General features: G+C 71.3%; 100 protein-coding genes and 1 pseudogene. 49 read left to right on the top strand and 52 right to left on the bottom strand.

The window, feature by feature from the left end; all coding sequences use genetic code 11:
- The 4 genes from ACFVYS_RS29285 to ACFVYS_RS29300 form a co-directional block, all read left to right on the top strand.
- The coding region (locus ACFVYS_RS29285) for a hypothetical protein (protein ID WP_389506819.1) at positions 1-898 on the top strand (898 nt) is incomplete at its 5' end.
- Between the two features lie 311 nt (positions 899-1,209).
- Positions 1,210-1,926, top strand: coding sequence for a peptide-methionine (S)-S-oxide reductase MsrA (gene msrA, locus ACFVYS_RS29290; RefSeq protein WP_389506821.1), 717 nt, complete (start codon positions 1,210-1,212; stop codon positions 1,924-1,926).
- Between the two features lie 90 nt (positions 1,927-2,016).
- Complete coding sequence (locus ACFVYS_RS29295; protein WP_389506823.1) at positions 2,017-2,616, top strand: DUF4291 domain-containing protein; 600 nt, start codon at positions 2,017-2,019, stop codon at positions 2,614-2,616.
- 304 nt (positions 2,617-2,920) lie between these two features.
- Positions 2,921-4,021 carry an AI-2E family transporter gene (locus ACFVYS_RS29300; protein WP_389506977.1) on the top strand — a complete coding sequence of 367 codons (1,101 nt, stop codon included), beginning with the start codon at positions 2,921-2,923 and terminating at the stop codon, positions 4,019-4,021.
- Positions 4,022-4,168: 147 nt separating this feature from the next.
- On the opposite strand, the gene ACFVYS_RS29305 is transcribed toward ACFVYS_RS29300, so the two are convergent.
- Positions 4,169-4,795, bottom strand: a complete 627-nt coding sequence (locus ACFVYS_RS29305) for a DUF4291 domain-containing protein (protein ID WP_389506825.1) — start codon at positions 4,793-4,795, stop codon at positions 4,169-4,171.
- 12 nt (positions 4,796-4,807) lie between these two features.
- Between ACFVYS_RS29305 and ACFVYS_RS29310 the strand changes: the two genes are divergently transcribed.
- On the top strand, positions 4,808-5,554 hold the full coding sequence (locus tag ACFVYS_RS29310; RefSeq protein ID WP_389506827.1) for a hypothetical protein: 747 nt from the start codon (positions 4,808-4,810) through the stop codon (positions 5,552-5,554).
- Positions 5,555-5,580: 26 nt separating this feature from the next.
- Here the strand turns inward: ACFVYS_RS29310 and ACFVYS_RS29315 are convergent, their stop codons facing one another.
- Both ACFVYS_RS29315 and ACFVYS_RS29320 read right to left on the bottom strand, forming a co-directional pair.
- Positions 5,581-6,177, bottom strand: coding sequence for a S1 RNA-binding domain-containing protein (locus tag ACFVYS_RS29315; RefSeq protein ID WP_389506829.1), 597 nt, complete (start codon positions 6,175-6,177; stop codon positions 5,581-5,583).
- Between the two features lie 167 nt (positions 6,178-6,344).
- On the bottom strand, positions 6,345-6,800 hold the full coding sequence (locus ACFVYS_RS29320) for a DUF5707 domain-containing protein (protein WP_389506831.1): 456 nt from the start codon (positions 6,798-6,800) through the stop codon (positions 6,345-6,347).
- A 479-nt stretch (positions 6,801-7,279) separates the two neighbouring features.
- Here ACFVYS_RS29320 and ACFVYS_RS29325 point away from each other — a divergent pair, with 479 nt between their 5' ends.
- From ACFVYS_RS29325 to ACFVYS_RS29335, 3 genes are all read left to right on the top strand, one after another.
- Positions 7,280-7,975: a DUF4389 domain-containing protein gene (locus ACFVYS_RS29325; RefSeq protein WP_389506833.1), complete on the top strand. Its 696-nt coding sequence runs from the start codon at positions 7,280-7,282 to the stop codon at positions 7,973-7,975.
- 60 nt (positions 7,976-8,035) lie between these two features.
- Positions 8,036-9,157, top strand: coding sequence for a serine hydrolase domain-containing protein (locus tag ACFVYS_RS29330; protein WP_389506835.1), 1,122 nt, complete (start codon positions 8,036-8,038; stop codon positions 9,155-9,157).
- 92 nt (positions 9,158-9,249) lie between these two features.
- Complete coding sequence (locus ACFVYS_RS29335) at positions 9,250-10,065, top strand: hypothetical protein (protein WP_389506837.1); 816 nt, start codon at positions 9,250-9,252, stop codon at positions 10,063-10,065.
- Positions 10,066-10,253: 188 nt separating this feature from the next.
- Here the strand turns inward: ACFVYS_RS29335 and ACFVYS_RS29340 are convergent, their stop codons facing one another.
- Complete coding sequence (locus ACFVYS_RS29340; RefSeq protein WP_389506839.1) at positions 10,254-11,294, bottom strand: NAD(P)-dependent alcohol dehydrogenase; 1,041 nt, start codon at positions 11,292-11,294, stop codon at positions 10,254-10,256.
- Positions 11,295-11,468: 174 nt separating this feature from the next.
- Here ACFVYS_RS29340 and ACFVYS_RS29345 point away from each other — a divergent pair, with 174 nt between their 5' ends.
- Positions 11,469-12,368: a helix-turn-helix domain-containing protein gene (locus tag ACFVYS_RS29345; RefSeq protein ID WP_389506841.1), complete on the top strand. Its 900-nt coding sequence runs from the start codon at positions 11,469-11,471 to the stop codon at positions 12,366-12,368.
- A gap of 197 nt (positions 12,369-12,565) precedes the next feature.
- On the opposite strand, the gene ACFVYS_RS29350 is transcribed toward ACFVYS_RS29345, so the two are convergent.
- From ACFVYS_RS29350 to ACFVYS_RS29370, 5 genes are all read right to left on the bottom strand, one after another.
- Positions 12,566-13,357 carry a group II truncated hemoglobin gene (locus ACFVYS_RS29350; protein WP_389506843.1) on the bottom strand — a complete coding sequence of 264 codons (792 nt, stop codon included), beginning with the start codon at positions 13,355-13,357 and terminating at the stop codon, positions 12,566-12,568.
- Between the two features lie 88 nt (positions 13,358-13,445).
- Positions 13,446-14,132 (bottom strand): ABC transporter ATP-binding protein, encoded by a 687-nt coding sequence (locus ACFVYS_RS29355; protein WP_389506845.1) that lies wholly within the window; start codon positions 14,130-14,132, stop codon positions 13,446-13,448.
- 46 nt (positions 14,133-14,178) lie between these two features.
- Positions 14,179-15,666, bottom strand: a complete 1,488-nt coding sequence (locus ACFVYS_RS29360; protein WP_389506847.1) for an ABC transporter permease — start codon at positions 15,664-15,666, stop codon at positions 14,179-14,181.
- A gap of 155 nt (positions 15,667-15,821) precedes the next feature.
- Positions 15,822-17,084 carry an Ig-like domain-containing protein gene (locus ACFVYS_RS29365; RefSeq protein WP_362268554.1) on the bottom strand — a complete coding sequence of 421 codons (1,263 nt, stop codon included), beginning with the start codon at positions 17,082-17,084 and terminating at the stop codon, positions 15,822-15,824.
- A 200-nt stretch (positions 17,085-17,284) separates the two neighbouring features.
- On the bottom strand, positions 17,285-17,584 hold the full coding sequence (locus ACFVYS_RS29370) for a hypothetical protein (RefSeq protein WP_389506849.1): 300 nt from the start codon (positions 17,582-17,584) through the stop codon (positions 17,285-17,287).
- A gap of 166 nt (positions 17,585-17,750) precedes the next feature.
- Here ACFVYS_RS29370 and ACFVYS_RS29375 point away from each other — a divergent pair, with 166 nt between their 5' ends.
- Together ACFVYS_RS29375 and ACFVYS_RS29380 are read left to right on the top strand one after the other, a co-directional pair.
- Complete coding sequence (locus ACFVYS_RS29375; RefSeq protein ID WP_389506851.1) at positions 17,751-18,146, top strand: LPXTG cell wall anchor domain-containing protein; 396 nt, start codon at positions 17,751-17,753, stop codon at positions 18,144-18,146.
- A gap of 42 nt (positions 18,147-18,188) precedes the next feature.
- Positions 18,189-18,977, top strand: coding sequence for a hypothetical protein (locus ACFVYS_RS29380; RefSeq protein WP_389506853.1), 789 nt, complete (start codon positions 18,189-18,191; stop codon positions 18,975-18,977).
- A gap of 74 nt (positions 18,978-19,051) precedes the next feature.
- On the opposite strand, the gene hutH is transcribed toward ACFVYS_RS29380, so the two are convergent.
- The 3 genes from hutH to ACFVYS_RS29395 all read right to left on the bottom strand — a co-directional run bounded on the left by hutH (position 19,052) and on the right by ACFVYS_RS29395 (position 22,716).
- Entirely contained in the window at positions 19,052-20,590 is a 1,539-nt protein-coding gene (hutH, locus tag ACFVYS_RS29385) for a histidine ammonia-lyase (RefSeq protein WP_389506978.1), read from the bottom strand.
- Positions 20,591-20,674: 84 nt separating this feature from the next.
- A complete protein-coding gene (locus tag ACFVYS_RS29390; protein ID WP_389506855.1) occupies positions 20,675-21,817 on the bottom strand; it encodes a diguanylate cyclase domain-containing protein in 1,143 nt (380 codons plus the stop codon).
- Positions 21,818-21,912: 95 nt separating this feature from the next.
- Entirely contained in the window at positions 21,913-22,716 is an 804-nt protein-coding gene (locus tag ACFVYS_RS29395; RefSeq protein WP_389506857.1) for an enoyl-CoA hydratase/isomerase family protein, read from the bottom strand.
- Between the two features lie 245 nt (positions 22,717-22,961).
- On the opposite strand from ACFVYS_RS29395, the gene ACFVYS_RS29400 reads away from it, so the two are divergent.
- Entirely contained in the window at positions 22,962-23,648 is a 687-nt protein-coding gene (locus ACFVYS_RS29400) for a hypothetical protein (RefSeq protein WP_389506859.1), read from the top strand.
- On the opposite strand, the gene ACFVYS_RS29405 is transcribed toward ACFVYS_RS29400, so the two are convergent.
- Both ACFVYS_RS29405 and ACFVYS_RS29410 read right to left on the bottom strand, forming a co-directional pair.
- Positions 23,645-24,793, bottom strand: coding sequence for an adenylate/guanylate cyclase domain-containing protein (locus ACFVYS_RS29405; RefSeq protein WP_389506861.1), 1,149 nt, complete (start codon positions 24,791-24,793; stop codon positions 23,645-23,647). The genes ACFVYS_RS29400 and ACFVYS_RS29405 overlap by 4 nt on opposite strands.
- Before the next feature lie 114 nt (positions 24,794-24,907).
- On the bottom strand, positions 24,908-25,774 hold the full coding sequence (locus ACFVYS_RS29410) for a biotin--[acetyl-CoA-carboxylase] ligase (protein ID WP_389506863.1): 867 nt from the start codon (positions 25,772-25,774) through the stop codon (positions 24,908-24,910).
- A gap of 110 nt (positions 25,775-25,884) precedes the next feature.
- On the opposite strand from ACFVYS_RS29410, the gene ACFVYS_RS29415 reads away from it, so the two are divergent.
- The 4 genes from ACFVYS_RS29415 to ACFVYS_RS29430 all read left to right on the top strand — a co-directional run bounded on the left by ACFVYS_RS29415 (position 25,885) and on the right by ACFVYS_RS29430 (position 28,671).
- Entirely contained in the window at positions 25,885-27,498 is a 1,614-nt protein-coding gene (locus ACFVYS_RS29415; RefSeq protein ID WP_389506865.1) for an acyl-CoA carboxylase subunit beta, read from the top strand.
- A gap of 9 nt (positions 27,499-27,507) precedes the next feature.
- A complete protein-coding gene (locus ACFVYS_RS29420) occupies positions 27,508-27,717 on the top strand; it encodes an acyl-CoA carboxylase epsilon subunit (RefSeq protein ID WP_389506867.1) in 210 nt (69 codons plus the stop codon).
- A 192-nt stretch (positions 27,718-27,909) separates the two neighbouring features.
- Positions 27,910-28,038: a morphogenic membrane protein MmpB gene (gene mmpB / locus ACFVYS_RS29425; RefSeq protein ID WP_389506869.1), complete on the top strand. Its 129-nt coding sequence runs from the start codon at positions 27,910-27,912 to the stop codon at positions 28,036-28,038.
- 27 nt (positions 28,039-28,065) lie between these two features.
- A complete protein-coding gene (locus ACFVYS_RS29430; protein WP_389506871.1) occupies positions 28,066-28,671 on the top strand; it encodes a Maf family protein in 606 nt (201 codons plus the stop codon).
- Here the strand turns inward: ACFVYS_RS29430 and ACFVYS_RS29435 are convergent.
- Positions 28,640-29,134: a hypothetical protein gene (locus tag ACFVYS_RS29435; protein ID WP_389506873.1), complete on the bottom strand. Its 495-nt coding sequence runs from the start codon at positions 29,132-29,134 to the stop codon at positions 28,640-28,642. The genes ACFVYS_RS29430 and ACFVYS_RS29435 overlap by 32 nt on opposite strands.
- 373 nt (positions 29,135-29,507) lie before the next feature.
- On the opposite strand from ACFVYS_RS29435, the gene ACFVYS_RS29440 reads away from it, so the two are divergent.
- Positions 29,508-31,280, top strand: coding sequence for an acetyl/propionyl/methylcrotonyl-CoA carboxylase subunit alpha (locus tag ACFVYS_RS29440; protein ID WP_389506874.1), 1,773 nt, complete (start codon positions 29,508-29,510; stop codon positions 31,278-31,280).
- 271 nt (positions 31,281-31,551) lie between these two features.
- On the opposite strand, the gene ACFVYS_RS29445 is transcribed toward ACFVYS_RS29440, so the two are convergent.
- Together ACFVYS_RS29445 and ACFVYS_RS29450 are read right to left on the bottom strand one after the other, a co-directional pair.
- On the bottom strand, positions 31,552-32,517 hold the full coding sequence (locus tag ACFVYS_RS29445) for a DeoR/GlpR family DNA-binding transcription regulator (RefSeq protein ID WP_389506876.1): 966 nt from the start codon (positions 32,515-32,517) through the stop codon (positions 31,552-31,554).
- A gap of 188 nt (positions 32,518-32,705) precedes the next feature.
- Complete coding sequence (locus tag ACFVYS_RS29450; RefSeq protein ID WP_389506878.1) at positions 32,706-34,154, bottom strand: NAD(P)H-quinone dehydrogenase; 1,449 nt, start codon at positions 34,152-34,154, stop codon at positions 32,706-32,708.
- A 96-nt stretch (positions 34,155-34,250) separates the two neighbouring features.
- On the opposite strand from ACFVYS_RS29450, the gene ACFVYS_RS29455 reads away from it, so the two are divergent.
- The 4 genes from ACFVYS_RS29455 (at position 34,251) to ACFVYS_RS29470 (ending at position 37,723) form a co-directional block, all read left to right on the top strand.
- The gene (locus ACFVYS_RS29455) at positions 34,251-34,697 is read left to right on the top strand and encodes a gamma-glutamylcyclotransferase (RefSeq protein ID WP_389506880.1); all 447 of its coding nucleotides are present in this window, start codon (positions 34,251-34,253) and stop codon (positions 34,695-34,697) included.
- A gap of 54 nt (positions 34,698-34,751) precedes the next feature.
- On the top strand, positions 34,752-35,033 hold the full coding sequence (locus ACFVYS_RS29460; RefSeq protein WP_389506882.1) for a type II toxin-antitoxin system RelE/ParE family toxin: 282 nt from the start codon (positions 34,752-34,754) through the stop codon (positions 35,031-35,033).
- A gap of 98 nt (positions 35,034-35,131) precedes the next feature.
- Positions 35,132-35,956, top strand: coding sequence for a purine-nucleoside phosphorylase (locus ACFVYS_RS29465; RefSeq protein ID WP_389506884.1), 825 nt, complete (start codon positions 35,132-35,134; stop codon positions 35,954-35,956).
- A 135-nt stretch (positions 35,957-36,091) separates the two neighbouring features.
- The gene (locus ACFVYS_RS29470) at positions 36,092-37,723 is read left to right on the top strand and encodes a phospho-sugar mutase (protein ID WP_389506886.1); all 1,632 of its coding nucleotides are present in this window, start codon (positions 36,092-36,094) and stop codon (positions 37,721-37,723) included.
- Between the two features lie 352 nt (positions 37,724-38,075).
- On the opposite strand, the gene ACFVYS_RS29475 is transcribed toward ACFVYS_RS29470, so the two are convergent.
- The gene (locus tag ACFVYS_RS29475) at positions 38,076-39,791 is read right to left on the bottom strand and encodes a hypothetical protein (RefSeq protein WP_389506888.1); all 1,716 of its coding nucleotides are present in this window, start codon (positions 39,789-39,791) and stop codon (positions 38,076-38,078) included.
- Between the two features lie 262 nt (positions 39,792-40,053).
- On the bottom strand, positions 40,054-40,770 hold the full coding sequence (locus ACFVYS_RS29480) for a PH domain-containing protein (protein WP_389506890.1): 717 nt from the start codon (positions 40,768-40,770) through the stop codon (positions 40,054-40,056).
- A 123-nt stretch (positions 40,771-40,893) separates the two neighbouring features.
- Here ACFVYS_RS29480 and deoC point away from each other — a divergent pair, with 123 nt between their 5' ends.
- From deoC to ACFVYS_RS29495, 3 genes are read left to right on the top strand one after another with little or no spacing between them, the layout of a single operon-like run.
- Positions 40,894-41,856, top strand: a complete 963-nt coding sequence (gene deoC / locus ACFVYS_RS29485; RefSeq protein ID WP_389506980.1) for a deoxyribose-phosphate aldolase — start codon at positions 40,894-40,896, stop codon at positions 41,854-41,856.
- Between the two features lie 5 nt (positions 41,857-41,861).
- A complete protein-coding gene (locus ACFVYS_RS29490) occupies positions 41,862-43,313 on the top strand; it encodes an aldehyde dehydrogenase family protein (RefSeq protein ID WP_171399097.1) in 1,452 nt (483 codons plus the stop codon).
- Entirely contained in the window at positions 43,303-44,214 is a 912-nt protein-coding gene (locus tag ACFVYS_RS29495; protein WP_389506892.1) for an aldehyde dehydrogenase family protein, read from the top strand. The genes ACFVYS_RS29490 and ACFVYS_RS29495 overlap by 11 nt, the downstream gene beginning before the upstream one ends.
- Before the next feature lie 85 nt (positions 44,215-44,299).
- On the opposite strand, the gene ACFVYS_RS29500 is transcribed toward ACFVYS_RS29495, so the two are convergent.
- Entirely contained in the window at positions 44,300-44,707 is a 408-nt protein-coding gene (locus ACFVYS_RS29500) for a hypothetical protein (RefSeq protein WP_389506894.1), read from the bottom strand.
- Positions 44,708-44,763: 56 nt separating this feature from the next.
- On the opposite strand from ACFVYS_RS29500, the gene ACFVYS_RS29505 reads away from it, so the two are divergent.
- Positions 44,764-45,471: a uridine kinase gene (locus ACFVYS_RS29505; RefSeq protein ID WP_389506896.1), complete on the top strand. Its 708-nt coding sequence runs from the start codon at positions 44,764-44,766 to the stop codon at positions 45,469-45,471.
- Between the two features lie 239 nt (positions 45,472-45,710).
- Here the strand turns inward: ACFVYS_RS29505 and ACFVYS_RS29510 are convergent, their stop codons facing one another.
- Entirely contained in the window at positions 45,711-46,454 is a 744-nt protein-coding gene (locus ACFVYS_RS29510; protein WP_389506898.1) for a SigE family RNA polymerase sigma factor, read from the bottom strand.
- A 440-nt stretch (positions 46,455-46,894) separates the two neighbouring features.
- Here ACFVYS_RS29510 and ACFVYS_RS29515 point away from each other — a divergent pair, with 440 nt between their 5' ends.
- The 6 genes from ACFVYS_RS29515 to ACFVYS_RS29540 all read left to right on the top strand — a co-directional run bounded on the left by ACFVYS_RS29515 (position 46,895) and on the right by ACFVYS_RS29540 (position 52,025).
- Positions 46,895-48,037 carry a methyltransferase gene (locus tag ACFVYS_RS29515; RefSeq protein WP_389506899.1) on the top strand — a complete coding sequence of 381 codons (1,143 nt, stop codon included), beginning with the start codon at positions 46,895-46,897 and terminating at the stop codon, positions 48,035-48,037.
- 4 nt (positions 48,038-48,041) lie between these two features.
- Positions 48,042-48,719 carry a two-component system response regulator AfsQ1 gene (gene afsQ1, locus ACFVYS_RS29520; protein ID WP_028807033.1) on the top strand — a complete coding sequence of 226 codons (678 nt, stop codon included), beginning with the start codon at positions 48,042-48,044 and terminating at the stop codon, positions 48,717-48,719.
- Entirely contained in the window at positions 48,716-50,341 is a 1,626-nt protein-coding gene (locus ACFVYS_RS29525; protein ID WP_389506901.1) for an ATP-binding protein, read from the top strand. Before afsQ1 ends, ACFVYS_RS29525 begins: the two co-directional genes overlap by 4 nt.
- Before the next feature lie 5 nt (positions 50,342-50,346).
- A complete protein-coding gene (locus ACFVYS_RS29530) occupies positions 50,347-50,964 on the top strand; it encodes a hypothetical protein (protein WP_389506982.1) in 618 nt (205 codons plus the stop codon).
- A gap of 175 nt (positions 50,965-51,139) precedes the next feature.
- Entirely contained in the window at positions 51,140-51,691 is a 552-nt protein-coding gene (locus ACFVYS_RS29535; RefSeq protein WP_389506902.1) for a VanZ family protein, read from the top strand.
- Between the two features lie 130 nt (positions 51,692-51,821).
- A complete protein-coding gene (locus tag ACFVYS_RS29540; protein ID WP_020131001.1) occupies positions 51,822-52,025 on the top strand; it encodes a PspC domain-containing protein in 204 nt (67 codons plus the stop codon).
- An 86-nt stretch (positions 52,026-52,111) separates the two neighbouring features.
- Here ACFVYS_RS29540 and ACFVYS_RS29545 read toward each other — a convergent pair whose 3' ends face one another.
- Positions 52,112-52,465 carry an ATP-binding protein gene (locus tag ACFVYS_RS29545; protein ID WP_389506904.1) on the bottom strand — a complete coding sequence of 118 codons (354 nt, stop codon included), beginning with the start codon at positions 52,463-52,465 and terminating at the stop codon, positions 52,112-52,114.
- 138 nt (positions 52,466-52,603) lie between these two features.
- The gene (locus ACFVYS_RS29550; RefSeq protein WP_389506906.1) at positions 52,604-53,800 is read right to left on the bottom strand and encodes an adenosine deaminase; all 1,197 of its coding nucleotides are present in this window, start codon (positions 53,798-53,800) and stop codon (positions 52,604-52,606) included.
- A 113-nt stretch (positions 53,801-53,913) separates the two neighbouring features.
- Here ACFVYS_RS29550 and ACFVYS_RS29555 point away from each other — a divergent pair, with 113 nt between their 5' ends.
- Positions 53,914-54,687: a prolyl oligopeptidase family serine peptidase gene (locus ACFVYS_RS29555; protein WP_389506908.1), complete on the top strand. Its 774-nt coding sequence runs from the start codon at positions 53,914-53,916 to the stop codon at positions 54,685-54,687.
- A 10-nt stretch (positions 54,688-54,697) separates the two neighbouring features.
- On the opposite strand, the gene ACFVYS_RS29560 is transcribed toward ACFVYS_RS29555, so the two are convergent.
- Positions 54,698-55,669 carry a LysR family transcriptional regulator gene (locus tag ACFVYS_RS29560; RefSeq protein ID WP_389506910.1) on the bottom strand — a complete coding sequence of 324 codons (972 nt, stop codon included), beginning with the start codon at positions 55,667-55,669 and terminating at the stop codon, positions 54,698-54,700.
- Positions 55,670-55,732: 63 nt separating this feature from the next.
- On the opposite strand from ACFVYS_RS29560, the gene ACFVYS_RS29565 reads away from it, so the two are divergent.
- The 3 genes from ACFVYS_RS29565 (at position 55,733) to ACFVYS_RS29575 (ending at position 59,415) form a co-directional block, all read left to right on the top strand.
- Positions 55,733-57,019, top strand: coding sequence for an MFS transporter (locus tag ACFVYS_RS29565; RefSeq protein WP_389506912.1), 1,287 nt, complete (start codon positions 55,733-55,735; stop codon positions 57,017-57,019).
- 102 nt (positions 57,020-57,121) lie between these two features.
- The gene (gene dnaN, locus ACFVYS_RS29570; protein WP_389506914.1) at positions 57,122-58,237 is read left to right on the top strand and encodes a DNA polymerase III subunit beta; all 1,116 of its coding nucleotides are present in this window, start codon (positions 57,122-57,124) and stop codon (positions 58,235-58,237) included.
- A gap of 161 nt (positions 58,238-58,398) precedes the next feature.
- Entirely contained in the window at positions 58,399-59,415 is a 1,017-nt protein-coding gene (locus ACFVYS_RS29575) for a sigma-70 family RNA polymerase sigma factor (protein ID WP_389506916.1), read from the top strand.
- Here the strand turns inward: ACFVYS_RS29575 and ACFVYS_RS29580 are convergent.
- The 9 genes from ACFVYS_RS29580 to ACFVYS_RS29620 form a co-directional block, all read right to left on the bottom strand.
- Positions 59,299-59,685 carry an STAS domain-containing protein gene (locus ACFVYS_RS29580; protein ID WP_389506918.1) on the bottom strand — a complete coding sequence of 129 codons (387 nt, stop codon included), beginning with the start codon at positions 59,683-59,685 and terminating at the stop codon, positions 59,299-59,301. The genes ACFVYS_RS29575 and ACFVYS_RS29580 overlap by 117 nt on opposite strands.
- A gap of 47 nt (positions 59,686-59,732) precedes the next feature.
- On the bottom strand, positions 59,733-61,016 hold the full coding sequence (locus tag ACFVYS_RS29585; protein WP_389506984.1) for a thymidine phosphorylase: 1,284 nt from the start codon (positions 61,014-61,016) through the stop codon (positions 59,733-59,735).
- Positions 61,017-61,130: 114 nt separating this feature from the next.
- A complete protein-coding gene (locus tag ACFVYS_RS29590; protein WP_389506920.1) occupies positions 61,131-61,535 on the bottom strand; it encodes a cytidine deaminase in 405 nt (134 codons plus the stop codon).
- Positions 61,532-62,794 carry an ABC transporter permease gene (locus ACFVYS_RS29595; RefSeq protein ID WP_389506922.1) on the bottom strand — a complete coding sequence of 421 codons (1,263 nt, stop codon included), beginning with the start codon at positions 62,792-62,794 and terminating at the stop codon, positions 61,532-61,534. Before ACFVYS_RS29595 ends, ACFVYS_RS29590 begins: the two co-directional genes overlap by 4 nt.
- The gene (locus ACFVYS_RS29600) at positions 62,794-63,912 is read right to left on the bottom strand and encodes an ABC transporter permease (RefSeq protein ID WP_389506924.1); all 1,119 of its coding nucleotides are present in this window, start codon (positions 63,910-63,912) and stop codon (positions 62,794-62,796) included. Before ACFVYS_RS29600 ends, ACFVYS_RS29595 begins: the two co-directional genes overlap by 1 nt.
- On the bottom strand, positions 63,909-65,612 hold the full coding sequence (locus ACFVYS_RS29605) for an ABC transporter ATP-binding protein (protein WP_389506986.1): 1,704 nt from the start codon (positions 65,610-65,612) through the stop codon (positions 63,909-63,911). The genes ACFVYS_RS29600 and ACFVYS_RS29605 overlap by 4 nt, the downstream gene beginning before the upstream one ends.
- 235 nt (positions 65,613-65,847) lie before the next feature.
- Positions 65,848-66,900 carry a BMP family protein gene (locus ACFVYS_RS29610; RefSeq protein WP_054242500.1) on the bottom strand — a complete coding sequence of 351 codons (1,053 nt, stop codon included), beginning with the start codon at positions 66,898-66,900 and terminating at the stop codon, positions 65,848-65,850.
- 232 nt (positions 66,901-67,132) lie between these two features.
- A complete protein-coding gene (locus ACFVYS_RS29615) occupies positions 67,133-68,209 on the bottom strand; it encodes a BMP family protein (RefSeq protein ID WP_389506926.1) in 1,077 nt (358 codons plus the stop codon).
- A 312-nt stretch (positions 68,210-68,521) separates the two neighbouring features.
- A complete protein-coding gene (locus tag ACFVYS_RS29620; protein ID WP_389506988.1) occupies positions 68,522-69,814 on the bottom strand; it encodes an amidohydrolase in 1,293 nt (430 codons plus the stop codon).
- Between the two features lie 302 nt (positions 69,815-70,116).
- Here ACFVYS_RS29620 and ACFVYS_RS29625 point away from each other — a divergent pair, with 302 nt between their 5' ends.
- Positions 70,117-70,368, top strand: a complete 252-nt coding sequence (locus ACFVYS_RS29625) for a hypothetical protein (RefSeq protein WP_389506928.1) — start codon at positions 70,117-70,119, stop codon at positions 70,366-70,368.
- Between the two features lie 21 nt (positions 70,369-70,389).
- Here the strand turns inward: ACFVYS_RS29625 and ACFVYS_RS29630 are convergent, their stop codons facing one another.
- From ACFVYS_RS29630 to ACFVYS_RS29645, 4 genes are read right to left on the bottom strand one after another with little or no spacing between them, the layout of a single operon-like run.
- Entirely contained in the window at positions 70,390-71,481 is a 1,092-nt protein-coding gene (locus tag ACFVYS_RS29630) for a hypothetical protein (protein ID WP_389506930.1), read from the bottom strand.
- Positions 71,482-71,525: 44 nt separating this feature from the next.
- On the bottom strand, positions 71,526-72,464 hold the full coding sequence (locus tag ACFVYS_RS29635) for an N-acetylneuraminate synthase family protein (RefSeq protein ID WP_389506932.1): 939 nt from the start codon (positions 72,462-72,464) through the stop codon (positions 71,526-71,528).
- Positions 72,465-72,477: 13 nt separating this feature from the next.
- The gene (locus ACFVYS_RS29640) at positions 72,478-73,725 is read right to left on the bottom strand and encodes a cytidylyltransferase domain-containing protein (protein ID WP_389506934.1); all 1,248 of its coding nucleotides are present in this window, start codon (positions 73,723-73,725) and stop codon (positions 72,478-72,480) included.
- 20 nt (positions 73,726-73,745) lie between these two features.
- The gene (locus ACFVYS_RS29645; RefSeq protein WP_389506936.1) at positions 73,746-75,086 is read right to left on the bottom strand and encodes a DUF6716 putative glycosyltransferase; all 1,341 of its coding nucleotides are present in this window, start codon (positions 75,084-75,086) and stop codon (positions 73,746-73,748) included.
- 198 nt (positions 75,087-75,284) lie between these two features.
- Here ACFVYS_RS29645 and ACFVYS_RS29650 point away from each other — a divergent pair, with 198 nt between their 5' ends.
- The 3 genes from ACFVYS_RS29650 (at position 75,285) to ACFVYS_RS29660 (ending at position 79,046) form a co-directional block, all read left to right on the top strand.
- Positions 75,285-76,265 carry a glycosyltransferase family 2 protein gene (locus ACFVYS_RS29650; RefSeq protein ID WP_389506938.1) on the top strand — a complete coding sequence of 327 codons (981 nt, stop codon included), beginning with the start codon at positions 75,285-75,287 and terminating at the stop codon, positions 76,263-76,265.
- Complete coding sequence (locus ACFVYS_RS29655) at positions 76,265-77,617, top strand: polysialyltransferase family glycosyltransferase (RefSeq protein ID WP_389506939.1); 1,353 nt, start codon at positions 76,265-76,267, stop codon at positions 77,615-77,617. Before ACFVYS_RS29650 ends, ACFVYS_RS29655 begins: the two co-directional genes overlap by 1 nt.
- 271 nt (positions 77,618-77,888) lie before the next feature.
- The gene (locus tag ACFVYS_RS29660; protein ID WP_389506941.1) at positions 77,889-79,046 is read left to right on the top strand and encodes an acyltransferase family protein; all 1,158 of its coding nucleotides are present in this window, start codon (positions 77,889-77,891) and stop codon (positions 79,044-79,046) included.
- Positions 79,047-79,176: 130 nt separating this feature from the next.
- On the opposite strand, the gene ACFVYS_RS29665 is transcribed toward ACFVYS_RS29660, so the two are convergent.
- Positions 79,177-80,532 (bottom strand): polysialyltransferase family glycosyltransferase, encoded by a 1,356-nt coding sequence (locus ACFVYS_RS29665; protein WP_389506943.1) that lies wholly within the window; start codon positions 80,530-80,532, stop codon positions 79,177-79,179.
- Complete coding sequence (locus tag ACFVYS_RS29670) at positions 80,529-81,512, bottom strand: glycosyltransferase family 2 protein (RefSeq protein WP_389506945.1); 984 nt, start codon at positions 81,510-81,512, stop codon at positions 80,529-80,531. The genes ACFVYS_RS29665 and ACFVYS_RS29670 overlap by 4 nt, the downstream gene beginning before the upstream one ends.
- A gap of 205 nt (positions 81,513-81,717) precedes the next feature.
- On the opposite strand from ACFVYS_RS29670, the gene ACFVYS_RS29675 reads away from it, so the two are divergent.
- A complete protein-coding gene (locus ACFVYS_RS29675) occupies positions 81,718-83,454 on the top strand; it encodes a hypothetical protein (RefSeq protein WP_389506947.1) in 1,737 nt (578 codons plus the stop codon).
- A 74-nt stretch (positions 83,455-83,528) separates the two neighbouring features.
- On the opposite strand, the gene ACFVYS_RS29680 is transcribed toward ACFVYS_RS29675, so the two are convergent.
- The 4 genes from ACFVYS_RS29680 to ACFVYS_RS29695 form a co-directional block, all read right to left on the bottom strand.
- Complete coding sequence (locus ACFVYS_RS29680) at positions 83,529-84,797, bottom strand: NAD(P)/FAD-dependent oxidoreductase (protein ID WP_389506949.1); 1,269 nt, start codon at positions 84,795-84,797, stop codon at positions 83,529-83,531.
- Complete coding sequence (locus ACFVYS_RS29685) at positions 84,794-85,288, bottom strand: GtrA family protein (RefSeq protein WP_389506951.1); 495 nt, start codon at positions 85,286-85,288, stop codon at positions 84,794-84,796. The genes ACFVYS_RS29680 and ACFVYS_RS29685 overlap by 4 nt, the downstream gene beginning before the upstream one ends.
- Positions 85,278-86,303 carry a glycosyltransferase family 2 protein gene (locus ACFVYS_RS29690; protein ID WP_389506953.1) on the bottom strand — a complete coding sequence of 342 codons (1,026 nt, stop codon included), beginning with the start codon at positions 86,301-86,303 and terminating at the stop codon, positions 85,278-85,280. Before ACFVYS_RS29690 ends, ACFVYS_RS29685 begins: the two co-directional genes overlap by 11 nt.
- Positions 86,304-86,416: 113 nt before the next feature.
- Complete coding sequence (locus ACFVYS_RS29695; RefSeq protein ID WP_389506955.1) at positions 86,417-87,067, bottom strand: TetR/AcrR family transcriptional regulator C-terminal domain-containing protein; 651 nt, start codon at positions 87,065-87,067, stop codon at positions 86,417-86,419.
- A gap of 76 nt (positions 87,068-87,143) precedes the next feature.
- Here ACFVYS_RS29695 and ACFVYS_RS29700 point away from each other — a divergent pair, with 76 nt between their 5' ends.
- On the top strand, positions 87,144-88,481 hold the full coding sequence (locus tag ACFVYS_RS29700; protein WP_389506990.1) for an FAD-dependent monooxygenase: 1,338 nt from the start codon (positions 87,144-87,146) through the stop codon (positions 88,479-88,481).
- Here ACFVYS_RS29700 and ACFVYS_RS29705 read toward each other — a convergent pair.
- Positions 88,478-89,053, bottom strand: a complete 576-nt coding sequence (locus ACFVYS_RS29705; protein ID WP_389506956.1) for a Uma2 family endonuclease — start codon at positions 89,051-89,053, stop codon at positions 88,478-88,480. The two genes, ACFVYS_RS29700 and ACFVYS_RS29705, sit on opposite strands and share 4 nt — an antisense overlap.
- 96 nt (positions 89,054-89,149) lie before the next feature.
- On the bottom strand, positions 89,150-90,730 hold the full coding sequence (locus ACFVYS_RS29710; protein WP_389506958.1) for a methylmalonyl-CoA mutase: 1,581 nt from the start codon (positions 90,728-90,730) through the stop codon (positions 89,150-89,152).
- Between the two features lie 263 nt (positions 90,731-90,993).
- Here ACFVYS_RS29710 and ACFVYS_RS29715 point away from each other — a divergent pair, with 263 nt between their 5' ends.
- On the top strand, positions 90,994-91,824 hold the full coding sequence (locus ACFVYS_RS29715; protein WP_389506992.1) for a L,D-transpeptidase family protein: 831 nt from the start codon (positions 90,994-90,996) through the stop codon (positions 91,822-91,824).
- A gap of 215 nt (positions 91,825-92,039) precedes the next feature.
- Here the strand turns inward: ACFVYS_RS29715 and ACFVYS_RS29720 are convergent, their stop codons facing one another.
- The 4 genes from ACFVYS_RS29720 to ACFVYS_RS29735 form a co-directional block, all read right to left on the bottom strand.
- Positions 92,040-93,233, bottom strand: coding sequence for a hypothetical protein (locus ACFVYS_RS29720; RefSeq protein ID WP_389506960.1), 1,194 nt, complete (start codon positions 93,231-93,233; stop codon positions 92,040-92,042).
- Complete coding sequence (locus ACFVYS_RS29725; RefSeq protein ID WP_389506962.1) at positions 93,233-93,892, bottom strand: RNA polymerase sigma factor; 660 nt, start codon at positions 93,890-93,892, stop codon at positions 93,233-93,235. Before ACFVYS_RS29725 ends, ACFVYS_RS29720 begins: the two co-directional genes overlap by 1 nt.
- A 292-nt stretch (positions 93,893-94,184) precedes the next feature.
- Entirely contained in the window at positions 94,185-95,120 is a 936-nt protein-coding gene (locus ACFVYS_RS29730; RefSeq protein ID WP_389506964.1) for a hypothetical protein, read from the bottom strand.
- A gap of 94 nt (positions 95,121-95,214) precedes the next feature.
- Entirely contained in the window at positions 95,215-95,847 is a 633-nt protein-coding gene (locus tag ACFVYS_RS29735) for an RNA polymerase sigma factor (RefSeq protein ID WP_389506966.1), read from the bottom strand.
- A 199-nt stretch (positions 95,848-96,046) separates the two neighbouring features.
- Between ACFVYS_RS29735 and ACFVYS_RS29740 the strand changes: the two are divergent.
- Both ACFVYS_RS29740 and ACFVYS_RS29745 read left to right on the top strand, forming a co-directional pair.
- A pseudogene (locus ACFVYS_RS29740) lies at positions 96,047-96,226 on the top strand (Scr1 family TA system antitoxin-like transcriptional regulator); the annotation flags it as partial.
- Positions 96,227-96,230: 4 nt separating this feature from the next.
- A complete protein-coding gene (locus ACFVYS_RS29745) occupies positions 96,231-96,404 on the top strand; it encodes a DUF397 domain-containing protein (RefSeq protein ID WP_389506968.1) in 174 nt (57 codons plus the stop codon).
- 15 nt (positions 96,405-96,419) lie between these two features.
- Here the strand turns inward: ACFVYS_RS29745 and ACFVYS_RS29750 are convergent, their stop codons facing one another.
- The 3 genes from ACFVYS_RS29750 to ACFVYS_RS29760 form a co-directional block, all read right to left on the bottom strand.
- Positions 96,420-96,881 (bottom strand): hypothetical protein, encoded by a 462-nt coding sequence (locus ACFVYS_RS29750; RefSeq protein ID WP_389506994.1) that lies wholly within the window; start codon positions 96,879-96,881, stop codon positions 96,420-96,422.
- Between the two features lie 94 nt (positions 96,882-96,975).
- Complete coding sequence (locus ACFVYS_RS29755; RefSeq protein ID WP_389506970.1) at positions 96,976-97,530, bottom strand: hypothetical protein; 555 nt, start codon at positions 97,528-97,530, stop codon at positions 96,976-96,978.
- Between the two features lie 197 nt (positions 97,531-97,727).
- Positions 97,728-99,335 carry a glycoside hydrolase family 20 protein gene (locus ACFVYS_RS29760; RefSeq protein WP_389506996.1) on the bottom strand — a complete coding sequence of 536 codons (1,608 nt, stop codon included), beginning with the start codon at positions 99,333-99,335 and terminating at the stop codon, positions 97,728-97,730.
- A 249-nt stretch (positions 99,336-99,584) separates the two neighbouring features.
- Here ACFVYS_RS29760 and ACFVYS_RS29765 point away from each other — a divergent pair, with 249 nt between their 5' ends.
- The 5 genes from ACFVYS_RS29765 to ACFVYS_RS29785 all read left to right on the top strand — a co-directional run bounded on the left by ACFVYS_RS29765 (position 99,585) and on the right by ACFVYS_RS29785 (position 103,808).
- On the top strand, positions 99,585-100,124 hold the full coding sequence (locus ACFVYS_RS29765) for a 2-oxo-4-hydroxy-4-carboxy-5-ureidoimidazoline decarboxylase (protein ID WP_389506972.1): 540 nt from the start codon (positions 99,585-99,587) through the stop codon (positions 100,122-100,124).
- Positions 100,125-100,390: 266 nt separating this feature from the next.
- Entirely contained in the window at positions 100,391-100,771 is a 381-nt protein-coding gene (gene sdhC, locus ACFVYS_RS29770; protein WP_078615861.1) for a succinate dehydrogenase, cytochrome b556 subunit, read from the top strand.
- A gap of 5 nt (positions 100,772-100,776) precedes the next feature.
- On the top strand, positions 100,777-101,259 hold the full coding sequence (locus tag ACFVYS_RS29775) for a succinate dehydrogenase hydrophobic membrane anchor subunit (protein ID WP_362268608.1): 483 nt from the start codon (positions 100,777-100,779) through the stop codon (positions 101,257-101,259).
- Positions 101,260-101,292: 33 nt separating this feature from the next.
- Complete coding sequence (gene sdhA, locus ACFVYS_RS29780; RefSeq protein WP_389506975.1) at positions 101,293-103,047, top strand: succinate dehydrogenase flavoprotein subunit; 1,755 nt, start codon at positions 101,293-101,295, stop codon at positions 103,045-103,047.
- Positions 103,047-103,808, top strand: a complete 762-nt coding sequence (locus ACFVYS_RS29785; protein WP_362517532.1) for a succinate dehydrogenase iron-sulfur subunit — start codon at positions 103,047-103,049, stop codon at positions 103,806-103,808. The genes sdhA and ACFVYS_RS29785 overlap by 1 nt, the downstream gene beginning before the upstream one ends.
- Positions 103,809-103,864: the final 56 nt, after the last annotated feature.

Raw genomic sequence — 103,864 nt, forward strand, 5'->3', positions numbered from 1 at the left:
GGACTACCGGGCCGCGCAGCAGCTGCTGGCCGGCACGGAGAAGGAGGGCGAGCTGCGCTGGCAGCGCGTGCAGGCCTTCGCGGGCGCGGCCGCGCGGGAGCTCCAGCAGCGGCCGGGCGGCGTCAGCGAGACGCCCGGCGGGCAGTGGCTGCGAGTGTGGCGCACGGAGGCGCCGAAGGACGCGGGCGGCGCGGCGGTGCACGCCGAGTTCCTGGTGCAGCAGGCGTGGCGGACGTCGACGCGGGGCACGGACGACTTCCGGATCATCATGGAGGAGGCGAAGGACGCCTGCGGCCAGGCGGCGCTGCTCTCCCCCGGTGACCCGATCCCGTACATCGTCGAGTTGTCGGTGGCCCGCGGTCTTCAGTACGAGCAGAAAGAGTTCGAGCAGCTCTGGCTGAAGATCCTGGACCGCGCCCCGGCGCACATGGGAGCGCATCTGGCGGCCCTGCACTACTGGTGCGAGAAGTGGCACGGCTCGCGCGAACTGGCGAACGCGTTCACGGAGGCGGCCGCCGCGCGAGCCCCCCAGGGCTCCCTCCTCGCGGCCATGCCGCTGTTCGCGGTCTTCGAGCACCTCCCCGAGGTGAACCTGGTCAGCAGCTTCTACCAGAGCGAGGTCGTGACGAAGGCGATGCACGGCGCGCTGTTCGCGGTGCACGCGGCCCGTCCCGACGACCCGATGCTGGCGCACGTCCGTCACCTGCTGATCTTCTTCCTGGTGCGCGCCGAGCGCTGGTCCGAGGCGATGAACCAGCTCATACACGTGGACGGCCATGTCGGCGCCCTCCCGTGGACCCTCTCCCACGACCCGGCAGGCGAATTCGCGGTCTACCGGGCACTGGCGGTGGCGGGCTACGAGGCGAACGGCGGCAGCCCGGCCACACTGCCGCACTGACCCCGGACCGTCCCGCAGAGGCCGGGCGGACTGCCCGGGAAACGGGCGGTCAGCAAGGCAGCCGGCTGAGGCACGGAGCGGAGACGGGCGGCTGAGGCGGGCAGGCTGAGGCGGGCGGGCTGAGGCGGGCGGGCTGAGGCGGGCAGGCTGAGGCTAAGGGAGCCAGGGCAGGCAGCTGAGGCAGAGGGCCGAGGCAGCAGGGCCGAGGCAGGAGGGCCGAGGCAGGCCGGAATCCGATGGGCCGTGTGCCTGTTGACCCCACGGCCCGCACGGTCCGCACGCACGGACATTCAGCGCCCCCTGGAGACCGCATGTTCCCGCACAGCCACACACCTCAGCTCCTGACGCCCGAGCAGGCTCTGCAAGGCCGTCCGGCTCCGGTGTACTCCGTCCTCGACCGCCACACCGTCCTCGGCAACCGGCTCCTCGGCCCCTACCCCGAGGGCCTCGAGGTCGCCGACTTCGGCCTGGGCTGCTTCTGGGGCGCGGAACGCACGTTCTGGCAGCTGCCGGCAGGTGTGTGGACGACCCTGGTCGGCTACCAGGGCGGCCACACCGAGTACCCCACCTACGAGGAGGTCTGCTCGGGCCTGACCGCCCACACGGAGGTCGTCCGCGTGGTCTTCGACCCGGCGGTGATCTCCTACGAGCGCCTCCTGATGACGTTCTGGGAGTCCCACGACCCGACCCAGGGCTTCCGCCAGGGCAACGACGTCGGCACCCAGTACCGCTCCGCGATCTACACCCACTCCCCGACCCAGGCGACGACCGCCGAGTCCTCCCGCACGTCGTACCAACGGGCCCTCACCACCTCGGGCCACGGCCCGATCACCACGGAGATCCTCCCGGCCGGGAACCGCCCGTTCTACCCGGCCGAGACCTACCACCAGCAGTACCTCGCCAAAAACCCCGGCGGGTACTGCGGGATCGGCGGGACGGGGGTCAAGCTGAGTGACCCGTTGGGGACGAACTGGGGGGCGTCCTGCCCGACGGGTATCGCTCCGGCGCCGGAGGTCACGGACAAGTAGGCGGCACGGTGCCGTCGGCGCTCCCAGTCGCGGCGAACGGCGGTCGAAAATCAGTGGCCGCCCGAACCGGCCGACCCCACGCTGTACGCCATGGAAGCACGGCAACCGCAACACAGGATCCGTGCGGCCCACTCGGAATCCACGATCACCGTCTACCAGGCCTACTCCCCGGAAATCGGCCTGCCCGCCGCCCGCGACGGCCGTTTCCCCGCCGCGTGGAAGCGGGACAGGATGACATGGATCAAGCCGTCTTTCCTGTGGATGATGTACCGCTGCGGCTGGGGCGCCAAGGAAGGGCAGGAGACCGTCCTCGCGGTCGAGATCGCCCGCGACGGTTTCGAGTGGGCGCTGCGCCACGCCTGTCTGTCCAGCTACGTCCGCGGGGTGCACCCCGACCGCGCCGCCTGGCAACGTCAGTTGAAGCGCGCGCCTGCTCGCGTGCAGTGGGACCCGGAGCGGGACCTGCACCTCCGGCCCCTGCCGTACCGGTCACTCCAACTCGGCCTCTCCGGTGAGGCCGCACGACGCTATGCGGACGAGTGGACGGTCGCCATCCGCGACGTGACCCCGCTCGCCCGCGAGATCCACACCCTCGTCAGCAGCGGTGACTTGGACTCCGCCACCCGGCTGCTGCCCCAGGAACGCCCTTATCCCGCTGGAGACGGACCTCTTGCCCACCTACTGGGATGACGGGCCGGTCCACCCGACGGTTGATCGCTGCCGACCGGTCACATGGCAGCACAGGCTCGTCGGAACCGGTGTGTCCTGCCCCGATCGGCGTGGCGAGAGCCGATGGGTGAGCGGGTGGCGAGAGCCGATGGGTGAGCGCCCGACGCCTGACTCGTCAGCCGAGGGGACGCGCTTCGAGGCCGGCCCGCCAAGAAAGGGGGACGCCTCGCCACTCGGCGTCTCTCGTGTGCCGGGGGTCCACACACGGTGAGCAGCGATTCCGGTATGACTTGCATACCCATAGGGTGCATCCGTGACTGCCACGTTGAGTTCCACGAAAGCCCGCGCCGCGCTCCGCACGACGGCGCGTGCCTCCGCCGAGCTGCTGCTCATATTCCTGATGCTCGCGGTGACTTTGTGGATCCTGGGCCGGATGTGGTCGGTCGTCTGGCCGCTTGTGGTCGGCCTGCTTCTGACCACGCTGACCTGGCCGCCGACCCGTTTCCTGCGTCGTCGCGGGTGGAAGCCCGCCCTCGCCGCATCGGTCGTGACGGTGCTGTTCCTCCTGATCGCCATCGGCGTCGTGGCGCTGATCGCGGTACCGGTGGCGTCCCAGTCCGGCGAGCTGACCGACGGCGTGGTCGACGGCGTTCAGAAGTTGCGCGAGTGGGCCGCCGGGCCGCCGTTGAACATCGGTGACGCGCAGATCAACAAGGCGTTCGACACTGCGGTCTCCCGCGCGCAGGACGGCCTCGGCAGCATGGTCGGCACTGTCGTCACGGGAGTGAGCACCGTGGTGAACGGCCTGGTCACTGCTGTTCTTGCTCTCTTCCTGATGTTCTTCTTCCTCAAGGACGGCCCGCGGTTCCTGCCGTGGCTCGCCCGTCAGCTGCCCGGCCGGCTCGCCACCGACGTCCCGACGGTGGCCTCGCGTGGCTGGGACACCCTGGGAGCGTTCGTGCGTTCCCAGGCGGCCGTCGGACTGCTCGACGCCGTCCTGATCGGCCTGGGCCTGTGGATCGTGGGGGTGCCGCTGGTGCTCCCGCTGGCGGTGCTGACCTTCGTCTCCGCGTTCGTGCCGATCATCGGCGCCCTGTTCGCCGGTCTCGTCGCGGTTCTCATCGCGCTGGTCTCCAACGGCCTGACGGACGCGCTGATCGTGCTGGCCATCATCGTCGTGGTGCAGCAGCTCGAGGGCAACGTGTTCCAGCCCATGATCCAAAGTCGTGGGCTCGGCCTCCACGCGGCCGTGATTCTGCTGGCGGTGACGTTGGGCGGCAGTCTGGCCGGCATCGTGGGCAGTCTGCTCGCGGTACCGATCGCCGCGCTGATCGCGGTGGTCTGGAACTACGGGCGCGAGCAACTCCGAGAGCCGTCCCCGTTGGACACCGACACGCCGGACACCGGCGCCGCCGTCCCGTCCTAGGGGTGCGTATCCACGCCGTGAGGGTCTCCTGCCCGACCGGGGTGAACTGCGGGTCGAAAATCAGTGGCTTGACCTCAGTCCCGGTGGGCCCGTGCTGCCATGTGACCCCTGGGCGCTGCCGGCCCGGCCCCCTGTTCGGATTGCTGGTCAGGGCCGCAGGTGGGCGAGCAGTTCGTCGCCGGCGGGGTATCGCTGTTCCTGGGGAAGCAGTCGTGTCGCGGAGTCCAGATCGCCGCGATTGACGAGTGTGCGGATTTCTCGGGCGAGTGGAGTCACGTCGCTGATGGACACGGTCCACTCGTCGGCGTAGCGCGACGATGCCTCGCCCGAGAGTCCGAGTTGCAGCGCGCGGTGCGGCAGGGGACGCAAGTTCAGGTCGCGTTCGGGGTCCCACTGGACACGGGCCGGTGCGCGCTTGAGTTCACGCTGCCAGGTGTCGCGATCGGGATGCAGGCCGCGAGCGTAGCTCGACAGGCAGGCGTGGCGCAGCGCCCAGTCGAAGCCGCCGCGAGCGATCTCGACGGCAAGAACGGTCTCCTGCCCGGCGCTCGTGCCCCAGTTGGAGCGGTACATCATCCACAGGAAGCTGGGTTTGATGCATGTCAAGCAGGGTTCGCAGTCCTTTCCCGACGGTACTGCGCCACTCACATCGCCCCTCAGCCCCAAAACCCGTACCGCCTCATGATCTGACGATCTACCCTGCTGCCTAATGCCTTGAGCTGGCGCGGAGGGCTCGGGCGAACCTTCTGAGCCGGCGGCAATCTGCACGCTCATACAGTCGAACGGGTGGGGAAGACAGTGGTTCGCCAATCACGGGTCGGCATTTCTATTGCCATGCTCATGACCTTCTTGTCGCTCGCCGCATGCGAGTCAGGGCAGGGCTCCCGAACAAACACAACATCAGAAGAGACCAAGACGGCCGGCGCAAAGGACAAGCCGTTGGGCAAGGCGGACCTGGAGCGGGTGGCGATCACGAACACGGATCTCGACGGCTACGACGTCGAACAGGTCCTGGCTGCTCCCTCGGCGTCTCACAGAACGGCGGATCCTGACGAATGCGCGCCCGTCGTTCAGGCAACGGGGGGAAGCAGCGGCTTCACAGCCACCGCGCGCATCGGCCGGATGATGTCCCCGAAGGAGCACGGCCCCGGAACATCCATGATCCTTTCGTCGCACGGCGCCGGAGATGCCGCGCGGGTGATCGACGCACTCCGCACGGCCGCCAAGCGGTGCAAGACCTTCTTGGACATCGGGGTCGGCTTCCGGTACGACGAGGTCGCACTCCAGGCCGACCCCGGCTACGGCGATGAATCCGTGTCCCTACGGCTCACACAGCTCGCGGCGTTCAGCGAGGACGACGAGCCCATCCGAGTTCCCTATGCGGTGGTGGCCGTACGGCAAGGGGCGACGGTCGCCATGTTCTACGCTTCCAACCGCCCCGGAGGGGCAGGGGGCACGGGGCCGGCTGTCGTACCGGACGAGATCATCAGGACACAGCTGGACAAGCTCGTCAAGCGGGCGGCTACCAAGTGATCGCGGTCGCGTACGCCTGGGCGGGGTCAGGGTCGACAGCCTGCCGGTCCCGGCGTCCCGACTCGCCGATCCCAGGAGACGCCTTCGGCTGATAGGAGAACACGGGACCCCTCGAGGTCGACAGCGATGATCCGCACCGGTATGTCCTGGTCCTCGCGGACAATCTTCGCAAGGTCCGCGACCGGCTCGGTGACAGGAACAAGCCCTTCCACACAGTCGGCGACGCGTACGAAGAATCCGATCGGCGCGATCTTTGTGACACGTCCGGTGACGACATCGCCGACCCGCTCGACGAACTGGGGGAGCAGGTCCTCGTGTTCAGCCCACTCGCGGAGCACGATGCCCACCTGGTGGTTGTGCTCGGCGTGCCAGACGACTTCCCCGGTGACACGCCGCCCCACGGTCGGCAGCTCCATACACCTGGGCATCCTGTCGACTCTGGCCAGGCCAACGGCTTCGGGGCGGCCGTCAAGGGAGAGGAAGACGCCGAAGGGCTGTCTCCCGATGACCTCACCGGCGACCGGGGTGCCGACGGGCAGGGAGCGAACCGTCTCGGTCCAGGCCGCGGCGGCATCGGCTGCCTGACACCTGCCGTCTCCAGAAGGCCAGGAGTACTCGCTCATACACCGATCATGGCACGCGACAGCTGCACCGGTCAGGACTGCGCTCGCCCGCGGACACGGCACGCGCCCCTTGCAGGGAGGCCTCCCATCGGCCGCCCGCTCTCACGCCCGCTCCCCCTCCCCTCCCCGCCTCCGGCCTCCCGCCTCTCGGTCATCCGCGCGCCCGCCTACCTGACGGTGAAGTCGGATGCCTCGGTGTTCAGGGTCGTGGTGCCGTTCTGTGCGGTGGCCAGGACCGCGATGTGCCACGGACCGCGCGGGGACGACTCGGCGTCGGAAGCGGTGACCTCGGTCGTGTAGGTGCAGCGCACGGTCTCCTTGCCGGAGGGCTCGCAGACGGCCGGCTCCGCCGCGGCCATGTCCTTGGTGGTCAGCTGGTTCTCGGCGAAGGACGAGTTCTCCGGCCACGCCAGCACCTTCACGCTCCTGACACCGGAGGACGTCGTGACATCGGTGACGAAGGTCAACGAGCCGTCGCGGTCACCGTCGGGAGCGGTGTAGCGGGCGGTGCTGTCCGCCAGCGCCGGAGGCTGCTCCCCGGCGTGGGCGAGAGCGAAGGCACCGGCACCGCCGAGGACGACGACACCGGCGGCGACGGACAGAGCGATACGACGACGGGACATGGGATTCTCCGTAACTGAGTCAGCTGGATCGGGCCGGCGCGCCGGACCCCCGCGCCGCTGCACCGATGCTCGCCGCTCGGGGACGCGCCGGGCATGGGCGCGCGTACTCAACTCGGCCTGAGTAAGCCCACCGGACGGTGAGGTAGGTGTTCGCTCCGGCCGGTTCCGATCGCGGATGCCGTGGACGGTGTCGGTCGGGTCCTCCGCCGCCCGGTGGGCGCGGCGGCCGAGGACCCGGCGGGCCCCGGTCAAACCCGGCCCGGAACCGGTCAGGCCTGGCCGGGCTACGCGCCTCTGAAACGGGTGTCTGCTCCCGTGGCTGCGCTTCGCGGGCCTCCTCGTGTACGCCACCGAGACCTCCCTCGGCACAGCGCCCAGCCCGTCTTCCAGCGGGTTCGGGTGCGTGAAACAGTCCCGGTCGCGGCCCTTCCCGCGTTGTGCGAGCCTGGGATCATGATCCGGGAACTGAGCTGGTCCCCATGATTCCGGTCGCCGTGTCTCCTGTGCGCATCGAGGCGTTTCTCGATCCTCGGTTGTCCAGATGGATGTGGCTGGTGAAGTGGTTCCTCGCCATCCCGCACTACATCGTGCTGTTCTTCCTCTGGATCGCGTTCTCCTTCGTGACCGTCGTCGCGTTCTTCGCGATCCTGTTCACGGCCCGATATCCCCGGGCGCTCTTCGACTTCAACGTCGGAGTGATGCGCTGGAACTGGCGTGTCGCCTACTACGCCCACGCCGCGCTCGGTACCGACCGGTACCCGCCGTTCACCCTCGCCGAGGTGCCCGACTACCCGGCGCATTTCGACGTCGTCTATCCCGCGCGTCTGTCGCGCGGTCTGGTGCTGGTGAAGTGGTGGCTGCTGGCCATCCCGCAGTACATCGTCGTGGGGATGTTCGTCGGCGACTGGGGCTGGGGCTGGGGAGGGACGGACGGTTGGCACGGGGGCGGGCTCGTCTTCTACCTCTCGTTCGTCGCCGTGATCATCCTGGCCTTCACCGGCCGTTACCCGGTGCACCTGTTCGACTTCCTGATCGGCCTGGCCCGCTGGGTCGCGCGGGTGGGCGCCTACGCTGCGCTGATGACCGACGCGTATCCGCCGTTCCGGCTGGACATGGGCGCACAGGCGTCCCCGCCCGCAGAGGCCGGGGCCCCGGTGGGCGGGCCCGGACGGTAGCGCCCGCCGGCGCCGGAATTCGGTTGCCTCCGGCCGTCCCGTGGGGGCTCAATGGCGGGCATGGCTGACATCCAGGGCTCGTACGACGATCTGTTCACCGCCGTACCCAGCGCGCTGGCCGCGCTGCTGGACGGCGGGGACGTCGGCGGCTCGGTGGCCGTCTTCGTGGACGGCGAGCCGGTGGTGGACGTCTGGGGCGGGTTCGCCGACGCGGCGCGCGATGTCCCCTGGCAGCAGGACACGATCGTCAACGTCTGGTCCGTCACGAAGACGATGACGGCGCTGTGCGCGCTGGTCCTGGCCGACCGGGGCGAGCTCGATCCGGACGCGCCGGTGGCCCGGTACTGGCCGGAGTTCGCGGCGGCGGGCAAGGAGACGGTGCTGGTACGGCACCTGCTCTCGCACACCGCCGGACTGCCCGACTGGGACGGCCCGGTGGCGGACATCTACGACTGGTCGGCCGCGACGGCACGACTGGCCGCGCAGGCTCCACAGTGGGAGCCGGGCACCGCGGCCGGGTACCACTCGCTCACCCAGGGGTTCCTCGTGGGCGAGGTCGTGCGCCGGATCACCGGCCGGAGCCCGGGTGAGTTCTTCGCCGACGAGATCGCCGGACCGCTGGGCGCGGACTTCCGGATGGGGCTGCCGGCCGAGCACGATCACCGGGTGGCACTCGCGGTCCCGCCGCCGTTCCAGGACGAGGACTACACGGCGGGCGCGGCCCGCAGCGACGTGGCCCGGACCGTGACGGCCACCCCGACCGCGATCCGGCTCCGCGACGGCAACAGCGTGGCCTGGCGGCGGGCGCAGATCCCGGCGGCGAGCGGTTTCGGCAACGCCCGCTCGGTCGCCCTCGTCCAGTCGGCGATGGCCTGCGGGGGCTCCGTGCGTGGGGTGCGGCTGCTGTCCCGGGCGGGCTGTGACCGGGCCTGGGAGGAGCAGTTCAGCGGCGAGGACCGCGTCCTGGGCATGCCGATCAGCTGGGGTCTGGGCTACGGGCGGTTCGGCGGCACCTACGGGTGGGGCGGTTGGGGCGGCTCGACGGTCATGATCGACCCGGAGGCCCGCGCGGTGGTGGCCTACGTGACCAACCAGATGCGCGAACCGGCGGAGGACACCCGGGGGCTGGACATCCTGATGGCCGCCTACGACGGTCTCCAGGGGCTCCGGGCCGGTGGCTGAGGCACGAACCGGCCGAACCCGGCCGCCCCTCGTGAGTTACTGGCCCGAGTCGTCCAAGAGCCATGATCCGTGACCCCTGGGGGGAAGTGCGCGTGAGCAGCGGTACGAAGAGCAGTGGTGGCCGGGTGTTCCTGATCGGCGGCGGGTGGGAGGAGACGGTCGCCGACGTCGTGCACAGGCCGTTCCTGCGCGCGGCCCGCGCCGCGTCGGAGGCGTCGGTGGCGTCGAAGGCGTGGGGATCCGGCGCCGGGTCGGCGCCCCGCGTCCTCTGTGTGATCGTCGACGAGGGCGACGGGGCCGAGCAGTTCGCCCGGTACGACGTCGCGTTGCGGAAGGCCGGGGATTGCACGCCCGTGCCTGTGCTGGTGCCGATCGGAGAGCGGTTCGAGATCGGCGCGGTGACCGAGGACATCGCCGGGGTGTTCGTCTGCGGCGGGCTGACGCCCGCGTATCAGGAGGCGTTCGCCGAGTCCTCCGGCCCGCTGTCCGCCCTGCTCCGCGAGCGCGGACTGCCGTACGCCGGGTTCTCCGCGGGAGCCGCGATGGCCGCGCGGGACGCGGTGGTCGGCGGGTGGCTGGTGGACGGGGTCGCCGTGTGTCCGCCGGACACCGCGGAGGATCTCGAGGAGCTCGATGTCCGGCCCGGGCTGGGGCTCGTGCCGTTCGGGGTGGACAACCATGCCGCGCAGTGGGGGACGCTGGGGCGGCTGGCGGCCGTCGTGGCGGCCGGACGGCTGGCGCACGGGGTGGCCATCGACGAGAACACACTGGTGGAGGTCGGGGGCGAGGGCAGCGACGCCCGCGCGCGGGTGGCCGGGCGCGGCCGGGCCCATTCCGTGCGTCCCGCTCCGGGCGGCGGAGTCCTCGTCCGGTCCTACGGCGACGGCGAGTCGTTCCCCGTGTCCTGAACCCGGGAAGGCCCCCGGCGCGACGCGCCGGGGGCCCACTCACGGTCGGAAGGCCGCGAGGCCTGTACGCCGTCGACGGGGACCGTCACGAGGTCGACGGGGACTGTCACGAGTCCGCGAGCGCCGTCACGAGTCCGCGGGGACCGCCACGAGGTCCGCGAGCGCCATCACGAGATCCGCGAAGGCCCTCAGATCGTCGACGTGTCGATCACGAACCGGTAGCGGACGTCGCTGGCGAGCACCCGCTCGTACGCCTCGTTGATCTGGTCGGCGCTGATCAGCTCGATCTCGGCGCCGAAGCCGTGCTCGGCGCAGAAGTCCAGCATCTCCTGGGTCTCCTGGATGCCGCCGATGCCGGAGCCGGCGAGGGTCTTGCGGCCGCCGATCACCGAGAACAGGTTGAGGGCGACGGGCTCCTCGGGCGCGCCGACGTTCACGAAGGCGCCGTCCGTCTTCAGCAGGGACAGGTAGGCGTCCAGGTTCAGCGGGGCGGAGACCGTGGAGAGGATGAGGTCGAAGGTGCCCCGCAGCTCCTCGAAGGTCTTCTCGTCGCTGGTGGCGTAGTAGTGGGCGGCGCCCAGCTTCAGGCCGTCCTCCTTCTTGCGCAGCGACTGGGACAGGACGGTCACCTCGGCGCCGAGGGCGTGCGCGATCTTGACGCCCATGTGGCCGAGGCCGCCCATGCCGAGGATCGCGACCTTCTTGCCGGGGCCGGCGTTCCAGTGCTTCAGCGGGGAGTACGTGGTGATGCCGGCGCAGAGCAGCGGCGCGGCGACGTCGAGCGAGAGGCCGTCGGGGATGCGGACGACGTAGTTCTCGTCCACGACGATCTTCTGCGCGTAGCCGCCGTAGGTGGGCTCGCCGTCCTTGCCGACGGCGTTGTACGTACCGACGCTGCCGCCGGTGCAGTACTGCTCCAGGCCGGCCTTGCAGTTGTCGCACTCACGGCAGGAGTCGACGAGGCAGCCGACACCCACGCGGTCGCCGACGGCGAACCGGGTGACACCGGGGCCCACCTCGGAGACGACGCCCGCGATCTCGTGACCGGGCACCATCGGGAAGATCGCCTCGCCCCAGCCCTCCCGGGCCTGATGGATGTCCGAGTGACAGATTCCGGCGAACTCGATGTCGATCAGGACGTCGAACTCGCGCACCGCGCGGCGTTCGATCGTCGTGCGCTCCAGCGGAGCCTTGGCGGAGGGTGCGGCGTACGCGGCAACGGTGGTCATGCCCGGGATCTCCTAGCGGGGGGGTTCGTGTTCCGGCCTGCCTTCCGGCCGGGTACGACGTTCAGCCTGCCCCATCGCGCAACATTCACCCAGGTCACGCCTCTGCGTACGTCTGCTGTGCCTACCACTGGCGGGGTCAGGCTCGTGTGCGTACGACCGGGAATACTGGACGGCATGGACGAACACCCCGAACCTCCCGGCGCCCCCCTGGACCGGCGTGCCGAGCTCAGCGAGTTCCTGCGCACCCGGCGCGCCAGGCTGAAGCCGGAGGACGTGGGCCTGCCGGACTTCGGGCGGCACCGCAGGGTGCCGGGGCTGCGGCGCGAGGAGCTGGCGCAGCTGGCCGGGGTCTCGGTGGCGTACTACACGCGCCTGGAGCAGGGCAACGGGCGGAACGTGTCGGCGGAGGTGCTGGACTCCATCGCCAGGGCGCTGCGGCTCTCCGACGCCGAGCACGCGCATCTCACCCACCTGGCGAAGCCGAAGCACAAGAAGAAGCAGGCCGCGCCGTCGCAGCAGGTGCGGGGCCCGCTGCGGCAGCTGCTGGACACGATGGACTCGGTGCCGGCGTACCTCATCGGTCGGCGCACCGAGATCCTGGGCTGGAACCGGATGGCGGCGGCCGTCTTCGGCGACTGGGCGGAGCTGCCGGCGGCGGAGCGCAACTGGGCCCGGCTGGTCTTCCTGCGCCCCGACTACCGGGACCTCTTCGTGGACTGGGAGCAGAAGGCGATCGACATCGTCTGCGCCCTGCGCATGGACGCGGGCTGCTATCCGGACGACCCGCGGCTCTCCGCGCTGGTGGGCCAGCTGTCGGTGAAGAGCGAGGACTTCCGGCGGCTGTGGGCCACCCACGACGTCAAGGAGAAGAGCCACGGCGTGAAGCTGCTGAGGCATCCGCTGGTCGGCGAACTCTCCCTGAACTTCGAAGGGTTCAGGCTGGCGGGCGACGGCGAGCAGACGATGGTGACGTATCACGCGGATCCGGGATCGGCCTCGGCGGAGGCGCTGCGGCTGCTGGCGAGCTGGGGCGTGGACGCGGCGAGGGCGGGGTCTCAGGCGCCGTCCGCCTGAGACCCCGCCCTCGCCGGTGGGGCCCCTCCCTTGGGCCGCCCCCTGGGGGCTGCCGCCCCCAGACCCCCGCTTCGGCCCTGAAGGGGCCTCCTCCTCAACCGCCGGACGGGCTGAGATGCCCCATGCTCGACGAGATGCCCCCGCCCAACAGCCGGACGGGCTGAGGTACCCCGTACTCAGCAAGGTGCCCCCGGTTCTCAGCCCTGGTACGGCGGAGCCGCGCCCCATCCCCACTGTGGTACCGGCTGCTCGGCCGGTGGTTTGGCGTCCGGGCCGGAGAAGTGGACGGCGAGCCGGGTGCCCCACTCCACGTAGGCGAGGAACGCCGAACGGAACTCGGCGTCGGTCGGCAGACCTGCCTCGTCGGCCGCGTCCTGGATGAGGTTCACCCAGCGGCGGCGCTGGGGCTCGGTGATGTCCCGCCCGAAGTGCTTGGCCACCATGTGGCTGTGGCCGCCCTGGGTCGCCGAGTAGCTCTGCGGGCCGCCGAAGACCTCCGCGAGCCAGAGGGCGACGTGCTCGGCGTGCTCGGGGGCGAGGCCCGCGAAGACGGGCGCGAGCAGGTCGTCCTGGAGCACCTTGGCGTAGAAGGCCTCGGTGAGCCGGGCGAAGGCCTCCGCGCCGCCCGCCCAGTCGTACAGCGTGGGCACGGCGGAGCCCGTCCCGCGCACCGAGGTGGCCTTGTAGTGCCGCATCTCGTCGATGTGCCCGATGTACGGGCGGATCTCCGCGAGGAAGGCGGGGAACAGGTCCGAGGTGCGGAAGCCCTCGAGGTGGTCCTCGGTCGACGTCCAGGTGATCCGCAGGACGTAGTGGCCGAAGTCCTCCTCGCAGCGGGCGAGTTCGTAGTCGACGCAGTGCGGGGAGGCCGCGAGCTCACGTGCGGCTCGGGTGTACGCGGCCAGGAACTCCGCGGACCGCTCCTCGGGGATCCGGTACCGGATGTACTCGACCGTGGTGCGGGGCGTGCTTGTCTCGGGTGCCGTCATGGGGCCACGCAAGCACGAACGGCCCGCCGGAGGCTCGTCTTCCGGCGGGCGTTCGCTCAGCGCTCAGCGAACCGGTGTCCCGCGCCCGTCAGGCCGACGGCGCGTTCTCCTTCACCGTGATCTTGCCCTTGCGGATCGTCGCCACGCGCGGGGCCTTCTTCGCGATCGAGGAGTCGTGGGTGACCATGATGAAGGTCAGCCCGTGTTCCTCCCACATGGTGTGCAGCACGTCCATGATCTCGTCGCGCATGCTCTCGTCGAGGTTGCCGGTGGGCTCGTCGGCGAGCAGCACCTTCGGCTGCTTGACCAGCGCGCGGGCGATCGCGACGCGCTGCTGCTGGCCGCCGGACATCTCGGACGGCAGGTGTCCGAGGCGCTCTCCCAGGCCGACGGACTTCAGCGCCTCGGCGGCCCGTTCGCGCCGCTCCCTGACCTTCACGCCGAGCGGGACGAGCGCCGTCTCGACGTTCTCCTGCGCGTTGAGCGTCGGGATGAGGTTGAAGGACTGGAAGACGAAGCCGATGTTCTCGCTGCGCACCTTGGTGAGCCTGGCTTCGGAGAGCTTGGCCAGGTCGACGCCGTCGAGGACGATCGCGCCCTCGGACGGCCGGTCGAGCGCGCCGATCATCTGGAGCAGCGTGGACTTGCCGCCGCCGGTGGGGCCCTGGATGACGAGCCGGTCGCCGTCCGGGATGGTCAGGTCGACGCCGGCGAGGGCGTGGACCGTCTCCTTGCCCCGGGTGTAGCGCTTGGTGACGCCTCTGAGTTCGTACATGGGGACAACAACTCCTGGTGTGCGTATGAGGGGTGGGGCGGTTCGGCTACTCGACGCGGCGCAGTGCGTCGGCCGGGCGCAGCCGGGAGGCGCGCCAGCCGCCGAACGCGCCGGCGATCAGACCGCCGGCCACGGCGAGACCCACCGCGACGGCCACCGTCGTGACGCTCACCGGCGCCGTCAGCGCCACGTCGAGGGTCTTGGCCGCCGCCTGGCGACCGCCACCGCCGAAGCCGCCGCCACCGCCGCCGGGACCGCCCTGGCCCCCGCCGCCACCGCCGCCGCCCAACTGGGCCTGGAGGGTGGGGCTGATCGCGGTCACGACGTACGCGCCGCCCAGGCCCAGGGCGATGCCCAGGGCGCCGCCCAGCAGGCCGTTGACCATGGCCTCGCCGACGACCTGCCGGGTGACCCGGCCGGACTTCCAGCCCAGCGCCTTCAGCGTGCCGAACTCACGGACGCGGCGGGAGACCGCCGAGGAGGTGAGCAGACCGGCGACCAGGAAGGCGGCGATCAGAACCGCGATGGACAGCCACTTGCCGACGTTGGTGGCGAGCGAGGAGGCCGTGGAGAGCGAGCCGGAGACGGTGTCCGCGAGGTCGGCGGAGGTCGTCACCGTGGTGCCCGAGACGTTCTTCTGGATCGTCGACTTGACGCTGTCGATCTTCTGGGAGTCGGTCGCCTTGACGTAGATCGTCGTGACCTTGTCCTTGGAGTCGCTGAGGGTCTGAGCCTGGGTCAGCGGAAGGTAGACGTTGGCGGCCGCGTCACCGCTGTCGGCCGTGGCGATACCGATCACCGAGAACTTGACCTTGCTGATGGTCAGCGTGGAACCGACCTTGAGCGACTTCTCCTTGGCGTACGCCGAGTCGAGGACGGCGACCTTGCCGTTGTTCTCCGTGGTCTTGAAGGTGCGGCCGCTGGTGATCGTCGAGGAGGTCAGCGGGCCGAGCGCGGGCTCGGTGACGTCGGTGCCGTAGACGGAGTAGCTGTTGACGTCGAAGTTGGCGCCGCCGCCCTGGACTTCACCCTGCGGCTGGCCGTTGCCGCCGCCGTTGCCACCGGCGCCGCCGCCCTGCTGGCCGCCGGCTCCGCCCGCGTTGTCGTTCTGCTGGAACTGGCCGCGGGTGAACTGGCCGTCGACCTTGAGGACCTGGAGGCTCAGTCCGCCGACCGCGTCGGAGACACCGCCCTGCTTGCCGACCTTGGTGACGGTCGCGGTCGACAGGGTCTGGAAGCCCTGCACCATGACGCGGTCGGTGCTCTGCTCCGCGTCGGAGTCGTTGTCCTGCGCGTCGAACTGGAAGCGCGGCCGGTCCGAGGCGCTCGCGGTGGGCGAGGCGGCCTTGGTGACCGTCATGTCCGTACCCAGTCCGTACAGGGACTGGAGGACCTTGTCCTGGGCCTTCCCCATGCCGGAGGACACGGAGGTGACCACGATGACCAGCGCGATACCCAGCGCGAGCCCGGAGGCGACGACGAGGGCCGCTTTTCTACGGCGGCGCAGTTCGCGCCTCAGGTAGGTGAAGAACATGGCCGCACGGTAGGTACCGCGCGTGATGAAGGGATAAGGCCGAAATAAGAGAACGATGAGAAGGCTGTGATCAACCCCGGAAACACCGGTGCCGCCCCTGGGGGCGGCACCGGAAAGCTGTGGGTGGACTGTCGAACCGACCGTCAGGAACTACCTCAGACGGCCGAACCCGCCTTCCACTGCGCCCAGTCCATGTTCCAGCCGTTGAGGCCGTTGTCCGGGGACACGGTCTTGTCGCCGGTGTTCTTGACCACCACGACGTCGCCCACGATGGAGTGGGTGAAGAACCAGTAGCCCGCCGTGCCCGTGTCGTTGGCGCCCTTGGTGTCGGACAGACCCACACAGCCGTGGCTGGTGTTCACCGAGCCGAAGACGGACTTGGCGCCCCAGTAGTTGCCGTGCACGAAGGTGCCGGAGTTGGTGAGGCGGATGGCGTGCGGCACGTCCTTGATGTCGTACTCGCCCTTGCCGTCGTCATCGGTGAAGCCCACGGTCGCGCCGTTCATGCGCGTCTCCTTGAACATCTCCGACATCACCATCTGGCCCTCGTACGTCTTGTTGTCGGGCGAGCCGGCCGAGATCGGGATGGTCTTGATGACCGCGCCGTTGTGCGTGATCTTCATCTGCTTGGTCTTCGCGTCGACGTACGAGACCTGGTTGCGGCCGACCTTGAAGGTGACCGTCTTCTGCTGGACCCCGATGACACCGTCGGCGCCCTCCACCCCGTCGAGCGCGAGCTTCAGCGTGACGGTGGAGTTCTCCTTCCAGTAGTCCTCGGGACGGCAGTCCATGCGCTGGGTGGAGAACCAGTGGCAGACGACCTCCTGGCCGCTGCTGGAGGTGACCGTGACGCCCTTCTGGACGGCCGCCTTGTTGGTGATCTCCTTGTTGAAGTTGATCGACACGGGCATGCCCACGCCGACGGTAGAGCCGTCGTCCGGCGTGAAGTTGCCTATGAAGCTGTTGTCCGGGGAGACCGTGGTGAAGGAGGCGTTCTCGTGCGCCACGAGGCCGCCCGAGTCCTTGGCCTCGGCCGCCACCTTGTAGGTGGTGGAGCGCTCGAGCTGCGCGTTCGGCTTCCAGCTGGTCTTGTCGGCGGAGAGTGCGCCCTCGACGGCCGTGCCCTCGGAGGTGGTCATCGTCACCGTGGTGAGCGTGCCCTTGCTCACCGTGACGGCCGCGGAGTTGTTGATGGAGGCGTTGTCCGAGCCGTCCGCGGGCGTGATCTTGATCTGGGCCTCGGAGGACTTCTTGGCCGCCGCCTCGTCGGCCTTGGCCTGCGAGGAGCCGCCTCCGCCGTCGGAGGCGTCATTGTCGCCGCCGGAACACGCAGAGAGCACCAGAACACCGCCGAGCAGTGCGGACGCGGTCATCAGACCTCGGCGCCGCCTACTGTCCGTCATCACACGCTTCTCCATCGTTGCCGATTGCCAGAACCCAGAGAGTCCCCGTCAAGAACATCAACGCTACGACCGGTTCCCCCCGTTCCACATTCCCGAAGGTGTGGGGCACGCCACGTTCGTGGCGCGGATGATGCGGGTGTCGGTTCGTGCGCCTGGTGAGACGACGAAACCCCGGTCGGCGGTTGCCGTCCGGGGTGACGAGTTTCCCGGAACGCTCAGCCGATGCGCGTCTCTTCGCCGTCCGCCTCGTCATCCTCGTCGACATCATCCTCGTCGAGGTCCCACTCCGGCGAATCCGGGTCGTAGTCGATCCGTTCGCTGGACCAGGAGGCCTGCTGGAGCTCCACCCCGGGCACCTCACCGACCAGGTCGAACGGGTCGACGAGATAGGCGAGAGCCTCCGCGGTGTCCTCCGTCACAGCGCCCTCGGCATGCGCCCGCTCGGCGTCCGGGAGCTCCGCGTCGTCGGCGATCCGCCGCAGCGCCGCCGTCGTCACGGCGTCCTCGTCGTGCACCTCAAGGAGAATATCCACTCGGATCCGCACAAAACGTGATGTCTCTTCAGTACTCATGGCCGGAGCGTACGGCTCACAGCTCCCGCAACTTTCCCGCGACCCGCGACTTTCATTAGCATCGGACCACACGGCCAATTCGCCAGCGCCACAAGGGGATCGATATTCCGTGTCATCCGCTCGACGTTCGTTGCTGACCGCCACCGCCGCGGGGACCCTGCTGGGTGCCCTGTGGTTCGTCCCGTCCGCGAACGCGTCCCAGGACACCTCGGCCAGAACGGGCACGACGACGCAGATCACGACCCAGGCACGGGCCGCGTCGACAACCACGACCGAAACCGCCGCCGACACCAGCACCGCCGCCGGCACGACCGGGACCACGGCCAGGACGGCAGCCGATACAGCGGCCGACACGGCGACCGACACCACGGTCGACGACGGCACCCGGCTCGCCGACACCGGCAGCTTCGACACGACTCCCTACGTCGTCGGCGGAACCACGCTCCTCGCGCTCGGCGCGGGCTTCGTGGTGTATTCCGTTCGCCGGGAACGTCTGGGTTTTTGAATCAACTTGACTGTTCTTTGACAGGCTCTTCATAGTTCGCTCATGAAGAGATCACCGGGGGCACGGCTGTGCGCCACCGCCGCAATAGGCGCACTGTCGCTCTCCCTCCTCACCGCATGTTCGGACGACGGGTCGAAGGACTCCGCGGACTCCAAGGCCTCCGCCTCCACGTCCGCCGGTTCCTCCTCGTCGGCTCCGGCCGCGAAGGCGCTCACCTCCGCCGAGCTGGAGAAGCTGCTGCTCGCGCAGGGCGAACTCAAGGGCTACAAGTCCGAGTCGGGCGACGACACCCTGCCGGCCTCCAAGACCGCGGTGAAGACCGACAAGCCGGCCTGTGACCCGCTCGCCTGGGCCACGGCCGCTCTCGCCCCGGGCGACACGGACGCGAACGCCAGCAACACGGTCTCGGAGGACAAGGCGTCGGGTGCCACCGTGCAGCCGGAGGACTTCGCGGACGCCTTCGACGTCGACATGACGTTCGTGGGTCTCTCCTCGTACGAGGGCGACGGCGCCGAGAAGGCCATGAAGGCCGTCTCCGACGGCGTGACGGCCTGTGCCGGCGGCTACGGTCTGACGGCCGAGGGGGAGACCACCAAGGTCACCAAGGTGGTCGCGGAGAAGGGCGCCGCGAAGGGTGACGAGGCGGTGACCTTCGCCGCGGACGTGGACATGGACGGCGCGGGCACGGCCACCTTCCACACCCAGGTGGTGCGCAAGGGCAACACCGTCGCCTCGTTCTACACGGTGAACTTCGCCGCGATGTCGAAGGGCGGCGACATGGGCGCCGTCCCGGCGGCCGTGGTCGACGCGCAGGTCGCCAAGCTGAAGTAACCGGCCGACGCACACGCGTCGAAAGGGCCCCGCCGCATCCGTGCGGCGGGGCCCTTTCGCGCTGACGGATCGCGCTAGCGGAGCGGTCCGGTGACCGTCTCCACCGCGGCGACGATCCCGCCGTCGCGCACGAAGGCGTCCGCCGCCGCGAGGTCGGGCGCGAGGAACCGGTCCGGGCCGGGGCCCCGCACGCCCGCCTTGCGCGCCGCCTCGATGACCGCACGCGTCGCCGGCGCCGGGGTGAGCCCCTCGCGCAGCTCCACACCGCGGCCGGCGGCGTACAGCTCGACGGCGATCACGCGCGTGAGGTTGTCGACGGCGGTGCGCAGCTTGCGGGCCGCGGACCAGCCCATCGACACATGGTCCTCCTGCATCGCGGAGGACGGGATGGAGTCGGCGGACGCCGGTACGGCCAGCCGCTTCAACTCGCTGACCAGCGCGGCCTGCGTGTACTGGGCGATCATCAGCCCGGAGTCGACGCCGGCGTCGTCCGCGAGGAACGGCGGCAGGCCGTGGCTGCGGTTCTTGTCCAGCAGCCGGTCGGTGCGCCGCTCGGCGATGGAGGCGAGGTCGGCGACGGCGATGGCGAGGAAGTCCAGGACATAGGCGACCGGCGCGCCGTGGAAGTTGCCGTTGGACTCGACCCGTCCGTCGGGCAGCACGACGGGGTTGTCGACGGCCGAGGCCAGCTCCCGCTCGGCGACGAGCCGGGCGTGCGCCATGGTGTCGCGGCCGGCGCCGGCGACCTGCGGGGCACAGCGCACCGAGTAGGCGTCCTGGACCCGGGGCGCGTCGTCCTGGTGGTGGCCGGTGAGTTCCGAACCCGCCAGCACGGCCAGCATGTTGGCGGCCGAGGCGCCCTGCCCCGGGTGCGGGCGGATGGCGTGCAGCTCGGGGGCGAGCACCTTGTCGGTGCCGAGCAGCGCCTCCAGGCTGAGCGCGGCGGTGACGTCGGCGGACTTGTAGAGCATGTCGAGGTCGGCGAGGGCCATGACCAGCATGCCGAGCATGCCGTCGGTGCCGTTGAGGAGCGCCAGCCCCTCCTTCTCGCGCAGCTCGACGGGGGCGATGCCGTGCTCGGCGAGCAGCTCGCCGGCGGGCCGTACGACGCCGTCCGGGCCCTCCGCGTCGCCCTCCCCCATGAGGGTGAGGGCGCAGTGCGAGAGCGGGGCCAGGTCGCCGGAGCAGCCGAGGGAGCCGAACTCGTGCACGACCGGGGTGATGCCGGCGTTGAGGATGTCGGCCATGGTCTGCGCGACCTCGGGCCGCACGCCGGTGTGCCCGGAGCAGACGGTCTTGAGCCGCAGGAACATCAGCGCCCGGACGACCTCGCGCTCGACCCGCGGGCCCATGCCCGCGGCGTGCGAGCGGACGATGTTGCGCTGGAGCTGGGCGCGCAGCTCCGGGCTGATGTGCCGGGTGGCGAGGGCGCCGAACCCGGTGGAGACGCCGTAGACCGGCTCGGGCTTGGCCGCCAGCGCGTCCACGATCTCGCGGGCCGCGGCGAGGGCCGCCACCGCCTCGCCGGAGAGCTCGATCCGGGCGCCGCCGCGCGCCACCGCGAGCACGTCGGACGCGGTCACGCCGGACGTCCCCACCACCACAGTGTGCATATCCATATTCAGGAGCGTACGCAGTGAAGACCGGGATGTCACCAGTGGGTACCGGGTTCACCCCTTACCGAATAGGTCACATCCTCAACGCCGCCCCCTGAACCGCCGCCGCTCGGCGGTCCGCTCGTGGGAGGGCTCGTCGGCGAGGCGTACGACGGGGTCGTCGGGACCCTCCCGCCCGGCGACCACCGGCCGGGCGGCCCGTACGGCCTTGGCCCGGTACTGGGCGGCGTCGGCCAGCCGGAACAGCCGGCGCGCGGAGGACACCGGCCCGATGGGGTCCTCGGTGGAGGCGACCCCGCAGGCCACTCCCTCACCGAGCTCCAGCTCACCGGCCCGTCGGCAGAGGTCGTCGGCGACCTTCACGACCTCGTCGGCGAGCGGCCCGACGGCCAGCAGACAGAACTCGTCGCCGCCGAGCCGGGCGGCCAGCGCGCCGGGCAGCATGGCCCCGCACAGCGACAGCACCGACCCGAACCGCTCCAGCAGCCGGTCCCCGACGGCATGCCCGAGGGTGTCGTTGACCCGCTTCAGCCCGTTGAGGTCACACACCACGAGGCTGACGACGACCCCCTCCGCGCGATGCCGCTCGACCGCCTCCTCCAGCCGTACGTCGACGGCACGGCGGTTGGCCAGACCGGTGAGGGCGTCGGTGAAGGCGAGCCGGCGGGCCTCCTCCAGCCGCTCGGTCTGGGCGAGCCCGGCGGCGACGACGGCGGCGAGGACGGTGGCGAAGTCGGCGTCGGCCCGGTCGAAGACAGGGGTGCCCACGGAACGGGCGACATACAGCTCCCCCCAGGCACGGCCGTGCAGCACGATCGGCGCGACCACACAGGAGCCACGGCCCCTGCGGCGCAGGGCGGCGACCCGCTGATGGCAGTAGCCGGGGCGCCCGGCGGCGGGGCCCTGGGCCGTCTCCACCCAGGCGTTGGGCTCCCCGCCGGCCACCCAGCGCTCGTGCAGGAACTCGGTGATCTCGGGGAACTGGTGCACCGGATAGGCCTCCCCGTCCGGGAACTCGTCCTCGTCGGCGGCCCGGTCCCCCACGTTCACCAGGACGCGCAGCCGCCCGAGGTCCCGCTCCCACACCGAGAGCGCGGCGAAGCCTCCGGAGAGCGCCCGGCAGGCCCCGAGCGCGGCCGCGCGCCACGACTCACGGGGGGTGTGCGCGGCCGCCATACCCTGCGCGAGCGCCACCACGGCCACCAGGCGTCGGTCCTCACCCATCTCTCCAGGCTAGGGACATTCAGCCCGAAAGGGGACACCGAAGGGTCACTGAAAGTGATGAGCGCACCTCCGGCCGCGTGTCGCCCACCGTCCGCTCACTCGCCCGGCCACTGCGGCTTCCGCTTCTCGTTGAAGGCCGCCACCCCCTCCGCCCGGTCCCCGGAGAAGGCCACCGACCGCCACGCCGCGTCCTCGATCTCCAGCCCGGCCCGCAGCTCCAGCCCCTGCCCCAGCCGCAGCGCCCGCTTCGCCGCCCGCAGGCCCACCGGCGAGTTGCCGCCGATCCGCGCGGCCAGCGCCAGCGCCTCCTCCCGGTCCCGCCCGTCCTCCACCAGGACGTCCACCAGACCCAGGTCCCGGGCCTCGGCCGCCGCCACCCGGCGCGCCGTGAACACCAGCTCGGCCGCCCGGGCCGCCCCCACCCGGCGCGGCAGCAGCTGGGTCCCGCCGCCGCCGGGGATCACACCCACCGACACCTCCGGCAGCCCGACCACGGCCGTCCCGTCGGCCACGATCACGTCGCACGCCAGCGCCAGTTCGAAGCCGCCGCCCAGCGCGAAGCCGTGCACCGCCGCGACCGAGGGCACCGGCAGTTCCAGCACCCCGGTGTACGCGGCACGGGTGAGCGGCCGCTGCCGCAGCAGTTCGGCGTCGCTGAAGGAGTTGCGCTCCTTCAGGTCGGCGCCGACGCAGAACGCCCGCTCGTGCGTCGAGGTCAGCACCACCACCCGCACGTCCCGGTCCCCGCCCAGCGCCGCGCACGCCCCGGCGATCGACCGGGCCATGTCGGTGGAGACGGCGTTCATGGCCTTCGGCCGGTCGAGCACCAGCTCGGCGACGTGCCCGCCGTCCCCGTGCCGCCGCACCAGGACGAACTCCCCGAACCGCTCCTCGCTCATGTCACCGCTCCCGACACCGCTCACGACACCCTCCGGTTAACGCGGGTTAACAACGCTCGTCCGATCATCGCAGCCGGGACCGGGAGACGAAAGAGCGGACCGGCCCCCTGAACCTCCCGTATCCGGGCCCCGGCTACCCGTTCGGGTGACATGCCGCCCAACTCCCCCCGCAACGCCCACGGGAGCGCATAACGTGCGTCCGCCCCGGCGCATCGGGGGCGCGACCGCACCGGGGAGAGAACGCGATGACGAGCACGCCGGTGAGCATGTGGACCGGGCCGTACGAGACGGCTGCGCAGGACGGGGCGGCCTCCGGGGAGACCGGCGGGCTGTGGGCCCCGCGCCCCCGGGGCCGGCACCGCCGTCCCCGCCCCCGCAAGGTGCTGTTCGCCGCCGGCGGCCTCGCGCTGGCCGCCGGGGTGCTGAGCCTCGTCCGGCTGACCCCCGACCCGGGCGGCGCCGGCGGTCTCGGCACCGCGGGGGCCGAACCCCGGCCCGAACCCGTCGCGGGCACCGACACCGCCGCCGACACCGCCGCCGACACGGAGCCCGACGCCGAGCGCTCGGCCGGCCCGTCCACCCCGGTCGTGCCGACGCCGACCGCACCCAGCGCGATGGGCGGAGCGGGCACCGCCCCGGCACCCGAGGCAGGCCTGGTCCCGGGCGTCCCCGGCGCGCCTACGTCCGTCGCCCTCACCCCGGGCACCACCTACACCCCGGCCGCGCCCGCGCCGGCGCCTCGCTCCCCGGAGCCCGACACGACCGCCGCCCCGCGGCCCACCTCGCCTCCGCGAACACCGGCACCCGCCCCCACCACGGCCGCACCCGCGCCCCGGCCGGAGCAGCCCGACGAGCCACGTCAGCCGGGCGTCTGCGTACCCGTCATCGGCCTCTGCGTGGACCCGCTGGGTGCCGCCGTACCGAGGCTCTAGCCGTCGGTGTCGTTGCGTCGGGTCAGCAGCCAGGGCTCGACCACGCCGAGACCGCGCACCGGCCGCTGCCACATCGGCTGGAGCGCGAAGCGGTACTTCGGCGGCTCCTCGCCCTCCTTCTCGGCGGCGGCCGCCTCCTCGGCGGCCTCCGCCTCCGAGGCCGGGGCGTCGCCGGTGCGGATCAGCTCCTCGGCGAAGGCGCTGTCGACGAGGACGGCGTCCCGGGGAGCTATCGACGTCAGCCGGGAGGCCAGGTTGACCGTCGTGCCGAAGACATCGCCCATCCGGGTGGTGACCGTGCCGAACGCCATGCCGACCCGCAGTTCGGGCATCGTCTCGTCGTTGCTCATCGTCTCGACGAGCAGCAGCGCGATGTCGGCCGCGATGCCCGCGTCGTCGGCCGCGTACAGCACCTCGTCGCCGAGCGTCTTGATCAGCCGTCCGCCGCGGGCGGCGACCAGGTCGGCGGCGGTCGTCTCGAAGGCCTCGACGAGTTCGCCGAGTTCCTCCTCCTCCATCCGCCGGGTCAGCCGGGTGAAGCCGACGAGGTCCGCGAAGGCGACGGCCAGCCGCCGGTCGACCATCTCCTCGTCGTCGGCGGCCTGGACGACCCGGCCCGCCGAGGCGGCGAGCTGCCGGCGCCAGACGTAGACGAGGAACTCCTCCAGCTCGGGCAGCAGCAGCTCGACGATGGGATACGTGACCTCGGTACGGGTCATCCCCGGCTCGGGCGGCTCGGTCAGCCCCTCCAGGAAGGAGTCGATCTGCCATTCCGCCAGACGGGCGGTGGTCTGCCCGGTGGACCGCGCCACCTGCACGGCCATCGCCTCGCTCAGCAGCCCCGCCTCCACGAGACCGGCCAGGCGCCGCAGGGCGAGGACGTCCGCCTCGGTGAGCGCCTTGGCCTGCCCGATGTCGGCGAATCCCATGGCCCGCCAGAAACGCGACGCCAGCTCCATGGAGACACCGGCGCTGCGGGCGGCCTGGAACGGGGTGTAACGCCGCTCGGCACCGAGGATGAGCTGTTCGAGGCGCAGGGCGAGAGGATGCGGGTCCTCTCCGGGGTCGCCCGGCTCACCCGGCTCGGCCGGCAGGTTTCCCCGGCCGTCCGCGCCCGCGCCGGAGCCCGTGTCGTCGACGGTCACGCCTGCTGCCCTTCCGATCTTCCGCGGCCAGGTATCGACCGGCCTCAACTCTACGGCAGGTGTGCGCCAGCTCACTCCGTCCGGTTCGGCGGGGTCACGTCACCCGGCGTTCGGTCACGCCGGCCTCAGATGCACGATGTCTCCCGCGCCCACCGGCTCCTGTACCCCTTCCTTCGTGGCGATCACAAGCCGTCCGTCCCCGTCGACCGCGACCGCCTCGCCGACGATCGACCGGTCTCCCGGCAGTTCGGCCCGTACCGTTCGTCCCAGCGTCGCGCACCCGGCCGCGTACGTCTCCTGGAGACCGCTCGCCGCCGGGTCGCCGCCGGCCGCCCGCCAGCGCCCGTACCACTCCTCCAGGGAGCGCAGAACGCCCCGCAGCAGCGGGTCCCGGTCCGTGTTCTGCGCGCCGGCCAGGGCCAGCGACCCCGCCAGCGGCACCGGGAGCTCGTCCGCGCGCAGGGTGACGTTGAGGCCGACTCCGACGACCACCGCCTCCTGACCCGCGCGCTCCGCGAGGATGCCGCCCGCCTTGCGTTCCTCTCCCCCGACGGTCACCAGCAGGTCGTTGGGCCACTTGAGTGCCGTGTCGACGCCCGCCGCCCGGGAGAGTCCCGTCGCCACGGCGACCCCGGTGAGCAGGGGCAGCCAGCCCCAGCGGGCCACCGGCACCTCGCTCGGGGTGAGCAGTACCGAGAAGAACAGCCCGGAACGCGGGGGCGCGGTCCACCGGCGGTCCAGCCGCCCGCGTCCCGAGGTCTGCTCCTCGGCGACGAGGACCGCGCCCTCACGCGCCCGGCCGGCACTCGCCGCGTCGACCAGGTCGGAGTTGGTGGAACCGGTGCTCTGCACCACGTCCACCTGCGACCACAGCCCGCCCTCCCGTACCAGCGCCCGGCGCAGTGCCGGGGCGTTGAGGGGCGGCCGGTCCAGATCGGACCACCGGCTGCCGCCCTCGTCTGCTGCATCTCGCGGTGTCATGCAAGCCACCCTAGGTGTGTTGAATGCCGCACTGCCGATCCCCAGGGCCAGCACTACTCTACGGATGAGTAACCGTCCCCCCTTTTGAGCAGGCAGGGAGCCACATCCCGATGTCCGAGCCGGAAGAGCGCCACGAGATCCCAGGGATCGACGTCCACACCACCGCGGGCAAGCTCGCGGATCTCCAGCGCCGCATCCAGGAAGCGACGCACGCCGGTTCGGAGCGTGCCGTCGAGAAGCAGCACGCGAAGGGCAAGTTGACGGCCCGTGAGCGAATCGAGTTGCTCCTCGACGAGGGTTCCTTCGTCGAGTTGGACGAGTTCGCCCGACACCGCTCCACCAACTTCGGCCTGGAGAACAACCGCCCGTACGGAGACGGCGTCGTCACCGGGTACGGCACGGTCGACGGCCGCCCGGTCGCCGTCTTCTCCCAGGACTTCACGGTCTTCGGCGGCGCCCTCGGCGAGGTCTACGGCCAGAAGATCGTCAAGGTCATGGACTTCGCGCTGAAGACCGGCTGCCCGGTCATCGGCATCAACGACTCCGGCGGCGCCCGTATCCAGGAGGGTGTCGCGTCCCTGGGCGCGTACGGCGAGATCTTCCGCCGCAACACGCACGCGTCCGGTGTGATCCCGCAGATCAGCCTGGTCGTCGGCCCGTGCGCGGGCGGCGCGGTGTACTCGCCCGCGATCACCGACTTCACGGTGATGGTGGACCAGACCTCGCACATGTTCATCACCGGTCCTGACGTCATCAAGACGGTCACCGGCGAGGACGTCGGCTTCGAGGAGCTGGGCGGCGCGCGCACCCACAACGCGGTGTCGGGCGTGGCGCACCACATGGCCGGCGACGAGAAGGACGCCATCGAGTACGTCAAGCAGCTGCTGTCGTACCTGCCGTCCAACAACCTCTCCGAGGCCCCGGTGTTCCCGGAGGAGGCGGACCTGTCCGTCACCGACGAGGACCTGGAGCTGGACTCCATCGTCCCGGACAGCGCCAACCAGCCGTACGACATGCACACGGTGATCGAACACGTGCTGGACGACGCCGAGTTCTTCGAGACGCAGGCGCTGTTCGCGCCGAACATCCTCACCGGCTACGGCCGGGTCGAGGGCCACCCGGTCGGCATCGTCGCCAACCAGCCGATGCAGTTCGCGGGCTGCCTGGACATCACGGCCTCGGAGAAGGCGGCCCGCTTCGTCCGCACCTGCGACGCCTTCAACATCCCGGTCATCACCTTCGTGGACGTGCCCGGCTTCCTGCCCGGCGTCGACCAGGAGCACGACGGCATCATCCGCCGCGGCGCCAAGCTGATCTACGCCTACGCCGAGGCCACCGTCCCGCTCATCACGGTGATCACCCGCAAGGCCTTCGGCGGCGCCTACGACGTCATGGGCTCCAAGCACCTGGGCGCGGACCTCAACCTGGCCTGGCCGACCGCTCAGATCGCCGTGATGGGCGCCCAGGGCGCGGTCAACATCCTGCACCGCCGCACGATCGCGGAGGCGGCGGCGAGCGGCGAGGATCTGGAGGCGGTGCGGGCCCGGCTGATCCGGGAGTACGAGGACGCCCTCCTCAACCCGTACGTCGCGGCCGAGCGGGGTTACGTCGACTCGGTGATCATGCCGTCCGAGACCCGTCGGCACATCGTGCGGGGCCTGCGTCAACTGCGCACCAAGCGGGAATCCCTCCCGCCGAAGAAGCACGGCAACATCCCCCTCTAAGGAGCCGCTGTGACGATCAAGGTCGTACGGGGCAACCCGACCCCCGAGGAGCTCGCCGCCGCCCTGGCGGTGGTCCGGGCCCGCGCCGCGGCGGCAGCGGCCGCACCGTCCGGCGCGGACACCCCGCGGGACGCATGGTCCGACCCGGCCCGCATCGCGGCCCACCGGCTGCCCCAGCCGGGCCAGGCGACCTGGACCCGCACCTACTGGCCGAGCTGAGCGCGCCCCGGCTGTCTGTTGCTTTCAGGGGGGGCGGGGCCGCATCGACATGCGGCCCCGCCGCGCGGGCGCGACAAGCCCCCACCGGCCCGCAGCCGAACGACGACCGAACATCCGGTGAACGACCGCGGGCCCACAACTTGAGTACGGGTACTCAGGCGCCGTCAACCCGCCAGGCCGCACGCTGGTGGCATGCTGTGGTCCGACCCCGAGAACGAGCCCCCCGAGGAACTCCGCGAGGTGCAGGAGAGCCTGCGGAGACTCGGCCTCTTCCTCGCACTGGCCATGGTGATAGCGATGATCGTGCTGGGGCTCAGATAGAGCGCGCCACGCCGCTAGGCTGATCACATGCGCCGACTCGTCCTCGCCTCCCAGTCCCCCGCCCGGCTGAACCTGCTGCGCCAGGCCGGTCTCGCCCCCGAGGTGATCGTGAGCGGGGTCGACGAGGACGCCGTCACCGCCCCCACCCCGGCCGACCTGGCGCTCGCGCTCGCCGAGGCGAAGGCCTCCGTCGTGGCCGCGAAGCCCGAGGTCAAGGGGGCCCTGGTGATCGGCTGCGACTCGGTCCTCGACCTGGACGGCGAGGCGCTGGGCAAGCCCGCGGACGCTGCGGAGGCCACCGCGCGCTGGCAGGCGATGCGCGGCCGGGCCGGGACGCTCCAGACCGGCCACTGCGTCTACGACACGCTCAGCGGTCGCTACACCTCCGCGACCGCCTCCACCGTCGTCCGCTTCGGCGAGCCGACCGACGAGGAGATCGCGGCGTACGTCGCCTCGGGCGAACCCCTCTACGTCGCCGGGGCGTTCACGCTCGACGGCCGCTCGGCCCCGTTCATCGAGGGCATCGACGGCGACCACGGCAACGTCATCGGCATCAGCCTGCCCCTCGTGCGCCGGCTGCTGGCGCAACTGGGCGTCGGGATCACGGAGTTGTGGGCGCCGCCGGAGGCGTGACCGGCGCGGGCGCGACCGGTGGGGCCCCACCGCCGCCCTTGCTGTCCTGCGGCTGCCGGGCCACGGGCCGCTCCTTGGCGTCGTACGTCATCAGGAGCAGCACGATCAGGGCGAGGACGACCACCATGAACAGGAACTGCGTCCAGCCCAGCAGACCCCACGCGAAGGCGCCCAGCAGGCCGTGCACGACCGCGGCGCTGATCAGCAGCACCCGGCCGACCCCGGCGGGCGCGCGGTCGCGCAGCGCCACCAGCAGGGCCACCAGGGCGCACAGGCCGAAGTAGAGGCCGAAGAGGATCCCGCCGACCTTCGAGGACGTCGACATGACGTCCGGGTCCATTCCGGCCAGGGACATGTCCTGCCGGTCCACCACGACGCCCATGAACCAGTTCAACGCGGCGACGCCGAGCGCCTCCGCGAAGAGCACGACCGCCACGATCCACGCCACCGGTCTGCGCACCACCGGTCCCACCCACTTTCGACCCCGACCCGAGCAAGGGTGCTGTTACCTGAAGTACGTTCGGAACATCCTGAACGCTACTAACGGGTAAACCGCGGGACAAGGGTTCTGCGCGCGGCAAAGAATCGTTGGGCCATTCGTAGGGACTCCACAAAGAAACGGAGTGTGCCGCAGCACGTGCTCACAGAGACCTTGGCCACATCAGAGGGCTAGGGTTTGCCGGAGGAGTGCTGCGTACGGCGGTACTACAAGGGATTTCGCGGTCGAGTGAGCCTGGCATCACGCTCCGTGTGGGCAAGCTCACCTTTGGGGACGGGTCGATGAGTCGTGTCGGCAGTCCCTAAACTCGGCTTGTTTCAAGGAGGGAGCCTCAATCGTGCGCAAGGTGCTCATCGCCAACCGTGGCGAAATCGCAGTCCGCGTGGCCCGGGCGTGCCGGGATGCCGGTATCGCGAGCGTGGCCGTGTACGCCGACCCGGACCGGGACGCTCTGCATGTCCGCGCAGCGGATGAGGCGTTCGCCCTGGGCGGTGACTCTCCTGCGACCAGCTATCTCGATATCGAGAAGGTGCTGAACGCGGCACGGGAGTCCGAGGCCGACGCCGTTCATCCCGGCTACGGCTTCCTCTCGGAGAACGCCGACTTCGCGCAGGCGGTCCTGGACGCGGGCCTGATCTGGATCGGCCCGCCCCCGCAGGCCATCCGTGACCTCGGCGACAAGGTCGCCGCCCGGCACATCGCCCAGCGGGCCGGCGCGCCCCTGGTCGCCGGTACACCCGACCCGGTCTCCGGCGCCGACGAGGTCGTCGCGTTCGCCGAGGAGCACGGCCTGCCGATCGCGATCAAGGCCGCCTTCGGCGGCGGCGGTCGCGGTCTGAAGGTCGCCCGGACGCTGGAAGAAGTCCCCGAGCTGTACGACTCGGCCGTCCGCGAGGCGGTCGCGGCCTTCGGCCGGGGCGAGTGCTTCGTCGAGCGGTACCTGGACAAGCCGCGGCACGTGGAGACGCAGTGCCTGGCCGACAGCCACGGCAACGTGGTCGTCGTGTCGACCCGTGACTGCTCGCTCCAGCGCCGCCACCAGAAGCTGGTCGAGGAGGCCCCGGCACCGTTCCTCTCCGAGGCGCAGGTCGCCGAGCTGTACTCCTCCTCGAAGGCCATCCTGAAGGAGGCCGGCTACGTCGGCGCGGGCACCGTCGAGTTCCTCGTCGGTGTCGACGGCACGATCTCCTTCCTGGAGGTCAACACCCGTCTCCAGGTCGAGCACCCGGTGACCGAGGAGGTCGCGGGCATCGACCTGGTGCGCGAGATGTTCCGGATCGCCGACGGCGAGGAGCTCGGCTACGGCGACCCGGAGCTGCGGGGTCACTCGTTCGAGTTCCGTATCAACGGCGAGGACCCGGGCCGGGGCTTCCTGCCGGCCCCCGGCACGGTCACCACGTTCGCCGCGCCGTCCGGTCCGGGCGTGCGGCTGGACGCGGGCGTCGAGTCCGGCAGTGTGATCGGCCCGGCGTGGGACTCGCTCCTCGCGAAGCTGATCGTCACCGGTGCCACCCGTGAGCAGGCGCTCCAGCGGGCCGCCCGGGCCCTGGAGGAGTTCCAGGTCGAGGGCATGGCCACGGCCATCCCGTTCCACCGCGCGGTGGTCAGGGACCCGGCGTTCGCGCCGGAGCTCACCGGCAGCCAGGACCCGTTCACGGTCCACACCCGCTGGATCGAGACCGAGTTCGTCAACGAGATCCCGGCGTTCTCGGCCCCGGCCGACACCGACGCCGAGGACGAGACGGACCGCGAGACGATCGTCGTCGAGGTCGGCGGCAAGCGTCTGGAGGTCTCCCTCCCGTCCTCGCTCGGCATGAGCCTGGCCCGCACGGGCCTCGCGGCGGGCGCCAAGCCCAAGCGCCGCGCGGCCAAGAAGTCCGGCCCCATGGCCTCCGGCGACACCCTTGCCTCCCCGATGCAGGGCACCATCGTGAAGGTGGCCGTCGAGGAGGGCCAGGAGGTCAAGGAGGGCGACCTGATCGTCGTCCTCGAAGCGATGAAGATGGAGCAGCCGCTCAACGCGCACCGCTCCGGCACCGTCAAGGCCCTGGCCGCGGAGGTCGGCGCGTCGATCACCTCGGGCGCGGCGATCTGCGAGATCAAGGACTGACCCCACCGGTCACCCGTGTCGAGGCGCCCGCTCCCCGGGCGCCTCGCCGCGTTTCACCACCCGGCCGGCCCATCCGGCTCTCGGGCCCGGATTCCCGAACCCGGCCGCCCCACCCGGGCCCCGGCCTGCCGGAGCCATCCGACCCGCCCGGACATTCCAGCCCGTCTGGGGGTCCCCCTCTGGGGGAGTTTGAGGACGAGGCCCGTTCAGGACCGAACGGGGGTCTGGGGGCGGAGCCCCCGGGTCACCCGGCGCCGACGACCGCCCGAGGTCAACGGCGACGCATGTCGGCGACCCTGGCCCGCTCCCCGCCAGGGGCCTGCTCACCCAGCATCGAGGCCGCCCGCAGCCCCGCGGCCGCGCCCGGCACCTGCCCCCGCCGCGGAGCCGGCAACGGCACGTCCCGACGCTGCTGCTGATGGCGCGCCGGGACCGCATCACCCCCCGGGCTCCCCGACGCCCCGGCCACGGCGATCTGCACCCCCTGGTCCGCCAGAGCCTGGAGCTCGGTGGCCGCACGGTCGTCGTGCGCGGGCGGCTCGTCGGTCACCAGCCGGGTGATGACGTCCGTCGGCACGGTCTGGAACATCGTGTCCGTGCCGAGCTTGGTGTGATCGGCGAGGACGACGACCTCGGCGGCCGCCTGCACCAGTGCCCGGTCGACGGACGCCGACAGCATGTTGGACGTGGACAGCCCGCGCTCCGCGGTCAGTCCGCTCCCGGAGATGAAGGCCCGCGACACCCTGAGTCCCTGGAGGGACTGCTCGGCGCCGCTCCCCACGAGGGCGTAGTTGGAGCCGCGCAGGGTGCCGCCGGTCATCACGACCTCGACCCGGTTGGCATGGGCCAACGCCTGGGCGACGAGCAGGGAGTTGGTGACGACGGTCAGTCCGGGCACCCGGGCGAGCCGGCGGGCCAGCTCCTGTGTCGTGGTGCCCGCCCCGACCACGATGGCCTCGCCCTCTTCGACGAAGTTGGCGGCGAGATCCGCGATGGCGGTCTTTTCGGCGGTCGCGAGATGGGATTTCTGCGGAAAGCCGGATTCTCGCGTGAACCCACCCGGCAATACCGCACCGCCATGCCGGCGGTCGAGGAGTCCTTCTGCCTCCAGTGCGCGCACGTCCCGCCGTACGGTCACTTCGGAGGTCTGGACGACGCGGGCGAGTTCACGGAGCGACACGGCCCCGTTCGCTCGCACCATTTCGAGGATCAATTGACGACGTTCTGCAGCGAACACGAAACTGACAGTAACGCGGACGACCGTCTGCTTTCAGCTCTTTGCGCCGAATAGTAGAAGTTGTTCGCACAGGGGCACGGGGAGTGGTATAGGGCCCTGTTCCGGCGCCTATGCATCCCGGATGTCCGGCAACCCGGCGACGACGCGCCGTCAACTCCCCGTGACCAGCGGGGAGTCGAAACCGGCCGTCAGCCCTCGTCCGCCGTCTTGCGGGTGTGCAGCTGTCGCGCCACTTCCGCGATCGACCCGGAAAGAGACGGGTACACGGTGAACGCGTTCGCGATCTGTTCGACCGTCAGGTTGTTGTCGACGGCGATCGAGATCGGGTGGATGAGTTCCGAGGCGCGCGGCGCCACGACCACACCGCCGACGACGATCCCGGTGCCGGGGCGGCAGAAGATCTTGACGAAGCCGTCGCGGATGCCCTGCATCTTGGCGCGCGGGTTGCGCAGCAGCGGCAGCTTGACGACCCGGGCGTCGATCTTGCCCCCGTCCACGTCAGCCTGGCTGTAGCCGACGGTGGCGATCTCGGGGTCGGTGAAGACGTTCGAGGAGACGGTCTTGAGGTTGAGCGGGGCCACCGCGTCGCCGAGGAAGTGGTACATGGCGATCCGGCCCTGCATGGCGGCGACGGAGGCCAGGGCGAAGATCCCGGTCACGTCACCGGCCGCGTACACACCGGGGGCGGTGGTCCGGGAGACCTTGTCGGTCCAGATGTGACCCGACTCGCGGACCTTGACGCCCGCCTCCTCCAGGCCCATCCCCTCGCTGTTGGGGATGGCACCGACCGCCATCAGGCAGTGCGTGCCGGTGATGACCCGGCCGTCGGACAGGGTGACCTCGACCCGGTCGCCGACCCGCTTGGCGGACTCGGCGCGCGAGCGGGCCATGACGTTCATGCCGCGGCGCCGGAAGACGTCCTCGAGGACGGCGGCGGCGTCCGGGTCCTCGCCGGGCAGGACGCGGTCGCGCGAGGACACGAGGGTGACCTTGGAGCCGAGGGCCTGGTAGGCGCCGGCGAACTCCGCGCCGGTCACACCCGAACCGACCACGATGAGCTCCTCGGGGAGCTCGCCGAGGTCGTAGACCTGGGTCCAGTTCAGAATGCGCTCGCCGTCGGGCTGGGCGTCCGGCAGCTCGCGCGGGTGGGCGCCGGTGGCGAGCAGGACGGCGTCGGCGGTGAGGGTCTCCTCGGTGCCGTCGGCGGCGCTGACGACGACCTTGCGCGAGCCGTCGAGGGCCTGCATGCCCTCCAGCCGGCCGCGCCCGCGCAGCACGCGCGCGCCGGCCCGGGTGACGGAGGCGGTGATGTCGTGCGACTGGGCGAGCGCGAGCCGCTTCACCCGGCGGTTGACCTTGCCGAGGTCCACCCCGACGACCCGGGCGGCCTGCTCCAGCGGCGGGGTGTCGTCGGCGACGATGATCCCCAGCTCCTCGTACGAGGAGTCGAAGGTGGTCATCACCTCGGCCGTGGCGATCAGGGTCTTCGACGGCACGCAGTCGGTCAGCACCGACGCTCCGCCCAGACCGTCGCAATCGACGACGGTCACCTCCGCGCCGAGCTGCGCGGCCACCAGCGCTGCCTCATAGCCGCCGGGTCCGCCACCGATGATCACGATCCGAGTCACGTACTCCATTGTCCCGCACGGGGGCCGGTGGTACTGCCCCGGGGGGCCGCGGGGGCGCCACCGTTACGAGAGTGACGCGTGCGCGGGCTGCCGTACTCTCCTTGCATGTCGCTCTACGCCGCGTACGCCGGCAACCTCGACGCGCGGCTGATGACCCGCCGCGCTCCCCACTCTCCCCTGCGCGCCACCGGCTGGCTGAACGGGTGGCGGCTGACGTTCGGCGGCGAACAGCTGGGCTGGGAGGGCGCGCTGGCGACGGTCGTCGAGGATCCCTCGGACCCCGGCGCGCAGGTCTTCGTCGCGCTGTACGACGTCGCCCCCATGGACGAGGACTCCCTGGACCGCTGGGAGGGCGTGAGCCTCGGCATCTACCGGCGCGCCCGGGTGCGGGTGCAGACCATGGACGGGGAGGAGTCCGCCTGGATGTTCGTACTGAACGGCTACGAGGGCGGCCTGCCCGCGGCGCGCTATCTCGGGGAGATCGCCGACGCCGCCGAATCCGCCGGAGCGCCACACGATTACGTGATGGAGCTGCGCAAGAGGCCTTGCTGAGCGCGGCCGACTCTAGACTCGGTGGGCATCACAGCACACGAACGGGAGGGCGCGATGAGCGGCAGGACTGCGTACACCGTCTTCTACACGGAGCAGGCGGCAGCGGCGCGCGACCGGCTGGATGAACAGCAGCGGGCGGCGTTCGAGAAGGGCATCATGATGCTCGCTGCGGATCCGTTTCCCGACCTGTCCCGGCCCATAAGCTCCACCGGGGACGACCGGACGATCCGGCTGACCCAGAGCACCCTCATCGAGTACACGGTCAGCGTCGGCAGGCTGCTGATCTTCATCGTCGAGGTCTTCAACGACAAGGACATCTTCGTCACGGGCGAGTGAGCACTCCGGCCCTCTCGTTGGAAACGACAAGACAACGATCGCCATCCCGTGGGCTCTGTCATCTACGCGCGTAGGCCGGAACCGGCTACCCTCATCGCGTGAACGCATCTCTTCTCCCGGACGACATCCAGGGCGACCCGCACGCCGCGGCCGACGCCGCCGCCGCACGCCTGCGCGAACTGACCGGCGCCGAGACCCACGACGTCGCCCTCGTGATGGGCTCCGGCTGGGCACCGGCCGTGGACGCCCTGGGCGCTCCCGACGCCGAGTTCCAGGTCACCGAGCTGCCCGGTTTCCCGCCGCCCGCGGTCGAGGGCCACGGCGGGAAGATCCGCTCGTACCAGATCGGAGCGAAGCGGGCGCTGGTCTACCTGGGCCGCACCCACTACTACGAGGGCCGCGGCGTCGCCGCCGTCGCCCACGGGGTCCGTACGGCGGTGGCGGCCGGCTGCAAGACGATCGTGCTGACGAACGGCTGCGGCGGCCTGCGCGAGGGCATGCGCCCCGGGCAGCCGGTACTGATCAGCGACCACATCAACCTCACGGCGACGTCCCCCATCGTCGGCGCGAACTTCGTGGACCTCACGGACCTGTACTCCCCGCGGCTGCGCACCCTCTGCAAGGAGATCGACGCCACGCTGGAGGAGGGCGTCTACGCCCAGTTCCCGGGCCCGCACTACGAGACGCCGGCCGAGATCCGGATGGCCCGCACCATCGGCGCGGACCTGGTGGGCATGTCGACCGTGCTGGAGGCCATCGCGGCCCGTGAGGCCGGGGCCGAGGTGCTCGGCATCTCCCTCGTGACCAACCTCGCCGCCGGCATGACCGGCGAGCCGCTGAACCACGAGGAGGTCCTCCAGGCGGGCCGCGACTCGGCGACCCGCATGGGCTCGCTGCTGGCGCAGGTGCTGGGCAGGCTGTAGAAGCGGTTCCGCAGGTGACTGGGGGCCTACCGCCCCCAGACCCCCGCTTCGGCCCTGAAGGGGCCTCGTCCTCAAACGCCGGACGGGCTGAGTGACCTCTGCCGGCGCCGACAAGCAACCGGAGGGTGACCCCCCGTGCACGACGATCTCCTCGCCCGCGCCCAGAGCTGGCTCGCGGAGGACCCCGACCCGGAGACCCGCGACGAGCTCGCCGCGCTCATCGAGGCCGCAGACGTCGGCGAGCTCGCCGAGCGCTTCGGCGGCACCCTCCAGTTCGGTACGGCGGGGCTCCGCGGTGAGCTCGGGGCCGGGCCCATGCGGATGAACCGCGCCGTCGTGATCCGGGCCGCGGCCGGCCTCGCCGCGTACCTCACGAAGAACGGCGGGACCGGCGGCGTCGTCGTCATCGGCTACGACGCCCGTCACAAGTCGGAGGACTTCGCCCGCGACACCGCGGCCGTGATGACGGGCGCCGGCTTCCGCGCGGCCGTGCTCCCCCGTCCTCTCCCCACCCCCGTCCTCGCCTTCGCCATAAGGCACCTGGGCGCGGTCGCCGGTGTGGAGGTCACCGCCAGCCACAACCCGCCGCGCGACAACGGCTACAAGGTGTACCTGGGGGACGGCTCGCAGATCGTGCCGCCCGCCGACGCCGGGATCGCGGCCGAGATCGACGCGATCGCCGCCCTGAAGGACGTTCCGCGCCCGGAGGCCGGCTGGCAGACCCTCGACGACGGCGTCCTCGACGCCTATCTGGCCCGTACGGACGCCGTCCTCGCCGCGGACTCCCCCCGCACGGCCCGCACGGTGTACACGGCGATGCACGGCGTCGGCAAGGACGTCCTGCTGGCCGCCTTCGCCCGCGCGGGCTTCCCCGAGCCCGTCCTCGTCGCCGAGCAGGCCGAACCCGACCCGGACTTCCCGACCGTCGCCTTCCCCAACCCGGAAGAGCCCGGCGCCATGGACCTGGCCTTCGCCAGGGCCCGCGAGACCGGCCCCGACCTGATCATCGCCAACGACCCGGACGCCGACCGCTGCGCCGTGGCCGTGCCCCACGAGGGCGACTGGCGCATGCTGCGGGGCGACGAGGTCGGCTCGCTCCTCGCCGAGCACCTCGTGCGGCGCGGCGCGCGGGGCACGTTCGCCGAGTCGATCGTGTCCTCCTCCCTCCTCGGCCGTATCGCCGAGAAGGCGGGCCTGCCCTACGAGGAGACCCTCACCGGCTTCAAGTGGATCGCCCGCGTCGACGGCCTGCGCTACGGCTACGAGGAGGCCCTCGGCTACTGCGTCGACCCCGAGGGCGTACGCGACAAGGACGGCATCACCGCCGCCCTGCTCATCACCGAGCTCGCCTCCACCCTCAAGGCCGAGGGCCGTACCCTCCTCGACCTGCTCGACGACCTCGCCGTGGAGCACGGTCTGCACGCCACCGACCAGCTCTCGGTGCGCGTCCAGGACCTCTCGCTCATCGCCCGCGCGATGAAGCGCCTCCGCGAGCAGCCCCCGACCTCCCTCGCGGGCCTGGCCATCACCCGGGCCGAGGACCTCACCCTGGGCACGGACAGGCTGCCCCCCACCGACGGCCTGCGCTACACGCTGGACGGCGCCCGGGTCGTCGTCCGCCCCAGCGGCACCGAACCGAAGCTGAAGTGCTACCTGGAGGTCGTGGTCCCGGCCGCCACCCACGCCGACCTCCAGGCGGCCCGCGCCACGGCCGACGGCCTGCTCACCGCGATCAAGCGGGACCTGTCGGCGGCGGCCGGCATCTGACCTCGGAAACCACCCCGGAGACCCGGCCGCACGAACCTGGTGGGAGACCGCGCGTCCCCATACGCGCGGCAAGCCCGCGAGGGGCTCGGACGCGCGGCACTGCGGCCGTACGAACCGCGCACATCCGGTGAGCCGCGCGACCTCTGCCGGCTCCTCAGGCGCGGGCGCGCCCTGCGGAACACCGGCCCGCCGGGCCCGCGGACCCGGCGGGCCCGCACCTCGGTCGATCCCCGACCGGAGGTGTCGCCGCCGCCGTCCTCGTCGAGCCGGTCGGCGACCCGGACGGTGGAGAGCCCCGCACGAGCCCCGCAGGAGCACCCGTGGGGCGGACCCCCGACGGGCCGGGCGGGCGTCAGGGGAGGAGGACCACCGCCGCCGCGCCCACGACCCCGAGGACGATCCCGAGCGGCCACAGCGCACGCCCTCGTTGCCGCTCGTCGGCCGGGGCGTCCGGGCGGGTCGCCGGGTCCCGCCACATCGCGGTGATCTCGGCGGCCGTCCGCTGGTACGGGTGCAGCACGCCGAGCCTGCTCTCCAGCCACGGCCAGCGCGGCGAGGCCACCCGCCACTCCTCGAACGAGGCCGGCGTGCCGAGGATCCGCAGCCGCGCCCCCTCGCACTCCGCGGCCCGGATGTGGTCCCAGGCGAGGTGCCGGGTGCCGCTCAGACCGTTGAACCACAGGCCCTCGTGGTCGGCGGTGATCCGCCACGCGACGCGGCGCGGCAGCAGCAGGGCGGCGAGCAGCGTGGTGACCAGACCGTAGCCGTACCTCCACCACCCGGAGTCCTCCCAGTAGAGCGGGAGGAACAGCAGCACCAGCCCGACGGCGATCCAGTCGGCCCACCCGGCACGCCACTTCCGTACCCCGGCGGCGGCCTTCCGGCCGGTCCGCTCGGCGACGACGACCGCGGCGGCGGCCCCGCGCAGCTCCTCCAGCCGGGCCTGCCGGAGGGCCTTCCCCCGCTCGGTCCTGGCCCGCCACCGGTACGCGAGGGCCGTCACCGGCCGCACGGGCCCCACGGACGCCTCCACCACGGGCGGCTCACCGGCCTTGTCGGCGGCGGCGAGGAACACGACCTCGGCGCCGTCGTAAGGGGTCCCGTACAGAACGGCCTCGCGCAGCGGCCCGGCGCGCTCGTCGTCGATCCGCGAGATCAGCTCCCGAAGGCTCTCGTCGTCAGCGTCGTCCTCGGTCTGGTCCTCGGTCTCGTCCTCGGTCTCGTCCTCGGTCTCGTCCTCGTCGTCGTCCGCGCCCCCGTCGAGCTCCATGGTGAAGACCGTGAACAGGGGTCGCAGCGCGGCGAGGTCGTCGGCGGCGAAGACCTCGGTCTCGACGTCGCCGTTCTCCCGCACGAGCACGCGCAGCACCGGGGCGGGCGCCCGGCGCAGACCGACGGCCCGGCGGCGGGCCGGCGCCGCCGAGAGCAGCATGGTGAGGCCGAGCCCGGCGAGGCACCAGCCGGCCGCCGGGACCACCTGCCGGTCCTCGGCCAGGTCCCAGAGGCCCGCGGTGGCGTACAGGGCGCCTCCGGCGACGACCGTGACGAGCCCGGACCACAGCAGGAACGTGCCCCGCTCCGACCGCCTGCCCAGGGCCCAGGGGGCCCGGGGCACCTCGGCGGTCACTCCGCCGGCGGCCTCCAGCCCCGCCGCCCGTTGCCGCTTCCGCGCGGCCAGCCGCAGGCCCACGGCCACCCAGACGCCCACGAGCACGGCCGTCAGCCCCAGCCGGACGGGCGAGGCGAAGTCCCCGAGCGTCGATACGGCGGCGACGGCGAACGGCACGAGGACCAGGGCCGCCTCGGGCCGCAGCACCAGCCACACGAGGTGCAGGGCGACCAGCGCGGCAGCCCAGGCGGGCAGTCCGCCCGACCGGTGCAGCAGTCCGGCACCGGCCACGGCCGCCACCGGCAGCGCCACGAACACGGACGTCCGCGCCCGCACGGGCACCCAGCTCGGCGGCAGTCCACGCGTCCAGCGCCCCGCCTCCCCGGCCTCCCAGGGCCGGCACCCCTCGGGTATCGCCTCCCCGGGCAGCCGCAGCACCTCGGCAGAATCCGTACTCATCGCGCTCCCCCGACCTACCGGCCACCAGATCTCCCGCCCCGCACGGCGGCCGTCACGACCGGGGCATATGCCGATGATGACGAAAAACCCTGTGATCCACGGCAACGCCCGGATCACGATCCACCCCGCCCCGCTCGCTACTGCGCCCGCCCCGCCCCGCTACTGCCGGCCGGCGAGTGGTCCCGGCTGTCGCCCAGGAAGCCCCGGCCCCCGAACCGACGCCCCGCCGGATCACGCCCCGCCGGATCACGCCCCGCCGACCTCACCCCACGGCCAGCAGAATCCCCAGCACCACGGCTCCCGCCACCGCGGGGCCCAGGATCTCCCAGGCCCAGCGCGCGGTCACCTCGCCCTGCGCGGTCTCCGCCTTCTCGCGGTCCCCCCACAGCTCCCGCAGCTCGTCCATGACCCGGTCGGTCTCGGCGCGCACGGGCCCGTCCGCCACGGGGCCGACGGTACGAGGCATCCCGCTGCGCAGGCCGGTGAGGCCGCCGAGCCCGCTCAGGCCCGCCTCCCGGCCGCCGGTCCGGCCGCCCCCGGCCCGCTCCGCCGCCGCCTTCGACTCGCGCCGGGTCGCCTTCTTCCGCGCCCGCAGCGAGACCGGGATGGACCAGAGCTGGAACTTCTTCCCCGACGCGGCGACGACCTCGTTGGAGTAGCCGGATCGCAGGGAGGCCACCTGCCCCCACGGCAGCACGATCACCCGGAACGGATTGCGCACCCGGAGCCGGTCCTGGCCCGCGAACACGGCAGGCCGCAGCGTGAAGGCGACGATCAGCGGCACCACCAGGATCAGCGCGGCCAGCGCCAGCCACGGCGTGCGCCCGTCGCCCACGATGATCGCGTCCAGGCCGAGCCAGCCCACCAGGCCCAGCAGCAGCACGCCACCGGCCATGCCCGCGGGCGACCGGTAGATGCGGTCCTTGGTCTCGGGTGCCGAAGGCTGCGGCGCGGGTGACTGGTCTTCCGGGGTCGTCATGGCTCCGATTCTGCCCGACGCCCTGCGGCCCGCTCGTCCGCAGGCCCGCCGTGCACGGCGAGCACGGATGCGATCGCCGGGGTGTACAGCCGCTACGCGCGTAGATATGCTCGTCTGGTGACCATGCCCACCAATACACCTACCGCAGCCGACGCACTCACGGACGTCACGGCGTCCGACGGCTCGCTGCGCCGCTTCCTCCACGGGCTGCCCGGCGTCGACACGGTCGGCCTGGAGGCGCGCGCCGCCGCGCTCGGCACCCGTTCCATCAAGACGACCGCGAAGGCGTACGCCATCGACCTCGCCATCTCGATGGTCGACCTGACGACGCTGGAAGGCGCGGACACCCCGGGCAAGGTCCGGGCGCTCGGCGCGAAGGCGGCCCACCCCGACCCGACCGACCGTTCGACCCCGACCACGGCCGCGGTCTGCGTGTATCCGGACATGGTCGCCACCGCCAAGGCGGCCGTCGCCGGCTCCGGCGTCAAGGTCGCCTCGGTCGCCACCGCCTTCCCGGCCGGCCGCGCCGCCCTCGAGGTGAAGCTCGCGGACGTCCGCGACGCCGTCGCCGCGGGCGCCGACGAGATCGACATGGTCATCGACCGCGGGGCGTTCCTCGCGGGCAAGTACCTGAAGGTGTACGACGAGATCACCGCCGTGCGCGAGGCGTGCGGGACGGCCGCCCGGCTGAAGGTCATCTTCGAGACGGGCGAGCTGTCGACGTACGACAACATCCGCCGGGCGAGCTGGCTCGGCATGCTCGCGGGCGCCGACTTCATCAAGACCTCGACCGGCAAGGTCGCCGTCAACGCCACTCCCGCGAACACCCTCCTGATGCTGGAGGCGGTGCGCGACTTCCGTGCCCAGACCGGCGTCCAGGTCGGCGTGAAGCCCGCCGGCGGCATCCGCACCACCAAGGACGCGATCAAGTTCCTCGTCCTGGTCAACGAGACCGCGGGCGAGGACTGGCTGGACAACCACTGGTTCCGCTTCGGCGCCTCCTCGCTCCTGAACGACCTGCTGATGCAGCGTCAGAAGCTGGCCACCGGCCGCTACTCCGGCCCCGACTACGTGACGGTGGACTGATCACCATGGCATCCACGACTGCATCCGCATTCGAGTACGCTCCGGCCCCCGAGTCCCGCTCGGTCGTCGACATCGCCCCCTCCTACGGCCTGTTCATCGACGGTGAGTTCACCGAGGCGGCCGAGGGCAAGGTCTTCAAGACCGTCTCGCCGTCCACCGAGGAGGTCCTCTCCGAGATCGCCCAGGCGGGCGAGGCGGACGTCGACCGTGCCGTGCGGGCCGCCCGCAAGGCCTTCGGGAAGTGGTCCGCGCTGCCGGGCTCCGAGCGCGCCAAGTACCTGTTCCGCATCGCCCGGATCATCCAGGAGCGCAGCCGCGAACTGGCCGTCCTGGAGACGCTGGACAACGGCAAGCCGATCAAGGAGACGCGCGACGCCGACCTGCCCCTGGTCGCCGCGCACTTCTTCTACTACGCGGGCTGGGCCGACAAGCTCGACCACGCCGGCTTCGGCGCCTCGCCGCGGCCCCTCGGTGTGGCCGGCCAGGTCATCCCCTGGAACTTCCCCCTCCTGATGCTGGCGTGGAAGATCGCCCCGGCGCTCGCCACCGGCAACACGGTCGTCCTGAAGCCGGCCGAGACGACCCCGCTGTCCGCCCTGTTCTTCGCGGACATCTGCCGCCAGGCGGGCCTGCCCAAGGGCGTCGTCAACATCCTCCCCGGCTACGGCGACGCCGGTGCCGCGCTGGTCGCGCACCCGGACGTGAACAAGGTCGCCTTCACCGGCTCCACCGCCGTCGGCAAGGCGATCGCCCGGCAGGTCGCGGGCTCGCACAAGAAGGTCACGCTCGAACTGGGCGGCAAGGGTGCCAACATCGTCTTCGACGACGCGCCGATCGACCAGGCCGTCGAGGGCATCGTCAGCGGCATCTTCTTCAACCAGGGCCAGGTCTGCTGCGCGGGCAGCCGGCTCCTCGTCCAGGAGTCGATCCAGGACGAGCTGCTGGAGTCGCTGAAGCGCCGCCTCGCCACCCTCCGGCTCGGCGATCCGCTCGACAAGAACACCGACATCGGCGCGATCAACTCCGCCGAGCAGCTCTCGCGCATCACCTCGCTTGTCGAGCAGGGCGAGGCGGAGGGCGCCGAACGCTGGTCCCCGGCCTGCGAACTGCCCACGTCCGGCTACTGGTTCGCCCCGACGCTCTTCACGAACGTCACCCAGGCGCACACCGTCGCCCGCGACGAGATCTTCGGCCCGGTCCTGTCGGTCCTCAGCTTCCGCACGCCGGAGGAGGCCGTCGCCAAGGCCAACAACACGCCGTACGGCCTGTCGGCCGGCATCTGGACGGAGAAGGGCTCCCGCATCCTCGCGGTGGCGAGCAAGCTCCGCGCGGGCGTGATCTGGTCCAACACGTTCAACAAGTTCGACCCGACGTCGCCGTTCGGCGGCTACAAGGAGTCGGGCTTCGGCCGCGAGGGCGGCCGCCACGGCCTGGAGGCGTACCTCGATGTCCGATAAGACCGACAAGACCGAGCAGCAGCGACTCAGCGTCTTCAAGACCTACAAGCTGTACGTCGGCGGGAAGTTCCCGCGTTCCGAGAGCGGCCGGGTGTACGAGGTGACCGACGCAAAGGGCAAGTGGCTGGCCAACGCACCGCAGTCGTCCCGCAAGGACGCCCGTGACGCGGTCGTCGCCGCGCGCAAGGCGTTCGGCGGCTGGTCCGGGGCGACGGCGTACAACCGCGGTCAGATCCTGTATCGCGTCGCGGAGATGCTGGAGGGCCGCAAGGGCCAGTTCGTCCACGAGGTCGCCGAGGCCGAGGGCCTGTCGAAGTCCAGGGCCGCCGACCAGGTCGAGGCGACGATCGACCGCTGGGTCTGGTACGCGGGCTGGACCGACAAGATCGCCCAGGTCCTGGGCGGCGGAAACCCGGTCGCGGGCCCGTACTTCAACCTCTCCTCGCCCGAACCGACGGGCGTGGTCGCGGTCCTGGCCCCGCAGGAGTCGTCCTTCCTGGGCCTGGTCTCGGTGCTCGCCCCGGTGATCGCGACCGGCAACACGGCGATCGTGATCGCGAGCGAGCGCTCGCCGCTCCCGGCGCTGTCGCTCGGCGAGGTGCTGGCCACCTCCGACGTGCCCGGCGGGGTCGTCAACGTCCTCTCCGGCCGTACGGCGGAGATCGCGGCGCCCCTCGCCTCCCACCAGGACGTCAACGCGATCGACCTCGCGGGCGCCGACGACGTGCTGGCGAAGGAGCTGGAGATCGCGGCGGCCGACAACCTGAAGCGCGTCCTTCGTCCACAGCCTGTGGACGACTGGTCGGCGACGCCGGGCATCGACCGCATGACGGCCTTCCTGGAGACGAAGACGGTCTGGCACCCCACGGGTTCACTGGGCGCCTCGGGCTCGTCGTACTAGGCAGGCCATCGGGCCCCCGAGACGCGGAAGCCGCGCCGCCCCTCCGTCCGGGGGCGACGCGGCTTCCGTCCGTGAGACGAGGCGGTCAGCCGCCCAGCACCTTCGTCACCTCGCCCAGCACCGGGATCGAGCCGATGGACTGCGCCTGCGCCACCGGCCCGGTGAGCATCTGGGAGGTCAGCGGCTTGAAGTCGGCGAGCTGGGTGCCGACGCCGTTGTCGAGCGGGTCGACGCCGGTGCCCGCGAGGGGGTTGGGCTTGAGGCCGGAGACGGCCCCGGTGACGTAAGTCAGGGAGCCCAGCGCCCCCTGCACGCCCGCCTGCGGGTCGAGCTGACCGACCGAGGTGGGCCTCGTCCGCACCACGTCGACGGCGGGCTCGCCGGTCGCCGCGGCGGCGGTCCCGGCGCCGGCGCCCAGCGCCACCCCGGCGGTCGCGAGGGCGGCGAGGGCGCGCCGGCCGGTGGAGGTCTGGGGGGAAGCGTGTCGGGCCATCGATGCCGCCTTCTGATGCGCAAGGTGATCAGGTCGACACGAAGGGTAGTTGAGGTGTGACGCGCGCATCAAAGCCGACCCGCGGGGTCGTTGACGGCCGGGGGGATGCCGCACACTGGTGTCCCGTGACCTCCCCTCCGCCCATACCGACGCGAGTCGTGCTGCTCTGCGGCCCTTCCGGCTCCGGCAAGTCCCTCCTCGCGGCCCGCTCCGGCCTCCCGGTGCTGCGGCTCGACGACTTCTACAAGGAGGCCGACGACCCGACGCTGCCGCTGGTCGACGGGAGTTCCGACATCGACTGGGACCACCCCGCGTCGTGGGACGCGGACACGGCCGTCGCCTCGATCGTGGAACTGTGCGGCACGGGCCGTACGAACGTTCCCGTCTACGACATCTCGCTCAGCGCGCGCACCGGCGCGGACGCGATCGACATCGGGCGGACCCCGCTGTTCATCGCGGAGGGCATCTTCGCCGCCGAGATCGTGAACCGGTGCCGCGAACTGGGCGTCCTGGCCGACGCGCTGTGCCTGAGCCGCGGACCGGTGAAGACCTTCCGCCGCCGCTTCCTGCGCGATCTGAGGGAGGGCCGCAAGTCGGTGCCCTTCCTGCTGCGCCGCGGCTGGCGGCTGATGCGCGCCGAGCGCTCCATCGTCGCCCGCCAGACCACGCTCGGGGCGCACGCCTGCGACCGCGACGAGGCGCTGGGCCGCCTGGCGGCAGCGGCGGCGGGCCGCGGCGCCCCGACGGCACGTACGGCCGCCTAGGACGCTCACAGCGCGGCCGGACACGCAGAAGCGGGACTGGACGGACCCCCCGGCCCTCCAGCCCCGCTTCCTCGGTGCTCCCCCGTGTCCCCCCGGGTGGTGCTTCCCCCGTGTTTCCCCCGTGCTTGCGCGGTACCGCTCCGCCGACGTCCCCCGTCGGGCCCCCCGGTACCGCTTCCCCCGTGTTTCCCCCGTTCACCGGCTCCCCTGAGCGAAGCCGGGCCTTCCCCCGTTCACCCTCAGGCGACAAGCTCCCCGAAGGCGTCTTCCTCGTCACGGCCGAAGCTGAGGACCTCGTCCTCGCGCAGCCGACGGAGCGACCGCCAGATGCTGGACTTCACCGTGCCGACACTGATGTCGAGGATCTCCGCGATCTCCGGGTCGGTGCGGCCCTCGTAGTAGCGCAGGACCAGCATCGTCCGCTGGAGTTCGGGGAGCCGGGCCAGCGCCTGCCACAGGACCGCGCGCAGCTCGGTGCCGCGCATCGCGTCCGTGTCGCCGGCCGTCTCCGGCAGCTCCTCGGTCGGGTACTCGTTCAGCTTGCGGCGGCGCCACGCGCTGATGTGCAGGTTGGTCATCGTCCGGCGGAGGTATCCGCCGACCGCGGCCTTGTCACTGATCCGCTCCCACGCCCGGTACGTCGAGAACAGCGCGCTCTGGAGCAGGTCCTCGGCCTCGAAGCGGTCACCGGTGAGGTGGTAGGCGGTTGCGTACAGGGAGGCGCGGCGCTCCTGGACGTAGGCGGTGAACTCCGCCTCGGTCAGCGAGCGACGCTCCCCCGTGTCCTCCCTGTACGCGGCTCCCCCGTGAGCCGCCTGTTCCCCCGTGTCGACCACCGTCATGAAGGTGGTGTGCTGTCGCCCGGTGCCGCGAGCGCACCCCCGCCCGCTCACGGCACCGGACTTCTCGGAACCCCGGTGTACGTCGTGCAGACGCGTGACGACTGCGACTGCGTTGGTGCTCATACCGTGCAGCGTGTTCATCTCGCGCCCCCCGTCGTGGACTTCCGGTGTTCGGTCTCCTGCGCCGGTCCGGCTCCGCTGTGTTTCCGCGTCGCCTTGTCCGTGTCCAAAAGATTGCCCGGGGCACTTCATCGCCGTGTCCGCCGACTGTCACAGACCTGTCACAGGGGCCTGTCACGACAACTCCACAGACCGTCCACAGGCGTCCGGGGTACGGCAGTTGACGTGGTCCGCGCAGGTCACCGTGGGACCCTGCCGGGGTGACTGTCGGCATGGTGCTGTTCGACTCCCGCCTCCGCGCTTCGACGCGGACGCGGTAGCGGCCCCTTTCCTCCCGGCCTCGCGCCCCGCCCGCACCGGGCCCGGCGCGGGTTCCGCCTGCAGACTCCCCGCTCTCGCTCCCCGTTTCGTCGAAGTGCCCTTCGTGACCCGGCATTCACGACCACCCGAGGAGCACGCACGTGCAGTCCCACGACCCCGTCCCCACCGGCCTCACCCTCCCGGCCGGCCCCGTCACCGTCGCCGACGACCGGATGCGCGCCGCCACCGCCCACCGGCTCGCCCGCGCGGGCACGTCTTTGGTGTGGCGGGGTGACTTCCAGGGCGCCCGCCAGCTGCTGCGGGCCATGGACCGCCGGATCGGCGCCGGGCCCACGGCCGCCGACCCGGCGGAGGCCTTCCGGCTCCACCGGCGCTCGCGCGCCCACCGCGCCCGTGTGCTGGACCGGCTGCTGGTCGAGCTGGCCGACGACTACACGGTGGCCCTGCGCCGGGCCCCCGACGTCCGCGCGGCCTGTCACGCCGCCTACGGCCCGCCCGGCGGCCCGTCGCTGGTCCCGCTGCGGGAGCTGCTGGGGGTGATCGGCGCCCACCAGTGGCGGGTGCGGGGCGTCGAGGTGCCCGCGCTGGGCGCACGCGTCCATCCCCACTACGGCGTCTTCGCACCGACCCGGAGCGAGTACGTCGACCTCGTGGCGGACGCCCCCCTGCCGGCGACGGTACGGCGCGACCCGGCCGCGGCCGTCGCGTTCGACCTGGGCACCGGCACCGGGGTCCTCGCCGCGGTGCTGGCCCGGCGCGGCGTCGGCCGGGTGGTGGGAACGGACGTCGGCCCGCGCGCCGTCGACTGCGCCCGGGACAACGCCCGCAGGCTCGGGCTGCACGGGCGGATCACGGTGACCACGGGTCTGTATCCGGGCGGGGGCGCCGCGTCCGGGCGGGCCGATCTCGTCGTCTGCAATCCGCCGTGGCTGCCCGGCAGGCCGACCGCCGCCCTCGAACTGGGGGTGTACGACGAGGACAGCGCCATGTTGGACGGGTTCCTGGCGGGTCTCGGGCAGCACCTGCGACCGGGCGGGGAGGGCTGGCTGATCCTGTCCGATCTGGCCGAACACCTCGGTCTGCGCACCCGCGAGGAGCTGCTCCGGCTCGTCGAAACCGCAGGTCTGCGCGTTGCGGGCCGTACCGGTGTACGGCCTGGGCACAGGCGTTCGCGGGATGTGTCCGACCCCCTGTACGCGGCCCGCGCCGCGGAAACCATCTCCCTCTGGCGCCTCACCACCGACCCACAGGTCGAACGACAGCCCCCTCATGGGCCAGAATGAGCCCGTGCCTTCCCTGTTGCTGATCGAGGACGACGACGCCATCCGTACGGCCCTGGAGCTCTCACTGACGCGCCAGGGACACCGGGTGGCCACCGCTGCCAGCGGTGAGGACGGTCTGAAACTGCTGCGCGAGCAGCGGCCGGATCTCATCGTGCTGGACGTGATGCTGCCCGGCATCGACGGTTTCGAGGTGTGCCGGCGCATCCGGCGCACCGACCAACTGCCGATCATCTTGCTGACCGCGCGCAGCGACGACATCGACGTGGTCGTCGGGCTGGAGTCCGGCGCCGACGACTACGTCGTCAAACCTGTCCAGGGCCGGGTGCTGGACGCCCGGATCCGGGCCGTGCTGCGGCGCGGAGAGCGCGAGTCGAGCGATTCGGCGACGTTCGGCAGTCTCGTCATCGACCGCGCGGCGATGACGGTGACGAAGAACGGCGAGGATCTCCAGCTCACGCCGACCGAACTGCGGCTGCTGCTCGAACTGAGCCGGCGGCCGGGGCAGGCGCTGTCCCGGCAGCAGCTGCTGCGGCTGGTGTGGGAGCACGACTACCTGGGCGACTCACGGCTGGTGGACGCCTGTGTCCAGCGGCTGCGGGCCAAGGTGGAGGACGTGCCGTCGTCCCCGGTCCTGATCCGTACCGTGCGCGGCGTCGGCTATCGCCTGGACGCCCCTCAGTGACACAGCGGCAAGGGGGGCTCCGCGGCTGGTCCGCGGCGCGTAAGGGAAGACTCTCGCGGCTGCGTTTCACCAGCCTGCGGCTGCGGCTCGTCGTCGTCTTCGGGGCGGTGGCGCTGACCGCCGCGGTGTCCGCGTCCGGCATCGCGTACTGGCTCAACCGCGAGGCCGTGCTGACCCGTACCCAGGGTGCGGTGCTGCGCGACTTCGAGCAGGAGATGGAGAACCGGGCGGGTTCGCTGCCCGAGCATCCCTCGCAGGACGAGCTCCAGCACACCGCCGGGCAGATGGCCAACAGCAGCCAGCGCTTCAGCGTGCTGCTGGTGGGCGAGGACTCCAGCGGCAAGACCGTCTACGGCAACTCGGGCGGCCTCAACGGGTTCTCGCTGGAGGACGTGCCCGGGGCGCTGCGTACGGCGGTGAACAAGCGGCAGGACGTCACGGGCGGCAACAAGGCGCCGTACCACCTGTACTGGCAGCGGGTCGTCGACCACGGGACGCCGTATCTGGTGGCCGGGACGCAGGTGAACGGGGGCGGGCCGACCGGGTACATGCGCAAGTCGCTGGAGCCGGAGGCCAAGGACCTCAACTCGCTGGCCTGGTCGCTGGGGATCGCCACCGGCCTCGCGCTGATCGGGGCCGCGCTGCTCGCGCAGGCCGCCGGGACGACCGTGCTGAAGCCGGTGCACCGGCTGGGCGTCGCGGCGCGGCGGCTCGGCGAGGGCCGGTTCGACACCCGGCTGCGGGTGTCCGGGACGGACGAACTCGCCGATCTGTCACGGACGTTCAACCGGGCCGCGGAGTCTCTGGAGAAGCGGGTCGCCGACATGGCGGCGCGGGACAACGCCTCGCGACGGTTCGTCGCCGACATGTCGCACGAGCTGCGGACTCCGCTGACCGCCATCACCACCGTCGCGGAGGTGCTGGAGGAGGAGCTGGACGCCGAGTCGGGCAGCATCGACCCGATGATCGAGCCCGCGGTGCGGCTGGTCGTCAGCGAGACGCGGCGGCTGAACAACCTCGTCGAGAACCTGATGGAGGTCACCCGCTTCGACGCCGGTACGGCGCGGCTGGTCCTGGACGACGTCGATGTCGCCGACCAGATCACCCACTGCATCGACGCGCGCGCCTGGCTCGACGCGGTCGATCTGGACGCCGAGCGCGGCATCCACGCCCTGCTCGACCCGCGCCGGCTGGACGTGATCCTGGCCAACCTCATCGGCAACGCGCTCAAGCACGGCGGTTCGCCGGTGCGGGTGTCGGTGTCGGCGGCGGACGACGCGGTCGTCATCTCGGTGCGCGACCACGGGCCCGGTATCCCCGAGGAGGTGCTGCCGCACGTCTTCGACCGGTTCTACAAGGCGAGCGCCTCCCGGCCGCGCTCCGAGGGCAGCGGGCTCGGCCTGTCCATCGCCCTGGAGAACGCCCACATCCACGGCGGCGAGATCACCGCCGCCAACTCCCCGGAGGGCGGTGCGGTGTTCACGCTGCGGCTGCCCCGGGGCGTTCTGGAGGCGGCGGACCCGGGGGGCGAGGAGGACGAGCGGGCCGTGCGGCCGGCGCCGTCCGTCCCGTCCATGCCCGTGCAGTCCGGGAAGTCCGTGCAGGACAAGGGGGACGCGTAGTGACCATGCGCCGTGCGACGGTACGACGGCTGCTCGCCGTGCCCGTGCTGGCCGGTCTGCTCGTCGGCTGCGGGATCCGGGCGACCGAGGTGCCGACCGACTTCGGGCCCGCGCCCTCCCGGGCGCGCTGTTCGCTCACCGAGCCGGACGTGACGTCACAGTCCGCCCGCGCGGGCGTGCCGGTGCAGGTGTTTTTGCTGTGCGGTTCGTCGCTCGTGACCGTCGACCGGTCCGTGCGGGTGCCGGACGGCGCGGCGGACTTCGAGCGGCGGGTGCTGGTGGCGCAGGGCCTGCTCGACCAGCTCGCCGAGTCGCCGTCGGCGGGCGAGAAGGAGGCCGGGTACACGACGGACGTGCGCGGCGGCATGAAGGTCGGCGGGCCCGGTGCGAAGGATCCCGACGACGCGCTGCGGCTGAGCACCCCGCCCGGCGACCTGACCTCGTACGCCCTCGCCCAGCTCGTCTGTACGTTCTCCGACTCGGCGGCGGCCGAGGGCGACGGCAAGGTGGTCCTGGGCGGCCCCGGCTCCGACCCGCTGCGCCGCTACGAGTGCACCGACGAGGTCCGCTCCCGCCCCGGCAGCACGGAGCCCCCGTCCTCGGCGGTCACCGACAGCGGCTGACCGGGACCGCCTGCCCGGCCGGTGTGGCGGACGCCTCACGTGGGGCCCGGCGGCCGTGGTCGTCGCAGGTCACCGTCTGTCGGGAGGCCGTGGCGGCCGGGCGGGGCGGGTGACTCGTGCCGGTGTCGGGGGTCGGGCCGGAACCGATCGTGCCGGGGGTCGCGTCTTGGGGGGCGTGCAGCGTCAAGGCTCCATCGGCGGCAGCGCCGCGATCCGCATCCGCGCGACCGGGATTCTCCTCCTGGCCGCCCATCTCGTGTTCGTCGCCTGGGTCGCGCTGCGCCCGCTGAACGTCCCCTGGGTGGTGCCGGCCAACCTCCATCCGTTCGACGGGATCCGGGCCGACCTGAGACTGGGCTGGCCCGAGGCGGCCCGGCGGATCGGCGAGGGGCTGGGGCTGCTGGCCCCGCTGGGCTTTCTGCTGCCGCTGGTGCACGGCAGGCTCCGGGTCTCGCCGCTCGCCTCCCTGATCCGTACGGTCACGGCGGGCGCCCTGCTGTCGCTGGGCATCGAGCTGTTGCAGACCGGGGTGCCCGGTCAGGTCGTGGACGTCGACTCGATGCTGCTGAACACCCTGGGCGTGGCGCTGGCGCATGTCGCGGTGGTGCCGAAGGCGCGCGCGTGGCTGCGCCGCAGGGACGAGCGCCGGGGGCGGGCCGCGGTCCGCCAGGAGGAGGCCGCTCAGGGTCTTACCCCGAGGATTCCCAGGGTCGGGGTCGCACCGTAGAGCGACGCTTCGTCCCCTTCGTCACCGTAGCGTGGACGTCAGATGGAGGGGCCGCAAGGGCCGCCTCCGTCCCCCCCTCTCGACTTCGCTCGAGCGGGTGGGGCCCCCATCGCTCGCGAAGGAGCCGCAGATGTCCAGCCTCGCTCGCCCCACCAACGGCCGCATGATCGGCGGAGTGTGCGCCGCGCTGGCCCGGCGCTTCGGCACCTCCGCGACCACGATGCGCGTGATCTTCGTGCTCTCCTGTCTGCTGCCCGGCCCGCAGTTCCTGCTCTACATAGCGCTGTGGGTCCTGCTGCCGTCGGAGGACAAGGCGGCGCGCACGGCCTGGTGACGGCCGTCCACGGCAACGCCGTCGGGGCGCGCCCGGTGATTCTGGGTGCGCCCCGACGGCGTGTCGTGCGTGACGGGCGGTGCCGTTCAGCCCAGCGGGATGCCGTTCACCGGCAGGCCGTGCGTCGGCAGGCCCTTGAGCGGCAGACCACCGAGCAGACCGGCGACGGGCGCGGTCGGCCCCTCGGCGAGCAGCTTCCCGGCGACCGGCTGCACGGCGGTCAGACCCGCACCGAGCGCCGGCTGGGCCTGCGTCAGCACCTCACCGGCCGCGGGCAGCGCCGAGGTCAGGTTCTCCGCCGGCAGCGTCCTGGTGACACCGTCCAGGGCCTGCGTGGCGTCCGGAACGGCGGGGGCGGCGTTCGCGGCGCCCGCACCGACGGCGGCGAAGGCGGCACCGAGAGCGGCGACACCGAGGGTCTTGGCAGCAGACTGCTTCATGATGAATGCGTCCTCGAATGGGATACGGGGAACTGAGCGGTTCTCGACCGTAAACACGGAGAGGGGTCGGCGGCAAACATCGAAATGCGGACGGATGGTGAACACCCGCCCGCATTCCGTGCCCCGGAAAACCGCTACTCAGCCTTCCGTACCCGCAGAACCGCTGGTGGAGGCGGTCTGCTGGAACAGCCATTCGGACTTCAGCTCGGAATAACCAGGCTTGATCACGTCACTGATCATGGCAAGTCGTTCATCGAAAGGAATGAATGCTGACTTCATAGCATTGACGGAGAACCACTGGAGATCGTCGAGCGTATAGCCGAACGCGTCGACAAGGTGCTCGAATTCCTGGCTCATGCTGGTACCGGACATCAGACGGTTGTCCGTGTTGACGGTGGCCCGGAAGTGGAGCCGGCGCAGCAGGCCGATGGGGTGCTCGGCGTAGGAGGCGGCCGCTCCGGTCTGGAGGTTGGAGCTGGGGCACAGCTCCAGCGGGATGCGCTTGTCGCGGACGTAGGAGGCGAGCCGGCCGAGCTTCACACTGCCGTCGGCGGCGATCTCGATGTCGTCGATGATGCGCACCCCGTGGCCGAGCCGGTCGGCGCCGCACCACTGGAGGGCCTGCCAGATCGACGGCAGCCCGAAGGCCTCGCCGGCGTGGATGGTGAAGTGGTTGTTCTCGCGCTTCAGGTACTCGAAGGCGTCGAGGTGCCGGGTGGGCGGGAAGCCCGCCTCGGCGCCCGCGATGTCGAAACCCACGACCCCGAGGTCCCGGTAGCGGTTGGCGAGTTCGGCGATCTCCAGGGAGCGGGCCGCGTGCCGCATGGCGGTGAGCAGGGCGCCGACGCGGATGCGGTGCCCGTTGCGCCGGGCCGTCCGTTCGCCCTCCCGGAAGCCTTCGTTGACGGCCTCGACGACCTCTTCGAGGCTCAGTCCGCCGTCGAGGTGCTGCTCGGGCGCGTAGCGCACCTCGGCGTAGACGACACCGTCCTCGGCGAGGTCCTCGGCGCACTCGCGGGCGACCCGGACGAGCGCGTCGCGGGTCTGCATCACGCCGACGGTGTGCGAGAAGGTCTCCAGGTACCGTTCCAGCGAGCCGGAGTCGGCGGCCTCCCGGAACCAGATGCCGAGCTTGTCGGGGTCGGTCTCCGGGAGTTGGGCGATGGGGGCACCTCCCACGCCTTTAGGGCTGTGGGGGACGGAGTCCCGGGCGAGGTCGACGATCGTGCCGGGACGCAGCCCGCCGTCGAGATGGTCGTGCAGCAGAACCTTGGGTGCCCGCCGGATCTGGTCCGAGCTCGGGGTGATGCCCGCCTGGGTGCTCTGGCTCGTCATTTCCGCACTCTAACTCCTACGCGCGTAGACGGCGCGCTGTACAACTCCGCCGATACGTAACGGTGACCGCCCGGACAGGTGGAGTACAACGACGCTTCTGACACTGTTCTGTCATGGCACAGGATGTGACGCCGGTTCGGACGGTCCGGCTGGGGAAGGCGCTCGGCCCCGCGCCGACGGCGGTGAGCGGGGTGGTGCTGCTGCTCCCGGGCGGCGAGGAGGTGTCCAGCCGGAGGCCGTCCGCCGTGTGGGCGGCCGCCTCCGTACGGGGGTTGGGGCGCAGGCTGGCCCGGGCGGGACGCGAGGAGGGCCTCGCCGTGCACGCCGTGCACTACCGCTACCGTGGCTGGAACGGCAGCGAGGCGCATCTCGCCGCCGACGCGGCCTGGGCGGCCGACGAGGCCGTACGGCGCTACGGAGACGTCCCCGTGTGCCTGACCGGCGTCGGCATGGGCGCGCGGGCCGCGCTGCGGACGGGCGGTCACGAGGCCGTCAACTCCGTGCTGGCGATCGCTCCCTGGCTGCCGGAGGAGGACATGGCCGCTCCACCCGAACCGGTGAAGCAGCTGGCCGGGCGGCGGGTACTGATCGTGCACGGCACGAACGACGAGCGCTGCGACCCCGAGCTGTCCTTCCGGCTCGCGGCACGGGCGAAGAAGGCGAACCGGGACGTGTGCCGGTTCGAGGTGCACTCCGACGGCCACGGGCTGCACCAGTACCGCGGTGAAGTCCTCGCGCTGGCCGAGGACTTCGTCATGGGCGCGCTGTTCGGCCGGGCGCTCTCCCGGCCGGTGGAGGACGCGCTCGCCGCCCCGCCGCCGCTGGGGCTGCGGATGCCGTTGGCCGTGGGGTTCGGCAGCTCGTTACGGCGCCCGGGCCGTCCGTGAGGCACGGCCCTCAGTCCGGCAGCAGGTTGCCTCTCCTCGACAGCAGGAACTTCTTGAAGGCCGCCACGGGCGGGGTGTCCGGATGGCCGTCCAGCCAGGCCACGCCGATCTCGCGGGCGGCCCTCGGGGCCGTGACCGTCAGCTCCACCACCCCCGGGCGGGCCACGGCGGGCGGCGGCAGCAGCGCCACCCCCAGCCCCGCCGCCACCAGTCCGCGCAGGGTCTCCGCCTCCTCGCCCTCGAAGGCGATCCGGGGCCGGAAACCGGCCTCCTTGCAGAGGTCGTCGGTGATCCGGCGCAGGCCGTAACCCGGTTCCAGGGTCACGAAGGTCTCGTCGGCGGCCTCGGCGAGGCGGACCCTTCGGCGGGCGGCGAGCCGGTGGTCGGCGGGGACGACCAGGCGCAGCTTCTGCTCGTCGAGGCGGCGGGCCACCAGGTCGGGGGCGTCCGGGACGGGGGAGGTCAGACAGAGGTCCAGCTCCCCCGCCCGCAGCCGCTCGAGCATCGCCTCACCGTAGTTCTGGACCAGGCTGAAGCGGACGCGCGGATGATCGGCGCGGAAGGCGTGGATCAGCCCGGGGACGGTCTCCGCGCCCATGGTGTGCAGGAAGCCGAAGGCGACCTTGCCGGTGGCCGCGTCGGCGTCCGCCCGGACCTCGTCGGCGCCCCGCTCGATCTCGTCGAGGGCCCGCTCGACGGAGGCGAGGAAGGTGCGCCCGGCGGGGGTGAGGGAGACCGTGCGGCCGTGCCGGGCGAACAGGTCGACGCCCAGGTCCTGTTCGAGGCGGACCATGGCCCGGGAGAGCGTCGACTGCGGGACCTGCATCTCCTGCGCGGCGCGCGTGACGTGCTCGGTACGGGCGACGCCGGCGAAGTACGCGAGCCGGGGGGCCAGCGTCCTCGACATGGCTGCCATGTCGACCATGTCTTCTGTGTCACTGGACGGTGACAGACGAGCCTCTGACCTCTGCTGATGCACCATGGGAACGATTATGACGATTCCATGCATTGGACGGATGAGCAGGGGCGTACGTAACTTCGAAGCATGTCTCCCGCCAGTACCGGGGCGTCCACGATCGTGGGCGCCGCGTCCTCCGCTTCCGTCTCCTCCACTCCCCCGCCCGCCGACTCCCGTCTGGCCCCCGGCGGCCCCGGCTACCGCCGGATGAGCTTCGCGCTCTTCCTCGCCGGTGTGGCCACCTTCGCCCTGCTGTACTCCACGCAGGCGCTCCTGCCGCTGATCTCCGGTGACTTCGGGGTGGCGGCGAGTCAGGCGAGCTGGACGGTGGCGGCGGCGACCGGCGGACTGGCGCTGTTCGTGCTCCCGATGAGCGCCCTGTCGGAGCGCTACGGCCGCCGTACGGTCATGACGGCCTCGCTGGGCGTCGCGGTCGGCGTGGGCATGCTGGTCCCGTTCGCGCCCTCGCTGGGCACGCTGGTCGTGCTGCGGGCGGTGCAGGGTGCGGCGCTGGCCGGCCTCCCGGCGTCGGCGACCGCGTATCTCGCCGAGGAGGTCCGGCCGAAGGCGCTCGTCACGGCGATCGGCCTGTTCGTGGCGGGCAACAGCGTCGGCGGGATGAGCGGCCGGGTCATCACCGGCTGGGTCGCGCAGGAGTGGGGCTGGCGGGTGGCCGTCGGGGTGATCGGCGCCCTCGCGGTGGCCTGCGCGATCGCCTTCCGCCTGCTGCTGCCGGCGCCCCGGCACTTCAAGGCGGGTTCACTGGCGCCGCACGTCCTGATCGGCACGGTCCGCGAGCACCTCGCCAACCCGCTGCTGTGCCGCCTGTACGCGATCGGCGCGCTGTTCATGACCGTCTTCGGCGGCGTGTACACGGTGATCGGTTACCGGCTGACGGAGGCGCCGTTCTCCCTCCCCCAGGGCATCGTCGGCTCGATCTTCCTGGTGTACCTGGTGGGCACGGTGTCGGCGTCGACGGCGGGCCGGCTGGTCGGCCGCCTCGGCCGGCGCGGCGCGCTGTACCTGGCGGGCGGCACCACGGCCACCGGACTGTTGCTGTCGCTGGCGGACTCGCTGGGCCTGGTCCTGCTCGGCCTGGTCCTGATCACGGCGGGCTTCTTCGCGGGGCACGCGGTGGCCTCCTCGGCGGTCAGCAAGACGGCGACGACCGGCCGCGCCCAGGCCTCTGCCCTCTACCAGTCCGCGTACTACATCGGCTCCAGCGCCGGCTCCACGGTGGGCGCGCTGGCCTTCCACTCGGGCGGCTGGGCCGGCACGGTCTGCGTGGGCGTCCTGGCGGTGCTCGGCGTCGTGACGATCACGGTGTTCGGGACCCGGGCGGCCCGCCGGGAGACGCTGGTCGCCGCTCACTGAACGTCCCGCGGCCGTCCCGCGGTCCTCCCCCTGCTCGGGGCCGGTTGTCAGTGGTGGCGCATAGCCTCCGCGCGACGACCGGTACGAGCGGGGGGTTTTTCGATGGAGTTCCGGATCGACCGCGGTGACCTCGCCGAGGCGGTGGCCTGGGCGGCCCGCGCGCTGCCCGCCCGTACGCCGGTACCCGTGCTGGGCGGGCTGCTGCTGGACGCGGCGGGGGGCCGGCTGACCGTGTCGGGGTTCGACTTCGAGACGGCGGCCCGGATCGAGACCGACGCCGAGGTGGGTGCGGCGGGCCGGGTGCTCGTGCTCGGCCGCCGGCTCCTCGACATCTGCAAGCTGCTGCCGGACGGGCCGGTGAGCTGCGCCCTGGCCGGCACCCGGTTCACCGTCGAGGCGGGCGGCACCCGCTTCGGCCTGTCGACCCTCCCGCACGAGGAGTACCCCACCCCGCCCGAGCCGCCGCGGGCGTACGGCACCGTGGACGCGGCCGCGTTCGCGACCGCCGTCGCCCAGGTCGCGGTGGCGGCGGGCCGCGACGACACGCTCCCGGTCCTGACGGGTGTCCAACTGCACCTGGACGGCGACGAGATGACCCTGTCGGCGTCGGACCGCTACCGGTACGCGGTACGGCGGCTGGAGTGGAAGCCGCAGGCGGCCGCCGAAGGGGTGGCGGAGGCGCTCGTGCCGGCCCGGCGGCTGCTGGACGTGACCCGGTCGCTGGCCCGGCGCGGGACCGTCCGGGTCGGGCTCGACGGGGCCTCGGGGGCCGGCCCGGTCGGGTTCGAGGGCGGGCGGACGCGGACGGTGGTCCGGCGGCTGGACGGACGGCTGCCCGCCTACGGGAAGCTGTTCGACATGGCGGGGGCCGCGGTCACCGAGGTGGACGGCGGGGCGCTGACGGAGGCCGTGCGGAGAGTGGCGGTGGTGGCGGAGGCGAACAGCCCGGTACGGCTGGACTTCTCGGCCGGGTCCGTCCTGCTGCGCGCCGGGTACGGCGACGACGTGGCCACGCAGCGGCTGCCCGCCGCTCTGACCGGCGCCGAGGAGGTGACCGTGGCCTTCAACCCGGTCTACCTGCTGGACGCGCTGACCTCCTTCGAGGCGCCGAGGCTGCGGGTGGAGCTGCTGGGGACGGGCCAGCGGGCGCTGCTCGGCGCGGCGGACGCTCCCGAGGCCCATCGGCACCTGCTGATGTCCGTGAAGCAGCTGGTCTGAGAGCGCCTTCGACGTGCCTTCGGCGTCCTTCCATGTGCCGTCCACACGCCTTCTGCCTGGGCCTTTGCCGACTCGGCGGGCCATTGTCAGTGGGCTGCGGTAGCTTCCGAAGTGCTGGGCGCGAAGACGCGTGACAGAACGGCCACAGGGGTGGGTGGACGATGGGCAACAGCACGGCGACGACGACCGACATCGACGTCGCACTGGAGAAGCACCGGACGGAGCTGACGGGCTACTGCTACCGCATGCTCGGCTCCTCCTTCGAGGCCGAGGACGCGGTGCAGGACACCCTGGTCCGGGCCTGGCGGAGCTACGCGAAGTTCGAGGGCCGCTCCAGTCTGCGCTCGTGGCTGTACCGGATCGCGACGAACGTCTGCCTGGACATGCTGACGGCCGGCAACAAGCGGGCCCGGCCGATGGACCTCTCCGAGTCCACCCCGCTCGCCCGGGCGGCGCTCTCGCCCCGCCCCGACAACACCTGGCTGGAGCCGATGCCGGACGCCCGTGTGCTGCCGACGGTGGAGGACCCGGCCGAGGCGGCGGTCGCCAAGGAGTCGGTGCGCCTCGCGTTCATGGCCGCGCTGCAGCAGCTGCCGCCGAAACAGCGGGCGGTGCTGATCCTGCGGGAGGTGCTGGCGTGGAAGGCGAGCGAGGTCGCCGAGCTGCTCGACACCTCGGTCGCCTCGGTCAACAGCGCGCTCCAGCGGGCGCGGGCGACCCTGTCCGAGCGGGAGACCGCCGGCGCGGACGCGGCGGTGTCCGACCCGTTGGACGAGGAGCAGCAGAAACTGCTCGACCGCTATGTGGCGGCCTTCGAGGGCTATGACATGACGGCGCTGACGGCCCTCCTCCACGAGGACGCCATCATGACGATGCCGCCGTTCGACCTGTGGCTGACCGGCCACGACGACATCACCGGCTTCATGACCACGCTCGGCTCCGCGTGCGAGGGCTCGCGGCTGCTGCCGGTCCAGGTCAACGGCCTGCCGGGCTTCGCCCAGTACAAGCCGGACCCCGACAAGGGCGGATTCACCCCGTGGGCGATCCAGGTCCTGGAGATCTCAGACGGCCGCCTCACCGGGTTCCACTTCTACCTCGACACCCAGCGCTGGTTCCCCCTGTTCGACCTCCCCCTCCACCTCGAAGCGGAGACCGACGAGGTCGAGCAGGGCGCGTAGGGCCGGATCGGGGGCCCGCAGCCGTAGGTGTCCCCCGGCCCGCCGGGCGGCCAGCTGGAGCCGCGCCAGCAGGTCGACGGCGGTGAGCCCCGGCGGCCCGATCCCGGCGACGTCACAGACGACGACGGCGGCGCCGGTGGCCTCCATCAGCGCCCGCACGTCGTCGACGAGCCCGGTCACCCGGGGGCGGGTGACGGGGCCTGTCAGGGTGAACACGGGCGGTGTCGTCGATTCCACGATCGGTAGACCGGCGCGGGGCGCCCAACTCATCGGAGCGGGCGACCCGCCGTAGGGCGACCCTGCGTCGGGCGATCCGTTCAGGCGATGCGCTCCAGCACCACGGGGGACGCGGTGAACGCGGTGCCGGCCGCGCCGATGTCGTACGAGCCCGTCACCGCCTCGAGTGCGTACGCGAAGCGCTCCGGGGTGTCCGTGTGCAGGGTCAGCAGGGGCTGGCCCGCCGTGACCGTGTCGCCGGGCTTGGCGTGGAGTTCGACGCCCGCGCCCGCCTGCACCGGGTCCTCCTTGCGGGCACGGCCCGCGCCGAGGCGCCAGGCGGCGATGCCGATGTCGTAGGCGTCGAGGCGGGTCAGGACGCCCGAGGCGCCCGCCGTCACCACGTGCTGTTCCTTCGCCGTGGGCAGCGGGGCGTCCGGGTCGCCGCCCTGGGCCGCGATCATGCGACGCCAGACGTCCATCGCCGAGCCGTCGGCCAGCGCCTTCGCCGGGTCCGCGTCCTTCACGCCGGCCGCGTCGAGCATCTCGCGGGCGAGCGCGATCGTCAGTTCGACCACGTCCGCCGGGCCGCCGCCGGCCAGCACCTCGACCGACTCGCGGACCTCGAGGGCGTTGCCGGCCGTGAGACCGAGGGGGGTGGACATGTCCGTCAGCAGGGCGACCGTCCTCACGCCGTGGTCGGTGCCCAGGCCGACCATCGTCGAGGCCAGCTCACGCGCGTCCTCGATGGTCTTCATGAAGGCGCCGGTGCCGACCTTCACGTCGAGGACCAGGGAGCCGGTGCCCTCCGCGATCTTCTTCGACATGATCGACGAGGCGATCAGCGGGATCGCCTCCACGGTGCCCGTGACGTCCCGCAGCGCGTACAGCTTCTTGTCGGCCGGAGCCAGGCCGTCGCCCGCCGCGCAGATCACCGCGCCGGTCGTGTCCAGGACGTGCAGCATCTCCTCGTTCGACAGCAGCGCGCGCCAGCCCGGGATCGACTCCAGCTTGTCCAGGGTGCCGCCGGTGTGGCCGAGACCCCGGCCGGAGAGCTGCGGGACCGCCGCGCCGCAGGCCGCCACCAGCGGGGCCAGCGGGAGCGTGATCTTGTCGCCGACGCCGCCCGTGGAGTGCTTGTCGGCCGTCGGGCGGGACAGCGCAGAGAAGTCCATGCGCTCACCGGAAGCGATCATCGCGGCCGTCCAGCGGGCGATCTCGCGACGGTTCATGCCGTTGAGCAGGATGGCCATGTTGAGGGCGGCCATCTGGTAGTCGGCGACCTCACCGCCGGTGTACGCGTCGATGACCCAGTCGATCTGCGCGTCGCTGAGCTCACCGCGGTCCCGCTTGGTGCGGATGACGGAGACGGCATCCATCGACAACTGCGTCATGGCTTTCCTTCCGATGGTGCACCGCGGTGCGGGTGCACGGTGGTGCGGCAAGACGTTCCAGAAACCGCGCGGCCCCTCTGCGCCGGTCAGAGGGGCCGCGCGGGACTACTTGGTGAGGTGGCCCGGCCCGAAGGCCTGCGGGAGCATCTCGGCCAGCGTCAGGATGCCCGCCGGCGTCTCCAGCAGCAGCTCCGGGCCGCCGAACTCGTAGAGCAGCTGGCGGCAGCGGCCGCACGGGACGAGGATCTCGCCACGGCCGTCCACGCAGGTGAAGTGCGTGAGCCGGCCGCCTCCGGTGTTCTGCAGCTCCGAGACCAGCCCGCACTCCGCGCACAGGCCGATCCCGTAGGAGGCGTTCTCGACGTTGCAGCCCGACACGATGCGGCCGTCGTCGACGAGGGCCGCCACGCCGACCGGGTAGCCGGAGTACGGGGCGTACGCCCGGGACATGGCGTCCCGGGCCACCGTACGCAGCTTCTCCCAGTCGACCGAGGCAGCGGGCGGGGTCACTTGCCCTGCCCCTTCCGGTAGGGCATGCCGTCCGCCTTGGGCATCCTGAGGGACTGGGCGGAGAGCGAGAGCACCAGCAGGGTGACGACGTACGGCGCGGCCGTCACGACCTGGCGCGGGACCTCGTCCGTACCGAGGTACCAGACGAACATCAGGGCCGAGATCAGCGCGGTGACGACGGCCGGGACGTACTTCTTCTGCCATGCCAGGTAGGCGGCGCCGAACACCAGCACGATCGCGAGGAGCAGGATCAGCGCGTGCACGTTGGTGGTACCGCCGCGCAGGTTGAGGCTGTCGGTGTAGCCGAACAGACCCGCGCCGAGGGCGAGGCCGCCCGGCATCCAGTTGCCGAAGATCATCGCGGCGAGGCCGATGTAGCCGCGGCCCGCGGTCTGACCGTCGAGGTAGACGTTCGAGGCCACGATGGACAGGAACGCGCCGCCGAGGCCCGCGAAGCCACCGCTGATGATCACGGCGATGTACTTGTACTTGTAGACGTTGACGCCGAGGGACTCGGCGGCCACCGGGTTCTCGCCGCAGGACCGCAGCCGCAGACCGAAGGCGGTCCGCCACAGCACCCACCAGGTGACCGGGACGAGGGCGACGGCGACGACGGTGAGGGGCGACAGGTCGGTGATCAGACCGCCGACCAGTCCCGCGATGTCCGAGATCAGGAACCAGTGCTTCTCGTTGAGCGTGTCCAGCCAGCCGGACAGCCCGGGGACGTCGAAGGTGCCCAGCGAGTCGATCGGCGGGGATTGCTTGGCGGAGCCGCCGTCGGCGTTCTCGAAGGTGAACTTCGACAGGTAGCGGGTGGTACCGAGGGCCAGGATGTTGATGGCCACACCCGAGACGATGTGGTTCACGTTGAAGGTGACGGTCGCGATGGCGTGGAGGACGGCGCCGAGCGCGCCGCCGATGATGCCGAAGGCGACGCCCGTCCACGGACCCCACTGGTAGCCGGCCCAGGCGCCGAACCAGGTGCCGAGGATCATCATGCCCTCGAGGCCGATGTTGACGACGCCCGCACGTTCGGCCCACAGACCGCCGAGACCGGCGAGGCCGATCGGGACGGCGAGGCGCAGCGCCGTGGACATCTGGCCGGTGGAGGTGATGCCGTCCGCGCCGGTGATGAGGCGGACGACGGAGGTCAGCACCAGAACGCCCGCGACGATCAGCAGGAGGACCGGGAGCGAGATTTTGCGGCCGCCCTTGCCGGGCTGCTTCGCCTGCGGCTTGGCGATGGTCGTGGTGCTCATCAGACCGTCACCTCCTTCTTGGTGTTCTGGGCGGCGGCGGCGAGCTCGGCGCCGACGCGCTTCTGCTGACGGCGCAGACCCCACTGGCGGACGGCCTCGTACGAGATGACGACCGCGAAGACGATGAGGCCCTGCATGATCGTGGCGATCTCCTTCTCGTACGCCACCGGGGTCGCGTAGTCGAGGGCGGGAGAGGCCTTGTCGAGGAAGGCGATCAGGAGCGCGGCGAAGGCGATGCCGACCGGGTTGTTGCGGCCGAGCAGGGCGATGGTGATGCCGGTGAAGCCGAGTCCGGTGGGGAAGCTCAGGCTGTAGGTGTGGGCGTCGCCGAGCAGCAGGGGCAGGCCGGAGAGGCCCGCGATGCCGCCGGAGATGAGCATGGCGGTCAGGACCATCCTCTTGGCGTCGACGCCGGAGGCCGCGGCTGCGGTCTCGGACTCGCCGGTGGCGCGCAGGTCGAAGCCGAAGCGGGTGCGGTTGAGGACGATCCAGTAGACGATGCCGAGCGCGATGGCGAGGAAGACCAGACCGTAGATCTCGCCGACGTCCGCGCCGAGGTCGATGCCGGGCACCCAGCCGGAGTCCTTCATGATGCCGGTGGTGTTGTTGTTGCCGACCTGCACGCCCCACATATTGTCGAGGGTGAGGTAGCCGATGACGCTGGTGGCGATCGCGTTCAGCATGATCGTCGCGACGACCTCGCTGACTCCGCGGGTGACCTTCAGGATGCCCGCGATGCCGGCCCAGAAGGCGCCGGTGAGGACGCCGACCAGGAGCAGCAGCGGGATCTGGAGGAAGGACGGCAGGGCGATGTTCGCGCCGACCACGGCGGTCATCATCGCGGCGAGGCGGTACTGGCCGTCGACGCCGATGTTGAACAGGTTCATGCGGAAGCCGATGGCGACCGCGAGCGCGGCGATGTAGTACATCGAGGCCTGGTTGACGATCAGGACCTGGACGTCGGAGTAGCCGGCCTGCTCCAGCATGAGCGTGTACGGCTCGATCGGGCTCTTGCCCGAGGCGATCAGCACGACCGAGGTCAGCAGGATCGCCGCGACGAGCGCGATGACCGGGCCGGCCACCGCGAGGAGCACGCGCTCCTTGTCGAACTTCTTCATCGGGCCTCGTCCTCCGGACCGGCAGCTTCCTCGGTGGTTTCCGCGTCGTCGGCGTGTTCTTCGTCGACGTGTTCCAGGTGACCGGACGCGGCGCCGGTCATGGCGGAGCCGAGCTCCTCCGGGGTGATGGTGGCGGGGTCGGCGTCCGCGACCAGCGTGCCGTTGTAGATCACGCGCAGGGTGTCCGACAGGCCGATGAGCTCGTCGAGGTCGGCGGAGATCAGCAGCACGGCCAGGCCCTCGCGGCGGGCCTCGCGGATGCGGTCCCAGATCTGGGCCTGGGCGCCGACGTCCACACCCCGGGTGGGGTGGGCGGCGATCAGGAACTTCGGGTTGTGGCTCATCTCGCGGCCGACGATCAGCTTCTGCTGGTTGCCGCCGGAGAGCGAGGCGGCGGTGACGTCGATGCCGGGGGTGCGGACGTCGAACTCCTCGACGATCCGGCGGGTGTCGGCCTGGGCGCCCTTGATGTTCAGCCAGAAACCCTTGGCGTTGGGCGCCTCGGTGACATGGCCGAGGATGCGGTTCTCCCAGAGGGGCGCCTCCAGGAGCAGGCCCTGGCGGTGGCGGTCCTCGGGGATGTAGCCGACGCCGGACTCGCGCCGCTTGCGCGTGTTCCAGGAGGTGATGTCCTCGCCGAGGAAGGCGATGCTGCCGGAGTCGGCGTTCTTGGTGCCGATCAGCGCGTCGATCAGCTCGGTCTGGCCGTTGCCCTCGACGCCCGCGATGCCCATGACCTCACCGGCGTGGATGGTGAAGCTGACGTCGTCGAGGGCCTTCTTGACCTCGCCGCCGAGAGCGACCTCGGGCGAGATCATGCCGCTGACCCCGCCGGCCGTGGGCTCCGCCTCGATGCCCAGGGAGGCGCCGCCGCTGGCGTACACGGTGAGATTGGCGACCTGGATGACGGGCTTGTCGGTGACCGTGGACTCGGCGGTCTCCGGGGTGGGCAGCTCGCTGCCGACCATCATCTCGGCGAGCTGGCGCGGGGTCGTCTCGGCGGGGACGGCCGTGCCGACGGTCGTACCGCGCCGGATGACGGTGATCTCGTCGGCGACCGACAGCACCTCGCCCAGCTTGTGGGAGATGAAGATGACGGACAGGCCCTCGGACTTCAGCTCGCGCAGGTTGTCGAAGAGTGCGTCGACCTCCTGCGGGACGAGCACGGCGGTCGGCTCGTCGAGGATGAGGGTCTTGGCGCCGCGGAAGAGGACCTTGAGGATCTCCACGCGCTGGCGGTCGGCGACACCGAGGTCCTCGACCAGGGAGTCGGCGCGCACGCCGAGCCCGTAGCGGTCGGAGATCTCCTTGATCTTCTTACGGGCGTTGCCACCGATGCCGTACAGCTTCTCGCTGCCCAGCACCACGTTCTCCAGCACGGTCAGGTTGTCGGCCAGCATGAAGTGCTGGTGGACCATGCCGATGCCGCGTGCGATGGCGTCGGCGGGGCTGGAGAAGCTCACCTGCTCGCCGTCGATCGCGATGGTGCCCTCGTCCGGCTTCTGCATGCCGTAGAGGATCTTCATCAGCGTCGACTTGCCGGCGCCGTTCTCGCCGACGAGGGCGTGCACGGTGCCTTTTCGGACGGCGAGGTGGATGTCGTGGTTGGCGACGACACCCGGGAAGCGCTTGGTGATCCCCGCCAGCTCTACCGCGATCGTCGACTGTGCGGTGAGCGGAGGGCTGCTGGACGCGTCGATGGCGCACTCTCCTTGGAAAAGGGGTCGCTCTACGCGCGTAGCGCCCCTGCTTTAAATAGTGCCCGGATCAGGTCGATCTTGAATGATCTCGGGAGAGATCCCGATCAAGTCTCGATCCGTTCCGAGCATTCTGCCGCGCGAACGGGGCGCGGGGAGGACATCCTTCCCGCGCCCGGTTCCGTGGCCGTAACGCTGCCATTACAGCGTTCCATTGGCCAAGGCCTCTGACAGAAGGTCAGGAGGTCTTCACCGTGATGGTGCCGTTCTTGATGCCCTCTTCGGCCTTCTTGATGGCGTCCTGGATCGCGGTGTTGCTCGCGAAGGCCGGGTTCGAGTCCGACACGCTCACGCCGCCGTTCTCGAGGCTGCCGCGGACGACACCGGTCGCCGGCTTGCCGTCCTCGACGGACTTGGCCAGCGTGTAGACCGCGCCCTCGACGTTCTTCATGGCCGAGGTGAGGATCGAGTCCTTGTACGCCTTCAGCGCGTCCTGCTTGTACTGGTCGGAGTCGACGCCGATGGCCCAGACCTTGTGGGCGTTGGCGGCCTTGATGACACCCTGACCGGACAGACCGGCGGCGGCGTAGACGACGTCCGCACCGGCGTCGATCTGGCCCTCGGCGGCGCTCTCACCCTTGTCGGGGCTGGAGAAGCCACCCTCGGCGGCGGTCTCGGTCAGGTACTGCGACTTGACCGTGACGCCCTTCTTGGTGTCCTCGACGCCCTGCTTGAAGCCCGCCTCGAACTTGTGGATCAGCGGGACGTCCACGCCACCGACGAAGCCGACGGTGTTGGTCTTGGTGGCCTTGGCGGCGGCGACACCGGCGAGGTAGGAGGCCTGCTCCTCGTGGAAGACGAGGTCGGCGACGTTGTCGGCCTTGATCTGCTCGTCGTCGACGATGCCGAAGGTGGTCTTCGGGTACTTGGCCGCGACCTCCTTGACGGCCGGCGCGTAGGCGAAGCCGACGCCGATCACCGGGTTGTAGCCCTGCTTGGCAAGGCTCTCGAGGCGCTGCACCTTGTCCGCGTCGGACTCGCCGTCCTGCGGCTCGACCGCGGTGGACTTGTAGCCGAACTCCTTGTCGGCCTTGTCCAGGCCGGCCGTGGCGGCGTCGTTGAAGGACTGGTCGCCCTTGCCACCGACGTCGTACGCGAGCGCGAGGCCCAGGTTCTTGTCACTGCTGTCGGAGGAGGAGGAGGACGTGGAGGAGCTTCCGCAAGCGGAAACGGTCACGGCGAGAGCTGCGGTGGCAACACCCGCAACCGCGATTCGGGACACCCGGCGCATGGAACTTGACTCCTTTGTGCAAGCGCCCAAACCAGGCGCTGGTTCCGCCGCAGCGTAACGCGCGTAGACCAGACGGAAAAACCCTTCTGTCCGGTCCGTTACCGAGCTGTGGCCACAGTTGCGGTCAAGGTTACGGACAGCAGTACGCCCCTTGCGGGAGGCAAGGGGCGTATGGGCTGCAAGGACGCTCGGAAGGGCGTAGGTGGAGCCGGTCGGAACGGGTTTCGGGCCGTTACTTGGTGTTTACCGTGATCTTGCCGTCGATGATCTCCTGCTTGGCCTTGTCGACGGCCGCGACGACGTCCGTCATCGCCTTGTACTTCGGGTTGCTGTCGGCGAATCCGACACCGTCGTTGGAGAGGCTGCCGCGGACCACGCCGGACAGCGGCTTGCCCGCGTGGACGGACTTCACGAGGTCGTAGACGGCGCCGCCGACGTTCTTCAGGGCCGAGCCGAGGATGTAGTCCTTGTACGCCGCCAGCGCGCTCTGGCTGTACTGGTCGGAGTCGACGCCGATGGCCCAGACCTTCTTGGCCGCGGCCTCGGTGATCACGCCCTGACCGGAGAGACCGGCCGCGTGGTAGATGACGTCGGCGCCCGCCTCGATCTGACCGCTCGCCGCGTCCTTGCCCTTGTCGGGGCTGGAGAAGCCGCCTTCCTGGGCGGTCTCGGTCAGGTACTGCGACTCGACCTTGATGTTCGGGTCGACCGACTTGGCGCCCTGGATGTAGCCGGCCTCGAACTTGTGGATCAGCGGGATGTCCACGCCGCCGATGAAGCCGATGTGCGCCTTCTTGCTGGCCTTGGCGGCGGCGACACCGGCCAGGTACGAGGCCTGCTCCTCGTGGAAGACCATGTCGGCGACGTTCTTCGCCTGGATCTGCTCGTCGTCGATGATCCCGAAGGTGATCTTCGGGAACTTGGCGGCGACCTCCTTGACGGCCGGCGCGTAGGCGAAGCCGACGCCGATCACCGGGTTGTAGCCGGCCTGGGCGAGCTGGGTCAGGCGCTGCACCTTGTCCGCGTCGGACTCGCCGTCCTGCGGCTCGATGTCCTGGCCGCCGATCTTGAATTCCTTCTCGGCCTTCTGGAAACCGGCGTAGGCGGCGTCGTTGAAGGACTGGTCGCCCTTGCCGCCGATGTCGTACGCGAGGCCGATGCCCTTGCCCGCGTAGCCGCCGCTGCTGGATTCCGAGTCGCTCGACTTGGAGTCGCTGCTGGACTTGCCGCAGCCGGCGGCGGCGAGCGCGACGACCGCGACGGTCACCGCGGCCCGGGAGAATCTCGTCCTCCGAGATATCAGACGCATAGCAAGCACCCCTTCATCCCCACGGCGCCGTGACCGGCCCGCTTCCCCTTGGTGGCGCCGTTCAGGAGGGGCTCCCCCAACAAGCCTTTCCCGGTGGCGATTCCGGCGCACAGTAACGCGCGTAGAAGCGGAGGGGAACGGGGTTTCTCCGGGCCGTTATCGATTCGTGCCGACACGGGGTTACCAGCGCGTCACCGGAGTTACGGGTGGGTGACACAAGGGGACGAAGGGGCGCCTTTCCGGCACCCCTTCGCCCGGGCTCCGTCGCGGGGCTCCCTCGCCGGGTCGCTCCCCGGAGTTACCTGAGTTACCTCAGTGCGTGCGGGTCGCCGCGTCCAGCAGCGCGGCCGCCGTGAAGAGCTCCACGCCGACCGTGATCGCCGACTCGTCCGCGTCGAAGTCGCCCTGGTGCAGATCGCGCACCGTGCGCTCGCCGGGCGGGCGGACCCCGAGCCGGGCCATCGCGCCGGGCACCCGCTCCAGGTACCAGGAGAAGTCCTCGCCGCCGAGGCTCTGTTCGGTGCTCTCCACGCCCGCCTCGCCACGCCGGACCACCATCGCGTCCCGCAGCAGCCCGGCGACGTCGCCGTCGTTGACGACGGGCGGGACACCCCGCACGTAGTTGATCTCCGACTTGGCCCGGTGCAGGTTGGCGACCTCGTCGATCGCCGCGACGACGATGTCCGGGGCCTGCCGCCATGCCTCGATGTCCAGGCAGCGGACGGTCCCGGAGAGCTCGGCGTGCTGCGGGATCACGTTCGGCGCGTGGCCGCTCTCGATCCGGCCCCAGGTGACGGCCAGCCCGGCCCGGGTGTCGACGCGGCGGCCGACCAGCGCGGGCACGTCGGTGACGACCCTGGCGACGGCGGTCACGAGGTCGGTGGTGAGGTGCGGGCGGGCGGTGTGGCCGCCGGGCCCGTCCAGCGAGATCTCCAGCCGGTCGCAGGCGGAGGTGATGGCACCCGCGCGCAGCCCGACCCTGCCCGCGTCGACCCGCGGGTCGCAGTGCACGGCGATGATCCGCCCGACCCCGTCCAGCGCCCCGCCCTCGATGGCGTCGGCGGCACCGCCGGGCAGCACCTCCTCGGCGGGCTGGAAGATCAGCCGCACGGGCCGCGGGAGCCGGCCCTGCCGGTGCAGTTCGGCGAGGACGAGTCCGGCGCCGAGGACGACGGTGGTGTGCACGTCGTGCCCGCAGGCGTGCGCGCGGTCCGGCACCGTCGAGCGGTAGGCGCACTCGGTCTTCGTGTCCGGGATGGGCAGCGCGTCGATGTCGGCGCGCATCGCGAGGACGGGCACGCCGTCGGCCCCGGCGCCCGCCACGCCCCCTCCGCCCACGGTCCCGATGTCACAGATGAGGCCGGTCCCTACGGCGAGTACGCGCGGCTCGAGGCCCGCCTTCTCGAGGCGGGCCTTGATCGCGGCCGTCGTACGGAACTCCTGGTTGCCGAGCTCGGGGTGCATGTGCATGTCGCGGCGGAAGGCCACGAGCTCTGCGCGCAGCGCCTCCGGCAAGGTGCCGGGAAGGGCTGAGGGCAGCGCACCCGGAAGTGCACCGGGGAGCACGTCTTCCCCTGACGGATCGGCCTCGGACTCTCGGGACATCAGTTGCTTCACCCTCTGAAGGGTAGGACGCCGGGGCGGTCAACTGACCCGATCAACAAAAGTTCAACCCGTTAGGCGAAGAAAAGTTGGCCGCGCGGCGCATGGCTGCTGTGGTGGATGGGTACACTCGCCGGCTTCTCGGTCGGCACCCACACTTCTTCCTTCCTTTCACGGATACCACGGACCGCTCGAGGCACGCTGATTTTGTCCACGTACCGGGACCGATCCCGGAATCATCACCTCCGTGCAGCGGTCGCGCCACGCTGGGCGACCGGCGGGACCCGAGCGGGCAGGGTGCCGTCATGGAGACGATGACGTGCGGGTGCGGCGAGGACCGGATACCCGGGGCACTGGCGAGGGGCCTGGCGGCACTGGTGCTGACCGGACTGGCCGTGATGGCCCTCACGGCGTGTGTGCTCGGGGGCGTGCTGTGGGCGGTCGCCTGGTGGCGCGGCAGGGCGCGCGTCGAGCACGAGGAAAGCTTCTTCGACGGGTTCGGCCGTTGGGGGGAGGAACGGGCGGAGCCGCCGCCCCCACGGGGCGGCGGCTCGTAGACACCCTGGTCCCGGCGCTGCTCAGACCACGCTCACCGCTGCCAGCCGGTGGACGTCCTTCGCCGTGCCCGTCACCCCGGACAGGAACCCCTGGGCTCTGGGCGAGGCGTGGTCCGTCAGCCAGGCCGGGTCGATGTCGCAGACCGCGACCCGGACGTCCGTGCCGGACAGGGCCAGCGGCAGGGTGTGGACGACTGTGGAGGGGAAGCTGAGGACGGTCCGGCCGATGGGGCCGCGGCGGGCGATCAGTTCCAGCGGAAGGTCCGGGCGGACCACCTCCAGTCCCGTCTCGACGGCCAGCCGGTGGAGTTTCTCCGTGCTCTCCCGGCGGTGGGCGAAGTAACGGGTCGCGCCGTGCGCCTTGGCCAGCGTCCGGACCGCCTCCACGTAGCGGTCGACGTCCACCACGCCGGTCTCCACCAGCGAGGTGCCGACCATGTCCGCGCTCTTCGTCACCCGGGGCGGCCCGAAGCGGTCGCGGGTCCAGGCGAAGACGTTGGACGTGATCGTGACGCCGTCGGGGGCGTCCTTTATCGGCATGGAGGAGAAGACCTCCACCCCGCGGTCCGGGCCGGGGGTCAGCCGGCGGCGGGCCGCGGCGGACACCGGGGCGAAGAGCACGTCGCGGGGGCCCGTGCGGCCGCCCTTGCGGTGCCAGCGGACGAGGCGTTCGCCGCGGGCCAGCTGGCCCACGAACTCCATCGTCGCCGTCCCGTCGTCCACCACGACCAGCTCGCTCGCCCTGGTGATGGTCAGCAGCAGCTGGACGTAACGGGAGAACGGGTCGCCCATCACCATCCGTTCCGCGCGCCGCAGCAGCGGGGTGAGGCCCCCGATGGTGCGGAAGGGCGCCGTGGTGCCGCCGCGGGCCTCCTCCCAGCGGACCGTGTGCCCTTCCCGGCGGGCCAGCTCGGCCATGCGGCGCAGCTGGCCGCGGGTCATCGGGTCGTTCGGGGACAGGACGACGAGGGTCAACCCCGCGCCGGGCTCCTCCCGCGGGTGGAGTTCCCGGGCGTGCGCCCACTCCAGGACGTTCAGGAGCTGCACCGGACTCTCGACGAACGCGAGGGTGTGGGGGGTGTGGCCGGAGTTCTTCCCGGCGCGAGGACTCATCGTCGGACGACCATCCCGTAAGGCACTCGGAGGGGTATTTCAGGTCACACCGCGACCGGTTCGCCCGCCGCCGCCGCGATCTCCGCCGCCGCGACGACGCCCGACACGCGGCGCAGCTTCTTCATGGGGCCGAGCTCCGAGTCGTAGACCTTCTTGGCGCCGTCGCCGAGGGAGGCCTCGATGGTGCGGATGTCGCGGACGAGGCGGGTGAGGCCGCCCGGCTCGACGGAGGCGGCCTGGTCGGAGCCCCACATCGCGCGGTCGAGGGTGATGTGGCGCTCGACGAAGGTGGCGCCCAGGGCGACCGCGGCGAGGGTGGTCTGGAGGCCGGTCTCGTGGCCGGAGTAGCCGATCGGGACGTTCGGGTACTCCTTCTCCAGCGTGTTGATCACGCGGAGGTTGAGCTCCTCGGCCTTCGCCGGGTAGGTCGAGGTGGCGTGGCACATGAGGATGTTGTCGCTGCCGAGGACCTCGACCGCGTGGCGGATCTGGCGCGGCGTCGACATGCCGGTGGAGAGGATGACGGCGCGGTGGGTGGAGCGCAGCGCGCGCAGCAGCTCGTCGTCCGTCAGCGAGGCGGACGCCACCTTGTGCGCGGGGACGTCGAACTTCTCCAGGAAGGCGACCGCCTCGGTGTCCCACGGGGACGCGAACCAGGCGATGCCCTTCTCCTTGCAGTACTCGTCGATCTGCCGGTACTCGTCCTCGCCGAACTCGACGCGGTGGCGGTAGTCGATGTAGGTCATCCGGCCCCAGGGGGTGTCGCGCTCGATGTCCCACTGGTCGCGCGGGGTGCAGATCTCGGGGGTGCGCTTCTGGAACTTCACGGCGTCGCAGCCGGCCTCGGCGGCCACGTCGATCAGCTTGAAGGCGTTCTCGAGCTCGCCGTTGTGGTTGATGCCGATCTCGCCGCAGATGTAGACGGGCCTGCCGGGACCGACCTCGCGGGAACCGAAGGTGCGCAGACGGGAGTTGGTGCTCATGGCGCAGATGTCCTTACGTGGTGAGGGTGTCGAGAGAGGGTCCGAGGATCCAGCCGGCGATCTCCCGGATCGCGCCGTCGCCACCGGGGAGGGTGGTGACCGCGCGGGCGGCGCCGCGGACGACGTCGTGGGCGCTCGCGACCGCCACCGGCCAGCCCACGAGGGCGAAGCAGGGGAGGTCGTTGACGTCGTTGCCGACGTAGAGCACGCGCTCCGGCGCGATGCCCTGTTCCTCGCACCACTGCTTGAGCGCGAGGTCCTTGCGGTCGATGCCGTGCAGGACCGGGAGCTTCAGCTTCCGGGCCCGGGCGGCGACGACCGGGTTCTGTTCGGTCGAGAGGATCAGCATCCGCAGGCCCGCCCTGCGCAGGGCGGCGATGCCGAGGCCGTCGCCGCGGTGCACGGAGACGAACTCCCGTCCGTCGGAGTCGATCAGCACCCGGTCGTCGGTCTGGGTGCCGTCGAAGTCGAGGACGACCGCGTCGATGTCGGCGGCCGTGGGGAGGGAGCCGGGCCGGTTCGCGTCGAAGAGGGGCGCCAGCGCCCGGGCCCGGTTCAGGTCGTGCGGGTCGTCGATCTCCAGGACCCGGGCGGGGTCGGTACGGACGAGTTCGGTGCGGCCGAAGAAGCGGTGGCCGTGCGCGCGGAAGCCGTCGGTCTCCATGGCGTAGGCGGCGCCGGTCTCCAGGAGGTCCTGGGGCCGGTCCTGGCGGCGGGGGCGGAAGGCCTTGTCGTGGTTGACGCCGAAGCCGCCGGCCGGGCCGGGGCCCCCGTCGGTGTCCGCATCCTCCGCGGCGTCCCCGTCGCGCCAGACGAAGCCGTGGAACGGGGCGACCGTCACCGCGGTGTCGGCGCCCTGCTCGACGACGGCCGCGGCGACCCCGTCGATGTCGTCGCGGACGAGGAAGGGGCTGGTGCACTGCACGAGCAGGACGGCGTCGACCGGGGAGCCGTGGAGGGCCTCGTGGGCGTCCAGGGCGTGCAGGACGGCCGCCTCGGAGGTCGCGGTGTCACCGGCGATGGCGGCGGGCCGCAGCACGACCTCCGCGCCCGCCTCGCGCGCCGCCGCCGCGATGGCGTGGTCGTCGGTGGAGACGACGACGTCCGTCACGAGGCGGGTCGCCCGGCACTCGCGGACCGCGCGGGTGACGAGCGGTACGCCGCCCACCGGTGCGAGGTTCTTCGCGGGCACGCCCTTGGAGCCGCCGCGCGCGGGGATCACCGCGAGCACACGGCGCACCCCGGCTGGTGAGTCGGACATGGGTTTCTCTCCTTGACGGGTCACAGCTCCCCCATCCGCCGGATGACCGGGGCCACCCGCTGCACGCCGTGCCGGTAGGCGCCACGCGCCGCCCGGCGCACGATCTGCCGGACCGGGCCCGGCTCGCGGTCGGCGGCGGGCGCGCCGGGCAGCGGGCTGCCGTCGGGGCCGAGGTGGTGGCGGGCGAGGATGCCGGGCAGATAGCCGGGCGCGGTGGCGGGCGTGTAGTAGGGGGTGAGGGGCGGAAGGCCTGCGGGAGCGCTGAGCGCTTTGCCGATCCGCTCACGCGCCGCGTCGAAGGCCGTCGCGTACGAGCCGTCCACCGCGACGCCCTGGCGGGCCACCCACTCCTCGTCGGGGGCGGGCCGGTGCCCGGCGTCGAGCTGGTCCCAGGAGGCGAGGCAGCCGGAGCCGACGAAGTGGTGGTTGCCGAGCGCCTCGCGCACCCCGAGGTCGGTGAGGACGACCGTGGGGACCCGGCGGTGCAGGGACTCCAGGGCGGCCGTCGAACTGACCGTGACCATGAGGTCGGTGCGGTCCAGGACTTCGCCCATGTTTCCGTACACCAGACGGAAGTTGGGCGGCGGATCGAGCTTCTGCACCAGCTTCTGGTAGGGCAGCTCCTCGATGTGGGTGGTGTGCTCGCCCGGCTTGGAGCGGAGCTTCAGCAGCACCTCCCGCTCCGGGTGCAGCCGCGCGTGCCGCACCATCCGGTCGAGCAGGTACATACGGTCCCTGCGGTTCTCCGGCACGGAGGGCTGTGCGGCGAAGACGACGGTGTAGGGGTCGTGTTCGCCCGTGTACGGGGCACCGCCCAGGAACGGCAGGGCCACTTCGGTCACCGAGGAGGCGTCGGCGCCCACGCCCTCGTACACGGCGCGGAAACGCTCCGCGTCCTGGCGGGAGTTGGCGAGGACGAGGTCGGCGCCGTGCCGGAGCAGCAGACCGTCGGCGAGCTTCTCGTAGACGACGCCGACATAGCCGGTGACGACGACGGGGCGTTCGGGCCGTCCCTCCCAGATCCGCTTCAGGCCGTGCAGGATCGCCTGGACGCCGCCGCCGACCAGGGCGAGGACGAGGACGTCGTACGAGGTCCTCGTCATGGCGCGCAGGAACTCGAGTGCGGTGACCTCGCTCAGCGAGTCGGCGTGCACGCCGACCTCGGCCAGTTGGCGGGGGGTCGGGGTGGCGCGGCCGCGCAGCAGGAATCCGTCCAGGACGGGGGCGACTTGCGCCCCGCTCCCGGATCCGGCTTCCATGGAGGGCGCGATCCGCGTCGCGGTCAGCGCACCCCATTTCCATCGGGTGTCGGAGTCCGCGAGGACGGCAATCCGTGGGGGGTTGGCAGTACTTGCTGGCACGAGCTAGACGCTAGAAAGCAAAACCCCTGCTTTACCCAACCTCGACTCAACGAGAAGTTAACAGCACGCCACCGAACGCCGAACCGGCCCGCCCATTAAGCGAAAGCGCGGCGGGTGCACCATTCCGACACATCGAGTTCACCCCCTGTATCCACACCAGCAATTTTTGCCGCCGGGGGCCCTTCTAGGGTTTCGCAGGTGCCCAAGCTTTCCGTGATCGTGCCGTTCTACAACGTTCAGCAATACGCGCCCGACACCCTGACGAGCCTGCGTTCGAACGCGCGCGAGGACTTCGAGTTCATTCTGGTCGACGACTGCTCGACCGACGCGACCTCGGAGATCCTGACGCGTGCGGAGCGAGAACTACCGGGCGCGGTGTTGGTCAGACACGAAAAGAACGGAGGGCTGGCGACCGCGAGAAACACCGGTATCGACAAGGCGCGTGGCGATTATCTGACTTTCCTGGACGGCGATGACTGGCTGGCGCCCGGATACTTCCCCCAACTCCTCGCCGCCATCGAGGAACTGGGCTGCGACTTCGTCCGCACCGACCACGTGCAGTGCACCGCGCGGGCCCGGAGCATTCACCGCGTACCGCACGGCCGGCGCGGGACGGTGATGAACCCGCGGGAGGCGATCCTGCCCGCCGACCGGTCCACCTCGGTGGACTACGCCTACGCCTGGGCCGGTATCTACCACCGCCGTCTCGTCGACCGCGGACTGCTGCACTTCACCGACGGGCTGCGGACGGCCGAGGACCGGCCCTGGATCTGGAAGCTCCACCGGGAGGCCGACACCTTCGCCGTGGTGGGGCTGCTGGGCGTCTACTACCGGCGCGGGGTGGCCTCCTCCCTCACCCAGATCGGCGATGTACGGCAGCTGGACTTCATCCGCGCCTTCGACCAGGTGATCGAGGAGACGGCACGGGACACCGAGGGCGAGAAACTGCTGCCCAAGGCGGTGCGCACCTACTGCGCGATCATGACGCATCACCTCGGCTCGATCGAAAGGTTCGAACCCGCCGTGGCAAGGAAACTGCGCTCCCTGTGCGCCGCCGCCCTGAAGCGCATGCCGCAGGACGTGCTCGCGGAGGTCATGGACTCGATGGACGTACAGCGGGCGAGTGCGCTGCGGCGGGTACGGCGCAGGCCGGTGGCGGCACGGACGGTGGCCGTCTGATGCCTCGCACGACCCGGATCTTCTGCGTCTCGACCCTGTACGGGGCCGCGACCCTGGCCGCGGCCCTGGACGCCGGGCTCTTCGAACCGATCGACCGCAGGCTGCTGCTCGTCACCAACAACGCGGTCAACCCGGAGATCACACCGTCGGTCGACGCCATGCCGGGCTTCGCCCGGATCCGTGAGCGCTTCGACGAGGTGCTGTCCTGGAACGAGACCATCGCCCCCTTCCACCCCGGCGGCTGGGGCCCCCGCGGGGACGACATCCCGATGTGGGAGCGGTACGTACGGCTGCTGTGGGACCTCGGTGACGACGAGGTCCACCTGGCCGTGGAGTCCATCCAGGTGAACCCGGCGCTGGCGCTGTGCCAGTTGTTCACCGGCGCGCCCGTCGACGCCTACGCCGACGGTCTGATGAGCTACGGCCCCACGCGCGACAAGATCGACCCGCTGGTCGGCACCCGGGTCGACCGGCTGCTGCACCTCGATCTGGTGCCGGGCCTCACTCCCCTGCTGCTCACCGAGTTCGGCGTGCCGCCGGTGCTGGTGCCGTCCGAGGCGTTCCTGAAGGTGCTGGGCGAACTGGCCGAGGACGAGAACGGGTTGCCCGCCCCCGAGGAGCAGCCGGCGCTGCTGCTGGGGCAGTACCTGTCGGCGCTCGGCATCCTCGGCGACGCCGAGGAGGAGGAACTGCATCTGGGCATGGTGCGCGGCGCCGTGGCGCTCGGGCACCGCAGACTCGTCTTCAAGCCGCACCCCACGGCGCCCGCCCGCTGGTCCCGGCTGCTGGAGGACGAGGCGAAGAAGCTGGGCGCCGAACTCGCCGTTCTCGACCGGCCCGTCCTCGCGGAGGTGACCTACCAGCGGCTGCGGCCCGCCCTGGTCGTCGGCTGCTTCTCCACCGCGCTGCTCACCGCCGCCGGTCTGTACGGTCTCCCGGTCGCCCGGGTCGGCACCGGCACCGTGCTGACCAGGCTCGCGCCGTACCAGAACAGCAACCGGGTGCCGCTCACCATCGTCGACGCGCTGCTGCCGGACCTGGCGGACGGCCCGGCGGTGGAGGCGTGGGCCATGCCGTCGGCGGAGCGGGTGGAGGAGCTGGCCGCGCTTCTCAAGGCCGTCGGCTTCGCGATGCAGCCCAAGATCTACCCGGGGCTGCAGGCCGAGGCGGAGCGCTACCTCTCCACGCACCTCGACCCGCACACCTGGCGCTACTTCAAGCGCCGGCGCCTGGCGGCGCTGGCCCTCCCCGGTGCCGTCCCGGGCCAGCTCGCCTTCATCCCGCGCAACGCGACCTTCCGCCGCCTGGCGCGCCGGGCGCGGGCCCTGAAGCGGGTGACCGGCAAGCGGTAGCGGTCGTCTCTCCGGAGTGCCGGTCGCCTTTCCGGAGTGCCGGTCGCGTCTCCGGAATCCGGTCGCGTCTCCGGCGGGGCCGTCGCTCCCTGCCGGAAACACGACATACCGGGACAGCTGTTCATCGGATCGTCATTCTTACGCCGTCGGTGAGTCAGCCGTCACTCATCCCGGACTTGTCGGAGATGCATAGCGTTCCGTCGTCGAGCCGACGGCGATGGCCGTCCCTCACGGCGGAACACCTCTCATGAATCCCACGGAAGGTCCCAGGATGAGCGCGGCTGACCAGGCGGCGGCACCGGCCCCGACCCCAGCACTCCGGCTGAACATGCTCATCCCCGACCGGGCGCCGGTCCGGCCCCGGGCGGAGAGCCGGTTGCGTGCCCTGGACGGGCTGCGCCTGCTTGCGGCCCTGATGGTCTGCTTCTACCACTACGCCGGCAAGAACGGCGAGGTCGCTCAGTCCTGGCACCAGTCCCCCGGCCAGAAGTTCCCGACGCTGTCGCAGTTCGCCACCTACGGCAGCCTGGGCGTGCAGTTCTTCTTCCTGATCAGCGGGTTCGTGATCTGCATGAGCAGCTGGGGCCGGAGCATGGGGGACTTCTTCCGCTCCCGGGTCGCCCGGCTGTACCCGGCGTACTGGGCGGCGATCGTCCTGGTCACCGCCGCGGGCCTGATCCTGCCGGTGGTGGCCTCGCCGCTGCGCTCGGACGAGATCCTCACCAACCTCACCATGCTCCAGCAGCCGATGGGCGTGCCCCGGGTGCTGGGGGTGGACTGGACGCTCTGGGTGGAGGTGCGCTTCTACGCCCTCTTCGCGCTGTTCGTGGTCTGGCGGGGCGTCACCTACCGCAGGGTGGTGATGTTCTGCTGCCTGTGGACGCTGGCCGGCGTCTTCGCCCGGGTCGCCGACAACCCGCTCACCGACGAGCTGGTGATGCGTGACCACGCCCCGTACTTCATCGGCGGCCTGGCCTTCTACCTGATCCACCGCTTCGGCAACGACCTGCTGCTGTGGGGCATCGTCGGCTTCAGCTTCCTGCTCGGCCAGCGCTACTCGGTCACGGCCCTGTGGCACCCCGGCCCGCAGGGCCAGTTCCACCGCAGCCCGTACGTCATCGAGCTGATCGTCCTCGTCGCCTTCGTCGCCGTCGGCGCGGTGGCCCTGGGCTGGACGAGCCGGGCGAACTGGCGCTGGCTGACGGTGGCCGGGGCGCTGACGTACCCCTTCTACCTGATCCACGAGCACCTGGGCTGGTTCTTCATCCGGGTGCTGTACCGCGACTTCGGTCTGAGCCCGTACCTGACGATCGGCACGACCGTGCTGTCGATGCTGGGGATCGCCTGGCTTCTCCACCGGTTCGTGGAGAAGCCGATCGGGCCGCGGCTGAAGCGAGCGCTCGCCGCTCCGCGGAGGGCGCCGGAGTGATCCGCGGGCCCGGTGGGGGCTGATCGCGCAGTTCCCCGCGCCCCTTCGGGGCGCCGGTACCCGTGCCGGACGAGGGCGCGGCCCGAACCCTGGACAGGGTTCGGGCCGCGCCCTCGTCGTGCCGGGCGGCCTAGCCCTGACGCGTCGTCTGCCGCAGTCGGCGTACCGCGCGGCGGACCGCCGGGTGGCGGCGCAGTGCCTCGGCGCGGATCGGGCCGCCGCCGGGGAGGCGCAGGCTCGTGAGGCGCCGGCGCTTGAAGTAGCGCTGGTACGGGGACCCTTCGGCGAGGTTCGCGGAGAGCCAGCTGACCGCCTCGGCGCGCAGGCCGTGGTACTTGCGGGACTGCATGCAGTAGCCCACGGCCCGGATCAGCGGCGTCAGTTCCTCCGCCGCACCCGCGAGTTCGAGCGGGGCGCCGAGCTCCGCGTGCTCCGCGTCGGGCAGCGCCACGTCGATGATGGTCAGCGGGACGCGGTTGCTGTTCTCGTACGGTGTGATGCGTTCCAGGAGCAGCTCCGTGCCGACCCGGGCGACGGGAATGCCGTAGAAGGCGGCGGCGGTCATCAGTGCCGTGGAGAAGCACCCGATGACGAGCTCGGGCTTCAGGTAGGCGAAGACCGTCTCGGCGAGGATCGGTTCGTTCAGCACGGTGAGCCGTACGCCGAGTTCGCCGGCGGCCGCCTCCAGGGACTCGCTGTAGACGGCGGGCGCGCTCGGGTGCGGCTTGAACAGCACGTTCTCGTGACCCGCGCGGGCGGCGGCACGCAGCATGCGGACGTGCAGCCGCTCCTCCTCGTCCTGGGTGATCAGGTCGATCGCGGAGAGGTACTGGCCGAGGAGCACGGCGGTGGCGCGGTGGTCGGCCGGGAGCCGCTCGGCCAGGACGCCGGAGCCGGACTCGCCGATCTGCGCGAGGACGTCGACCATCGCCTCGCCCGGCACGGCCTCGGGCCGGACGCCGTACTCGGACAGGAGCATCGGCCGCAGTCCTGGCACCAGGTCGAGGTGGAGCACGCGGGTGATGCGGCTGCTCATACCGTGCGGGATGCGGTTGCGGGTCGGGCCGTAGCTCATCAGTCCGTCCGCGTACACGTGGATCGGGCTGTCCGCGAAGATGTCGGCGATCGCGCGGGACGGGTTGGCCTGGATGGACTCGCAGGCGATCTCGACCTCTTCCTCGCCCAGGTCCCAGGCGAGGCGTACGGCCTTCTCCCAGAGCCGGGTGTCCTGGGCGCGCGGCGACCAGCCGGCCGGGTGGTGCGGGGAGATGAACTCGTTCCAGGAGTACACCTGGTCGAACTCGGGGCGCAGCTTCTCGAAGCCTGCCATCCGGTCCAGCGGGGTGCCGACCTCCGGCGCGGCGGCGGTGTTGCTGACGACGAGGATGCGGCGGACGCCCTCGCGCGGGCCGAACAGACCGGCGCGGATCGCGGCGGTGACGGTCGCGGCCGCGTACTGGGTGGCCGAGCAGAATATCTGGATCACGCCGCCACACCCTTCATACCGCCGCGGACCCGGCGCAGCACCTGTACACGTTCCTCGCCCATCCCCACCACGGCCTCGCTCAGTTCCTCCTCGCTCATCCCGCCCAGCGCCCCGGCGGCCAGCCGCTTCAGCTTCGCGGCCACACTGCGCTCGAACCGGCGCCGGTCGATCAGCTGGTGGGCGATGACGACGCAGAAGTTGCGCAGCGCCTTCCCGCGCAGCCGGTCGGCCTCGGGGTCGTCGGCGAGTTCGGCGAGGACGAGGTCGAAGGAGCGGAAGAAGTCCAGCTGGCGCACGTCACCGATCTGGGTGAGCGAACTGGCGATGCCCCGGCGGTAGAAGACCCCGTGCAGGCTGGCGACGACGTAGGACTCCGCCCTGCGGTGGAGGTCCCAGATCCACGGCCGGTCCTCGGCGGTGCGCAGCCCGTCGTGGAAGCGGAGCATGCCCCGGTCCAGGAGACGGCGGTGGTAGACACCGGCCCAGGCGTACGGATAGTCGACCATCGTGGTGTCGTCGACGGGCAGGATCGAGGTGCGCGGGTCGAGCGGGGTGTGGCGGCGGCCCTCGGGCGCCCGGTGAACGGCCCGCTCGATGCCGGTGACCTGTACATGGTCCGTGCGTACGAAGTCGACGTCGAACCGCTCGACGACGTCCACCAGCTGGGCCAGATAGCCGGGCGCCAGCCAGTCGTCGCCGTCGAGGAAGGTGAGGTAGCGGCCTTCCGCGACGTCGATGCCGGTGTTGCGCGCGGTGGCCAGTCCGCCGTTCCGCTCGTGCCGGATCACCCGGCTGTTCCCGAGCCGCTCCGTCAGGGCGAGGAGCGCTTCGTAGGTCCTGTCCTTGGTGGATCTGTCCTCGACGAAGATGAACTCGAAGTCGTCCCGCGCATTGTTGACCAGACTGGTCACCGTCTCGGGTAGATATGACTCGATGTTGTAGCAGGGGACGACGACGGACAGGGTCGGTGTGTTGGCCACGTGTGCGCACCTGGATTCTCAGCGGAAAGTCAAGTGATCCTAAGAAAGTAGGATCAGCTTCCGCATGTCCCGTCGCCGACCCCCAGGTGAATTCGACGTGACATCCGGATCGGGTCGGGAAATGGCAGATGAAGAACGGGTGAGCCGACGCCTCCCCTTTTCATCACCCCGTATTCTCGCGGAATTCGATGCTACGTTCGCGCACGTGACCGACATATCCACCGCACCTCCACCCGCCGCGCAGCGCGGGCGGAGTCCGCACGGACCGGCATCGCGTCGGCTGCGCCTCGCCTCTCCCGCGGGGTGGACCACCGCCCTCACCACCGCCGCGCTGCTGATCTGGACGACCCTCACCGCCGGCGTCTTTCTCGACATCCGGTATGTGCTCGCCGCCCTGCGGACGACGGGGGCGAGCGGGCTCTCCCCGTCCGAGATATTCGCCCACCGGCCCTTCTTCTACCGCTGGTTGCTCCACGGCCTGGACTCCGTCACCGGCGGCTCGAACGCGGTGCGCGAGGCCCTCCTGCGGCTCATCGGCCTCGCCCTGTGCGGGGCGGCCGGTCTGCTGCTGCACCGGACCCTGCGCCGCCGTATGCCCGAGCGGGACGCGCTGCTCGTCTCGGGCCTGAGCGCCCTCACCCTGGCCTTCGCGCCCGTCATCGACTACTTGCAGCCGGAGTGGTTCGCGATCGTCTTCGCGACGCTCGCCGTCGCCGCCGCGCTGGGCGTCCGCGGCCGCTGGCAGGCCGCCGCGCTCGGCGCGCTGCCGCTCGGTCTCGCCGTGCTGATGAAGTTCTCCACCGCCGGCACCGCAGCGATGGCGCTCCTCGTGGTCTTCGCCGTGGACCGGGTACGGGGCCTGCTGCTCGCCGCCGCGACCGCCGTCGGCACCGGCCTGCTGTTCGCGGTCAGCGCCTGGTCGGGCTCGCGCGAGCTCCAGTGGCTGCGCGACATGCCGCACATCAACGCGCACGCGCTGGGCAAGGACCCGGTCGTCGTCTCGGACCTGCTGCTGCGGACCGCCGACTACCTGGGCGACCGGATCGCGGTGACGCCGGTGCTCGCGCTGCTGCCCGGCGCGCTGCTGCTGTTCGCCGCCACCCTCCCGTCACGCCGGCAGCGCGTCGAGGCCGTGCTCGTCACGCTGCTGCTTCTCGTCGTCGGTCTGGCCGTCGTGGTCTACCAGGGCAACTGGTTCGCCTACCACGGCGAGAGCCTGCCGGTGGTGGCCGCGGTCCTGACCGCTCTCGCGATCGGCCGCTGGTACGGCGCCCACGGCCGGCCTCCGCTGTGCCTCACCGTGCTCGCCCTTCTGTACGGCGCACTGGCCCCCCTGCTCACCCTCGTCCGCGCGGACGTGGACACGGACGTCGTCGCGTGGCTCGCCTCGGCGGCGGCGCTCCTCGCCGGGGTGGTGGACCTGCTCCTGGTGCGGGCACCGCGCCCGCGCACCCTTCGCGTTCCGGTCGCGCTGCCGGTCCTCGCGGTCGTCGTGTGCCTGGCCGCCACCGTGTGGCCCCTGTCCGGAGTCCGCGTGATCGAGGGGCGGATCGTCACGACCAACGCGGAGCTCAAGGAACAGGCGCGGTCGGCGGCAGCGGCGGCCGGGCAGGTGGACGCCGAACTCCCGGACGGCGTGCCCGTCCTGTACCTGACCTTCGGCCAGCAGGCCTACTACATCGGCCATCCGACCGCCTGCCGGTATCCCTTCCCCACCTTCTTCAACGTGCCCAAGCAGCTCACCGACGTGCCCTCGCTGGAGTCGACCCGGGAGAACGTGCGCTGCATCACGCAGGAGCACCCGGCCGCCTACGCCGTCTACCAGCCCAGCTGGCTGTCGCTGGGCATCATCGACCCGCGGATCGCCGCCGACATCCGCAGGGCGTACGAGTGCCCCAAGCCGGAGGGGCGGCAGCTCGTGGTGTGCACGGCGCGCCGCTGAGGCAGGTACGGCGCACAGGCACGGCCCCGGCGGCAACTCCCCGCCGGGGCCGTTCCTGTGTGCGGCGGGCCGGGTCAGGCGACGCCCGCGATGCGCGCCGCCTTGTGACCCAGCTCCACCGAGTAGCTCTGCCCGCGGTCCTGCGGGTAGATCTGCGCCATCGTCGCGAGGGTCACCCCGCCGAGATGGGTCTCGTGGCCGGGGATCAGCGCCTTGTACTCGGGCGTGACCACGGGCTGGGCGAAGGGCGCCCGCGAGAAGTGCCAGTCCTGGATCCAGGAGCGGTCGAACTCCGGGTTCACCCGCCTGAGCCACGGCAGGAACCGCTCCAGCAGCTCGGCCGGCTCGGTGGTGAAGCGCCAGTCGTCACGCTCGACGTAGTTGCCCACGTAGAGGATGTGACGGCCCCCGTACCGCGCCGGGTCGATCATCTGCGTGTGCTCGACGACCGCCAGGAAGGGGAAGTCGGGCTCGTTGATGTTGAGCCAGTAGTACGGGATGGCGCTGCGGTCCAGCTCCAGCACGAAGCAGGTCGCGCCCAGGTACTGGTTGCGCCAGACGGCGTCGTCGGCGGGCGCGTCGGCGGCCTTGGCGAAGGCGGGCTGCGGAGTGGTGACGATCAGCTGGTCGAAGGCGTACGAGGCGCCGTCGGCGGTGCGCACGGTGACCTGTCCGCCGCCGCCGTCCTGACGGATCGTCTCCATCCGCTTGCCGAACTCGACCTTGCCGCCGCGCTCGGCGATCCGGTCGGCCAGCGTCGTGTACACCCGCTCGAACCCGCCGTCCATATAGCCGAGTTCGAAGGTGCGGCAGTGGACCCGCGCCCACAGCCAGGCCATGGACACCTGCTCGGCGCGGTCGCCGAACTTCCCGCGCAGCAACGGCTCCCAGACGGCCTCGGTGGCCCGTCGCCCGGCCCACTTGCGCAGCCAGCTCAGGGCGGTGCGGTCGTTGAACTTCTCCCCGTCGCGCACGATCTTCAGCCACGCCGAGGACAGACCGAAGCGGACGCCGGCGGGCAGGCCGTACAGCGGGGAGGTCAGCATCTCCAGCGGTGTGCTGAACGGGTGGATCCGCCCGCCCCGGAACACACCGGTGGTGGTCTTGTGGAAGTGCAGGTCGCCGCCCAGGCCCAGCTCCTCGATGAGCTCGATCATCTGACGGTCGCTGCGGAAGATGTGGTGGTAGTAGCGCTCCAGCGGCACTCCCCCGACGGGGATGGACGCGGCGAGCCCGCCGAGTTCGTCGGCGGCCTCCAGGACGGTGACCGCGTGGCCCTGCTTGACCGCGTCGTACGCGGCGGTGAGGCCGGTCGCTCCCGCGCCGATGACGCCGAGGTTCATGCGAAACTCCACTTTCTGTTGAGCGCGAACTGGAAGACCAGCACCAGCGGCAGCGAGCCCGCCTTCACCAGGTTCGGATCGACGCCGAGCCCCCGGGAGAACACCGCGAGCAGGACGAACGTCAGGGCGATACCGGTCAGGCCGACGGCGTAGAAGCGCAGATAGCGCAGCAGCAGACGGTCGCGCTTGCCGAAGGTGAACAGGGCGTTCAGGACGAAGTTGTTGGTGATGCCGAGGCTGGTGGAGAGCACGTTGGCGACCTGCTCGTGCAGGCCGACCACGTTGTAGAGCAGCAGGAAGGCGCCCAGGTCGAGGAGGACGCCGCTGCCGCCGACCAGCGCGTAGGTGATCAGCTGCCGGAGGTCGCGGGTGCGGGTACCGGTGCCGGTGCCGGTGCCGGTGTCGGTGTCGGTGTCCGACGGGGTGTCACCGTCTGCCGGGGCGTCGGTGCCGGTACGGGCGCCCGCCTGCACCATGTCCTCAGTGGTCATGTCCGGTGCCGTCACCGCCGGCCTCCGCGTCGTGCGAGATGACCTGCCGCACGGTGTAGAGGGGCCGCCCCTGCACCTCGTTGTACGTCCGTCCGATGTAGCTGCCCAGCACGCCGAGCGACAGCATCTGCACACCGCCCATGAACAGCACGACGACCATCAGCATCGTCCAGCCGGAGACCGTGATCTCGGGCCGCAGCACCTTCATGCCGAGCGCGTAGCAGATGCCGACGAGGGAGAGCGCGAGCACCGCGAAACCCAGCTTGGTGATCATCCGCAGCGGTGCGGTGGAGAAGCCGGTCAGGCCGTCGATGGCGAGCCGCGCCATCTTGCGCAGCGGGTACTTGGTCTCGCCGGCGAACCGCTCGTCCCGGTCGAAGTGCACCTCGCTCTGCCGGAAGCCCATCGAGGCGACCATGCCGCGCACGAACCGGCTGCGCTCCCGGAAGCGCCGCAGCTCCTCGGCCGCGCGTCGGTCCATCAGCCGGAAGTCGCCGGTGTCCACCGGGATGTCCACCTCGGTGGAGGAGCGCAGCAGACGGTAGAAGGCGTGCGCGGTGGTCCGCTTGAAGAGCGTGTCCTGACGGCTGCGCCGACGGGCGTGCACGATCTCCGCGCCGTCCCGCCAGGCGTCGATCAGCTGGAGGCTGACCTTCGGCGGATCCTGGAGGTCGGTGTCCATGACGATCACGGCATCGCCGCGCGCCTCGTCGATACCGGCCGTGATGGCCATCTGGTGGCCGAAGTTGCGCGCGAAGTCGACGACCCGGACGCGCCGGTCGTTCTTCGCGATGTCTTCCAGGATGAGCGACGTGCCGTCGGCGGAGCCGTCGTCGATGTACACCAACTCGAAGGTGTACTCGGGGCGTTCGCGCAGTGCCGCCACGAGCTCCTCGTGGAAGTGGCGGATCCCGTCCTGTTCGTTGAAGACGGGCAGTACATAAGAGACGAGTGCGGCGCCACCCCGCTGACGAGGCACGCGGGACTCCTGCACCCGGCTGGATATGTCAGGCATTCGGCGAAACTAGGTGCGCGATGTGAACGCGATGAGAACGCGGTATGTGTGGTGCAATGCCGTGAATCGACAGACGGCTCCGGCCCGCGCCCCGGCCGGCCGTCGGTCCCGGCCTACCGCACGCCGTAGCGCGCGGCGATGCCGGCCACGATGATCTCCAGCCCTTCCCCGAACTGCCGGTCGTAGTCCTCGAAGATCTCCGCGCCCGCCTTCGCCGACAGCGGGAACTCGGCGAGCAGCCGGGCGCGTTCCGCCACGTCGAACCCCTCGCGCCGCTCGCCCGGACGCGGGTACACGCCCTGTTCCTCGGTGACGAACCCGATGGTGTACGCGTACGCGGTCGACGAGGCGCGCACGGCGTCGGCGAGGGTGAAGCCGGCGGCCGTGAACAGGCGCAGGTTCTGCTCCATCTGGACGGCGTGGTCGGTGCCGGTGAAGCGGGAGCCGCTGAAGACCCGCGCGCCGTCGCGGTGGGCGAGCAGCGCCGCGCGCAGCCCGTGATTGGCCTTGCGCGTCCGGTCCTGCCAGGTGTCGGCGGGGTCGAGTGCCGTGCCCGCGACCATCCGCCGGAACATCTCGGTCGCCATCTCGTCCAGCAGCGCCTGTTTGTCCTTGAAGTGCCAGTACAGGGCGGGCGCCTTGACGTCCAGCTCCCGGGCGATGGCACGCAGGGTCAGCCCGTCGAGACCCACCTCGTCGAGCAGCCTGAGCGCGGTGTCCGCCACCCGCTTGCGGTCGAGGGGGGCGCGTCGTTCGGTACTCACACTTGACAGCTTAACGCCGTTAAGGCCACTCTCATGGGCAACGGCACTTAACAGCGTTAAGGAGAGTTGTATGGCTATGGACGTGGACGTCCTGATCGTCGGCGCGGGCCCCACCGGCCTCGCCCTCGGCATCGACCTGGCCCGGCGCGGAGTGGACGCGCTGGTGGTGGAACGCGGCGAGACCCTCCCCCCCGGCTCCCGCGGCAAGGGCCTCCAGCCGCGCACGATGGAGGTCTACGAGGATCTCGGCGTCCTCGACGAGATCCTCGCCGCCGGTGGCGCGTACCCGGTGGGCATGGTCTGGACGGACGGCGAGCAGGCCGGCGAGCACGCGATGTTCGACCCGATGGAGGACGGCGAGGAGGGCTGCCGCTTCACCGTCCCCTGGATGGTCCCGCAGTGGCGCAACCAGGAGATCCTGCTGGCCCGGCTGACGGAACTGGGCGGGACCGTGGCCTTCGGCCGTGAGGTGGTACGGCTCGAGCAGGACACCGAGGGCGTGACGGCGCACTTCGCCGCCGGCGAGCCGGTCCGCGCCCGGTACGCCGTCGCCGCGGACGGCGGCCGCTCGGCGGTGCGCCGCGCGCTGGGCATCGAGATGAGGGGCGAGACGCTCGACCCGGACGCGGCCCTGGTGGCGGACGTGCGCATCCCCGACCTGGACCGGGCGTGGTGGCATCTGTTCCCGCCGAGCGGGCCGGAGGCGGGCTTCCTGGCGCTGTGCCCGCTGGCCGGGACGGACCAGTTCCAGCTGGTGGCGCGGCTCCCCGGCGGGACGGATCCGGATCTCTCCCTGGAGGGCGTCCGCAAGCTGGTCTCGGAGCGCACCCACCTCGCACCCGGCGCGGTGACGGAGCTCTTCTGGGCGTCCGACTTCCGCCCGCGCGCCGCCCTGGCCGGTCGCTTCCGCGAGGGACGGATCTTCCTGGCGGGCGACGCGGCGCACGTCCACTCCCCGGCCGGCGGCCAGGGCCTGAACACCAGCGTCCAGGACGCGTACAACCTGGGCTGGAAGCTGGGCGCGGTGCTGGGCGGCCTGGCGCCGCAAGCCCTGCTGGACACCTACGAGGAGGAGCGCCGCCCCGTCGCCGAGCATGTACTCGGCCTCTCCACCGCGATCCACCGCGACGAGGCGAGGCGGGGGGCGGCGACCCGCCAACTGGGCCTGAACTACCGGCACTCGTCACTGAGCGAGGAGACCCGGGAGAATCCCGGCCCGCTGTCCGCCGGCGACCGCGTCCCGGACCTGACGGTCGACGGCGTCCGCCTCTTCGACCGGCTCAGGGGCCCGGACTGGACCCTGCTGACCCTGGAGGACGGGGTGTTCCTGGTCCGCCCGGACGGCTACGTGGGCTGGGCGGGCGCCACGGAGGACGGCCTCGCGTCCTACCGCGCACGGGTCGGCCTCGGCTAGTCGTCGCCGTCGAGGAGGGTGTCGACGGAGAGTTCAAGAGCGACACCGACGGACTCGGGAACGGGGACGGCCTGGCCTCGCTGGTAGCGGACGGGGTCGGGGTATTTGCCGTCAGCCGGGGCCGTGTAGAGGAGGATTTCGTCGTGTTTGCGATCGACCACCACGTAGACGGGAATGCCGGCCTCGGCGTACACCTCCGGCTTGCTGAGCGTGTCGTCGGACCAGTTGGAGGAGGTCACCTCCAGCACCATGCGGAAGACGTGTGGGGCATAGCAGTTCTTCCGTACGAGCGCGTCACCGATGTCAGCCTCGACGATCGACAAATCCGGAATCGCATAGTCCGCCGGCCCGGACGGCAACCACAGGCCGATACCCGGACGAACCTTGAGACCGGCCTCCTTGGCCCCGGCCCGCCGGAACTCGTAGCCGACCTCGAACACCGTTCCCTGATGCGGCTCATCCGGCGGCGGTGACACGATGATGCTCCCTCGAATGATCTCCACGCGGTGTCCGGGCAGCCAGGTGGAGATACGGTCGGCGGCCTCAGCCATCGTCATCTCGCGCTCTATCACAGCCACGGCAACCTCCTTTCGGGAGCACTTTTCACGAGAGTAGCCGCGAACGGGCGATTTCCGCCCCCGATCACCCATTCGGAGGAATCGCCCAGCTCAGAACGCATCCGACGGCACGTACGTCCCCCAGACCCCCCGGAGGGCGTTGCACACCTCGCCCACCGTCGCCCGGGCCCGCAGCGCGTCCTTCATCGGGTACAGGACGTTGTCCTCACCCTCGGCGGCCTTCCTCAGGGCGTCCAGGGCCGCGTCCACCGCCGCCTGGTCCCGCCCCGCGCGCAGCTTCGCGAGGCGCTCGGCCTGCTGGGCCTCGATGGCCGGGTCGACGCGCAGCGGCTCGTAGGGCTCCTCCGTGTCGAGCTGGTAGCGGTTGACGCCGACCACGACCCGCTCGCCGGAGTCGGTCTCCTGGGCGATCCGGTAGGCGGAGCGCTCGATCTCGGACTTCTGGAAGCCGTGCTCGATGGCGGCGACGGCGCCGCCGAGGTCCTCGACCTTCTTCATCAGCTCGACGGCCGCCGCCTCGACGTCGTCGGTCATCTTCTCGACGACATAGGAGCCCGCGAAGGGGTCGACGGTCGCGGTCACGTCCGTCTCGTAGGCCAGCACCTGCTGGGTGCGCAGGGCGAGGCGGGCGCTCTTGTCCGTGGGCAGCGCGATCGCCTCGTCGAAGGAGTTCGTGTGCAGGGACTGGGTGCCGCCGAGGACCGCGGCCAGACCCTGGACCGCGACCCGGACCAGGTTCACCTCCGGCTGCTGGGCCGTCAGCTGGACGCCGGCCGTCTGCGTGTGGAAGCGGAGCATCAGCGACTTGGGGTTCTGCGCGCCGAACTCCTCGCGCATCACCCGCGCCCAGATCCGGCGCGCGGCACGGAACTTCGCGACCTCTTCGAGGATCGTCGTCCGGGCCACGAAGAAGAAGGACAGGCGGGGCGCGAAGTCGTCCACGTCCATGCCGGCCGCGACGGCCGTACGGACGTACTCGATGCCGTCGGCCAGGGTGAAGGCGATCTCCTGCGCCGGGGACGCGCCCGCCTCCGCCATGTGGTAGCCGGAGATCGAGATCGTGTTCCACTTCGGGATCTCGGCCTTGCAGTACTTGAAGATGTCGGCGATCAGCCGGAGCGAGGGCTTCGGCGGGAAGATGTACGTGCCCCGCGCGATGTACTCCTTCAGCACGTCGTTCTGGATCGTGCCCGTGAGCTTGTCGGCCGGGACGCCCTGCTCCTCGCCGACCAGCTGGTACATGAGCAGCAGCAGGGCCGCGGGGGCGTTGATCGTCATCGACGTGGACACCTTGTCCAGCGGGATCCCGCCGAACAGCACCCGCATGTCCTCGACCGAGTCGATGGCCACGCCCACCTTGCCGACCTCGCCGCTCGCGATCGGGGCGTCCGAGTCGTGGCCCATCTGGGTGGGCAGGTCGAAGGCGACCGACAGGCCCATCGTGCCGTTGGCGATCAGCTGCTGGTAGCGGGCGTTGGACTCCACCGCCGTGCCGAAGCCCGCGTACTGGCGCATGGTCCAGGGGCGGCCGGTGTACATCGACGGGTAGACGCCCCGGGTGAAGGGGTACTCGCCCGGTTCGCCCAGCTGCCGGGCCGGGTCCCAGCCCGCCAGGTCCTCCGGCCCGTACACCGGCTCGATGGGCAGTCCGGACTCCGACTCACGCGCCATGGGTGTGATGCCTCCCGCTGAGCATTCCCGCTGCTTCGATTCCCGCTGCTTCGACCACTCGGGTCACCTGTCGGTCACCTGCCGAACGTACCGCCGGTTACCCGTCAGTACGGAGCGGCCGTCCGACGGACTGTATCGGCGCGCGCACACCCGGCGCAGAGGACCACGCTGGGACCTTCCTCACAGACTGTTCGCGGTGCCGGTCACCACAATGCCGCTCCGTTCGCGAGGCGTCATCCCGGGGGAACATCTCAGGCATGCGGATGCGGAGATCGATCGCCGTCCTGGCCGGCACGGCGGCTCTGGTGACGGTGTGCGGGTGCAGTGTGCAGGGCCCGGACGCGGACGGGGAGGCGCGCTCGCCCGTGCCTTCCGGCGTCGGCCGGACGGCCTCGCCGTCGCCGCCGGCCCGGACCACCACCGACGACAGGCCGAGCGCCCCGGCCACCGGCGCCCGGCCGCCCGCGGTCCTGTGGTCGCGCGGCGACCAGGGACGCGACGTCCGCGAGCTCCAGGCCCGGCTGCGTCAGATCGCCTGGCTGTTCGAGGGGCCCACGGGCACGTACGGCGGGGTCACCGAGGAGGCCGTGAAGGGTTTCCAGGGCAAGCGCGGGCTGCCGGTGACGGGGCGGACGGACACCGTCACCTGGCAGCGGCTGCTGGGGATGACCCATGAACCCGGGGAGTGGGAGCTGTATCTGATGGGCGGCCAGCCGGCCGCCGCGCCCGATCCCCGCTGCCTGTCCGGGCGGGTGCTGTGCATCGACAAGACGACCAGGACCCTGCGCTGGATGGTCGACGGCCGGACCCTGACGACGATGTCGGTCCGCTTCGGCTCGCAGTACACGCCCACCCGGGAGGGTGTGTTCCACGTCTACTGGAAGTCCCGCGACCATGTGTCCACGCTCTACCACTCACCGATGCCGTACGCGATGTTCTTCAGCGGCGGGCAGGCGGTGCACTACTCGTCCGACTTCGCCGCCCGCGGCTACGCGGGGGCCTCGCACGGATGCGTCAACGTGCGGGACGAGACGGCGATCGCGAGTCTGTTCGCGCAGGTCAGGAACGGCGACAAGGTCGTCGTGTCCTGGTGAGCGCGGTGCCGCGCGAGAGAGGTGAGGTGTTTGGGGCGCGAGCGGGACCGGGGGAACGTGTCCCGCCCGCGCCGAGCGCACGAGCCGGAAGTACGGGGGGAACCCCGGCTCTGTGCAAGGGCCGATGACCAGTCGGCTCACTTCTTACTGCGCTCCGGCCGCCGAAAACGTCACACCCCTGGCGAAGAAACTTCGGCGATCCGCGAAACCGCAGGTCAGCGGTGGTGAGAAGACGAGCTTCCGCCGGACTGGCCGGCGCCGGAACCGCCGGAGCCGCCCCGGCCACGGCCGTCACCGCCACCGTCACTGCCGTGGCCGCCGTCGTGCCCCTCGCCACGGCCACCGTGGCCACGACCCCGGTCACGGTCACGGTCACCGTCACGATCTCGATCACGGCCCCCGTCGCCGTCGCCGTCGTCGTCGGAGCCGCCCTTGTCGCCCGAACCGGACCTGTCGCCCGTGGCGCCGCCGCGGCCGCCGCGGTCGCTCTGGTTCTTTCCGGTGTCCCGGCCGGTGGTGCCGTTCGGAGTGCGGTCGTCGCCTCGGGAGTTTCCGGCGGCGGTGCCGTCGAGGACGCCCGCGCAGTAGTTCGGCACGCGTTCCGGGCCGCCCGCGAGGTGCTCCAGGGTCTGGCGGCGCTCGGTGTCCAGGGTGCGGCCGGCGCTCAGGTCGAGGCAGGACGAGGCCACGCCGGTCGGCCAGGAGCCGCCGGGGTCCGGGGTGGCCGAGGGGGCGCCGTCCGATGTCCCGTTCCCGGTGTCCTCGCGGCCGGTGGCGCCCGTACCGTCCGGTGTCGCCGGGTCCTCGTCGCTGCCCGAGGCCTCCGGCGCGGGCGGTACGAGCGCGCGCTCGTCCGGGGGCACGGGGGCCGAGACGGATGCCACGGGACGGGCGGGTTCGGCGCCGTCGAACGGGGTCGGCAGGACACCGGTCCCGGCCGCGATCCCGCCCACCATCCCGGCGGCGAGGGCGGCGGCCAGCCCGAGCCGTACGGGTCGGCTCCACCGGGCCGGACGCCCGGTTTCCGCAACGCGCCCGCCGATGCGCACCAGTCCCGCGTCGGCGGTGTCCGTGACCCGGAGCCGACCGGTGGCGGCGGACGTCGTCCCGGCGTCGGGGCCGGCGCGACCCGTCGCGAGGCCGGCGGGACCGGCCCGTCCCGCGAGGTCGGCGCGGTCCGCGTGGACCTTGCGGAAGGCGGCCAGGGCCGCGGCCTCACCGGGCAGTTCCTCGTCGGCGGGCAGGGGCTCGGCGGCCAGCGCGGCGAGCGCGGCGAGGGTCCGGGCGAGCCGCTCGGCCTCTTCCCGGGCCACGGCATCGACAGCGTCGACAGCGTTGTCCGGTGACTCACCGCGCAGCAGACGCTCCGCCGTTTCGCGATCGAGCCACCTGTCCTGCTTGTCGGCCATCACATGTCCTTCTGCGTCCGCGCGCGCGTATGCGTCACACCGGCGGACGTCACCGCGCGTGGGCGCGGTTCTCGCTGGGAGGGCAGTGCGTCGAGCGCGCCGGCCGTCTCCGGGTCCTCGCCGAGCAGTTCGGCGAGCTTCTTCAGACCGCGGTGGGCGGCCGTACGCACGGCACCGGGGCGTTTGCCGAGCGTCTCGGCGGCCGTCTTGGCGTCCAGGCCCATGACGACCCGCAGCACGACGGCCTCTGCCTGGTCCTGCGGCAGCCGGGCTATGAGGCCCAGGGTGCGGCCGGTGGCCAGCGCCTCCATGGCCTCGCCCGCGGTGTCGGACTCGGCGGGCCGGCCGGTCAGTTCGGTCTCGTCGGCGACCGTCGCGGGGCGCCGGCCGCGCATGCGTATGTGGTCCAGGGCGCGGTTGCGGGCGATCCGGGCGGCCCAGCCGCGGAAGCGGTCCGCGTCGCCGCTGAACCGCTCCAGGTCCCGGGCTATCTGGAGCCAGGCCTCGGAGGACACGTCCTCGGCGTCGAGGTCGCCGACGAGCGTGCGTACGTACCCGAGCAGCCGCGGGTGCACCGTGCGGTACACAGTCCGGAACGCGGTCTCGTCCCCGTTCTGTGCCGCGAGCACCGCGGCTGTCAGCTCCGCGTCGTCCCCCACGTCGTGGTTCCTCGGTCGATGGTGCGCGGTTTTCTGGACCGCTGGTCGTTGCGGTGGTCTGCCGCTTGGCCGTCCGGCGCGAAAGGCACGTTACGACCTGAAACCGCCGCACGTCCATGTCCGTAGAACATGCAACTAACTCGTGACGCGAGCGGGCGCGCGCGGGGTGTGACAGAAAACGCACTCATGGCGCTGTAGGGAGTACGGGCCGCCGCGCGGCCCGTGCCGCGCGACGGCCGGGGCCTCTCCTGTGGGGGGTGGCGGCCTCGGCCGTTGCTTTGGCGGCAACCGGTTACCGGCCCTCGGCCCCGCTCCTGGTGGCTTTGGTGGCCTTGGCACTCTGCCCGGCCCCGGGCGTCTTCCCGGCCTTCGGGGCAGGCTCGGCCTGCTGTGTCTTCCCGGCCCCGGCCTCCGGAGTCTTGTCCGCCTTCGGGCTCTTGCCGGACTTCGCCCCGCCCCCGGCCGATCCCGATTCCGCTGCCGATTTCGATGCCGATTTCGATGCCGTGGCTGCCGCTGTCGCCGCCTCGCAGTAGGCCACGACGTTCTCCGCGCCGCCCGCCGCCGTCACGAGTCGCTGCCAGGCGGTGGAGTCCGTCGCCTTGCCGCGCCCGAGGACCTTCTCGTAGGCACGGCAGTGCGCGTCGGTGTCCTCGGCGCTCAGGGGACGGTCCCGGTCGGCGGCGGGCGGCCGGGGGCGCGCGGAAACGGTGTCGGCGGACCGGGCCCCGGAGGCGCCTGGCAGGGTTGCCGCCGGTTCGGGGCGGCCCGCGCCGGCGGCGACGCCGTTCGTGGAGGATCCGACGGCGGCGAACGCGACCCCGCCCAGGGTGAGTCCGGCGACCAGCACGGAGAGCGTGGCCCGCAGCGAGCGGGCCGTGTGCCGCCGGGCCCTGGGCCGCCAGTCGTCCCGGCGTCGGGTACGGGCCCTGTGCGCACCCGCGTCCCGGGCGGCCCGAAATGCGGCGACGGCCCGCCGCTCGCCGTCACCGGGCCCGCGCACGCCCTCAGCGCGCGGGGCCTGCGAAGGCAGGGCCTGAGGAGACGGTGCCTGAGGAGACGGTGCCTGAGGAGACGGTGCCTGAGCGGTCAGGGCCTGGACGAGCAGCGCCTCCAGCGGGGGTGTCGCCGTCCCTGGTGTGTCGGTGGTGGCTTCGTCGTCGGCGGCGTCCACGGGGTGTGCGCGCCGACGGCTGTGGCCCGCGCCGTCGTTCAGCCGTTCACCCATGTCCGTTTCCGCCTCTGTCCCGTCCGTCCGATCAGGCCGTTCGACCTGGTGGCCGGGCCCGCCACCGATCCATACGGTCCGCGGCCCGCACCGTTCATGTCGACTCCCCCAGCGTTCGGGGGCCGCCATCCGTCACACCTTCGCCCGCGCCCGCGGCACCGAGCTGCTGGGCCAGCCGTTTGAGACCCCGGTGCGCGGCCGTACGGACGGCGCCGGGGCGCTTGCCGAGGACGCGGGCCGCGGCGGGCCCGTCCAACCCGACGACCACCCGCAGCAGCACCGCCTCGGCCTGATCGCGCGGCAGCCCGCGGACCAGTTCGAGGGCGTGCTCGGTGGAGAGCGACTCCAGCGCCTCGTCGTGTGTGCTGTGCGGGCCGGCCAGGTCGACGACGACGTCCTGGTCCAGCACCGCCGACCGGGGCCGGACCCGCAGTCGGCGCAGATGGTCGAGGGCCCGGTGCCGGGCGATGGTCGCGGTCCAGCCGCGGAACCCGGCGCCGTCGCCCTTGAACCGCCCCAGGTCCCGGGCGATCTCCAGCCAGGCGTCGGAGGCCACGTCCTCGGCGTCGTCGCCGACGATCCCGCGCAGGTAGCCGAGCAGTCCGGGCTGCACGATCCGGTACGCCACGGCGAACGCGGCCTCGTCGCCGTCCTGGGCCCGTGTCACGGCCGCGCCCAGTTCCCCGTCGTACGCCTGCGCGCGCCGGGATTCCCCTCCCTGGCCCAAGACTGTCCTCGTTCGTGCGGAGTTCGTTCCGGCGCGCGACTCCCCCGCCGGACCCCTGGTCCGAACACGGCCACGCCCTCACGGTCATTCAGCGCCGGGCCGCGCAGAAGTGTCACAGGGGACGAATGCGCCACCGGGCCCGCCCGGCGCGGTCTCGCTCAGGCCGCGGCCAGTTCGCACCACACGAACTTGCCCCGGCGCGGGTGGTCCCGTGTCCAAACTGGACACGGTGGTGCGCGACGGACCCAGCGGTCCCGTGTTCATCGACACCGAGGCCCAACTCGGCCGCTACCGAACGCTCTTTCGCAGGGTAGAGGCAGTGTCACTCGAGCCCGAGTGTTCGCGTGACTTCATCCACCGGTTGGCGAAGGAGCTGTAACGCATTGACCTGGAAGAAGTCTTCCTACTCCGGCGGCGGCCAGGGCGATGCCTGCGTCGAAGTCGCCCACCATCACCCTCACCTAGCGATCCGTGACTCCAAGGCCCCCGACCGAGCCACCCTCACCTTCCCCGCAGACACATTCGTCGCGTTCCTCGACGGGCTCAAGGAGCGCTGAGCGGGCGGGGTGCGGCTAGCGCCGCCCCCGCATCGCGTCCCTGCACAGCAACCGCAAGGACCCGTGGCCGCCGAAGCAGCGGCGGGACTCGTCGAGGGGTTCCCAGAGGCGGCCGTCGGGGGTGCGGACCCAGTGGTCGCCGGCGGAGCCCCACCACTCGCCGCCGGTCTGCCGGACGATCACCTCGCCGGCGTAGGCGCCGAGCCCGCGCAGCACGTTCGCCACGGCGGTGTACGGCGAGCCCTCGCGCCGCAGCTCCTCGATCAGGCGGTCGACACGCCACAGGCTCTGCGCGGAGTGGTCGAGATGGGGCCGGATGCCGTCGGGCGCTGCGGCCACCGCCTCCGCCGCCCACCGCACGGGCTTCGCGGCGGCGGAGGGCCGGTCGGGCCGTTCGCTCCGCTCGTTCCGGTCGCTCCGGTCGCTCCGGTCGGTCCGGTCGGTCCGGTCGGTCTGGTCGGTCGTCCTGCGCGTCACATCAGGAAAAGCGAGGTCGGCGCGGGTTGTGTCACTCATATTCGGGGCCGTTCCGAGACCGGTGCAGGACCGCCCCACATTCCCCGCATCGCGCTCACTTACGTCCACGGGCCCGCCGCGAGACCACCGCGCGCAGCACCCGGCGGCCCTCCGTGGACACCTCGAGCGCCCGGCGCAGTCCGCCCGCGCCATGACCGGCGAGCACCTCCAGGACGGTGACCTGGCGGCGCAGCTCGGCGGCGACGAGGGGGGACATGCCCTCCGTACGGCCTTCCCGGCGGGAGTCGACCGGGGAGGCGTCCTCGGCCGGGTCGAGGAGGCGGTGGATCTGCAGCGAGGCGACGGAGCAGGCGTCGGCCCAGAGCCGCACCTCGGCCGCGGAACGGTCGTCGGGTGCGGCGGCCAGCATCCGCCGGGCCAGGAGCTCGGCCTCGTCGCCCTCCTCCGCGGCCGACGCCAGCTTGCCGCGCGCCTGTTCCAGCAGCTCGCCCCAGTCGGCGGCGTCGGAGTCCTCCGTGAGGGCGCCCCACAGCGGCCGCAGGCTCTCGTCGTCACCCCCGAGCAGGGGTATGCACCGATCCAAACAAGCCAGCCCACTGGCGGCCAGTCCGCGTTCGTCGGCCTGAGCGATCAGTTCCACCAGGCTCATCCACGCCTCCTCGCCAGGGCACCGACCTTACGGAGCCCGCACTTCCCCTTACTGCGTGCGACGGGCCAGGAGTGTCACAGGCGGGCCTTTTCAGCCAACGAGAAGGGGAGGGGAGGCCGCGCCCGGCCCTCCCCCGAGCCGGCCGCGCGGCAGCGCGCGGAACGTACGGTTCACCGACGCCCTGTGTCCGGCGGAAATCAACCGAGCCTGTTCGCCAGGGCCGTGAACTGCGTCCAGGTCAGCGGGGGTGTCCCGGCGTCCCACAGCTTCTGCGAGGTGGCCCGCAGCGGCATCCGGATCCCGGCCGCGATCTGGTCCTGGGTCTGCGAGTTCGCGAGGTCGCACCACACCGAGAAGGAACCGCCGAGGATCTGGGCGTCGTACTTCGCGGGGACCGGCGTCGTGCCGCGCAGCACCCGCGGGGTCCACTGCTCGTAGATCCGCTTCCCGGTCGGGTAGACGAAGTCGTTCGGTTCGCCGAGGACGTAGTACAGGTACTCGTCGTTGTAGTTGAGCATCTTGAGCCCGGCGCTCAGGTATTCCACCGGCGGCCGCGCGCCGATCTCCTTGCCGGTCCAGTAGGCGACCACCAGGTCGGAGGCCGGCTTGACCGAGGTGCCGCGGAAGAAGCCGTCGTTCCACACCCGCATGGTGCGGTCGTGGGCGCGGACGGTGTCGGCACGGTCGTTGAGCCAGCCGGTGGTGAGGTCGGCGACGCCCGCGCCGGAGCCGTACCGGGCCGTCGCGGCGGCGGCCAGCTGCGGGTAGGAGGCGGCCGGGCTGGAGACCGTCAGGGCCTGGTACTCGTCGCCGCCGAGGTGCCAGTAGGCGCCGGGGAAGACGTCGGCGTACTCGTCCAGCAGGTCGTCGAGGAGGTCCGCGGACTCGTCCTTGGAGATGTCGATCGCCCCGCGGGTCGCCACCCCGCTCGCGTTGCGCAGCTGGAGCTCGGGGTGGGCCGCGAGGACGGCGCCCAGGTGTCCGGGTGAGTCGATCTCGGGCACGACGGTGATGTGCCGGCTCGCCGCGAGGTCGACGATCTTCTTCACCTCGGCCTTGGTGAGGTGCTGGGCGGAGACGATCTCCGGGTGGCTGTCGGACTCGATCCGGAAGGCCTGGTCGTCGGAGAAGTGCAGGCCGAGCTGGTTGTACTTCAGGTCGCCGAGCTCGCGCACCCGGTCCTCGATCCAGCCGGCGGTGAAGTGCTTGCGCGCGATGTCCAGCGTGAACCCGCGCTGCGGCTTGGCCGGCTGGTCCCGGACGACGCCCTCCGGCGCCGTGCCGCCGGCGTGCACCTCCTGCTTGAGCGTGCGGGTGCCGTAGAAGACGCCCGCGTCGGAGGGCGCGCTGATGGTGACCCGCCCGCCGCGCACGGTCATGGTGTACGACTCCGGGTTCGCGCCCTCGTCGTCGTTGAGCGCCAGCCGCAGGTCCCCGGCGCGCACGTCGTCCTTCTCCCCGGCGTACGTCAGCCCCAGCTCGCCGGCGACCAGCCGCCCCTCGTCGGCGAGCCCGGCGTCGCTCACCACCAGCCGGCGGGTGGACTGCGGCTTCCACCCGGGGCCGCGCGCCGGGGTGTGGGCGCTGACGGCGGGGATGGTGCGGGGGGTGGTGGAGAGGGCGTAGGAGCGGGTGGGCGTCGGGGTCGCTGCCTGCGCGGCGGCGGCGCCGGTGTCGCCCGCGCCGGGCGTCCTCGCGGCGGCCTGCCGGGAGGCGGCCGATCCGGCCGGTGTCGTGCCGTCGTCGTCCGACGAGGCCCACACGCCGAGCCCGACGCCGAGCGCGGCGACCAGCCCGCCCGCCATCACTGCTCGCGCCGCGACCTGCTGGTGCGGCTTCCTCTGCGGCGCTCGGCGCCGATGCCTGTGCCTGCTCACTCCGCCCACCGTACGACTCCCGGCCGCCCGAAGCGCGTCGAACCAGGCGTGACGGAGTCCACGACACGTTTCGAAACTCTCTCGTTCGGGTGAAATTCAGGCATCGGTCAGACACGTCCTGACCGCTCTCGATAACGTGTCGACACACCTTTCACTGCATCCCCTTCCACATCACACGTGACGCGAGGATCCACGCTGCCTGCGCACCGTCTTTCCCCTCTCTCCGGCTGCCTCGCCATACCGGCGCAGACCCGGACCTCACCCGTACGTCCGCTGGACGGTTTCAACACCGCCCCCGCCGACGAGGCGCACCGCACCCTCCTCGCCTGTCTCCGCAGCCTCCGCTGGGCCCGTCGTATCGCCGACCACCGCCCGTATCCGACGCTCGACGCCCTGCTGGCCGCCTCCGACGAGGCCGCGTACGACCTGAGCCCGGCCGATCTGGCGGAGGCCCTGGCGGCGGAGTCCCTGCCCGGCCTGCCCGCGGACGCGTACGGAGCGGCGCACATGGCGCTGGACGCGGCCCACGCGGCCTACGAGGCCCGATTCGGACACGCGTTCGCCATCTGCCTCGACGGTGTTCCCCAGGAGGAGTCCCTGGACCACGTCCTGGAGGGCATCCGGTCACGATTGACAAACGATCCCGAGGACGAGCGGGTGGTGGCGGCGGAGGAGCTCCGGAGGCTGGCGAGGCAACGGCTGGCACGGCTCGCCTGAGGTGCGCGGGGCGGTGACCCGGGCGGCTCCGCCGCGGGGCGCGGCCGACCGGCACGGGTCCACTTCCGGACCCAAACAGGACACTCCACCCCAGATGCCGCAACGCTCACCCATCTGCGTGCCACTTTGATCACACAGGTAGGCCCGACGTAAGCCGAGCGCCAGCGCCTCGCTACGATGCTGGGGGCCGGTGGACCGTACCCGGCCGGGCCCGTCCGACACCCCAAGCCGGCAGGCCCCAATCCCCGCTCCCGGAGGGTTCTTCCGTGCCGGCTGGAACGCTGTACCGCGGCCGGGAAGGAATGTGGTCCTGGGTGGCTCATCGAGTCACCGGCGTCCTCATCTTCTTCTTCCTGTTCGTTCACGTGCTGGACACCGCCCTCGTGCGTGTCTCCCCCGAGGACTACGACAAGGTCGTAGCCACCTACAAGACGCCGGTCGTGGCGCTGCTGGAGTACGGCCTCGTGGCCGCCATCCTCTTCCACGCGCTCAACGGCCTGCGCGTCATCGCCGTCGACTTCTGGTCGAAGGGCCCGCGCTACCAGAAGCAGATGCTCTGGAGTGTCGTGGGCCTGTGGCTGCTGCTGATGCTCGGGGCGATCTACCCCGTGCTCGGCCACGCCGCTCGTGAACTGTTCGGGAGCTGAGACCGATGGCCACCACTGAAACCACCGCGGCCGGGATCGGCCCCGTCGAGGGCGGCTCCGTCTACGACGTGGACAACCCCGCGCCCTTCATCGAGCCCCCGCGTCAGCGCACCAAGAAGACGCCCCGGTCCACCCGGGGCAACTTCGAGATGGGCGCCTGGCTGTTCATGCGCCTGTCCGGCGTCGTACTGGTCGTCCTGGTCCTGGGTCACCTGCTGATCCAGCTCGTCCTGGACGGCGGTGTCTCCAAGATCGGCTTCGCCTTCGTGGCCGGCCGCTGGGCCTCCCCGTTCTGGCAGGTCTGGGACCTGCTGATGCTGTGGCTCGCCATGCTGCACGGGACGAACGGCCTGCGCACGGTCATCAACGACTACGCGGAGCGCGCGAACACCCGGCTGTGGCTGAAGGGCCTGCTCTACACCGCCGCGGTGTTCACCATCCTGCTGGGCACGCTGGTGATCTTCACCTTCGACCCGAACATCCGCTAGGCGCACGGGACCGAGGGACTGAGAGAAACACTCATGAAGATCCACAAGTACGACACCGTCATCGTCGGCGCCGGCGGCGCCGGTATGCGCGCCGCGATCGAGTCGACGAAGCGCAGCCGCACCGCCGTGCTGACCAAGCTCTACCCCACCCGCTCCCACACGGGCGCCGCGCAGGGCGGCATGGCCGCCGCGCTGGCCAACGTGGAGGAGGACAACTGGGAGTGGCACACCTTCGACACGGTCAAGGGCGGTGACTACCTGGTCGACCAGGACGCCGCCGAGATCCTGGCGAAGGAGGCCATCGACTCCGTCCTCGACCTGGAGAAGATGGGCCTGCCGTTCAACCGGACGCCCGACGGCACGATCGACCAGCGCCGCTTCGGCGGTCACAGCCGCAACCACGGCGAGGCCCCGGTCCGCCGGTCCTGCTACGCGGCCGACCGCACCGGTCACATGATCCTCCAGACGCTGTACCAGAACTGCGTGAAGGAGGGCGTGGAGTTCTACAACGAGTTCTACGTCCTCGACCAGCTGATCACCGAGGTCGACGGTGTGAAGCGGTCCTCGGGTGTGGTCGCGTACGAGCTGGCGACCGGCGAGATCCACGTCTTCCAGGCGAAGGCCGTGATCTACGCCTCCGGCGGCACCGGCAAGTTCTTCAAGGTGACCTCGAACGCGCACACGCTGACGGGTGACGGCCAGGCGGCCGTGTACCGGCGCGGGCTGCCGCTGGAGGACATGGAGTTCTTCCAGTTCCACCCGACCGGCATCTGGCGCATGGGCATCCTGCTGACGGAGGGCGCCCGCGGTGAGGGCGGCATCCTCCGCAACAAGGACGGCGAGCGCTTCATGGAGAAGTACGCGCCGGTCATGAAGGACCTGGCGTCGCGTGACGTCGTGTCCCGCTCGATCTACACGGAGATCCGGGAAGGCCGCGGCTGCGGCCCCGAGGGCGACCACGTCTATCTGGACCTCACCCACCTCCCGCCGGAGCAGCTGGACGCGAAGCTCCCGGACATCACGGAGTTCGCGCGCACGTACCTCGGCATCGAGCCGTACACGGACCCGATCCCGATCCAGCCCACCGCGCACTACGCGATGGGCGGCATCCCGACGAACGTCCAGGGCGAGGTCCTGCTCGACAACACGACGGTCGTCCCGGGCCTGTACGCGGCCGGCGAGGTCGCCTGTGTGTCGGTGCACGGCGCGAACCGTCTGGGCACCAACTCGCTGCTGGACATCAACGTGTTCGGCAAGCGGGCGGGCATCGCCGCCGCCGAGTACTCGCAGAAGGCGGAGTACGTCGAGCTGCCGGAGGACCCCGCGCGGCAGGTGATCGACCAGGTGGAGCACCTGCGCGCGTCCACCGGCACCGAGCGGGTGGCGGAACTGCGCCGTGAGCTCCAGGAGACCATGGACGCCAACGTCATGGTGTTCCGCACCGAGCAGACGATCAAGACGGCGGTGGAGAAGCTCGCCGAGCTGCGCGAGCGCTACCGGAACATCTCGATCCAGGACAAGGGCCGACGGTTCAACACGGACCTGCTGGAGGCCATCGAGCTGGGCAACCTGCTCGACCTGGCCGAGGTCATGGCGGTGTCGGCGCTGGCCCGCAAGGAGTCCCGCGGCGGTCACTACCGCGAGGACTACCCGAACCGCGACGACGTCAACTTCATGCGCCACACCATGGCGTACCGCGAGGTCGGCGACGACGGCACCGAGTCCATCCGTCTCGACTACAAGCCGGTCGTCCAGACCCGCTACCAGCCGATGGAGCGTAAGTACTGATGGCAACTCCCGTTCTGGACAAGGTCGAGGCGGAGTCCGCGGCCTCTCCGTACATCACGGTCACCTTCCGGGTCCGCCGGTTCAACCCGGAGATCTCGGCGGAGGCCGTCTGGCAGGACTTCACGCTGGAGATCGACCCGAAGGAGCGCGTCCTCGACGGTCTCCACAAGATCAAGTGGGACGTCGACGGCACGCTGACCTTCCGGCGCTCCTGCGCCCACGGCATCTGCGGTTCGGACGCGATGCGGATCAACGGCAAGAACCGCCTCGCGTGCAAGACGCTGATCAAGGACATCAACCCCGAGAAGCCGATCACGGTCGAGCCCATAAAGGGCCTGACGGTCCTGAAGGACCTGGTCGTCGACATGGAGCCGTTCTTCCAGGCGTACCGGGACGTCATGCCCTTCCTCATCACGAAGGACACGAACGAGCCCACGCGCGAGCGCTTCCAGACCGCCGAGGACCGCGAGCGGTTCGACGACACGACGAAGTGCATCCTGTGCGCGGCCTGCACGTCGTCCTGCCCGGTGTTCTGGAACGACGGCCAGTACTTCGGTCCGGCCGCGATCGTGAACGCCCACCGCTTCATCTTCGACTCGCGCGACGAGGCGGGTGAGCAGCGCCTGGAGATCCTGAACGACAAGGACGGCGTCTGGCGCTGCCGTACGACGTTCAACTGCACGGACGCCTGCCCGCGTGGCATCGAGGTCACGAAGGCGATCCAGGAGGTGAAGCGAGCGCTGATCACGCGCCGCTTCTGAGTCTCCCGGCTCGCTGAGCCCGGCAACACGGCGAGGGCCCCGCTCCTTGAAGGAGC

The organism is Streptomyces sp. NPDC058295 (assembly GCF_042880655.1).
GTDB lineage: Bacteria > Actinomycetota > Actinomycetes > Streptomycetales > Streptomycetaceae > Streptomyces > Streptomyces coriariae.

Bases quoted from the DNA above. Each gene is read 5' to 3' on its own strand.
- ACFVYS_RS29495 (WP_389506892.1), top strand. From the start codon at position 43,303: ATGTCCGATAAGACCGACAAGACCGAGCAGCAGCGACTCAGCGTCTTC.
- ACFVYS_RS29325 (WP_389506833.1), top strand. From the start codon at position 7,280: ATGATTCCGGTCGCCGTGTCTCCTGTGCGCATCGAGGCGTTTCTCGAT.
- dnaN (WP_389506914.1), top strand. From the start codon at position 57,122: ATGGAGTTCCGGATCGACCGCGGTGACCTCGCCGAGGCGGTGGCCTGG.
- ACFVYS_RS29785 (WP_362517532.1), top strand. From the start codon at position 103,047: ATGGCAACTCCCGTTCTGGACAAGGTCGAGGCGGAGTCCGCGGCCTCT.
- ACFVYS_RS29615 (WP_389506926.1), bottom strand. From the start codon at position 68,209: ATGCGTCTGATATCTCGGAGGACGAGATTCTCCCGGGCCGCGGTGACC.
- ACFVYS_RS29510 (WP_389506898.1), bottom strand. From the start codon at position 46,454: ATGAACACGCTGCACGGTATGAGCACCAACGCAGTCGCAGTCGTCACG.
- ACFVYS_RS29710 (WP_389506958.1), bottom strand. From the start codon at position 90,730: ATGGCGCGTGAGTCGGAGTCCGGACTGCCCATCGAGCCGGTGTACGGG.
- ACFVYS_RS29685 (WP_389506951.1), bottom strand. From the start codon at position 85,288: ATGACCACTGAGGACATGGTGCAGGCGGGCGCCCGTACCGGCACCGAC.
- ACFVYS_RS29500 (WP_389506894.1), bottom strand. From the start codon at position 44,707: ATGGCCCGACACGCTTCCCCCCAGACCTCCACCGGCCGGCGCGCCCTC.
- ACFVYS_RS29560 (WP_389506910.1), bottom strand. From the start codon at position 55,669: ATGGTGCATCAGCAGAGGTCAGAGGCTCGTCTGTCACCGTCCAGTGAC.
- ACFVYS_RS29565 (WP_389506912.1), top strand. From the start codon at position 55,733: ATGTCTCCCGCCAGTACCGGGGCGTCCACGATCGTGGGCGCCGCGTCC.
- ACFVYS_RS29450 (WP_389506878.1), bottom strand. From the start codon at position 34,154: ATGGAGTACGTGACTCGGATCGTGATCATCGGTGGCGGACCCGGCGGC.
- ACFVYS_RS29340 (WP_389506839.1), bottom strand. From the start codon at position 11,294: ATGACCACCGTTGCCGCGTACGCCGCACCCTCCGCCAAGGCTCCGCTG.
- ACFVYS_RS29320 (WP_389506831.1), bottom strand. From the start codon at position 6,800: ATGTCCCGTCGTCGTATCGCTCTGTCCGTCGCCGCCGGTGTCGTCGTC.
- ACFVYS_RS29295 (WP_389506823.1), top strand. From the start codon at position 2,017: ATGGAAGCACGGCAACCGCAACACAGGATCCGTGCGGCCCACTCGGAA.
- ACFVYS_RS29575 (WP_389506916.1), top strand. From the start codon at position 58,399: ATGGGCAACAGCACGGCGACGACGACCGACATCGACGTCGCACTGGAG.
- ACFVYS_RS29720 (WP_389506960.1), bottom strand. From the start codon at position 93,233: ATGGCCGACAAGCAGGACAGGTGGCTCGATCGCGAAACGGCGGAGCGT.
- ACFVYS_RS29475 (WP_389506888.1), bottom strand. From the start codon at position 39,791: ATGAGTACGGATTCTGCCGAGGTGCTGCGGCTGCCCGGGGAGGCGATA.
- ACFVYS_RS29775 (WP_362268608.1), top strand. From the start codon at position 100,777: ATGGCCACCACTGAAACCACCGCGGCCGGGATCGGCCCCGTCGAGGGC.
- ACFVYS_RS29700 (WP_389506990.1), top strand. From the start codon at position 87,144: ATGGACGTGGACGTCCTGATCGTCGGCGCGGGCCCCACCGGCCTCGCC.
- deoC (WP_389506980.1), top strand. From the start codon at position 40,894: ATGCCCACCAATACACCTACCGCAGCCGACGCACTCACGGACGTCACG.
- ACFVYS_RS29610 (WP_054242500.1), bottom strand. From the start codon at position 66,900: ATGCGCCGGGTGTCCCGAATCGCGGTTGCGGGTGTTGCCACCGCAGCT.
- ACFVYS_RS29760 (WP_389506996.1), bottom strand. From the start codon at position 99,335: ATGGCGGGCGGGCTGGTCGCCGCGCTCGGCGTCGGGCTCGGCGTGTGG.
- ACFVYS_RS29430 (WP_389506871.1), top strand. From the start codon at position 28,066: ATGCGCCGACTCGTCCTCGCCTCCCAGTCCCCCGCCCGGCTGAACCTG.
- ACFVYS_RS29530 (WP_389506982.1), top strand. From the start codon at position 50,347: ATGCGCCGTGCGACGGTACGACGGCTGCTCGCCGTGCCCGTGCTGGCC.
- ACFVYS_RS29460 (WP_389506882.1), top strand. From the start codon at position 34,752: ATGAGCGGCAGGACTGCGTACACCGTCTTCTACACGGAGCAGGCGGCA.
- ACFVYS_RS29660 (WP_389506941.1), top strand. From the start codon at position 77,889: ATGAGCGCGGCTGACCAGGCGGCGGCACCGGCCCCGACCCCAGCACTC.
- ACFVYS_RS29630 (WP_389506930.1), bottom strand. From the start codon at position 71,481: ATGAGTCCTCGCGCCGGGAAGAACTCCGGCCACACCCCCCACACCCTC.
- ACFVYS_RS29620 (WP_389506988.1), bottom strand. From the start codon at position 69,814: ATGTCCCGAGAGTCCGAGGCCGATCCGTCAGGGGAAGACGTGCTCCCC.
- ACFVYS_RS29635 (WP_389506932.1), bottom strand. From the start codon at position 72,464: ATGAGCACCAACTCCCGTCTGCGCACCTTCGGTTCCCGCGAGGTCGGT.
- ACFVYS_RS29595 (WP_389506922.1), bottom strand. From the start codon at position 62,794: ATGAGCACCACGACCATCGCCAAGCCGCAGGCGAAGCAGCCCGGCAAG.
- ACFVYS_RS29555 (WP_389506908.1), top strand. From the start codon at position 53,914: ATGGCACAGGATGTGACGCCGGTTCGGACGGTCCGGCTGGGGAAGGCG.
- ACFVYS_RS29730 (WP_389506964.1), bottom strand. From the start codon at position 95,120: ATGGGTGAACGGCTGAACGACGGCGCGGGCCACAGCCGTCGGCGCGCA.
- ACFVYS_RS29305 (WP_389506825.1), bottom strand. From the start codon at position 4,795: ATGAGCGTGCAGATTGCCGCCGGCTCAGAAGGTTCGCCCGAGCCCTCC.
- ACFVYS_RS29625 (WP_389506928.1), top strand. From the start codon at position 70,117: ATGGAGACGATGACGTGCGGGTGCGGCGAGGACCGGATACCCGGGGCA.
- ACFVYS_RS29400 (WP_389506859.1), top strand. From the start codon at position 22,962: ATGACGAGCACGCCGGTGAGCATGTGGACCGGGCCGTACGAGACGGCT.
- ACFVYS_RS29655 (WP_389506939.1), top strand. From the start codon at position 76,265: ATGCCTCGCACGACCCGGATCTTCTGCGTCTCGACCCTGTACGGGGCC.
- ACFVYS_RS29550 (WP_389506906.1), bottom strand. From the start codon at position 53,800: ATGACGAGCCAGAGCACCCAGGCGGGCATCACCCCGAGCTCGGACCAG.
- ACFVYS_RS29345 (WP_389506841.1), top strand. From the start codon at position 11,469: ATGGACGAACACCCCGAACCTCCCGGCGCCCCCCTGGACCGGCGTGCC.
- ACFVYS_RS29680 (WP_389506949.1), bottom strand. From the start codon at position 84,797: ATGAACCTCGGCGTCATCGGCGCGGGAGCGACCGGCCTCACCGCCGCG.
- msrA (WP_389506821.1), top strand. From the start codon at position 1,210: ATGTTCCCGCACAGCCACACACCTCAGCTCCTGACGCCCGAGCAGGCT.
- sdhA (WP_389506975.1), top strand. From the start codon at position 101,293: ATGAAGATCCACAAGTACGACACCGTCATCGTCGGCGCCGGCGGCGCC.
- ACFVYS_RS29380 (WP_389506853.1), top strand. From the start codon at position 18,189: ATGAAGAGATCACCGGGGGCACGGCTGTGCGCCACCGCCGCAATAGGC.
- hutH (WP_389506978.1), bottom strand. From the start codon at position 20,590: ATGCACACTGTGGTGGTGGGGACGTCCGGCGTGACCGCGTCCGACGTG.
- ACFVYS_RS29640 (WP_389506934.1), bottom strand. From the start codon at position 73,725: ATGTCCGACTCACCAGCCGGGGTGCGCCGTGTGCTCGCGGTGATCCCC.
- ACFVYS_RS29365 (WP_362268554.1), bottom strand. From the start codon at position 17,084: ATGGAGAAGCGTGTGATGACGGACAGTAGGCGGCGCCGAGGTCTGATG.
- ACFVYS_RS29410 (WP_389506863.1), bottom strand. From the start codon at position 25,774: ATGACACCGCGAGATGCAGCAGACGAGGGCGGCAGCCGGTGGTCCGAT.
- ACFVYS_RS29545 (WP_389506904.1), bottom strand. From the start codon at position 52,465: ATGAAGCAGTCTGCTGCCAAGACCCTCGGTGTCGCCGCTCTCGGTGCC.
- ACFVYS_RS29355 (WP_389506845.1), bottom strand. From the start codon at position 14,132: ATGTACGAACTCAGAGGCGTCACCAAGCGCTACACCCGGGGCAAGGAG.
- ACFVYS_RS29390 (WP_389506855.1), bottom strand. From the start codon at position 21,817: ATGGGTGAGGACCGACGCCTGGTGGCCGTGGTGGCGCTCGCGCAGGGT.
- mmpB (WP_389506869.1), top strand. From the start codon at position 27,910: ATGCTGTGGTCCGACCCCGAGAACGAGCCCCCCGAGGAACTCCGCGAG.
- ACFVYS_RS29580 (WP_389506918.1), bottom strand. From the start codon at position 59,685: ATGAGTTGGGCGCCCCGCGCCGGTCTACCGATCGTGGAATCGACGACA.
- ACFVYS_RS29360 (WP_389506847.1), bottom strand. From the start codon at position 15,666: ATGTTCTTCACCTACCTGAGGCGCGAACTGCGCCGCCGTAGAAAAGCG.
- ACFVYS_RS29330 (WP_389506835.1), top strand. From the start codon at position 8,036: ATGGCTGACATCCAGGGCTCGTACGACGATCTGTTCACCGCCGTACCC.
- ACFVYS_RS29600 (WP_389506924.1), bottom strand. From the start codon at position 63,912: ATGAAGAAGTTCGACAAGGAGCGCGTGCTCCTCGCGGTGGCCGGCCCG.
- ACFVYS_RS29415 (WP_389506865.1), top strand. From the start codon at position 25,885: ATGTCCGAGCCGGAAGAGCGCCACGAGATCCCAGGGATCGACGTCCAC.
- ACFVYS_RS29715 (WP_389506992.1), top strand. From the start codon at position 90,994: ATGCGGAGATCGATCGCCGTCCTGGCCGGCACGGCGGCTCTGGTGACG.
- ACFVYS_RS29350 (WP_389506843.1), bottom strand. From the start codon at position 13,357: ATGACGGCACCCGAGACAAGCACGCCCCGCACCACGGTCGAGTACATC.
- ACFVYS_RS29755 (WP_389506970.1), bottom strand. From the start codon at position 97,530: ATGAGCCTGGTGGAACTGATCGCTCAGGCCGACGAACGCGGACTGGCC.
- ACFVYS_RS29455 (WP_389506880.1), top strand. From the start codon at position 34,251: ATGTCGCTCTACGCCGCGTACGCCGGCAACCTCGACGCGCGGCTGATG.
- ACFVYS_RS29490 (WP_171399097.1), top strand. From the start codon at position 41,862: ATGGCATCCACGACTGCATCCGCATTCGAGTACGCTCCGGCCCCCGAG.
- ACFVYS_RS29690 (WP_389506953.1), bottom strand. From the start codon at position 86,303: ATGCCTGACATATCCAGCCGGGTGCAGGAGTCCCGCGTGCCTCGTCAG.
- ACFVYS_RS29540 (WP_020131001.1), top strand. From the start codon at position 51,822: ATGTCCAGCCTCGCTCGCCCCACCAACGGCCGCATGATCGGCGGAGTG.
- ACFVYS_RS29480 (WP_389506890.1), bottom strand. From the start codon at position 40,770: ATGACGACCCCGGAAGACCAGTCACCCGCGCCGCAGCCTTCGGCACCC.
- ACFVYS_RS29395 (WP_389506857.1), bottom strand. From the start codon at position 22,716: ATGAGCGAGGAGCGGTTCGGGGAGTTCGTCCTGGTGCGGCGGCACGGG.
- ACFVYS_RS29315 (WP_389506829.1), bottom strand. From the start codon at position 6,177: ATGAGCGAGTACTCCTGGCCTTCTGGAGACGGCAGGTGTCAGGCAGCC.